75 protein-coding genes and 1 pseudogene (1 of these 76 cut by a window edge) are annotated in these 85,728 nt (G+C 61.7%); 40 read left to right on the top strand and 36 right to left on the bottom strand.

Going from position 1 to position 85,728, the window contains the following annotated elements; genetic code table 11:
- The 4 genes from AC0IYN_RS30445 to AC0IYN_RS30430 all read left to right on the top strand — a co-directional run.
- Positions 1–432 (top strand): DUF4174 domain-containing protein (locus AC0IYN_RS30445; protein WP_471844717.1); only part of this gene is annotated, 432 nt, incomplete at its 5' end.
- 112 nt (positions 433–544) lie between these two features.
- Positions 545–1,060, top strand: coding sequence for a sigma-70 family RNA polymerase sigma factor (locus AC0IYN_RS30440; RefSeq protein WP_406597931.1), 516 nt, complete (start codon positions 545–547; stop codon positions 1,058–1,060).
- Positions 1,057–2,016, top strand: coding sequence for a FecR domain-containing protein (locus AC0IYN_RS30435; protein WP_471844715.1), 960 nt, complete (start codon positions 1,057–1,059; stop codon positions 2,014–2,016). Before AC0IYN_RS30440 ends, AC0IYN_RS30435 begins: the two co-directional genes overlap by 4 nt.
- Positions 2,017–2,158: 142 nt before the next feature.
- Positions 2,159–4,522: a TonB-dependent siderophore receptor gene (locus AC0IYN_RS30430; RefSeq protein WP_471844855.1), complete on the top strand. Its 2,364-nt coding sequence runs from the start codon at positions 2,159–2,161 to the stop codon at positions 4,520–4,522.
- 21 nt (positions 4,523–4,543) lie between these two features.
- On the opposite strand, the gene AC0IYN_RS30425 is transcribed toward AC0IYN_RS30430, so the two are convergent.
- The 15 genes from AC0IYN_RS30425 to AC0IYN_RS30355 form a co-directional block, all read right to left on the bottom strand.
- Entirely contained in the window at positions 4,544–5,599 is a 1,056-nt protein-coding gene (locus AC0IYN_RS30425) for an acyltransferase family protein (protein WP_471844713.1), read from the bottom strand.
- Between the two features lie 85 nt (positions 5,600–5,684).
- The gene (murJ, locus tag AC0IYN_RS30420) at positions 5,685–7,094 is read right to left on the bottom strand and encodes a murein biosynthesis integral membrane protein MurJ (protein ID WP_471844711.1); all 1,410 of its coding nucleotides are present in this window, start codon (positions 7,092–7,094) and stop codon (positions 5,685–5,687) included.
- Positions 7,094–8,521: an O-antigen ligase family protein gene (locus AC0IYN_RS30415; protein WP_457239760.1), complete on the bottom strand. Its 1,428-nt coding sequence runs from the start codon at positions 8,519–8,521 to the stop codon at positions 7,094–7,096. Before AC0IYN_RS30415 ends, murJ begins: the two co-directional genes overlap by 1 nt.
- Positions 8,522–8,523: 2 nt before the next feature.
- The gene (locus tag AC0IYN_RS30410) at positions 8,524–9,627 is read right to left on the bottom strand and encodes a glycosyltransferase family 4 protein (protein ID WP_471844709.1); all 1,104 of its coding nucleotides are present in this window, start codon (positions 9,625–9,627) and stop codon (positions 8,524–8,526) included.
- Complete coding sequence (locus AC0IYN_RS30405) at positions 9,618–10,835, bottom strand: glycosyltransferase family 4 protein (RefSeq protein ID WP_471844707.1); 1,218 nt, start codon at positions 10,833–10,835, stop codon at positions 9,618–9,620. Before AC0IYN_RS30405 ends, AC0IYN_RS30410 begins: the two co-directional genes overlap by 10 nt.
- Before the next feature lie 8 nt (positions 10,836–10,843).
- Positions 10,844–12,172 carry a GH39 family glycosyl hydrolase gene (locus AC0IYN_RS30400; protein ID WP_457248625.1) on the bottom strand — a complete coding sequence of 443 codons (1,329 nt, stop codon included), beginning with the start codon at positions 12,170–12,172 and terminating at the stop codon, positions 10,844–10,846.
- Positions 12,162–13,352: a glycosyltransferase gene (locus AC0IYN_RS30395; RefSeq protein ID WP_471844705.1), complete on the bottom strand. Its 1,191-nt coding sequence runs from the start codon at positions 13,350–13,352 to the stop codon at positions 12,162–12,164. The genes AC0IYN_RS30400 and AC0IYN_RS30395 overlap by 11 nt, the downstream gene beginning before the upstream one ends.
- Positions 13,352–15,343, bottom strand: a complete 1,992-nt coding sequence (locus AC0IYN_RS30390; protein WP_406597923.1) for a GumC family protein — start codon at positions 15,341–15,343, stop codon at positions 13,352–13,354. The genes AC0IYN_RS30395 and AC0IYN_RS30390 overlap by 1 nt, the downstream gene beginning before the upstream one ends.
- Before the next feature lie 15 nt (positions 15,344–15,358).
- The gene (locus AC0IYN_RS30385; RefSeq protein ID WP_078047740.1) at positions 15,359–16,135 is read right to left on the bottom strand and encodes a polysaccharide biosynthesis/export family protein; all 777 of its coding nucleotides are present in this window, start codon (positions 16,133–16,135) and stop codon (positions 15,359–15,361) included.
- 29 nt (positions 16,136–16,164) lie between these two features.
- Positions 16,165–17,076, bottom strand: a complete 912-nt coding sequence (locus AC0IYN_RS30380; RefSeq protein WP_406597921.1) for a glycosyltransferase family 2 protein — start codon at positions 17,074–17,076, stop codon at positions 16,165–16,167.
- A gap of 1 nt (position 17,077) precedes the next feature.
- Positions 17,078–18,538: a mannose-1-phosphate guanylyltransferase/mannose-6-phosphate isomerase gene (locus AC0IYN_RS30375; protein ID WP_099493852.1), complete on the bottom strand. Its 1,461-nt coding sequence runs from the start codon at positions 18,536–18,538 to the stop codon at positions 17,078–17,080.
- Positions 18,538–19,977 (bottom strand): undecaprenyl-phosphate glucose phosphotransferase, encoded by a 1,440-nt coding sequence (locus AC0IYN_RS30370; RefSeq protein WP_406597920.1) that lies wholly within the window; start codon positions 19,975–19,977, stop codon positions 18,538–18,540. The genes AC0IYN_RS30375 and AC0IYN_RS30370 overlap by 1 nt, the downstream gene beginning before the upstream one ends.
- A 443-nt stretch (positions 19,978–20,420) precedes the next feature.
- Complete coding sequence (locus tag AC0IYN_RS30365) at positions 20,421–22,904, bottom strand: TonB-dependent siderophore receptor (protein ID WP_471844701.1); 2,484 nt, start codon at positions 22,902–22,904, stop codon at positions 20,421–20,423.
- 105 nt (positions 22,905–23,009) lie between these two features.
- A complete protein-coding gene (locus tag AC0IYN_RS30360) occupies positions 23,010–23,960 on the bottom strand; it encodes a FecR domain-containing protein (RefSeq protein ID WP_457267361.1) in 951 nt (316 codons plus the stop codon).
- A complete protein-coding gene (locus tag AC0IYN_RS30355) occupies positions 23,947–24,462 on the bottom strand; it encodes a sigma-70 family RNA polymerase sigma factor (RefSeq protein WP_078047746.1) in 516 nt (171 codons plus the stop codon). The genes AC0IYN_RS30360 and AC0IYN_RS30355 overlap by 14 nt, the downstream gene beginning before the upstream one ends.
- Positions 24,463–24,622: 160 nt before the next feature.
- On the opposite strand from AC0IYN_RS30355, the gene AC0IYN_RS30350 reads away from it, so the two are divergent.
- The gene (locus AC0IYN_RS30350; protein ID WP_457239749.1) at positions 24,623–25,252 is read left to right on the top strand and encodes a LysE family translocator; all 630 of its coding nucleotides are present in this window, start codon (positions 24,623–24,625) and stop codon (positions 25,250–25,252) included.
- A gap of 746 nt (positions 25,253–25,998) precedes the next feature.
- On the opposite strand, the gene inhA is transcribed toward AC0IYN_RS30350, so the two are convergent.
- A complete protein-coding gene (gene inhA / locus AC0IYN_RS30345; protein ID WP_078047747.1) occupies positions 25,999–26,679 on the bottom strand; it encodes an isonitrile hydratase in 681 nt (226 codons plus the stop codon).
- A gap of 90 nt (positions 26,680–26,769) precedes the next feature.
- Between inhA and AC0IYN_RS30340 the strand changes: the two genes are divergently transcribed.
- Positions 26,770–27,774 (top strand): GlxA family transcriptional regulator, encoded by a 1,005-nt coding sequence (locus tag AC0IYN_RS30340; protein ID WP_406597916.1) that lies wholly within the window; start codon positions 26,770–26,772, stop codon positions 27,772–27,774.
- Here AC0IYN_RS30340 and AC0IYN_RS30335 read toward each other — a convergent pair.
- The 5 genes from AC0IYN_RS30335 to AC0IYN_RS30315 form a co-directional block, all read right to left on the bottom strand.
- Complete coding sequence (locus tag AC0IYN_RS30335) at positions 27,708–28,622, bottom strand: alpha/beta fold hydrolase (protein ID WP_457239745.1); 915 nt, start codon at positions 28,620–28,622, stop codon at positions 27,708–27,710. The two genes, AC0IYN_RS30340 and AC0IYN_RS30335, sit on opposite strands and share 67 nt — an antisense overlap.
- A gap of 74 nt (positions 28,623–28,696) precedes the next feature.
- On the bottom strand, positions 28,697–28,981 hold the full coding sequence (locus tag AC0IYN_RS30330; RefSeq protein WP_471844697.1) for a VOC family protein: 285 nt from the start codon (positions 28,979–28,981) through the stop codon (positions 28,697–28,699).
- Positions 28,982–29,217: 236 nt separating this feature from the next.
- Positions 29,218–29,682: an isochorismatase family protein gene (locus tag AC0IYN_RS30325; RefSeq protein WP_471844695.1), complete on the bottom strand. Its 465-nt coding sequence runs from the start codon at positions 29,680–29,682 to the stop codon at positions 29,218–29,220.
- 48 nt (positions 29,683–29,730) lie between these two features.
- Positions 29,731–31,557 carry a glycoside hydrolase family 15 protein gene (locus AC0IYN_RS30320; protein WP_457239744.1) on the bottom strand — a complete coding sequence of 609 codons (1,827 nt, stop codon included), beginning with the start codon at positions 31,555–31,557 and terminating at the stop codon, positions 29,731–29,733.
- Entirely contained in the window at positions 31,550–32,350 is an 801-nt protein-coding gene (locus AC0IYN_RS30315) for a glucose 1-dehydrogenase (protein ID WP_406597912.1), read from the bottom strand. Before AC0IYN_RS30315 ends, AC0IYN_RS30320 begins: the two co-directional genes overlap by 8 nt.
- 254 nt (positions 32,351–32,604) lie before the next feature.
- On the opposite strand from AC0IYN_RS30315, the gene AC0IYN_RS30310 reads away from it, so the two are divergent.
- The 15 genes from AC0IYN_RS30310 to AC0IYN_RS30240 all read left to right on the top strand — a co-directional run bounded on the left by AC0IYN_RS30310 (position 32,605) and on the right by AC0IYN_RS30240 (position 47,363).
- Positions 32,605–33,309, top strand: coding sequence for an HAD family hydrolase (locus AC0IYN_RS30310; RefSeq protein WP_457239743.1), 705 nt, complete (start codon positions 32,605–32,607; stop codon positions 33,307–33,309).
- 25 nt (positions 33,310–33,334) lie between these two features.
- Positions 33,335–34,558 (top strand): transaldolase family protein, encoded by a 1,224-nt coding sequence (locus AC0IYN_RS30305; protein ID WP_457248103.1) that lies wholly within the window; start codon positions 33,335–33,337, stop codon positions 34,556–34,558.
- Entirely contained in the window at positions 34,555–35,283 is a 729-nt protein-coding gene (locus AC0IYN_RS30300) for a sulfotransferase-like domain-containing protein (RefSeq protein WP_471844692.1), read from the top strand. The genes AC0IYN_RS30305 and AC0IYN_RS30300 overlap by 4 nt, the downstream gene beginning before the upstream one ends.
- A gap of 10 nt (positions 35,284–35,293) precedes the next feature.
- Positions 35,294–36,019, top strand: a complete 726-nt coding sequence (locus AC0IYN_RS30295) for an SDR family NAD(P)-dependent oxidoreductase (RefSeq protein WP_457248105.1) — start codon at positions 35,294–35,296, stop codon at positions 36,017–36,019.
- Positions 36,016–37,152 (top strand): Rossmann-fold NAD(P)-binding domain-containing protein, encoded by a 1,137-nt coding sequence (locus AC0IYN_RS30290; protein ID WP_406597907.1) that lies wholly within the window; start codon positions 36,016–36,018, stop codon positions 37,150–37,152. Before AC0IYN_RS30295 ends, AC0IYN_RS30290 begins: the two co-directional genes overlap by 4 nt.
- Positions 37,153–37,159: 7 nt before the next feature.
- The gene (locus AC0IYN_RS30285; RefSeq protein WP_406597906.1) at positions 37,160–37,930 is read left to right on the top strand and encodes a class I SAM-dependent methyltransferase; all 771 of its coding nucleotides are present in this window, start codon (positions 37,160–37,162) and stop codon (positions 37,928–37,930) included.
- Between the two features lie 9 nt (positions 37,931–37,939).
- Positions 37,940–39,169, top strand: coding sequence for an MFS transporter (locus AC0IYN_RS30280; protein ID WP_406597905.1), 1,230 nt, complete (start codon positions 37,940–37,942; stop codon positions 39,167–39,169).
- Positions 39,166–39,780: an adenylyl-sulfate kinase gene (gene cysC / locus AC0IYN_RS30275; protein WP_406597904.1), complete on the top strand. Its 615-nt coding sequence runs from the start codon at positions 39,166–39,168 to the stop codon at positions 39,778–39,780. The genes AC0IYN_RS30280 and cysC overlap by 4 nt, the downstream gene beginning before the upstream one ends.
- 96 nt (positions 39,781–39,876) lie before the next feature.
- Positions 39,877–40,521 carry a CGNR zinc finger domain-containing protein gene (locus AC0IYN_RS30270; RefSeq protein ID WP_406597903.1) on the top strand — a complete coding sequence of 215 codons (645 nt, stop codon included), beginning with the start codon at positions 39,877–39,879 and terminating at the stop codon, positions 40,519–40,521.
- Between the two features lie 91 nt (positions 40,522–40,612).
- Entirely contained in the window at positions 40,613–41,113 is a 501-nt protein-coding gene (locus tag AC0IYN_RS30265; RefSeq protein WP_406597902.1) for a sigma-70 family RNA polymerase sigma factor, read from the top strand.
- 26 nt (positions 41,114–41,139) lie between these two features.
- On the top strand, positions 41,140–42,093 hold the full coding sequence (locus tag AC0IYN_RS30260) for a FecR family protein (RefSeq protein WP_406597901.1): 954 nt from the start codon (positions 41,140–41,142) through the stop codon (positions 42,091–42,093).
- Positions 42,094–42,190: 97 nt separating this feature from the next.
- A complete protein-coding gene (locus tag AC0IYN_RS30255; RefSeq protein ID WP_471844688.1) occupies positions 42,191–44,596 on the top strand; it encodes a TonB-dependent siderophore receptor in 2,406 nt (801 codons plus the stop codon).
- A gap of 204 nt (positions 44,597–44,800) precedes the next feature.
- Entirely contained in the window at positions 44,801–45,820 is a 1,020-nt protein-coding gene (locus AC0IYN_RS30250) for a type III secretion effector protein (RefSeq protein WP_471844686.1), read from the top strand.
- Between the two features lie 462 nt (positions 45,821–46,282).
- Positions 46,283–46,456 carry a hypothetical protein gene (locus AC0IYN_RS30245; RefSeq protein ID WP_457239734.1) on the top strand — a complete coding sequence of 58 codons (174 nt, stop codon included), beginning with the start codon at positions 46,283–46,285 and terminating at the stop codon, positions 46,454–46,456.
- Between the two features lie 340 nt (positions 46,457–46,796).
- Positions 46,797–47,363 (top strand): type III secretion effector protein, encoded by a 567-nt coding sequence (locus AC0IYN_RS30240; protein ID WP_457239733.1) that lies wholly within the window; start codon positions 46,797–46,799, stop codon positions 47,361–47,363.
- A gap of 3 nt (positions 47,364–47,366) precedes the next feature.
- Here the strand turns inward: AC0IYN_RS30240 and AC0IYN_RS30235 are convergent, their stop codons facing one another.
- Together AC0IYN_RS30235 and AC0IYN_RS30230 are read right to left on the bottom strand one after the other, a co-directional pair.
- Positions 47,367–48,518 carry an MFS transporter gene (locus AC0IYN_RS30235; RefSeq protein WP_214498421.1) on the bottom strand — a complete coding sequence of 384 codons (1,152 nt, stop codon included), beginning with the start codon at positions 48,516–48,518 and terminating at the stop codon, positions 47,367–47,369.
- A 268-nt stretch (positions 48,519–48,786) separates the two neighbouring features.
- A complete protein-coding gene (locus AC0IYN_RS30230) occupies positions 48,787–49,449 on the bottom strand; it encodes a carboxymuconolactone decarboxylase family protein (RefSeq protein ID WP_457239731.1) in 663 nt (220 codons plus the stop codon).
- Between the two features lie 185 nt (positions 49,450–49,634).
- Between AC0IYN_RS30230 and AC0IYN_RS30225 the strand changes: the two genes are divergently transcribed.
- The 5 genes from AC0IYN_RS30225 (at position 49,635) to AC0IYN_RS30205 (ending at position 56,714) form a co-directional block, all read left to right on the top strand.
- Positions 49,635–50,621 carry a diaminopimelate epimerase gene (locus AC0IYN_RS30225; protein WP_406597896.1) on the top strand — a complete coding sequence of 329 codons (987 nt, stop codon included), beginning with the start codon at positions 49,635–49,637 and terminating at the stop codon, positions 50,619–50,621.
- Positions 50,622–50,922: 301 nt separating this feature from the next.
- Positions 50,923–52,941 carry a type VI secretion system Vgr family protein gene (locus tag AC0IYN_RS30220; RefSeq protein WP_457239730.1) on the top strand — a complete coding sequence of 673 codons (2,019 nt, stop codon included), beginning with the start codon at positions 50,923–50,925 and terminating at the stop codon, positions 52,939–52,941.
- Positions 52,941–53,777, top strand: a complete 837-nt coding sequence (locus tag AC0IYN_RS30215; RefSeq protein WP_406597894.1) for a DUF4123 domain-containing protein — start codon at positions 52,941–52,943, stop codon at positions 53,775–53,777. Before AC0IYN_RS30220 ends, AC0IYN_RS30215 begins: the two co-directional genes overlap by 1 nt.
- Positions 53,770–54,549 (top strand): hypothetical protein, encoded by a 780-nt coding sequence (locus AC0IYN_RS30210; protein ID WP_406597893.1) that lies wholly within the window; start codon positions 53,770–53,772, stop codon positions 54,547–54,549. The genes AC0IYN_RS30215 and AC0IYN_RS30210 overlap by 8 nt, the downstream gene beginning before the upstream one ends.
- 14 nt (positions 54,550–54,563) lie before the next feature.
- Positions 54,564–56,714 carry a lipase family protein gene (locus AC0IYN_RS30205; protein ID WP_406597892.1) on the top strand — a complete coding sequence of 717 codons (2,151 nt, stop codon included), beginning with the start codon at positions 54,564–54,566 and terminating at the stop codon, positions 56,712–56,714.
- 9 nt (positions 56,715–56,723) lie between these two features.
- On the opposite strand, the gene codA is transcribed toward AC0IYN_RS30205, so the two are convergent.
- The 8 genes from codA to AC0IYN_RS30165 all read right to left on the bottom strand — a co-directional run bounded on the left by codA (position 56,724) and on the right by AC0IYN_RS30165 (position 65,280).
- Positions 56,724–57,959 (bottom strand): cytosine deaminase, encoded by a 1,236-nt coding sequence (gene codA / locus AC0IYN_RS30200; RefSeq protein WP_100491115.1) that lies wholly within the window; start codon positions 57,957–57,959, stop codon positions 56,724–56,726.
- A 27-nt stretch (positions 57,960–57,986) separates the two neighbouring features.
- Positions 57,987–59,192, bottom strand: a complete 1,206-nt coding sequence (locus AC0IYN_RS30195; protein WP_457248113.1) for a PucR family transcriptional regulator — start codon at positions 59,190–59,192, stop codon at positions 57,987–57,989.
- Positions 59,189–60,457: a cytosine permease gene (codB, locus tag AC0IYN_RS30190; protein WP_406597890.1), complete on the bottom strand. Its 1,269-nt coding sequence runs from the start codon at positions 60,455–60,457 to the stop codon at positions 59,189–59,191. The genes AC0IYN_RS30195 and codB overlap by 4 nt, the downstream gene beginning before the upstream one ends.
- A 190-nt stretch (positions 60,458–60,647) precedes the next feature.
- Positions 60,648–61,271: an NUDIX hydrolase gene (locus AC0IYN_RS30185; protein ID WP_078047776.1), complete on the bottom strand. Its 624-nt coding sequence runs from the start codon at positions 61,269–61,271 to the stop codon at positions 60,648–60,650.
- A 2-nt stretch (positions 61,272–61,273) separates the two neighbouring features.
- Positions 61,274–61,720 (bottom strand): GNAT family N-acetyltransferase, encoded by a 447-nt coding sequence (locus tag AC0IYN_RS30180; RefSeq protein WP_406597888.1) that lies wholly within the window; start codon positions 61,718–61,720, stop codon positions 61,274–61,276.
- An 80-nt stretch (positions 61,721–61,800) separates the two neighbouring features.
- Complete coding sequence (locus AC0IYN_RS30175) at positions 61,801–63,132, bottom strand: IS4 family transposase (RefSeq protein WP_457240583.1); 1,332 nt, start codon at positions 63,130–63,132, stop codon at positions 61,801–61,803.
- Positions 63,133–63,248: 116 nt separating this feature from the next.
- Positions 63,249–63,605: a 6-carboxytetrahydropterin synthase QueD gene (queD, locus tag AC0IYN_RS30170; protein ID WP_003190259.1), complete on the bottom strand. Its 357-nt coding sequence runs from the start codon at positions 63,603–63,605 to the stop codon at positions 63,249–63,251.
- Between the two features lie 595 nt (positions 63,606–64,200).
- Positions 64,201–65,280 carry a patatin-like phospholipase family protein gene (locus AC0IYN_RS30165; protein WP_406597887.1) on the bottom strand — a complete coding sequence of 360 codons (1,080 nt, stop codon included), beginning with the start codon at positions 65,278–65,280 and terminating at the stop codon, positions 64,201–64,203.
- A gap of 159 nt (positions 65,281–65,439) precedes the next feature.
- Here AC0IYN_RS30165 and AC0IYN_RS30160 point away from each other — a divergent pair, with 159 nt between their 5' ends.
- From AC0IYN_RS30160 to AC0IYN_RS30135, 6 genes are all read left to right on the top strand, one after another.
- The gene (locus AC0IYN_RS30160; RefSeq protein WP_078047779.1) at positions 65,440–65,742 is read left to right on the top strand and encodes a PepSY domain-containing protein; all 303 of its coding nucleotides are present in this window, start codon (positions 65,440–65,442) and stop codon (positions 65,740–65,742) included.
- The gene (locus tag AC0IYN_RS30155; protein WP_078047780.1) at positions 65,742–66,053 is read left to right on the top strand and encodes a PepSY domain-containing protein; all 312 of its coding nucleotides are present in this window, start codon (positions 65,742–65,744) and stop codon (positions 66,051–66,053) included. Before AC0IYN_RS30160 ends, AC0IYN_RS30155 begins: the two co-directional genes overlap by 1 nt.
- Positions 66,053–66,721 (top strand): response regulator transcription factor, encoded by a 669-nt coding sequence (locus AC0IYN_RS30150; RefSeq protein WP_078047781.1) that lies wholly within the window; start codon positions 66,053–66,055, stop codon positions 66,719–66,721. The genes AC0IYN_RS30155 and AC0IYN_RS30150 overlap by 1 nt, the downstream gene beginning before the upstream one ends.
- The gene (locus tag AC0IYN_RS30145) at positions 66,718–68,031 is read left to right on the top strand and encodes a sensor histidine kinase (RefSeq protein WP_406597886.1); all 1,314 of its coding nucleotides are present in this window, start codon (positions 66,718–66,720) and stop codon (positions 68,029–68,031) included. The genes AC0IYN_RS30150 and AC0IYN_RS30145 overlap by 4 nt, the downstream gene beginning before the upstream one ends.
- Before the next feature lie 278 nt (positions 68,032–68,309).
- On the top strand, positions 68,310–69,086 hold the full coding sequence (locus AC0IYN_RS30140; RefSeq protein ID WP_471844678.1) for a hypothetical protein: 777 nt from the start codon (positions 68,310–68,312) through the stop codon (positions 69,084–69,086).
- A 51-nt stretch (positions 69,087–69,137) separates the two neighbouring features.
- A complete protein-coding gene (locus AC0IYN_RS30135) occupies positions 69,138–72,611 on the top strand; it encodes a dermonecrotic toxin domain-containing protein (RefSeq protein ID WP_471844676.1) in 3,474 nt (1,157 codons plus the stop codon).
- On the opposite strand, the pseudogene AC0IYN_RS30130 reads toward AC0IYN_RS30135, so the two are convergent.
- A pseudogene (locus AC0IYN_RS30130) lies at positions 72,601–72,930 on the bottom strand (alkanesulfonate monooxygenase); the annotation flags it as partial. The gene AC0IYN_RS30135 and the pseudogene AC0IYN_RS30130 sit on opposite strands and share 11 nt — an antisense overlap.
- Before the next feature lie 12 nt (positions 72,931–72,942).
- Here AC0IYN_RS30130 and AC0IYN_RS30125 point away from each other — a divergent pair.
- A complete protein-coding gene (locus AC0IYN_RS30125; RefSeq protein ID WP_457267502.1) occupies positions 72,943–73,167 on the top strand; it encodes a hypothetical protein in 225 nt (74 codons plus the stop codon).
- Between the two features lie 207 nt (positions 73,168–73,374).
- Positions 73,375–74,292, top strand: coding sequence for an ATP-binding cassette domain-containing protein (locus AC0IYN_RS30120; RefSeq protein ID WP_406597883.1), 918 nt, complete (start codon positions 73,375–73,377; stop codon positions 74,290–74,292).
- Between the two features lie 2 nt (positions 74,293–74,294).
- On the opposite strand, the gene arnT is transcribed toward AC0IYN_RS30120, so the two are convergent.
- Together arnT and pmrG are read right to left on the bottom strand one after the other, a co-directional pair.
- Entirely contained in the window at positions 74,295–75,950 is a 1,656-nt protein-coding gene (arnT, locus tag AC0IYN_RS30115) for a lipid IV(A) 4-amino-4-deoxy-L-arabinosyltransferase (RefSeq protein ID WP_457239915.1), read from the bottom strand.
- 177 nt (positions 75,951–76,127) lie between these two features.
- Positions 76,128–76,802, bottom strand: coding sequence for a lipopolysaccharide core heptose(II)-phosphate phosphatase PmrG (gene pmrG, locus AC0IYN_RS30110; RefSeq protein WP_406597940.1), 675 nt, complete (start codon positions 76,800–76,802; stop codon positions 76,128–76,130).
- Positions 76,803–77,076: 274 nt separating this feature from the next.
- Between pmrG and AC0IYN_RS30105 the strand changes: the two genes are divergently transcribed.
- The 6 genes from AC0IYN_RS30105 (at position 77,077) to AC0IYN_RS30080 (ending at position 84,332) form a co-directional block, all read left to right on the top strand.
- On the top strand, positions 77,077–77,745 hold the full coding sequence (locus AC0IYN_RS30105) for an ABC transporter ATP-binding protein (protein WP_406597881.1): 669 nt from the start codon (positions 77,077–77,079) through the stop codon (positions 77,743–77,745).
- Between the two features lies 1 nt (position 77,746).
- Positions 77,747–80,209 carry an ABC transporter permease gene (locus AC0IYN_RS30100; protein ID WP_471844673.1) on the top strand — a complete coding sequence of 821 codons (2,463 nt, stop codon included), beginning with the start codon at positions 77,747–77,749 and terminating at the stop codon, positions 80,207–80,209.
- Positions 80,199–81,260, top strand: a complete 1,062-nt coding sequence (locus tag AC0IYN_RS30095; protein ID WP_471844671.1) for a lipocalin-like domain-containing protein — start codon at positions 80,199–80,201, stop codon at positions 81,258–81,260. The genes AC0IYN_RS30100 and AC0IYN_RS30095 overlap by 11 nt, the downstream gene beginning before the upstream one ends.
- 137 nt (positions 81,261–81,397) lie before the next feature.
- Positions 81,398–82,393 carry a hypothetical protein gene (locus tag AC0IYN_RS30090; RefSeq protein WP_457248117.1) on the top strand — a complete coding sequence of 332 codons (996 nt, stop codon included), beginning with the start codon at positions 81,398–81,400 and terminating at the stop codon, positions 82,391–82,393.
- Positions 82,394–82,395: 2 nt separating this feature from the next.
- Complete coding sequence (locus AC0IYN_RS30085) at positions 82,396–82,776, top strand: hypothetical protein (RefSeq protein WP_252992703.1); 381 nt, start codon at positions 82,396–82,398, stop codon at positions 82,774–82,776.
- 113 nt (positions 82,777–82,889) lie between these two features.
- Entirely contained in the window at positions 82,890–84,332 is a 1,443-nt protein-coding gene (locus AC0IYN_RS30080) for a hypothetical protein (protein ID WP_471844668.1), read from the top strand.
- A 48-nt stretch (positions 84,333–84,380) separates the two neighbouring features.
- On the opposite strand, the gene AC0IYN_RS30075 is transcribed toward AC0IYN_RS30080, so the two are convergent.
- Both AC0IYN_RS30075 and AC0IYN_RS30070 read right to left on the bottom strand, forming a co-directional pair.
- Positions 84,381–85,481, bottom strand: a complete 1,101-nt coding sequence (locus AC0IYN_RS30075) for an SMP-30/gluconolactonase/LRE family protein (protein ID WP_471844666.1) — start codon at positions 85,479–85,481, stop codon at positions 84,381–84,383.
- Positions 85,478–85,728, bottom strand: partial view of a sterol desaturase family protein gene (locus AC0IYN_RS30070; protein WP_406597874.1) — the 3' portion only. It continues 427 nt past the right edge of the window; only the last 251 of its 678 coding nucleotides appear in the window; the start codon falls outside the window, past its right edge; the stop codon is at positions 85,478–85,480. The genes AC0IYN_RS30075 and AC0IYN_RS30070 overlap by 4 nt, the downstream gene beginning before the upstream one ends.

Here is an 85,728-nt window from a genome sequence, read left to right as displayed (position 1 = left end):
AAACAGTTGGACGAGCCTGCGACCAAGCAGTCCTTTGAAGAACGCAGCATGGTGTTCTACACCGTGAAGTTCGGCAGCATCGGAGCCGAAGGCGAGAAGTTCGCCAAGGACCCCAAGGACAGCAAAAAGCTCACGCCGCCAGAAACCAACGCGCTGATCCGTGCCCTCAAGCTGGGTGCCGGCAGCGGTACCAAAGTGATCCTGGTGGGCAAGGACGGCGAGAAGAAACTCGAGAAGACCGTGCCACCGGATACCCTCGACCTCAAGGCGTTTTTCAGCGCCATTGACCAGATGCCAATGGCCGAGAAAGAAACGGCCGCACCGGCCGAGCCTGAACCCGCTACCGCACCGGCGGAGAAACCCGGTGCCAAGGCTGGCGCCAAACCTGGCAAGCCCGCCAAGCATGCAGCGCCGCAACCATTGGATGACTGACCCTGTACGGGAGCCGGGCAGCCGGCTCCCGTAGCAGAAACTTGCAGTAACAGCTCTGCGAAGAATATGATAACCGTTATCATTTACGCCTTATTCTTCGCGCGCGGCCTTCATGTCTTCGACTCCTGCGGTAAGCCCCACTGAACTGGCCACCTTGTACCGCCAGCAACACCGTTGGTTGCAGCAATGGCTGTGGCGTCGCTTGAACTGCCCACAGAGCGCCGCCGACCTGGCCCAGGACACCTTTCTGCGCCTGCTGGCGAAGAACCAGCCCCTCGAAATCCAGGCGCCGCGCAGCTTCCTGGCGAAAGTGGCGCAAAGCGTGCTGTCCAACCACTTCCGTCGGCAGAAACTGGAAAAAGCCTACTTGCAGGCCTTGGCCCTGTTGCCGGAAGACGCCGCGCCCAACGCTGAAACCCAGTGGATCCTCCTCGAAACCCTGATGGCCCTCGATGAAGTGCTCAGCCGCCTGGCCTTGCCCGTGCGCCAGGCGTTCCTGTGGTCGCAGCTCGATGGCCTGAGCCACGGCGAGATCGCCGAGCGCCTCGGTACCAGCATCACCACGGTCAAACGCTACATCGTCAAGGCGGGTGCGCAATGCATCCTGCTGGACAGCCAGCGGTCATGAATCCGGTGCCGTTATCGATCGAGGTCGCCGAGCAAGCGATGCACTGGCAACTGGAGCTGCAGGTGCCGGACGTCAGCGAGCAGACCCGCGCCGAATGGCAGCGCTGGCGTGAGCAGGACCCGGCCCATGAACAGGCCTGGCAACATACCCAGCGATTTTTCCAGCGTTTGCAGGATGTGCGCACACCGACCCATCAAGCCTTGGCCCGCGCGACGCTGTTGCCGGCGTTGTCCCGTCGCCAGGTCGTCAAGCACCTTGCCGTGTTGCTGGCGTCAGGCACCGCCGCCTGGAGCATCAAAGACGCGGAGCTGCTGCAACACTGGACCAGCGACTTCAGCACCACCGTCGGCGAGCAGCGGCGCATCGGTTTGGCGGACAACACCCAAGTGCAGCTCAATACCGACACCGCCATCGACGTCAAATACACCGCGGATGTACGCCAGATCCATGTGCTGCGTGGTGAAATCCTGGTGGACCCCAACCTCACGGATATCCGCCCGCTGTGGGTGAAAACCGCCGAAGGCCTGACCCGTGCGGTCAGTGGTCGCTTCAGTGTGCGCCAGCGCGATGGCTTTACCCAATTGGGCGCAGACCAGGGCGCGCTGTCGGCACAGATCCCGTCGCGCAGCCTGGTGCTGCAGGCGGGCGAACTCATCAGTTTTGATGCCCACACCTTGCTCGCCCGGCGCCCGCAACGGGACGGTGAACTGGCGTGGAGCCGTGGAATGATCGTCGCTCAGGGCATGCGCCTGGAGGACTTCCTCGAAGAGCTGAGCCGCTACCGTCGCGGGCGCCTGGCGTGTGATCCCGCCGTGCGCGGCTTGCGCGTATCCGGCACCTATCCGCTGTCCGACACCGACCGGATTCTCGCCGCGCTGGCGCAAACCCTGAAGCTGGACGTGCAGCATTTCACCCGTTTCTGGGTCGCCCTCAAGCCGCGCCAGAAGCTTGTGTAAATTTATTTCGCGCTTGGGTGGTCCGTTTGCGAATCTCACGAGACTTATATCCCCAGACACTACCTTCACTGGGGAATAGGGCATGCAGCCGCGCACACCGAAGAAAAACATACGCTTGAAGACATCATTGGCCCTTGCCGTCATGCAGGGCATTGCCCGCGTCACTGTGGTCACGCCGCTGTTGCTGGCGTCGGCCTGGGTGCACGCAGCACCGCAAGTGGAATTCGACATCCCGCCAGGTTCGCTGGCGGAGGCGCTCAACCAGTTCGGCCAGGCCAGCCAGATCCTGCTGTCCTACCCAGCCGCGCTCACCGACGGCCAGACCAGCCCAGGCCTGCGCGGGCGGCATGACCTGGATACCGGCCTGGCGATCCTGCTCAGTGCCAGCAACCTGCAAGCCCTGCATGGCAGCAGCAACACTTACTCACTGGCGCCGCGCCCGAGCGATGGCGCATTGCAGCTGGGCACCGTGTCCATTTCGGGCAAGGCACCCGGCTCGACCACCGAGGGCACTGGCTCTTACACCACGCAGTCCTCCAGCAGTTCGACGCGCCTGAACCTGACGCCTCGGGAAACCCCGCAGTCGCTCACCGTAATGACCCGCCAGCGCCTGGATGACCAACGTCTCACCAATCTCAGTGACACCCTCGATGCCACTCCCGGCATCATCGTGTTGCGCGATGGCCTGGGGGCGGAGAGTGACGGTTATTTCTCGCGCGGCTTCCAGATCCAGAACTTCGAAATCGACGGCGTGCCCACCGCCACACGCATGGACAACTACACCCAGAGCATGGCCATGTATGACCGCGTTGAAATCGTACGCGGCGCCACCGGCCTTATCAGCGGCATGGGCAACCCGGCGGCGACCATCAACTTGATTCGCAAGCGCCCGACGGCCGAGGCGCGCGCCAGCGTCACGGCGGAAGGCGGCACCTGGGACCGCTATGGCACCGGCCTGGACGTCTCCGGCCCGCTGACTGAAACGGGCAATGTGCGCGGGCGCCTGGTCGCAGACTACAAGACCGAACACGCCTGGATCGATCGCTACAAGCAGGAAACGCAGCTGCTCTATGGCATCACCGAGTTCGACCTCAGCGAAGACACGCTGCTGACACTGGGCTTCAGCTACCTGCGCACCGACGTCGATTCGCCGGCGCGTTCCGGTTTGCCCACACGCTTTACCGACGGTTCCCGCAGTAACCTCAGCCGCTCGCTGAACACTGCGCCGGCGTGGTCCTACAACGATCATGAGCAGACGAGCTTTTTCACCGCCATTGAGCAGACGTTCGACAGCGGCTGGAGCGCCAAGGCCGAATTCACCCACACTGAAAACCAGTTTGATGAAGTCTTCAACTACGTCAACGGTTCGCTCAACGCGGACGGCAGTGGTACCAATCAATTGCCGGTGCGTTTCTCCGGTACGCCGCGCCAGGACAACATCGACCTCTACGCCACCGGCCCCTTTGAACTGCTCGGGCGTGAGCACGAGCTGATCGCGGGCGTCACCTTGTCCAAATACAATGAAAGCGTGCCGAGTTACGGCGGCTGGCATTACGACTATTCCGGCTCGCCGGCCGGTGCCATCGACAACCTGTTCAATTGGGATGGCCAGTCGGTCAAGCCCGCGTTCAATGTCGCCGGTAAATCCTCGGTGGATGAGAGCCAATATGCTGCTTACTTGAGCACGCGACTGCGAGTGACCGATGACTTGAGCGTGATCCTCGGCAGCCGAGTGATCGACTGGAAGCGCGAGACCGAAGATCGACCCTACGGCGGCACGGCGACCCGCACTGACGAATCGGAAACCGGCGTCTACATCCCTTACGCCGGCGTGGTATATGACCTCACCGACAACTGGTCGGCCTACGCCAGCTACACCAAGATCTTCAATCCCCAGGCCAGTTGGGTGCGCGACATCAATAACAAGGCGCTGCCGCCGATGGAGGGCAAAGGGTATGAGGTCGGCCTCAAAGGCAGCTTCTTCGACGAGCGGCTGAACACCAGCCTGGCGCTGTTCAAGCTGGAGCAGGACAACCTGGCCATCTGGATCGACACCCCGGGCGGCAACACCTATCGCAACGAGCAAGGCACCACCACCGAAGGCGTGGAGTTGGAGCTCAACGGCGAACTGGCTGAAGGCTGGCAAGCCTCCGCTGGCTATGCCTATGCGGTGAGCACCGATGCCGACGACAAACGCATCGTCACGACGTTGCCGCGCCAGAGCCTGAAGACCTTCACTTCCTACCGCTTGCCCGGCGCGTTCAACAAGCTCACCGTGGGCGGCGGAGTGAACTGGCAGAGCAAGGTCGGCGAAGACCTGCACACCTTCAGCCAGGGCAGCTACGCCATCACTAACTTGCTGGTGCGCTATGACCTGACGTCCAAGCTGAGCGCCTCGGTCAACCTCAATAACCTGTTCGATCGCGAGTACTTCAGCTACGCCGGCAACCACGGCATGTACGGAGCGCCTCGAAACCTGATGACCAGTGTCAAATACGATTTCTGACGCAATGATTGAACGGCGCCCTCAAGGCGCCGTTTTTGCGACAGGTGCCTTGCGCACCGGAAACGGAAAGTAGAAAAACCGCAGGAACGCCACGCGCTTGATCACTTCCCCGATCAACAACGGCACCACCACCGCCACCACAAATCCAATGCAGGCCGCGACAAACGCGTGCAGCCCCAGGCGCTCCATCAGGTCGAAGGTCTTGTGCTGGATTTCCCCATGGAAGATCAGCAGGATCAAGGTGTTCTGGCCGATGTAGGTCATAGCCCGCGTGACCCAGGCCGAGACCATCAGCACCTTTGCCAGCGCCCAGCAGGCGTAGACGCCGATCACGGCGGGCAGGGTGGTCCAGAACCAATGGTCGTAGCGGCGCTGCGCCAGGTCCATGGTGTCCCAGGTGAAGGTGAATACCGCGATAAACAGCGCGATGGAGATCACCAGCGTCAGCCAGGAGCCGGAGTGGGTGCGCAGCCAGTCGCGCAGCAGGTAGCCGACAATGAAGTAGGTGCTGCTGATCAGCGTGATATCCAGGCTGAACGGCAGGCCCGGCAGGACCCAGGTGTGCCCGCCCAGCGTGACCGGCAGTTGCCAGAACCATGACAGCATCCACACGCCCACGATCAATTGCAGCGTGACCAGTGCGCCGCTCAGCAACAGCGACAGCTTCAGGCGCTGGATCACCCGCAGCATCAGCCAACTGAAAAGGATCGCCACCCAGAAGTGCGGCAGAAACCACAGCGCCTGCCATGGGATGGTGTCCACCGAGGCATACAGCACGCCACCGACGTCTGGCAGCAGCGGCTGGCCCCGCAGGAGGCTGCGCACGATCACGTAGATAAGCATGGTGAAGAAAAACGGCTTGAGCAGGCCGTCGGCCTTGCGCACCGCCATCTCCACGAAGGGCTGCTCAGGCTTGAAGAACACTCCTGACAAAAAGAAGAACAGCGGCAGGATGAATGACGCCAGCACCGGGTACAGCAGGTCCGGCGATGTGGCGACGAACCAACTGTGGGCGAACACGATCACCAGGATGCCAATGCCCTTGGCAATGTCCATTTGAATCCAACGATGTTTCACCTGATCACCTCCCTCTAAAAAAACCACCGCCCTTTTTAGGAGCTGGCTTGCCAGCGAAAATCGTCATCGAGAATGCGCAGCTAAGTCATGCCTTGCGCCACGGCTTCAACCACAGCGCCATGCCCAGCAACACCACCGCGCCGGCCAGGGTGCTCAACCCCAGTTGCAGCCACACGCCTTCAATCCGAAACAACGCCAGCGCCGCCGCGCTCATCAGCCCAGCACTGAGCAGCCAATGCCGGGCCCAGGGCAAGGCGTCGAGCAGGGCTTGGCGCTGCATTAACAACAACGCGGTGCAGATCACACCGGCCAACGCCGCCAATGGAATACCGGCCAGGCCGAACACAAACGGCGTTACGCCGAGCAGCAGCACATTGACCAGGCTGCCGAGCAGCTCGCAGCGCAGTGGCTGGCGCGTGTCGCCGGCGGCGTAGGCATACCGTGCAAGCAAGGCGTTCCAGGCCCCGAACACCAGCGGTACGGCAAACCAGGCCAGCAGCAGCGGTAGGGGTGAGTCCAGCGATTGCTTGGGCAGCAGCAGCGCCACCAGGCTCGGTGCCGCTGCCACCAGGCCGACGCCGGCGGGCAGGGTCAGCACGCTGGCGGTTTCCAGACCGCGCTTGAGCAGGGCCAGGCGCTCATCGCCCTGGCGGCGGCTCATCATGCCCAGCAACACTTGGTTGAGGCTCATCAGTGCAATCAGCGGCAGGTTAATCAGCTTGCGCGCCAGGTTGACCCAAGTCACCGCGCCTTCACCCAGCAGCGACGCCACCAGCCTTTCGATCAGCGCCAGGCCCTGGCTGGCGCCGTTGCTCAGCAACAGTGGGCCGATGCGCTGGCCCAATTCCCGTAGCGGCGCCGACGACAGTTGCCAATGCCACGGCCGCCAGCCCTGGCGCCACATCGACGGCAACAGCGCCAATGGCATCAACAGGCTGCCAGCCAGGCAGGCCAGGGCCAGCGCGTGTGGCTGCGTCGCGGTGCCGGCGAGGGCAAGGTAGGTGACCGGCGGCAGGTTGAACAGCAACGAACCCAGGCCCGCCAGCACAAAACGCTCGCTGGCCTGCAACGGAATACTGAACAGCGCATGCAGCATCAAGCCCGGCACGCACCAGGCGACCACCTGCAAGTTACTGCTGGCGAGCGCCGTGGCACTGGCTGCCAAGCCCGGCCCGAGCAGTTGCACCAGCCACGGCGCCAACAGTGTCAGCAGCAGGCTGGTGACCAGTGCGATCAGCAGCAACGCCGGAAACAGCACCGCCAACCAGCCCAATCGCTCGTCGTCCTTGCGCGCCAGGTACAGCGGCAACGCAGCGGCGCTCAGCACGCCGCCGGCCAAGGACATGCGCAACGCTTCGGGCAAAAACAGTGCGATCAAGAACGCATCGCTGCGCTCGCCCGCGCCCCAGGCCGCCACCAACAGCCATTCACGGGCAAAGCCCAGGCACAGGCCGAGCAGCGTCGCCAGCGTCAGCCAGACGGCAGAGCCCAGCATCAGGGTTGCGCGCCATCAAGCACGGGTTTGGACAGGGTCACGTTTTTCACCTGCGGCAGGCGTGCCGGAAACAGTCGCCGGGCTTCCAGCACATTGATGCCGACCATCAGCCAGAACAGCGCGACCATCACCACCGCAAAGCTGAAATAGTGGTCGAACAGGCCGCTGACCAGCGCCGAGAGAATCCCAGCGGTGGTGCCCAGCCACAGCGCATTGTCCTTGGTCAGGCGGATCGGGCCGCTGTCCGGGCGCGCTTCACGCCACCAGCGCACGGTCACCGCCACAAAGAACAGCATGCCAACGATGCCGGTCTTGTAGATGAAGTTCAGCCACAGGTTGGAGATGCCCAACAAATCGGTGCCCGGCACCGGCGGGTCGACCTTGAAGCCGATGCCGAACGGATACGACACCACCGCCTGCGGGAACATGCGGTACTCGTCGAAACGCACTTCGGTACTGGCGTTGCTTGAGGAAAAAATCGTCGCCAGGCGTTCCTGCAACGGCGGATACGCGATCACCAGCGCCACCGTCAGTGCCGCGCCGATCATCAGCAGGCGCCCGGTGTACGGCACCCGGCGTGTGGCCATCCACAGCAGCACCAGCGCCAGGCTGACCATCGCGCCACGGCTACTGGCCAACAGCAACGCGGCTGCACCCAGGCAGGCCACGCCCAGGCCCAATGCGCGTTTCCAGCCTTGCTCGGTCATGCCGAAGCAGAACGCCAGGGGCAACAGCAACGCCATGATCCCGCCGATGGCATTCGGGTGCATCCACGGTGAGCCCATGCGCGAAGACATGGCCTCCAGGCCGAATTTCAACATGTCGAAGTTGCCGTAGTTGAACAACGCCAGGATGGGCGCAATGCCGGCCCCGGAGCGTGTGCGCACGAACACCGCAATCGACAGTACCAGCATGGCCAGGCTGCCCAGCAGCAGGGCGATCACCAGGGATTCGCGGTGCTTGTGGTCCACCAGCAATTTGGCGCAGAGGAACACCGACGACAGGCTCAGCAACCAGCGCAACCAGTTGGCCACGCCGCTGGTGTCGGCGTGGATGGTGACCTGGCCGACGATGAACGGGAACACGCTGAACAGCATCAGCCACAGCAGCATTTGGTCGGTGGGCCGGCGTGTGAGGCTGGGCGTATCGGGCAGGCGTGCCAGGAAGTTGTGCCACAGCACCGCGCCCCAGGTCAGCGCCAGGATTGCTTCGCTGACGGTGCTGCGAATGCCCAGGTTGACCGTGGAGTACGGCATGAACGTGGCGACCAAGGCAAACAGCAACAGGCCCCAGAACGGAAAGCGCAGGACAGTCACCGCCCCGGCCAGGCCGATCACGGCAAGGAACGCCTTGGCCGGAGACAGCAGCAGGGCGACAGCACCAAACAGCAGGCCGAAGAAAATCGCGAAGAGGCCGGGCAGGTTCACTTTCACTTCAGCTCCTCGATCAGTTCGGCCAGGCGCCGGCGATAGGCATGATGGTTGAAGCGTTCCGCCCATTGGCGGCGTTGCTCGGGCGATTCTTCATCGGCCCGCTCGCCAAGGTTGACCATCAATTGTGTGAGCGCCGGGCCATCGGTGGGCGAAAAACGCGGTGCCGACGGCGGGGTGATTTCATCCAGCGACGTGCCACTGGCCACCGCCACCGGGGTGCCGACGCTCAAGGCCTCGATCACCGGCAGGCCGAAACCCTCGGCATACGAAGGTTGCCACAGGCGTGAGGCCTGGCGGTACAGCGCATGCAATTCGGCATCCGAGACGCCGCTCAGCGCGCGAATGCCCGGCAGCGTACGCTGGGCTTCGGGCAAATGATCGAGGCTGCCCACCAGTACCAATTCCGGCACGCCGGGGGACTGGCGCCGCGCCTGTTGCCACGCGTCCACCAGGAACGGCACGTTCTTGCGCAGCTCACGGGTGCCCACCAGCAGCCAATAGCGTGCGGGCAGTTGGCGCGCGCTGAGGTCCGCCGCCAGTTCGAAAAAACCATCGACCTGGTTGGGCAGCACGCGAATCTTGCCCGCGGCCTTGGGGAACAACCGCGCGGTTTCATCGGCGCTGTACTGCGATGGCGTCCACACCCGGTCGGCACTGTGCACCGCGTAGGCAATCGACAGGCGATCGCTGGTCTTGTAGATCAACGCCTTCAAGCGGTTGGCGTGATAGTTATCGAGGGTGATCTGGAACAGGTCGTGCAACAGCACCACGGTGCGCAGCCCCTTCGGTTTGGGCGGCAACGGCAGGCCCATGTTGAAGGTGCTGATGTACAGGTCGATATGCTGCTCGCGCAAGGCGCGCGGCAGAAAGCCCGCCTCGAAGCGCAGGCGATTCTGCGGTTGGTGCATGGCCGTCTTGGCGCAGCCCCAGGTGGGGCAGTGAGCTCGCAAGCGGGTCTCATCGCCCAGGGGCGCCACGGTAAAGCGCTCCAGCTCAATGCCCGGCAGGCTGTGCAGGGCGCTTTCCAGCGCGTACACCTGGCGGCTGATGCCCGATTGCGGCGAGGTGCCGACGGTGCGGTAATCCAGGCCTACGCGCATACGGGCTCCTTTTGATTCAACGGCGCAAGCGCGGCGTACACCTGTTCCAATTGGCTGGCGGAGACGCTCCAGTCATGGGCGCGACGCACATAGGCGCGGCCGGCTTCACCCATGGGCGCGGCGGCATCGGGAAATTGCAGCAGGCGCACCACGGCGTCCGCCAGGCTCGCGGCGGTTTGCCCGCCGAGGTAGTCCAGGCCTTCCACCAGGTCCAACCCCGAGACGCCTTGCTCGGTGCTCGCCAGCGGCAAGCCCGCGGCCAGCGCTTCAAGCACCTTGAGCTTGGAACCGCCGCCATGGCGCAGCGGCGCCAGGAACACCGAGCAACTCGATTGCAGGTTCAGCAGGTTGGGCACAAAACCTTGCCACTCGATGCGCGGGTCCTGCCAGCGTTCACGCCAACTGTCGGGCATGCCGAAGCCACACACGCTCATGCGCGCGTCAGGGCAACGTTCCCAGACCTTGGGCAGGATTTCATCCAGCGCCCATTCGATGGCGTCCACGTTGGGCGCGTATTCATAGTTGCCCAGGAACAACACGCGGCGTGTCGACGGGTCGGGGCGGGCGGCGGCGAAGTGATCGCAGTCCACGCCGTTGACCACCACCGACACCGGTTTGCCGGCGATTTTTTCCAGGGTTTGCGCGTCGCTGTCGGTCACCGCCACTACCTGCGTGGCCTGGCGCATCACGCGTCGTTCCCAGCGCGTGTAGCGCCATTGGTCATAACGAATGAACGGCAACGACCAGCCCGGCAGGCGGTCGTAAGTCGCCGCGCCCAGGGCTGATTCGACGTTGTGCTCGGTCAGCACAAACGGCTGGGACTTGCGCGCCAGTGCATCTTCGTAAGGCTGGAAGGTGTAGGTGTGCTCGATCTGCACCACATCCCAATGCTCGTTGAGCAGTTGGTTGAACCGGTCCTGCAAGGCGCCCGACAAACCGTTCACGCTGGCCAGCAGCGGGTAGGGCGCGAACAGCCCGGCCACCAGGGTCTTCACGCTGCGCAAGGGGCGGCGCGGCAGGATGATCAGTTGTTCGAGAAACGCCTCCAGCACCTGGCGGTCAGTGAGTGACACGGGGTGCTTGTCATGCAGCAGCAGAGTGATCCGGTGCCCACGTGCGGCCAGGCTGCGCAACAGGTGGAACTGTCGCGTCTTGCCGCCGCTGGTGGCGGGCCAGGGTGAGTAGGGCAGGATCCATAAAATGCGCATCGCAGGCCTCAATCCCATAACAGAATTTGCAGGTTCGACTTGACCGGCAAGGTCAGGCCACTGGTGCCGCTCACCGGGGTTTGGGTGCCGCGCAGCGGGTCGTACAGGGTGGCGCTGGCCAGGCCTGGCAAATGGGCGTTGCCTCCCTGGGCTGACCAGAAGAACCACAGCTTGCGGCCATCGGCGCGGGTCCAGCCGATGCTGAACAGGCCGTCGGGCAACTGGTCGGCAACCGGCGGATCGCCCGGCGTGAGCTTCGGCCCGCTGACGTCGAGGAAGTTCTTCAGTGCGGTGTAGACGGGCTTGGGGTTGGTGTCGATGTCCAGCAAGCCGTAGGACCGGTCACGGACGCTGGCGCGCTGGTCGAGGTCGCTCAAGGTAAACAAGAAGATCCTGTCGAAGTCCATCGCGCTCATCAGCGCCAGGCGGCGAACGACGTAATCGGCCTGTGCCTGCAGAGTGATGATGTCCTGGGCGTCCTTGGGGCCCTTGTAGGTTGACCAGCCCCACTCGGTGCTCCACAGGGTGTTCACGCCGCCATTGCGCAGGGCCTGGTTGAGCTGGGTGGTCTTGGCGATGAAGTCCAGGTTGGCCGGGTCGTTGCCTTCGGGCAATTGGGTGTAGGGGTGATAGGACACCACCGTGTTCAGGCTGGCCACGCCCAGCGCACCCAGGGCGTCGAACATGGTCTGGCCATTGGGCATTTCGCTGAAGAACGCCATGCCGGCGGCCACCACCGGTTTGCTCGGGTTCACCGCCCGCAGTGCCTGGGCGGTGGCGGTGAGCAGGGTGGCGTAGCCTGCCGGGTCTGCCGCCGGGCGCCAGAAGCCCAGCAAGTTCGGCTCGTTCCAGACTTGCCAGGCATCCACGCTGGGGTAGCGCTGCGAAAGCAAGGCCATGCGGTTGGCGAACACGTTGGGGTCTTTCGGCGGGTACTGGTCCGGGTATAACGACAGCGGCGGGGCGCTGCTGATAAAGCGCGCCGACCCCACCAGGTAGAACACCGACTTGATCTGGTTCTGCTGCAGCTTGCCCACCAGCTCATCGAGGGTGGCGAGCCTGTATTGGTCCTGGGCGGTTTCCAGCTGATCCCAATGCAGATCCAGGCGCACCCACTCCAGGCCGAGGGCCTTGAGGCGGTCAATCTGCTTCTGGTAGCGCTCGGGGCTGAACCACAGGAACTGCGCATTCACCCCCAGGAAATCCTTCCACACCACCTCCTTGCTGCCCTTGAGCACATGGCTTTCGGCATCCGCCTGGCGCCCCCACAGGAACGCCGTCAGTCCCAGGGCTGCGACCACGGCAAGGGTCGCGAAGAAGGTGGGTTTACGCGCCATAGGTCGACCCTGCAATAGCGTGCTCGAAGAGCTGCTTGAATTTTTGCGCCGTCACCGGCCACACACGTTCGCGGCCAATCTCCCCGGCGCGCTCGGCCCAGTCCCGGGCCAGCAGCGGCGTGCGCGCAAGGTGCAAGAGCTGTTCACCCAGTGCTGCTACATCGCCCTCGGGGTAGATGGCGCCGTTGCCGCTGGCGACTTCCTCGGCAAACGCGCGCGCATCGGAAGTGATCGCGCCGCGCCCGCAGGCAGTGGCCCAGGACAACGCACCACTGGTGCCGCGCTGGCGCCCCAGCAGGCCAAGTTTTTTCGATTCGCGGTAGGGCAGCACCATCACATGGTGGGCCTGGATGGTCTGGGCGATGTCATCGGCCGGCAGGTTCAATCGCCAGTCGATGGCGTCGCTCAGGCCCAGCGCGGCGATCTGCGCGTTCAACTGCTCCAGGTAGTTACCGCCCGCGCCAAACGCCATTTCCGCGGCCGTGCCACCGGCCAGGGTCAGGCGCACGCGGCCGCGCAATTCGGGGGCTTGCTTGAACACTTGCGCCAGGGCCTGCACCAGGTCTTCGATGCCTTTGCCCCGGTAGATAAAACCGAAATACAGCAGGTGCAGGGTGTCGAGCGACGGCAACGGGGCCGGTGCGATGGCCAGGTTGGCGTGGTTGATCACCGCCACCTTGCCGGCGGGCAATTGCATGCGCTGGCTCAGGCAGTCGGCGCCCAGGCGGGTGAGGGTCACCAGCCGGGTCAGTCCCTTGGCGACCTGGCGTTCCTCGCGCAAGGTCAGAGGGTCGGCCAGCACCACGGCTGCCTGGGGCAACGGGCTGGGCAGGCGCTCCAGCAGGTTCAGCGGAAACGGCAGGTGCTCGCGCCGCCACACGATGCGCTCCGGGTCGTGCACGGTGGCCGTCAATGGCAACTGGGGGTAAGCCTTGCGCAGTTCACGCAAGGCCAGGAATTCCCCCAGCCGCCCGCCGCCCAGCTCGGCGTGCACCAGGTCGACGGTTTGCCAATCGAAGCCGGCGATGGCTTGCTGGATCGCCTCAGAATTGCCCGCCACACCGGCCAACGGCGTCAGCACCGTCACACCCAGGTGTTCCAAGGCCGTGCGGAAATGGTTCGCGTAGTCGGCGATCCCGTTTTTCTCCGGCGGCAAGGGGGCGAGCAAGGCGATGCGCATCAGAACGCCCCCCGGTATTTACCGATGGTCTGCAGCACTTTGCCCGGCACTTCGAACTTGCGACGGTTGATGATGATGCCATCGACCTTGCCGAACGCGGTGTTGAGGATCGACAGCGCATGCTCGACCACCGGCACGGTACTTTTGCGCGCTTCCACCACCAGCCCGATCAGGTCGGCGCGGCGCAGGGTGATAAAGGCTTCGCGGTTGTCCAGCAGGGCCGAGGCGTCCAGCAGCACCACCTCGCCCGGCGCCGCTTCCTCCAGCCCACCGACTCGCACATTGACGCCATTCTCACGCAGCAGTTGGCGCAGTTGCTCGACCACGAAGGTCACCCCTTCGCCGTGACGCGCCGAGGTCAGCCCCAGCACCAGGCCCTGTTCGGCAATGCGGTCGGGCTGCAGCAGGCTGTACAACCGGTAGATGCTCGCGTTGAACGCGTTGGTGCTTTGCGCGGTGGTGGTGTCCAGCTCCGGCAGGGTGGTCCACAGCGGCAGGCCGAACTTGCGTTCCACCAGGCCGCCATCGTGAATGCGCTGGTCGAGCAGGTAGCACAGGTAGATCACCAGCAAGCCGACGACGATCGCAAACGGGATCGCCAGGATCAGCATCACCAGGGTTTTCGGGAAGATGCGGCCTGGGTTCAGGGTGGCTTCTTCGATCACGGCAATGTTGCTGATCTGGCTGTTGTCCAGCTCGCGGTCGATGCGCGATTTTTCCAGGTTGTCCACATACAGCGCGTAGTTGCGCTCGGTGGTGTTCAGCTCGCGGGAGAGGCGTGCCAGTTCCGGTTCGATCTCCAGGGCTTGCTTGCGTTGCGCCTCAAGGTTCAGCAGTTGTTTTTGCTGCTCAACCAGCTGGGTACGCAGGGCCTGGTTGTTGCTGGTTTCGTCCAGCAGCACGCGCTGCAAGTGGATTTCCAGGGTGTTCGGCGCACGGTTCTCCGAGGCTTGTACCGTATTGCTCTCGTTGGCGACCTGGACCTGCATCGCACGGATCGAGGCATCCAGGGCTTTGACCGGCGGCGCGTTGTCGGTGTAGGTGCGCATCATATCGGCCTTTTCCAGCAGCTTCTGGTTGAGCAGGCGACGCAAGTCCTGCTGCTGCGGGTTCAGTGCGATCTGGCGCACTGTGGTGACTTCCTTGGGCTGGCCCTTGAGCTGTGTGCGCGTGCTTTGGATGGCGCTGTCGGACGAGGCGATCAGGCGCGTGGTGTTGAAGGTCTCGCCGCGCAGCACGTTGATGCGCTCGGACAGGTCTTCCAAACGGTCGGTGATGCTCGCCGCACCGATCTCATTCAAGTGGGTGAGGATCTGCTGCTTGTAGCTCTTGATCTCGGTGGCGCTGTTGGCCGCCTGGCCTTCATAAAAGGCGTACAGGCTCTTGCGCCCCAGTGCCTGGGTGCGTTCGTTGATGTAAGTCTCGACCCAATCCTTGACCACCGCCTGGGCGATCTCCGGGTCGCCCCACTTGAAGCTGATGTCCATCACCGTCGAACCTGCGGCGTGGCTCACCTCAAAGTTCTTTTCCAGGCTGGCGGCCAGGCGTTCCACCGGGGTGGTTTTTTCCACCACGCCGACGGTTTCCAGCACCACGCGGATGCCGTCGAATATCGCACCCACGCCGCTCTTGACGTAGTACTTGGTGCGCTTCCAGAAACCTTCCGGTGGCGGTGCGCTGTCGATCACTTCCAGGTAATGCTCGGCCACGGCGCGCACGATGGGGCGACCGGTGAGCAAACGCTCTTCGTCGACAATCGGGTCACGCTGGGTGCTGGGCATTACCAGCGCCTGGCGGTTGCTGATCTCGATGGGCAGGGTCGAATCACGCCCCGGCTTGACCAGCAGGCGCGCGGTGGACTCGTACTTGGCCGGCAGCAGGAACGCCCCCAGCAGGATGATCACCAGCGCGGCAATCGCCGCCAGTTTGAACTCGTGCCGGAAGATGAAGAACAAGCGCAGAAGATCACGAAAAGAACGGATCTCGATCATTGGGATGTCGCTCCTTTAGTTGTTGCCGCCGCTGGTTCGGGTGTAGTTGTAGCCAACCCCAATGGACTTGGTGAACGGAATCAGCTGGTTCATGTAGGTGTCCACCCCTTGGATCCGCTCGCCCACGTTGGACTTGGGCACGAACACCACATCGCCACGTTGCAGGTGCACGGGTTTGCGCCCATTCGGGCCGGTCTTGAGCAGTTGGCTGAAGTCCAGGAAATACGCGCGATACGCGCCCTGGGCGTCCTCGCGCAGCAGGGCGACCATGCTGGCATTGCCCGCCGGGCTGACCCCGCCGGCACCGATAATCGCTTGTTCCAGGGTGTTGGCCGTGGCGATCTGCACCGCCGTCGGGTTGTTCACCGCGCCGCCGACAATGATTGAACTGCCCGGCGCCTGGTTGATGTTTACCGTCACGCGGGGCTCGCGGTACACCGGGGCGAGCTTGCTGGTCAGCTCGTTGGCCAACTCCGAAGGCTGGCGCCCGGCGACCTGGATCGGCCCCAGGAAGGGGTAGTTGATCTTGCCGTCGGTTTGCACGGTGTACAGCGTCAGCTCGTAGATGGTGCTGACGTTGAACGCCGACAGCGTCGGCATCTCACCGGCATCGCGCACGATGCGCAACTGGTCGCCGATGCGGATGCGTTCCACCGCCGGCGGCAGTTGGGCAAGCTGGTCGAGGGCGCGCTTGCCGGCCTCGACGGTGTCGCTGTCCGGCGGCACGATGCGTGCCGGCGTGTTGCAGGCGGCCAGGGCCATCATGGCCACGACGAGCAGGGTTCGTTTCATCAAGGGGGACTTCCTGTAGGTCATGATGCTCACCTCCAATAACCGGGAAACATGCTGATGCGCCGCTTGAGGGCGAGGGGGAGGCGGCGCTCCAGATGGCCCAGCCGGTAGCCGAGCAGTTTGAACGCACTGCGCACCAGTACTTCGGGGACACGGTGCAAGGCGCCGGCCTTGCGCAACGCAGCGAGCTCGGCCAGCACATAGCGCTTGCCTTCGCCCCCCGCGTCGCCAAAGGCCTGCCGGATCCACGGCTCGCGGCCATAGAACACGCCGATGTCGAAGTAGCGGTGAAACTCATCCATGAGTTTGTAATCGTGGGAGTGATGCACCAGCGCCGAGGCGGCGTAGCGCACTTTGTAGCCTTCGAGCAGCATGCGGGCGGCCACATAGGCGTCTTCGCTGCCGATCACGTCGGCCGGGAAACCGCCCACCGCCTGCAGCACGCTGCGCCGGTAGACGGAAAACGAGTCGGAACTGAAACAGGTCTTGATCCCCAGTTCCGGTGCATCGGCCAGGCTCTTGCTGCGGCTCTGCTCCGGGTAATTGAAGTGCCGCGATTGCGCACCCAGCACACCGGCGTCGGGGTGCGGCAGTTGGCGCCCATAGGCCACGCCGTTGAGCGGGTCCTGCTGCAATTCGGCGAGCAGGTTGGCGAAGGTTTCCGGGGTGGCGGGGATCGCGTCCTGGGTCATCACGATCAGTGCGTCGCCGCCCACTTGTTCGCTGGCCCAGCGCCGGGTGCCGCCGTGGTTGAAGTCGCGCGCGTCGATCACCTCCACCCGTGCCCCGAACGCGCGAAAGCGCGCCACGGTGTCATCGCTGGAGGCGCTGTCTACCACCAGCGTTTCGTCGGGTTGGAGGGTTTGCATCTTCAGCGCCGGCAGCAGGCGGGCCAAGTGGCTGGATGCGTTACGGGTCGGGATGATCAGTGAGGTGCGCATGTCATTTTTTCACTTCTGCGGGGGCGCGCCCGTAGATGTCATCGAAGCGCACAATATCGTCTTCGCCCAGGTATTCGCCGCTCTGCACCTCGATCATCACCAGGTCGATGATGCCGGGGTTGGTCAGCCGGTGTTTGTGCCCGGCCGGGATGTAAGTGGACTCGTTGGCGTTGATCAGGAATTCGCGCTCGCCATTAGTAATTTGCGCCGCACCGCTGACCACCACCCAGTGTTCGCTGCGGTGGTGGTGCATCTGCAGTGACAGCGAGGCCTGGGGCTTGACCACGATGCGCTTGATCTTGAAGCGGCTGCTTTCTTCCAGCACGGTGTAGGTGCCCCACGGCCGGGTGACCGTGCGGTGCAGGCTGTACGCCGGGTGATTCTGGCGCTTGAGCTCGGCGACGATGTAGCGCACGTCCTGGCTGCGGTGGGCGTCGGCGATCAGCAGGGCGTCGGGGGTGTCGACGATGATCAGGTCGCGCACGCCCACGGCGCCGAGGACGCGCTTGGGCGAGTCGATGTAGCAGTTGTGCACGTCATGCAAGATCGCTTCGCCGTTGACCTGGTTGCCATGGGCGTCACTCGGCGTGAGCTGGCGCAGGGCCTCCCACGAACCGATGTCGCTCCAGCCGATGTCGCAGGGCACCACCGCGACTTGCTTGGACTTCTCCATCAGCGCCACATCGATGGACACATCCGGCGCGCTGCCGAACGCTTCGGCGTCCAGCTCGCGCTGGCGTGAGGTTTTGTTTTGCAGGCTCTGGCTGTGTTCCAGCGCGGCGCGGGCGGCTTCCAGTACATCGGGCGCATGGGCGGCGAGTTCGTCCACCAGGGTGCTGGCCTTGAAGCAGAACATGCCGGCGTTCCACAGGTGCTTGCCGCCATCCAGGTAACCCTGGGCAGTGGCCAGGTCGGGTTTTTCCACAAAGCGTTTGACCCGGTTGCCTGTGCCCAGCGGCTCACCTTGTTCGATATAGCCAAAGCCGGTTTCCGGGTGGTCGGGCTGGATGCCAAAGGTCACCAGGTAGCCGGCTTCGGCCAGGTCGCGGGCCTGGGTCACGGCCTCGGCGAACGCCACTTCATTGAGGATCAAATGATCGGCAGGCATCACCAGCAACTGCGCCTCACCGCCGAAGTGTTCCTGCACATGCAGCGCCGCCACGGCAATCGCCGCCGCCGTATTGCGGCCGAACGGTTCGAGCAGCAGGTCCAGCGGCAGGTGGGCCTTGTTGACCAGGCGGTAGTCATCCAGGGTGCGGAACAGCAGGTCGCGGTTGGTCACCGTCAGCACGCTTTCTACGCCGGGCAGTTTGGCGGCGCGTTGGAAGGTTTTCTGCAGCAGGCTCTGGCCATCACGCATGCGCATGAACGGCTTCGGCATGTTCTGCCGGGACACCGGCCACAGCCGCGTGCCCGACCCACCGGAAATGATGCAGGGAATTAATCCGTTGAGTGTGTTCATCAATAGACTTCCTTGGTGGAAAGGACGGCCGGGACCGTCATGAAGACGATGTACAAGTCAAACCACACCGACCACTTGGAGATGTACTCCAGGTCGTACTCGACACGTTTCTGGATCTTGAACAGGGTGTCGGTTTCACCCCGGTAACCGTTGATCTGCGCCCAACCGGTGATGCCCGGTTTTACCCGGTGCCGCGAGCTGTATTCGCTCACCGCCACCTCGAAGGGAATGCCCGCCGCCTTGGTCGCGGTGGCATGCGGACGTGGGCCGACCATGGACATGTTGCCCAGCAGCACGTTGAACAGTTGCGGCAGCTCGTCAATGCTGGTCTTGCGGATGATGCGGCCCACGCGGGTGATGCGCGGGTCTGCGCGGGTGGTCTGGCGTTCGGCGGTGAAGTCGCTCTGGTCGGTGTACATGGAGCGGAACTTGAACACGCGGATTTCGTTGTCGTTGTAGCCATAACGGTTCTGGCGAAACAGCACCGGCCCCTTGGAGTCGAGCTTGATCGCGATCGCCGTCGCCACCATCACTGGCGACAGGCACACCAGCGCCAGGCTGGCGAGCAGGAAGTCCTCGCAGCGCTTGATCACCGGCGACCAGCCGCGCAGTGGCAATTGCGAGGTGTTGAACATCAGGATGCCGCCCACATCGGTGATCTTGCTGTGGCCGTAGCGCAGGGCCGCCATGTCTGGCACCAGCATGACGTTCACCGACAACTGCCGCAGGCGGTTGACCAGCCCATGGATGCGCTGTTCGGCGGCCCAGGGCAGGCAGATCATCACCTGGTTGACCTGCTCGGCGCGGATCAGCTTTTCCAAGTCACGGGTGTTGCCCAGCAGGGGCAGGCTGCTCAGTTCCTTGGGAATGCGCTCGGTGCGGTCATCGATGAAGCCGATCAGGCCGGAGCGGATGTCACCGTTGCGTTGCAAGTGATCGGCGACGTGCACGGCGGTGTCGGTAAAGCCCAGGATCACGGTGCGTTGCAGGTATTTGCCGGCGCGCATCAGCCGGCTGTACAGGCGCAGCATCACCAGGCGCTCCAGGCAAAACAGCCCCAGGCTTGCGACGTACCACACCGCCAGGTTGCGCGGGGTCAATTGCGGGAAGAACTGCAGGATCTGGTACATGAACAGCAGGATGCAAAAGGCCGCCGTCCAGGCCTTGATCTTGGTTTTCAGGCGCAGGCGGTTGCTGAACAATTCCTCGGAATAGATACCCAGGGCCTGGAACAGAATGATGGTCAGGACCGCGAAAAAAACCAGCAGGCCCAGGAAGTGGGCGCGCAGTTCAGGGTCCATCGGGTCCAGGAAGAGCACCAGGACCAGTGGGGGCAAAATGGCGGTGAGGCCATGGATCAATTTGACGAAAACAACAAAGAACTCAACAAAACCGGCGCGCGTTAGAAACAGACTGTCGACGGACGACTTTTCTCGCATACAAACATCCCTCATTGCACTCCAGGCATCAGTGTTCGAGTGTTTGTTCAATTAAGCAGAAGGTTGCTTAGAACACGGGTCGAACGACTACGCTGGGTAATACGCAACTTTCCAATACAAATGCACAATCCAAATGCAGTTATCCATTTGAGTGGATTTCGCGGGTGTAGTGACTTAAGGAGTGTTCCCTTTGGGTGTTCAGTCAACTAATTGACGATGGTGCGGAGGCGGCATGCTAGACAGGTTAATCAGTCTTTTTTGCGGCATTTTATTGACATTCCTTGTCCGGACACTCGGTCATTGGCTGTGTTTTTGAGTGTAGGAACAAATGTGAGATTTTTCCTGCTTAAAGGAAAAACCTTTTTTGCGGCGAGGTAGGAAAGGGGGACAAAGAGGGTGTGGCAGGGCGCACTTAGTGCCCTGCCACCGGGGCTTTCGCCGGATCAGAAGTTGCCTTTCAAACTAACGGTGAAATTGCGTGGTTCACCGTAGAAGTTGCCCCAAGAGGCGGTGCCGACCGTGTTGTAATAGCTTTTGTCGAACAAATTGTTGCCGTTGAGCGCGACCGTCCAAGTGTCGTCGATGCGGTATGCCACGCGAGTGCTCCAGGTCGCGTAACCGGCCTGTTCCAGCTTGATGGTCTGCACGCGGTAGTTGCTGCTCTGGGCATTGACCCCGGCACCGACGCTCCATTTCGACAGCGCACCGTCAAGCTGGTAGTCACCCCACAAGCGCAGCATATGCCGAGGCACGTAGGTGTTGGATGAGCCGCCTTCGACCTTGCTGTCGATGTTTTTCAGGGACTTGGTCTGAGTGTAAGTGTAGCCGCCGAAAAGCTGCAGGCGTTCGAGCAATTCGCCGCTGATTTCGGTCTCCACACCTTGGGCGCGCACCTTGCCCGTGTCGGTGTAGCAATAGCCATCGGCGGAGGTCGGGCACATCGTGGTGTAGTCGGATTCAGCGCCGTTTTTCTCGATGGCGCGGAACAATGCCAGGGAGCTGTTGAGGCGCCCGTCGAACCATTCACCCTTGATCCCCAGTTCGTAGTTGTCACCGATCTTGGGCTTGAGCGCCGCGCCATCGACGGTGGCGTAGGAGCTTTGCGGTTGGAAGATATCCGCGTAGCTGGCGTATACCGACAGGTGCTCGTCAAGGTCGTAGATCAGTGCGGCAAACGGCGTGACTTCGCCGGTTTCCTTGGTTCGTGCGTCCTGCACAGCCCATTCGCCCCAAGCCAGGTTGTTGGACTGGCGACGGTTTTCGTACCAGCTCACACGGCTGCCGACGATAAACATCAAGGGCTCGGCCAGGCGCAGGCGCAAGGTGGCGTAGGTGCCGTATTGCGTGGCGGTTTCCTTGACCGTGCCACCACGGTACATGTTCGGCCAGAAGGTGTTGTCGGCCGGTTCCGGGAAGTGGTGGTCGGGTTGGTAGATACTCTGGCGCTTGGGCAGGTTCTGGATCGCGTACACGTCGTCCTGGGTGCCACGGCTGCCGTTGGCGCCGAGGATCAGTTCGTGTTGCAGGCCGAAGGCTTCGAACTTGCCGTCCACGTAGGCGTCGAGGCCGAAGTCCTTGTGGTCGTAGTCCATCAACGCTGCATAGGAGTTGGCCGTGGGCGCCGGGTTGCCATAGTTGATGGTGCCTTCGCTGGCGGCATACTTGGTGTCTTGCAGGTTGCGGCTGTGGACCGCCGCGACCTTGAGTTTCCAGTCATCGTTGAAGTGGTGGGTGACGTCGGCGAAGAACGTGGTGCGCCGGCTCTGCCAGTCGTTCCAGGATTGGCCCAGGCAGGTCGAGCGGCTCAGGTTGGCGCTTTTGCCATCGGCATAGCGCGGCAGGCCGCCCCAGCACGGGGTGGCGTCGACATCTTCATAGCTGGCACCGACGCCCAGGGTGGTGTCGGGCGTGAGGTCGAAATCCAGCGCGCCATAGAAAGCCTGGTCCTGGCGCTTGGCGATGTCCATGTAGGAGCCGCGCGTCTGCTGGCTGACGGCCGCGCGTCCACGCAGGGTGCCGCTGTCATTCAGCGGGCCGCCGGTGTCGACGTCGGCGCGGTAGTTGTCCCAGGTGCCGGCGGACAACGCCAGGCTGGTGGTGGGCTTGGCCTGTGGCCGCTTGCGCACGAAGTTCACCGCGCCGCTGGCGGTGCCGGCCCCCTTGAGCATACCGGCGGCGCCCTTGAGCACTTCCACGCGGTCATAAATCGCCATGTTCGCGCTGAAACTGTCGGCCTGGACGTAGTCCTTGCCCATGTCCAGGGGCACGCCATCGTACTGGTACTGGCCGAGCATCTTGAAACCGCGGGAATAGAAATACTTGCCACCCATGGGCGACTCGTAAGTGGTGATGCCGGGTGTGCGTTCCATCACGTCATCGATGGTGGTGACGTTCTGGTCGTCCATGAATTGGCGGGTCATCACGCTGACCGATTGCGGGGTTTCCCGCAGGCTGTGTTCGCCCTTGCCGATGGTGACCGCGCCGGTGGTATAGGAACCGGTGCCGTCGGTGGTGGCGCCCAGGCGTTCAGCGTTGATGAGGGTGGCGCCCAGGTTCAGCGAGCCGCTGTCGGCCACTTGCGGCAATAACAGCCATGTGCTGTTGCTCTGGCGCTGGGCTTGCAGGCCCTGGCCGCGCAGCAACTGTTCGAGTGCCTGCTGAGCGTCGAAGCGGCCGCTCAAACCCGGGCTGGTCTTGCCGGCAACGCTGGTGGCATCGTACGACAGGCTGATGCCGGCCTGGCGCGCGAACTGGTCCAACGCACTGGCCAGGGGGCCCGACGCGATGGTCCAGTCGCGGGCCTGGGTGTCGCTGGCCGGTGTGTCGGCCATCACCGCCAGTGGCGCGGCGCCGCTCAGGCAGACGCCAAGCAAGGCAGCCTGTACCGCGCGCTTGAGGGGAGAACGGGGGGAGGGGAACGCTTGCATGACCGCGGAATGCTCCTGAAGGAAGTGGACAGATCCGGCCTGTTGATCGGCCTTTCCTTACAGGTCGAGCGGCAATCGGCATTCACCTCATTTATTTTTGAGAAATTACACGCGCGGTGAAACGGTCACCCAGTAGCGGCTGCGGTAGGTGACATCAAGCTTGAGCGATTGCGCCACCAGGCCCAGCACTTGGTCGGTGTCCTCCAACTGATAAGTCCCCGACACGCGCAACCCGGCCACGGCTTCGCTGCAGCGCAACAGGCCGTTGCGATAGCGGCCCAGTTCGGCGAGGAAGTCGTCCAGGCGCATGTTGTGGGCGCTGATCACGCCGTCGCTCCAGGCCCACGGGTCAAGGCCATTGGCGACCGCCGGGCGAATACCGTTGCGGTTGAACACCACGTGCTCGCCGGGACTGAGTACCTGGCGGGCGTTGGCGTCATTGCCATCGGCAAACACCGCCACCGCGCCCTGTTGCACCGCCAATAGCGTGCCCTGAGCCTCCTCGCGTACCAGGAAACGCGTGCCAAGGGCGCGCAGGTGTCCGTCGCGGGTCTGTACCCAGAAAGGGCGTTTGTCGAACCCGGTATCCACGAGTATTTCACCCTGGCGCAACTGCACCAGGCGGCGTTCGGGGGTGAACGCCGTGTCAATCGCACTGGCGCTGTTGAGCTGGATCCGGCTGCCGTCGTTCAACGCCACCCAGCGTCGTTCGCCGGTGGCGGTGCGGTGCTCGGCCATCAGGGCGGGCAGGGGCGTGTAGTCGCGGCCAAGCCAGGTCAAGCCAGCGGCCCCGGCAAACAGGCCCAGCAGTTTCAGGCCTTCACGACGGCTGATGCGTTGACGCGCGCCGCGCAGGGCATGCCGGCCGACCTGCGCCGGCAGCTGATTGAAATCGTCATTCATGGTCGCCACCCGCTGCCACACCTGCTGGTGCTCGGCGCTGGTGTGCAGCCAGCGCTCGAACGCGGCGGTGCTGGCGTCGTCAGCCACATTGAAACGCAGCGTGATCATCCACTGGATGGCCTGGTCCACCAGGCGCGGGTCAGCATTCGGCATAGCGCAACCGGTAGCAGGCGTGCAGGGCTTTGGACAGGTCGCGCTCCACCGTGGCCTTGGACACCCCGAGGCGCAGGGCGATCTGCGCGCAGGTCAGGCCGTCCAGTTGCGCGAGCAGGAAGGCTTCGCGCACCCGTGGCTTGAGCTGGTCGAGCAGGCGGTCGATGCGCTCCAGGCTATCGAGGATCAGCAGGCGGGTTTCTTCCGACGGCACCTCGACTTGCGGGAAATGCGCGAGGCTTTCCAGGTAGGCGCGTTCCAGTTCACGGCGCCGGTATTGGTCGATCATCAAGCTGCGGGCGATGCTGCTCAGGTACGCGCGCGGTTGCTGCAAGCTCTGTTGCTTGCGCGCGTTGAGCAGGCGCACGAAGGTTTCCTGGGCCAGGTCGGCGGCGTGTTCACGGCAACCGGTGCGCCGGCTCAACCAGCCGCGCAGCCATGAGTGATGGGCTTGGTAAAGCTGGCCGATGGCGGCATGGTCCAGTGGGTGATCGCTCGACATGGGCATCCTGGCGCAGCTGTCTTAATTGATAATGTTTCGCATTCTAATCGTTGCTCGTGACCCTTCGCAATTGCCGCAGCGCAATGTATCCAGCACAATTTTTTGTCCGCCCTGGATGCACGGACTAATCTGCAGGCTTTTCCCGGTGGAAGGCTTGAGCATGATCGACTTGGCGACCTTGGCGGTTTTTTCCGGTGCTGTGCTGTTGTTGCTGTTGTCCCCGGGGCCAAACATGGCCTTTGTGATCAGCCATGGCGTCACCCACGGTTGGCGCGGGGGGATGGCATCGGCACTGGGTATTGGCGTGGCCGACGTGCTGTTGACCGCCTTGACGGCGACCGGGGTGACGGCGTTGGTTGCCAGTTGGCCGCCATCCTTTGACGTGATCCGGTATGCGGGGGTGGTCTACCTGTTGTGGCTGGTGTTCAAGACCTTGCAGAAAAACCCTGGACTGGACGCAGCGCACATCGACCGCGTGCCCTTGGGCCGGGTGTTTTTGCAGGCCATGCTCAATAGCTTGCTCAACCCCAAGGCGTTGCTGTTTTTTGTGGTGTTTTTGCCGCAGTTTGTACGGCCGGAAGTAGGGGCCATTGCGGTGCAGTTGATGGTGCTCGGGGGGGTGTTGACCTTGATTGCAGCTGTATTTCATGTGCTGTTGGGTATTTTTGGTGGGGCGCTGAGGCGGTTTTTTGCCAGTCGTTCACGGGGGCGCTGGCTACAGAAATGGGGGTTGGCGGCGGTGTTGACGGTGTTGGCGGTGCGCTTGGCGGTGATGTCTCGCCCGGCCTGATTTGATGAGCGTACGGCTGATGAAAATGTGGGAGCCGGCCTGCCTGCGAAAGCGGCCTCATAACCGACCACAATCTAACTGTCACCCCGCGATCTAACTGTAGGAGCTGGCTTGCCAGCGATGGCGGCCTCACAACCGACCACAATCCAACTGTCACCCCGCGATCTAACTGTAGGAGCTGGCTTGCCAGTGATGGCGGCCTCACAACCGACCACAATCTAACTGTCACCCCGCAATCCAACTGTAGGAGCTGGCTTGCCAGCGATGGCGGCCTCACAACCGACCACAATCTAACTGTCACCCCGCAATCCAAATGTGGGAGCTGGCTTGCCTGCGAAGGCGGCCTGACAGCCGACCTGGATGTTGGATCAGACCGGGTACATATCCGTTATTTGGGTAATGGCTGCTATGGGTTCCGCCCTTACGGCGGCTCACTTTTGAAAAGCCCAAAAGTAAGCAAAAGGCTCTTGCCCCAACACTCGGCACCTCGCCTAGGCTCGGTGTGCCCGTAATCCGACAGGTATTTGGGGGGCCGCCGCCACGCGCCATCCATGGCGCGGGGCGGCTAAACCGGCATCCCTGCCGGTTTACCCCCCAAATACCTGGCGGATTACGGCCAGCGTGTTTGACGGGGCGCCTGAGATCAAAAGCAGGATCAAGAGCAACATCAAGATCAAGAGCGGCTCGCTTCGCATCGTGGTTAGCTTGGAGGCTGCGGGTCTATCGCCGGCAGGTGCTTTGCAGAATCAGCCCAATCGAGCAGCCGCGCGTGCGACGATCTCGCCGCGCACCCTGCGCGATTCGGCGGTGCGTTTGTTGGCTTCTTCCAGTACGTGCTGGGGTGCGGTGTCCGGGCGGCCGGAGTCGAAGGGCGGCGCGGGGGCGTATTCAATTTGCAACTGCACCAGTTGCGCCGCCGCTTCGCTGTACAACTCGGCCGCCAGGGTGAGGGCGAAGTCGATGCCGGCGGTGATGCCGCCGCCGGTCAGCAGGTTGCCGTCACGGACCACGCGTTCCTGGACGGGAATGGCGCCGAGCGGGGCGAGCAGGTCGTGGTAGGCCCAGTGTGTCGTCGCCTTGCGTCCACGCAGCAAACCAGCCGCACCCAGCACCAGCGCGCCGGTGCACACCGAGGTCACGTAGCGCGCGGTCTGTGCCTGGGCCTTGAGGAAGTCCAGGGTCTGCGGGTCTTCCATCAGTGCGCCCACGCCGGAACCGCCGGGTACGCAGATCACATCCAGGCGCGGGCAGTCGGCATAGGTCATGGTCGGGGTGAACACCAGGCCGGTACTGGAGGTGACGGGTTCCAGGTCTTTCCACACCAGGTGCAGTTTCACCTCCGGCAGTGAACCCAGCACGTCGTAGGGGCCCGTGAGGTCCAGTTGCTGGATGCCGGGGAACAACAGAAAGCCGATCTGCAAGGTCATGAATGAAGCTCCGTGAAAGGGGTGGACGGCTTCACTGTAGAGGCCTAGGCTTTGGCGGATACGCCATTGAACCCACGAATCACGCCAATCATGCCTCGAATCGTTCACGTCCTCGCTTTCGATAACGCCCAGGTGCTTGATGTGACCGGGCCGCTGCAGGTGTTTGCCTCCACCAATGACCTGGCGCGCCAGCGCGGTGAACCCTTACCTTACGCGGTCTCGGTGATCGCCGCCCAAGCGGAGCCGGTGAGGACCTCCGCCGGCCTGGCCCTGGTCGCCGAGCCGTTGCCCGCTGCGGACGCGCCGTGCGACACGTTGGTGATCGCCGGCGGTTGGGGCGTGTACGGTGCTGCCGAAGACCCGGCCCTGGTGGACTGGGTGCGCGAGAAAGCCAGGCACACCCGGCGCATGACGTCAGTGTGCACCGGCGCGTTCCTGCTGGCCGCCAGCGGCATGCTCGACGGTTGTCGCGTGGCCACTCACTGGACCCGTTGCGAAGAGCTGGCGCGCAAATTTCCGTCGCTGACGGTGGAGTCCAATCCGATTTTCATCCAGCAGGGCGCCGTCTGGACGTCCGCCGGTGTCACCGCTGGCATCGACCTGTGCCTGGCGCTGGTGGAGGAAGACCTTGGCCGCGCCGTTGCCCTGGAAGTGGCGCGGCACCTGGTGGTGTTCCTCAAGCGCCCCGGCGGCCAGTCGCAATTCAGCGTGACCTTGTCCCTGCAAAAAGACGACAGCCGCTTCGCCGAACTCCACGCCTGGATGGCCGAAAACCTGACCCTCGACCTGAACATCCCCACCCTGGCCGCCCAGGCCGGCATGAGCGAGCGCAGCTTCGTGCGCCACTACCGCGCCGAAACCGGCCAGACCCCGGCACGCGCCGTCGAGTTGATCCGCGTTGAAACCGCGCGCCGCCAATTGGCGGACAGCTCGGCGTCGATCAAACGTATCGCTGTGCAGTGCGGGTTTGGCTGTGAAGAGACCTTGCGACGCAGCTTTCTGCGCGCGCTGGACGTCACGCCCCAGGCCTACCGCGAGCGCTTTTCGCCAAGCAGTTCCAGCAGCGCATCAAGTGTGGCCTGTGGCGCTTCCTGAGGCATATTGTGGCCCACGCCCGGCAGCACCTGGCGCCGGTAAAACCCGCTGAAATGCTCGATGTCGTCATCCTCCTCGGGCGGCGGGCCCACGCCATCATCGGCGCCGCACAACGAAATGCTCGGCACTGAAATTGCCGGTTGCAGGGCCAGCGCGGCTTCAATGTATTCCAGCGTCGGATCGCCGGGCGCGTACATGAAACGATGGCGATACGAGTGAATCACCACCTCGACAAAATCCGGGTTATCGAACGACGGCGCCGTCTGGTCGTACAGGCTCGGCCCCTCGGCCCAGGACGGCGACCACAGTGCCCACAACAGCTTGCACAGTTCACGCCGGTTGGCGGTCAAGCCGTCCACGCCGCGCTGGGTATGGAAGTAGAACTGGTACCACAAGCGATGCTCCGTGACAGGCGCCCGTGGCTTGAGGGATTTGGCAATGTCCTGGATGTTGTAGCCATCCGCGGTCACCAACCCGCGCACCCGCTCGGGCCACAGCGCTGCGACGATACACGCGGCACGCCCACCCCAGTCGTACCCGGCGAGGGTGGCTTGCGGGATCGCCAGCGCATCCATGAAGTCCAGTAGGTCCTTGGCCAATGCCGCCTGCTGCCCGGAACGCATTACCTGCTCGTTGATAAAGCGCGTCGGGCCATAACCGCGCAGGTACGGCACCAACACCCGGCACCCGCGCGCGGCCAGTACCGGCGCGATCTCGTCATAGCCGCGCGGGTCATAAGGGAAGCCATGCAGCAGGATCACAGGCGTACCGTCGACGGGGCCGTGGGATTCATAAGCCACGTCGAGCATGGAGGTGCGCACGAAGTGCAGGGGGAAAGCGGTCGTCATGGTGGGCTCCTGTCAGGTGCTGGAACTCTAGTCGAAGGGCGTGACGGGATGGGGTGGGGTTGAAGGCAGTGGGGTTACTTGTCCAGGCCGACCTGGCGTAGCCCAATGCAATTACCCCAAGGGTCACGTACCTGGCAAATCCAGTCAGCGCCTTCAATCGCCATCGGGCCTCGATACAGTGCCGCGCCCAAGTTCTCCAAGTGCTGTACGGTCTGCTGCAGGTTCTCTACTCGCCAATACACCACTGAGCCGGCGGCCCCGCAGGCCACCTTGTCATCGGCGTCGACGATTTCGATGGCGACGCCATCTACATCCAGATGGCCGAAATCGTCCGGCTCATGGTGAACACGTGTAGCCAATGGAAAGGCTGCGGCATACCACGCCGTTGCTGCGCGCCAGTCCGGGACATGGATGAGAACAGAGATAATAGGGTTCAACCGAACAATACCTGCTGCCAGTGGGTTTCTCTGATGATTGTTATGGGTGCGCCGCTGTTTCGCACCAGTTGATTGATTTTTGCATCGTTTGTATAGAAGGGGCCTGCTTCGCAGTCCAGCGGGAGCAAGCCCCCTCACCACAGGTACTGTCTTCTCTCTTACCTTACCTGATCTCGATCGACCACATGCTTGAAGTGATGCCGCCACAAATCCACCCCCAATTGCCCCGACCGGTCCAGTGACGAGCCCACCGTCAAGTCGCTGATCAAGGTTGGCTGCAGCCCCGCGTCAAACAATGCAAATCCTGCCGCTAGCACGCAGGTGTCGGTCTGGATACCGCACACCAGTACGCGCTCTGGCCCGAGGCTTTTGAGGTAGGCAACGGTCTCGGGTGTCGGCGCGTAGCCGTGCTTGATGAAGATGCGGTCGGCTGCAATCAGGCTCTGGTCATTCGGCGCCGGTTGCCAGCCGAGTTGCCGGGCGAAGGGGGTGACGCTTTCGTCATGGCGCTCCACGGTGGCGACTGACGGCATGCGACCCAGCAGGGAGTTGATGCCGTCCACCAGCCACGCAGGCGGGTTGAAGGAGGGTTGCACGTCGATGATCAGCAGTACCTGGCGCATGGCGTTCCTGTCCGTGGTCGAGGGGCTGCCCATTGTGCACACGCCTCCTTAGGGTTGCCAGGTGGTTTTCTCGCCGCTGAGCTTGCGGTCCAGGAACGTCGCCGCGCTGATCAACGCCAGGTGGCTCAAGGCCTGGGGCGTGTTGCCCAAGTGGCGGGCCTGGCTGTCGAATTCCTCTGCGTACAAACCCAAGGGGTTGGCGTAGCGCAGCAGTTGTTCGAATTCCAGGTGAGCCTTTTCCACTTGGCCGGCGCGGGCCAGGCATTCGACATACCAGAAGGAGCAGGCCGCGAACGCGCCTTCGGTACCTTGCAGGCCGTCGATCTGGCTGTCGTCGTTGCGATAGCGGTAGACCATGCCGTCGCGTACCAGGCTTTTCTGAATGGCTTCCAAGGTCGAGAGCCAGCGCGGATCGGTCGCCGCGACAAACCGCACCAACGGCATCAGTAACATCGAACCGTCGAGCGCGGTGCTGCCGGTGTGCTGCACGAAATGCCCGCGTTCCTCGTTCCAGAAGTTGCTCCAGATATCGGCGTAGATCGCTTGGCGGGTCTGGTCCCAGCGCGCGAATGGCGCCGGCAGCGACCGCTTGGACGCCAGGCGGATGGCACGGTCCAGCGCCACCCAGCACATCAGCCTCGAGTGCAGGAAGTGATGCTGCTCGCCGCGCATTTCCCAGATGCCCACGTCTTGGGTATTCCAGATCTCGCAAACCTGGTCGGCGACTTCCACGGTGTGTTTCCAGCCTTCGTGGGAGATGGCTTCCCCGTACTTGTTGACCAGGTACACCGCGTCCATCAGCTCGCCGTAGATGTCCAACTGGATCTGGTCAAACGCCTCATTGCCGATGCGTACCGGCTTGGCGCCGCCGTGGCCGCTGAAGTGATCGAGTTCGGCCTCCGGCAATTCCTGGCGGCCGTCGATGCCGTACAGGATATTGATCTTGGTCGGCTGGCTGCAGCAGTCGCTGACCCGGCCTTTGAGCCAGCGCATATAGGCGTTGGCTTCTTCGATAAAACCCAGGCGCATGAAGGCGTAGACGGTGAACGATGCATCGCGGATCCAGGTGTAGCGGTAATCCCAGTTGCGCTCGCCACCGGGCGTTTCGGGTAGGCCGAAGGTGGCGGCGGCGATGATTGCGCCGTGTTTGCGCGAGGTCAACAGCTTGAGGGCCAGCGCCGAGCGGTTGACCATTTCGCGCCAACGTCCGCGGTAGTTCGACTGTGCGATCCAGCCGCGCCAGAACTTCAAGGTATGGGCCAGCGCCAGGTCGGTGCAGCCGCAGTCCACGCGTTCATCCTCCTGGCCGCCGAGAACGAACTCGGCACCTTCTTCCTGGCCTAGGGCAAAACTGGCCACGGCGGCGTTGTCCTCGATTTGCAGCGCGTGGCTGCCGGACAGACGCAGGCCGGGTTGGCCGTCGGCACTGAAGACAACGGTGCCGTTATCCATGTTGGCGTGCGTCGGCGTGCGGGCGTAGTCATGCCGCACCGCGCAGCGCAGATGAAGCGTGGCCTTGCCACTGACTACCCGCACGCGGCGGATCAGCAGGGGCAAGTCATCGATTTCTTCGCTGATGACCAGCAGGTCGGTGATCTCGACCACGGCGTCGTCGCTGAGCCAACGGGTCTGCAGCACGTTGGTGTCGGGCAGGTAGATCTGTTCGCGGCGCGCGTTGGGCAGGTCCGGGGTGAGCTGGAAGATCCCGGCGTCGGGGCTGTCCAGCAGTGAGCAGAAGATCGACGGGCTGTCGAATTCCGGCCAGCAGAAAAAGTCGATACTGCCTTTGTCATTCACCAAGGCGGCACTGCGCATATCGCCAATAATGCCGTGGGCATCGATGGCGCTCTGTTGTTCGTTCTTCAAATCAACCATTGCCACGAAACTCCGGATAAAGGCTCATGCCGCCGTCAATAAAAAGTGTGCTGCCGACGACATAGTCGGACGCATCACTGGCCAGCCACACAACGGCGTTGGCCACATCTTCCACATCGCCTACGCGACCGTAGGGGATCAGCTTGAGCAGTTCCTGTTCCGCCGCGCCTTCGGTGGCCGCCCGGTTGATCGCCGTACGGATCGCTCCCGGCGCAATGCCGTTGATGCGGATGCGCTGTTCGCTGACTTCCTGGGCGAGGGTTCGCATCAACATTTCCACGCCGCCCTTGGATGCTGCGTAATTCACGTGCCCGGCCCAGGGGATCAACTGGTGCACCGAGCTCATATGAATGATTTTGCCGGCCGCCCGCGACACGCCTTCGCGCACGCCTTGGCGGTTGAAAATGCGCACGGCCGCCCGGGCGCACAAGAACTGGCCAGTGAGGTTGACGCCAATCACCGTATTCCAGTCGTCGAGGCTCATGTCCACCAGGTTGGCGTCCTTCTGCATACCGGAGTTGGCCACCAGTATGTCCAGGTGGCCGAAGGCATCCAGGGTCTGGGCAAACAGCCGTTCCACGTCTTCTTCTATTGAGACGTTGGCGCCGATGGCGATCGCTCGGCCACCTTCGGCGTTGATCTGCTCGGCCAACGCCTCGGCCGGGGCGGCCTGGCTGTTGTAATTCAGCACCACGGCCGCTCCGGCTTGCGCCAGGGCCTTGGCCGCGCCGGCGCCGATTCCGGAACTGGCACCTGTCACCAGGGCTACTTGTTGCTCCAACGAGATACGCATTGCTCACCGACCTTAAAATTCGTGAGTTCAAGTAGCTGACTGACGGCGCGCAAGGGAAGTTCATCCGTGTGATTTTAGCGACTACAACCATGGTGGAAAATGGAATAACAGAACTATAAAAAATAACCATAAGATACTAAAAAACCGCTCAAAAGCGTTTGACAGGCTTTTTCGCCGCGTGTCTTATAGGCACACCTCAGCCCGCTCCGTTGGTAGTTCGGAAGTCATCGCGGGGCCACCTATAAGAGATATCTATGTGCCATTCGGCCGATATAGGGGAACTACCAGGTCAGGTAAAAACAGCAGCCTTAGTTGGCGTGCCTAAGTTAGTCATCTTCGATTGCGACGGTGTACTCGTGCAAAGTGAAGAGATAACCCTGTCTGTGTTGATCGCCATGCTTAATGCGCTTGCTCAGCGCGAGACGATGCTGGATGTCACCCGTTTTATTGAACACTTTCGTGGGCGCAAGATTGCCGATTGTTTGCGTGAGGCTGAACAGCTGTTAAATGTCAGCCTGGATGACAAGTTTGAACAGCACTTTCGCCAGCAGGCATTGGAAGCGCTGACGCACAGTTTAAAAGCCACAGAGGGAATGATTGAAGTACTGGAAGGCCTGACTGTTCCTTATTGCGTCGCCTCGAGCGCGCCGCGCAATAAGATTGAACACTGTTTGCGTATGACCGGGCTGCTTCCTTATTTCGAAGGACGAATATTCAGTTGTTATGAGTTGGGCCGTTGGAAACCGGATCCCTTGGTGTTTCTGACCGCTTGTGACACCTACGGTGTTGATGTCAGTGATGCCGTGGTGGTTGAAGACAGTGTCACCGGCATTCAGGCGGCAGTGGCTGCCCATATAAGTGTCATCGGTTTTGGCCCGGCCCATCGGCATTCGCAGTTGGCCGCCGCCGGCGCAGTGCCCATTACCGATATACGTGAATTACTGGCCATTTTTAATTGATCTCATTACTCAGGGAGGAGGCGTCGTGAACACACTTGGTTACCCGGAGCGGCTTAAACGCAACGATCAAAGCTCGCAAGTTTGGTGGGATTCATCGCCTGCCGTGTACCTGCCCTACAAACAACACCTGCTGGAAAAGTACCCGGCGGCGGCCGCTTATATAGAAGCCTTGATGCCGGATGAATTTTCAACGCCTTGGGGCTTGTGCAGCGTGACCACCAACCCCCGGTTGGTGACGGCCGTAATCCTCGAAAAGCGCGAGTATTGGTCTTCACGCTTCAACCTGGCCGGCCTGTCTCCAGGCGAGTTGCGCAAGCAGCTGTACAACGAGGTCATCCTCGAAGGCGCTGCGACGCTCAAGCCGCGCTGGGTTCAATCGGCCCAAGCCGAAGGCTGGATTTCCGCGCAGGTCGACCCGGTGGACGTGCGCTGCACCGAGCGCATGACCGCCAGGGGCCTGGAGCTGCAGCGCCTGGCACCGAATGTGATGGTCAAGGTGCCGGGCAGCCTGGAAGGCATGGCGACCGTTGAGCAACTGGTGGCCCAGGGCGGGTCGGTGAATATCACGTTCTGCTTCACGGTCGCCCAGTTCCAGGCGGGTATCCAGGCCATCGAGCGCGGCAGGGCGACCGCGCGCAGCAACGGGATCGACACCAGCCACTGCAACTACGTCATTACCTTCATGATCGGGCGCTTTGCCTGCCAGCCTGAATTCACGCTGCAAGCGGCGGAACGCGGCCTGGCATTGAGCGCCGAGGAGCTGCGCTGGGCCGAGCTGATGATCTACGAGCAGATCCAGGCGCTGGTGGCGGCCTCGACCGTACCGGTCAAAACCCTGCTTTCGAGCATAAAGGTCGACGTGGACGAGCGGGGCAACAAGCACTGCTGGCACCTGGAAAAGACCGGGCAGACGGCGACCTGCTACACGCTGACCCCGGAAGTGGTGGAGTTCCTGATCGAGCGCGAAAGCCACGGCAAACCGGTGGCGCCCGCCGTGCAGCCGCAGAAGCCGCCGGCGGCAACCTTCGCCAAGCTGATTCGCATCCCGTACTTCTACGAAGCCTACTTTGTCGACAGCATCGAGCCGTATGACTTCGGCAACCACGAAGCCTTCATCAACGCCTGCAACGAGGCCAACAGTGCGCACCGACGCCTGGCCGACTACTGCGTTCGGCTTTGCCCGGTGACCAAACCCTTCAAGCGCGCACTCAATGCGTTGCTCGCCGCCGAATTCGGGGTGATCGCATGAACCGTATGATCGGGTTATGGGCCCATCCACGTTCGCGTTCCACCGTGCTGGAGCGTGTGTTTATCGAGCGGGGGGACTTCGAGGTCTTTCATGAACCCTTCGCGCACATGGCGTTTTCCGAGGACTCGGCGATTCCTTCGGATGAGTGGGATCACAGTTTGCCCACGACTTACGAGGGTATAAAAGCGCATCTTCTCAAGGCCCGCGAGCGCACTAACGTATTTCACAAAGATATGTGCTACCACTGCCTGGATGACTTGAAAGTGGATGTCGGCTTTCTTGCGCAACAGGACAATGTCTTTCTAATTCGCGAACCCGCCAGCAGTATTATTTCTCATCATCGGGTGCACCCCGATATGCCGTTGCAGGCCATTGGGCATAAAGCGCTGTATGACATATTTTGTGTGGTCACCAAACTAACCGGCAAAGTGCCTTATGTGATTAATGCCGATGATCTGGCGGTCGACCCGGAGCGAGTTATCCGCAAACTCTGCGATCACCTGGGTATAGAGTTTTTGCCACAGGCCATGACATGGAAACGTGAATGTCCACAACAATGGAAAACCTGGCGCAGTTGGCATGTGGCGGCAGAAAACAGTGAGCGTATTGTGTCGCCGGATAATCAACCCGTTGATATGCAGGCATTCGAACAGTTTCCGAAGTTGAAAGCGATGTATGAATACCATCGAACTTTTTACGCGCGCATGAATGAGTTTTGTCAATAAGGATTGTTGTATGAAGAAGCTGATTGTGACCGGGGCGGCCAACGGAATTGGTCGGGCAACTGTTGAAATGGCGATACAGCAGGGCTACTTCGTTATTGGTGCGGACAAGGATGCCGAGGGGCTTGAAGTTTTGCAGGGACTTTATGGCCCCGATGTATTCGACGCGCAGGTTGCCGACTTTTCCGATATGGCCGTGATCAAGGGTTTTATTCCGACCCTGTATGAACGCCATGCGACTATTTATGGGTTAGTCAATAACGCCGGTATTTATCACGGCAAAAGTGTCTATGCCTATTCCGATGAGCAGATAGACGAGATCCTCACCGTCAACCTCAAGGCCCTGGTCTACCTCTCCAAGGACTTCGCCGAGCGGGAAATGCAGCACGAGGCGCCACGCAGCATCGTCAACATCGCTTCGGTGGCCGGTGAGGTGGGCAGCTGCGACGCCCTCTACGGTGCCACCAAGGCGGCGGTGATCGGCCTGACCAAGGCCAACGCCTGGAACTTCGCCCCGTTCGTGCGGGTGAACGTGGTATCCCCGGCACTGATCCACGAAACCGCCATCTACGGCACCATCCCCGAATACCGCCGCGCCGAGTACGCCCGCCAGGAAGTCCTCAAGGACCCGATCCTGCCCAGTGGGGTGGCCGAAGTCATCTTGCTGCTGGTCGGCGATGCCATGCGTCACATCACCGGCCGGGTGATTCCGGTCGACAACGGAGCCTACCCACGGTGAGCCATTCCATGCGCAAGAAAAAGCTGCTGTTGGTGGGCGCCGGCAACCTGTGCCTGCAGATCCTCAAGATTCTGGGGCCAAAAAACGCCTTCGAGTTTGTGGTGCTGGGCCGCAATGAAGAGGCGACGCTGCGGTTGTGCAACCTGGTGGCGCTGTCGTGTGCGCAGCTGGGGCAATTCATTGCGATCAAGCCGGTGATTGCCGACCTCACGGACATCGGCAAGGTCGCGCAGCTGCTACGCGAGGAGGCGCCGGACATGCTGGTGAACTGCGCGTCGCTGCAGTCATGGCGGGTCATCACCGGGTTGCCCAAGCTGTCATTCGAAAAGCTCGACCAGGCCCAGTTCGGCCCCTGGCTGCCCATGCACCTGACGTTGATGCACTGCCTGATGCAAGCGGTAAAAGCCTCCGGCATCACGACGAAGACCGTCAATGCAGCGTTCCCGGATGCGGTCAATCCGATCCTGGCGCGCATCGGCCTGGCGCCGGACATCGGCGTGGGCAACGTGGCCAACCTGATCCCGGCGGTGCGTCTGTCCATTGCCCGTCTGCTGGAATGTGCGCCCGCCGATGTGCAGGTGCAGCTTTATGCCCAGCATTACTTCAGCCACTACGTGCCGCGCGGTGGGCTGCCTCCACGTGCCAGCTATCGCCTGTTGTACGAGGTGGGCGACCGACCGGAGGTGGCGCGCCTGCCGGCCGAGGCGATTTTCTCAACGGTGAAGTCCGAGTACCGCCGCCTGGGCGGGGTGGACGGGCAGTTTCTCACCGCGTGTTCTGCGGTCACGGTCATCGAAGGGCTGTTCTCGCCCACGCCGGTGCTGGTGCATGCGCCGGGTCCTCTCGGGCTGCCGGGCGGGTACCCGGTGCGTCTGCACGATGGACGGATCGAGGTGCAGTTCTCCGAGGCCTGCCCCCAGGACGATGCGGTGCGCCTCAATACCATCTGCCAGAGCCAGGACGGCATCGACGAAATCCACTGCGATGGTTCGGTCACCTACAACCCGCAGTGCATGGCCGTCATGCAATCGATGCTGGGCTATGCCAAGCACACCATGTCCATCGAGCAGTCCGCCGAGTTTGCCCGCGAGTTGGCGAGCAAATACTTGTCCTTCAAAAATTCAACCTGGTAGGTGTGTGATGAATCAGATGTCGGGGCGCAAGCACAACGAAGTTGCCAGTTATGCCACGCAGTATTCGGCGGATTTTGTCGAGCGTTGGGATGAGTTGATTGATTGGGAAAAACGCAAGATAGGGGAGGACGGCTTCTTTGAACACTTGCTGCGACGCCACGGCGTGCAGTCGGTGATCGACGTTTCGACGGGCAGTGGCTTTCATGCCGTGCAGCTCAAGCAGGCGGGGTTTGATGTGGTCGCCACCGATGGCAGCAGCACCATGTTGACCAAGGCGCGGGCGAACTTTCGCAAACATGGCCTGGACATCCAGTCCCATTATCGGGACTGGCACTCACTGGATGCCCAGGAGCTTGGCCAGTTCGATGCGGTGGTGTGCCTGGGCAGTTCGCTGTGCCATGTGTTCGCCGCGCACGACCGGTTGCGGGTGCTGGCGAAATTCAGGGCCTTGCTCAAGCCGGGCGGCCTGCTGATTGTGGACCAGCGCAATTTCTTCGCCATCCGTGCCGGCAAATTCAAAGCCAGCGGTCATTACTACTACTGCGGTACGAACGCTTCGGTGAGCCTGGGACAGGTCGATGAGCACCTGTGTGAGTTCATCTATTCCTTCGATAACCAGGAGCAGTACAGGCTGCAGGTTTATCCGCTGTTGCCGGGGGAGTTGAAGGGAGAAGTACTCAAGTCCGGGTTTACCGACCATGAGAGCTACGGTGATTTCGAACGTGACTACGACATGATGGATTGTGATTTCGTCATTCACACTGCGCGCGCCGAATAAGGAGGCTTGATGAGCACACTCGTACAGAGCAATGCCCGCCCACTGGACAGCGTCGTGCTGGCGATCGTCCTCACCGGGTTCGTGGCCAGTACCTATGGCTTCGGGGTTTACCTGTTCGCCAACCTGGTGGTGGACATGCGCCGCGACATCGGCTTCGACTACACCACGGTCGGCCTGATTACCGGCGGCGCGCAGATCGGCTTCCTGCTGTTTTCATCGGTCACCAGTGTCATCAGCCGGTATTTCGAGGGCTGGAAAATCAGCCTGGTCTCCACCGTGATGACCTCCCTGGCGCTGCTGGGCCTGAGCATCAGTCACAGTATCTGGTTGTCGGGCGCCTTGTTGATCCTGCTCGGCGGCTGTTCCGCGTCGGTGTATATCCCATTGGCGGAGATCGTCACCAAGGGTTTCAGCCCGGGCAATCGTTCGCGGGTCATGGGGCTGATCTCCAGCGGCACCAGCTATGGCGTGTTCATCAATGGCTTGTTGGTGTCGTTCCTGACCTTGAATGGCGGCTGGCGCTCGATCTGGCTCACCGCCGGGCTGATCTCGGTAGCCCTGTGCGTGGTGGCCTGGTTTCTGTTGCGCAACCTGTCGGCAAGCCAGGACACCGGGTTCGCCGGGGAGCGCGCCAGTGCGTCGGACAGCCACCAACCTTGGCTCAGTCGCTCGTTGTACCTGACTTGGGTCATCGCTTTTCTCAATGGCATGGCGCTGCTGCCGTTCCAGACTTACCTGGCGCCGTTCCTTCGGGATGAATTGGGCGTATCGGTACGGGATGCCGGCTTGGTCTGGACCACTATCGGCGCCGTGGGCATGGCGTCGGGGTTCCTGGTGGGATGGATTGCCGACAAGGTGGGCGTGCGGGCGTCGCTGGCGATGTGTTTTCTGAGCGCGGGGCTGGCCGCCACCCTGGTGTTCAGTTTCAACAACCTTGCGCTGTTCTACCTGGCCGCGTTTTTGTTTGCGTTGGCGTTCTACCCCATCTTCGGGCTGGTCCCCAGTTACATCGGGCAGATCGTGCCGGTCAGCCGGCTGACCCAGGCCTTCGGCATTGCCAACGTGTTGATCGGCCTGGGTGGCGTGTGCGGCAACTTTCTAGGCGGTTTTTCCAAGGACCTGACCGGGTCGTTCTCGACGGTCTACTGGGTGGTTGCGCTGTTGCTGTTCGTGCAATGCGTGATGGTGTTCATGTTGGGTAAACAGCCTGTTTCAGTGAGGGAGGGTGAGCAGCCATGAGTTATTTTCCTGAGCGTCCAAACCAGAATCTGCACGCGTTTGCGTTCAGCCACCGGCGTGGCGAACACACGCGGATACAGCACAAGCCAGCGGTGATCTGGATGACCGGCATCTCCGCGTCCGGCAAGTCGACCATCGCCGATGCACTGGACCTCGCCCTGCAGGAGCAGGGGCGGATCACCGCGATTATTGATGGCGATTCGGTGCGTGGCGGGCTGTGCCGGGACCTGGGTTTTACCGACAGCGACCGTGACGAGAATATCCGGCGTGTCGCCGAGGTCGCGCGATTGATGCTGGAGGCGGGGCTGATCGTGATCGTGGCGTTGATCTCACCGTCGTCGGCCAGCCGCCACTACGCGCGCTCGATCATCGGCAATGAGTTTTTTGTCGAAGTTCACGTGGACGCGCCCTTGGCAACTGCCGAACAGCGCGACCCCAAGGGCCTGTATAAAAAAGCCCGCGCGGGGTTGATCAAGAACTTCACCGGTATCGACTCCCGCTATGACGTGCCGGTGTTTCCGGAAGTGCACCTGAATACCCAGGCGCTTACAGTGGAACAGTCGGTCGCAACGATTCTTGACTGGGTGGCGCATAACGACGATCGCAACTAGCCGTCTGTCTTTGCGCCGTGGGGGCAGTGTTTGCAACGCGAAAAAACAAGGTAATCTGCGCCATCGCACGGAGAACGCGTTTTTTCAGGAGCAGGCATGACACATTTTACGGGCACTGCAAAATCGATCCGTCTGATTGGTGGGGCCCGGGTTTTGGACTTTATCAATACCACCAACGGCCGTCGTCCCGGTACGGCGCTCAAGGTCATGGAAGAACGGCTCACCAGTTTTCAGTTCTTCTTTGAGTGGGCCTTGCATGCCGGGCTGATCTCCTCCCAGGAGTTTGAAGACTACAAGCCGATGGTGTTTGAATCATCGATGGCGTACCAGCCGAACCTCGACGCGATCATCGCGTTCAGGGAATGCCTGTACGCGGTGTTCTACCCATTGTCGTTGCAAGATGCTGCGCCCGATGGCGCCTTGCAACAGGTCAACGAGGCCTTCCAGCAAGGCGTTGCCCGTCGGGTGCTGCGTTCTGTCGAAGGCAAGCCTGCCTGGGCGTGGATGCCCTGCACCACTACGCAAGAGCTGACGGCCATGGTACTGGGGCGCCTGGCGATAGAGGCCACGCAATTACTGGTATCCGGTGATCTGCACGCGTTGCGCAGTTGCGGCGCCACGGACTGCGACTGGGTGTTCCTCGACATCTCCAAGAATAAACAGCGCAAGTGGTGCCAGATGAGCGTGTGTGGCAGCCGGGAGAAGCTCAGCCGTCTCAAGCAGGTGGCGAGCCCGCAATAGATTCATAGCGATGCTGCGTACGACGGGTAGCAATTGCTCCACTTAATAGGAAGCATTACTATTCACGCCCCGCCTCCCCAGTGCTCCCGCGATGATCCCTCAGCCGCCCCGCAGAACAGGCTTTTTCGAACACTACGAAGAGTTGATCGGGACCTGGACGCGCCGCCTGAGAAACCGTCAGCAGGCCGAAGACCTGGCCCACGACACCTTTGTGCGGGTGCTAGAGTCAACCTCCTCTGAAGTCGAGCAACCGCGTGCCTATCTGCATCAAACGGCGCGCAATATCGCAGTGGATGCTTATCGACGCGAAGACCGTCGGGAAGCGATCACGCTGGAAGCCTTTGATCAGTGTTCGCCCCACAGTGGCGACCCGGAGCACTTCATGCACGCGATCCAGTTGGCGGACTCTATCGAGCGGGCCCTGGCCGAACTGCCACTTAACTGCCGCAAGATTTTCATCTGGCAGAAAATCGAGGGCCTGACCCAGCAGGAAATCGCCGAACGCCTGGGGTTGTCTAAAAATATGGTGGAAAAGTATATGATCCGCACCCTGCGGCATCTGCGCGACCGCCTGGACGCGATGGCGCCATGACCGCCCGCCATGAAACAGGACCTTCCATGATGGATAACCGTGCCCGAGACGAAGCCGCGCAATGGTTTGTGCGCCTGCAAGACGCCGAGTTGAGCGTTGCCGAGCGCCAGCGCTTCGACGCATGGCGCCTTGAGCATGCCGACCACCAATATGAGTTCGACGTGCTGCAAGGCCTGTGGAGTGCTACCGACCTGCTACCCAAGGCGCGCCTGCAGGCACTGTGTGAAGCGCCGGTAGAGCGCCCCGGACGTCGGGCTGTGTTGCGTTATGCGGTGGCCGCCAGCGTGGTGGCCATTGCCCTGGGACTGGGCCTGTTCAGCGGGCTTGATCATCCCAAGCCCTACAGTGCCGAGTTCAGCACACGCCTGGGCGAGCATCGCCAGGTAGCGTTGCCCGATGGCTCGGTGATGGACCTCAACAGCCGCAGCATTGTCGCGGTGCACTTTGAAAAAGGCCGTCGTGGCGTGGAGCTCAAGCAGGGCGAAGCGATGTTCAGTGTCGAGCACGACACCAGCCGGCCCTTTGTCGTGGCCGCCGGGGCAGGGCAGGTGACAGTCACCGGCACGCGGTTCGATGTGCGTCGTGATGACGACCAGACCCGCGTCATGGTCGAGGCCGGAACCGTGAAGGTGCAAGGCCATTCCCCGGACAAAGTGGTGACGCTCACCGCAGGCCTTGGGACCCATGTCGACAACAAGGGTTTGGTGGCGGCGGCCTACGGTGTGAACACCGAAGAATTGACCGCCTGGCGCACGGGCAAGCTGGTCTTCAACAACGCATCGTTGGGCGAAGTGGCCCGGGAAGTCTCGCGGTATCGCGAGCAACCGCTGCGGGTCAGCACGCCGGCGGTGGGCAACCTGCGCCTGACCAGCGTGTTCAAGGCCAACGATACCGATGCCTTGCTCAAGGCCTTGCCGCACATCCTGCCGGTCGCCTTGCGCACCCTGCCGGACGGCAGCCAGGAAATAATTTCACGCTGACATTCAGGTTTTTTTCGAGTTCTTCGTCTTCTCCTGCAACTGCAACTGGTTTGCATTAACAGCCGCATACTTTTGCGATCACAGGACTAGGTTCGACGTGAAAAAACTTGCCGTTAACAACAATAAAATCTCTCGCTGGGCGCCGCTCGCCCTGGCGCTTGCGGTGAGTGCCGCGCTGCCCGTGGCCTACGCCGCCGAGGCCATTCACATCCAGGCCCAGCCTTTGGGCGCGGCCCTCAGTCAATTGGGCCAGCAGACTTCCCTGCAAGTGTTCTTCAGCCCTGACATGGTCGCCGGCAAGCAAGCCCCTGCGGTAGACGGCAACCTTTCGCCAGAACAAGCCCTGCGCCAGTTGCTGCAAGGCAGCGGCCTGGACTACCAGATCGATGCCGGTTCCGTGACCCTGTGCCCGCTGAGCGGTGGCACCGGTGAAGCCGGCTCTCCCCTGGAACTGGGTGCCACCGACATCAAGGTGGTCGGCGACTGGCTCGGCGATGCCAACGCCGAAGTGGTGCAGAACCACCCCGGCGCGCGCACGGTGATCCGTCGCGAAGCCATGGTGGAGCAGGGCGCCATGAACGTCGGTGATGTGCTCCGACGTGTGCCGGGTGTGCAGGTGCAGGAGTCCAACGGTACGGGCGGCAGCGATATTTCCCTCAACGTCGGCGTACGTGGCCTGACGTCGCGCTTGTCGCCACGCTCCACCGTGCTGATCGATGGCGTACCGGCGGCGTTTGCGCCCTATGGCCAACCACAATTGTCGATGGCGCCGATTTCCGCCGGTAACCTGGACAGCATCGACGTGGTACGCGGTGCCGGTTCCGTGCGTTATGGGCCACAAAACGTCGGCGGTGTGATCAACTTCGTGACCCGCGCCATCCCCGAGAAATTCTCCGGCGAAGTCGGCACTACCCTGCAAACCTCGGCCCACGGTGGCTGGAAGCACGTCGATAACGCCTTTATCGGCGGCACCGCCGACAACGGCATTGGCGCTGCCTTGCTGTACTCCGGCGTCAACGGCAACGGTTACCGCAACAGCAACAACTCCAACGACATCGACGACGTGATCTTCAAGACTCACTGGGCACCGACCGATCAAGACGACTTCTCGCTGAACTTCCACTACTACGACGCCAGCGCCGACATGCCCGGCGGCCTGACCCAGAAGCAGTTCGACGCCAACCCGTACCAATCGGTGCGTGACTGGGACAACTTCAGCGGGCGCCGCAAGGACGTGTCCTTCAAGTACATCCGCCAGATCGACGACCGCACCCAGGCCGAAGTGCTGACTTACTATTCCGACAGTTTCCGCGGCAGCAATATCGCCAACCGCGACCTCAAGACGATCGGCTCTTACCCGCGCACCTACTACACCTTTGGCATCGAGCCGCGGGTGTCCCATGTGTTCGACGTGGGCCCGAGTACCCAGGAAGTCAGCCTGGGCTATCGCTACCTCAAGGAAGGCATGCATGAGCAGGCCACCAGCCTGAACCTGGTCAACAATGTGCCGACGCCGGGTGGGCAGAGCGATGGTCACGTCTACCAGGATCGCACCGGGGGGACCGAGGCCAACGCGTTCTATATCGATAACAAAGTCGATATCGGCAAGTGGACCATTACGCCCGGTATCCGCTTCGAGGACATCCGTACAGAATGGCACGACCGCCCGGTGGTTGCCTTGAACGGCACGCGTACCCAGGAAAAACGCCGCGAAATCCACAACAACGAACCGCTGCCGGCCCTGAGCGTGATGTATCACGTCTCTGATGCCTGGAAACTGTTCGCCAACTACGAGACCTCGTTCGGCAGCCTGCAATACTTCCAGTTGGGCCAGGGCGGCACTGGCGACCAGACCGCCAATGGCCTCAATCCGGAAAAAGCCAAGACCTACGAAGTGGGTACGCGTTACAACGACAATGTCTGGGGCGGTGAGCTGACGTTCTTCTACATCGACTTCTCGGATGAACTGCAGTATGTCAGCAACGACGTGGGCTGGACCAACCTCGGCGCGACCAAGCACACCGGTATCGAAGCCTCGGCCCACTACGACCTGTCGAACCTGGACCCACGCCTGGATGGCCTGACCGCCAACGCCGGCCTCACCTACACCAAGGCCACCTCCGAAGGCGACGTGCCGTTCAAGGGCCGCGACTTGCCGCTGTATTCCCGTGAAGTCGCCACCCTCGGCCTGCGTTATGACGTCAATCGCTGGACCCATAACCTGGATGTGTACGCCCAGTCCGGCCAGCGTGCGCCCGGCACCACGAGCACCTACATCACCCAAGGCACCGCCGATGGCCAATTTGGCGATATCCCGGGCTACGTCTCGGTCAACGTGCGCAGCGGCTATGACTTTGGCGAACAGTTGTCCAACCTGAAACTGGGTGTCGGCGTGAAAAACGTTTTCGATCAACAGCACTACACCCGTTCCAGCGACAACAACGCCGGGCTGTACCTCGGCGAACCACGTACGTTCTTCGTGCAGGCCAGCGTCGGGTTCTGATCCACGCCACGGTGTCAGGAAAAGTCGCAGCCCCCTTCAGGGCTGCGATTTTTTTTGCCCGTTTCCTACACCTCTGCAGCGAATTTGGCTGTTTGTTTCGGAACTGATTCCGACATAAACCCCACACATGGGCATACCTGATGGGCTTCGACGCTACGTTGGCGCGTCAGTCTGAAGGTCACGCTCACTGTATTGGAGAAACTCATGTCGGTATCGACCCTCGACGCATCCGTACCTGCTTCAACCACGCCCAACCGAGCGTTGGCAGACGACAAGCCTTCGGCCAAACCCGGCGGCCCGGCGCCTACTGGGCTTTCTTTCAAGGACCATGCCACCGTAACCATCAGTTTTCACTCCCACGAGAAGAAGTCCGGGTCCGTGCCGAGTGATCCTCAGGCACCCGTGGAACGTCAAATGTCGGGTCAGGACAAGGTGTCCATGCTGCACAGTTTCCTGAATAGTCTCAAAGACTGGATAACCAGTTTGTTTAGTGGTTTCCGGCCACCGATGGACCCTGGGTGTGGTAATAAACCGCCACCCAGGCCGAATCCGGGGGAGAGCAATCCGCCACCCAGGCCGAATCCTGGTGAGAGCAACCCGCCGCCGCGACCTACGCCCACGATCGGCAGGCCATTCCCGACCCCGCCAGGCGGCGTTGACACCCAGTACTCTTTGAAGAACAACGAACAATTGGCGCAGCAGTTGCTGGACAACTTCAGGGCCTTCCGGGACCCCAAGAACCCAGGTTATGTCAGCGCCGACAGTATTCATGAGATGGCGAATAAAAAGTGGACCAGTGATCCCGTCATGAACGAGAACATTCGCCTGGCCAGGGAAATGCTGCGACGTCCGGAGTTGATGAATGCCATCGACCGGCACAGCTCCACCGGTGCACTGGATGGTTTGATCGACCGAGAAAATCTGCGCCTGGTCATCAACGGTGACAACTACTTCAAATACCACAGCGACAAAGACGTGGTCCAAGAGCTGCTCGAGCATTTCAAAGAATTGCGAGGCAGTCAGTGGGACCTGTCCCTGCAGGTCAACGACCTCAAACAGTTGGCTGCCAGCCCGCTGACGGGGGATTCTGAGAAGGACCATCTGATCCAGTTGGCGCAGGAAATGCTCAAGCGCAGCGATCTAGTAACGAAATTGGACAACCTCGCGAGTCAAGACCGTGATGGCCGAATCAGTCTCCTGGCGCTTTTACTGGCGTCTCGCTGATCACTGTTCAGGCGCCGTAACCGGTTATGGCGCCACCTCCATTGCATGCAAACGGTGTGCGTCAATGTGCGACTTTCCTCCCAGCCAGCAGCTTTGATCACAACGGTCACTCTTCAGACAAAGCGTGAGAGCTAACCAATGACTTCAACCTCCTTCAAGTGCCCGCACCTTGGTGGCCAGGCGTTCAAAAGCAATAGCCATGAGCCGGCTCCTCCTGCAGCAGGGCGGGGCGTCGCTATGCAGGATGCGCAGGGGAATCCGTATACGCATGACGCCGAAACCCGCCGAATGAAGGCCTACGCTGGCCAGAGCACATTCCAGACACCGGTCGCCGATGACTTTTCCCGTAGCTTGGTCGAGTCTGGACTGTACCCGGTGGATGATTCCAAAGCGCTAGGGCGCGCCGGGGTCTTCGACGGCTTGAAGACCTGGCTGCGTCGACAGCGGTGGAATTGATTCCGGATGGCGGCATCGATTTACATGCTGTCATGGGTAATTACCGATCTGACGGAACTGCCCTATTTATCCAGCCACACATCAGGTACCCGTTTGCCTGGAATGCATTCGATGATTTCGGCGATTGCGGTGGCGTTCACCGGACCGGTGTGTTTTGAAAAAGTTGGAGAAAATGAATGACTATCGAGGGTGTATCAAGACTCGGCCCGCCGGCCCTGGATTTCGCAACTGAGCGATCACCTACGCCACAACCGACCGTCCAGCCTAACACCTGGAATGAGGTCTATGCTGCGCAGGCAGACGGGACGCACAGGCCTCGGATGTCGCGAACGGCGCAACCCGGGCTGAGTCACTTGAAGCTGCAGAATGCGCCCACTGCACGCGCGCGCATTAGCGAACCCGATGCAACATGGTCCGATGGTGATTTAGTGGATGCGTTGAAAAGAGACTACGGTTCGCTGCATGCGTATCTGAAAGAGGGCCGATTGACGTACTCGGTATTGTGTCGGGTGGCCGCTGAATGATGGGGAAAAGCGAAGAGCTGAATAGAGTCGTCAGCGTCGTCCGCGAAATGCTCAAGCGTCCAGCACTGATTGACGCGATCATGAACCGCGACGGTGATATCACGCGAGACAGCCTCAGGGCCGCCGCTGCAGCGTTAACGGGCAACAGCTCGCCAAGCGAATTCAGCCAGGACCCCTTTCATGCCCAGGACAATGACTGTGTCGTCCAAGGTTTGCAAAAGCTGTTTGAGCAACTGAGGGACCCGACAAAGGACCGCACGTTTCTTTTCGAATCGTACCAGTACCTCGCCATTGAAACCCTCATGAAGGTCGTGCAGGACCCCTACGAAGTTGATCGCGAAGGTGCCCCTGTGCTGGAACTGTCGACCGGCATGCCCAAGCCCAAGTACAGCGAACTCTGCGTCTACACAGTGAAAAACATCATTGAACGCCCGGGGCTGTTGTCCTCACTCGAACGTGTCAATGGCCCGCGATTGTTCGGTCCGCCTCATTACGAAGGCTACCTCAGTAACAAGAGCCTTGAACTCTGGCGGGAGCGGTACAGGGCTCGCAAAGCACGCTGACGTTCACACCTTGAGGATTTTACCGCTGATGGCCACTGCCGCCAGCAACACAGCGATCAACACAAAGGCGGTGCTCAGGCTGCTGCCATGGGCGATAAAGCCAATCAAGGCGGGGCCGGCAAGAATGCCGGCGTAACCCAAGGTGGTGATGGCTGGTACCGCGATGTGTTCCGGCATGACAGTTTGCTTGCCAACGGCGGTGTACAGCACCGGCACGATATTCGAACAGCCGGCGCCGACCAGCGCATAGCCGAGCAGTGCGGTTTCCCACGCAGGAAACAAGGTTGCCAGCAACATGCCGGCAGTGGCCAACGCGCCACCTATCACGATGACGCGCGTGGCACCCAGGCGCCGCACAATGGCATCGCCGGTCAGGCGTCCCGCGGTCATGGTCAGGGCGAATGCGGCATATCCCAGGCCTGCATAAGCTTCATCCAGGCCGCGCTCGGCACTCAGGAACACGGCGCTCCAGTCGAGCACCGCCCCTTCGGCGAGAAACACGATAAAGCACAGGCAACCGATAAACAGCACCACGCCGTGGGGCACGGCAAACGCCGGGCCAGAGCTTTCACTGCCATACGGCAACAGGTGCGGTGCAGCCTTGAGCAACGCCGCCAGCGTGATGACGATCACCACCAGGGTCGCCTGCAGCGGCGACAAGCCCAGGCCCAGCAAGCCCGAGACACCCGCCGCCCCGACAATCCCCCCGAGGCTGAACAGGCCGTGAAATCCCGACATCATGGTTTTACCGCTGGCGCGTTCAACGATCACCGCCTGCAGGTTGACCGTGGAATCCACCGTGCCCAGGCCGGCGCCAAACAGGAACAAGCCGGCCATTAGTAAGGGAATCGAACTGACCGTCGCCAGTATCGGCAATGCCAGGCAGATCATGATTGTCCCGGCGCTCAATACGCGTCGGCAGCCGAAACGCGAGGCCAATGCACCTGCTGCGGGCATGGCGATGATCGAACCGACGCCAAGGCACAGCAGCAACAGGCCCAGCGTGCCTTCACTCAGCCCGGCGCGGGCCTTGGCATAGGGCACCAGCGGCGCCCAGGCGGCAATGCCGAACCCGGCAATGAAAAAAGCGATACGGGTCGACATTTGCTCCAGCCGCCCGGGAACCACGGGCGCTGAGGTGGGGATGGCAGTCATGAAAAATCCTTGGTTTTGCGTTCAACGAACGATGTCCGGCGCGACATCCTTGCACATCAGGCCTTGGTGTGCGAGCCGGGTTCCCTTGGGATTCCGGCTGCCCTGAATTTTATTTTTACAACATGGAACGCCAGGGTGGTTTGCTGCCACATAAGCAGTATCAACTTTATAGGAGGCGGCCTGGAAGGTGCGTAATCCCAGCGGGAGCGTTTGAACCCCAGGGTTCTCGCGGTGGATTACCACCTTCCAGGCCGCCTCTGAAACCGCGTCAGCCAGGCATCGGTGTATAGGCGGTGACCTCAACAACTTCGGTGTTTGCCACCCGTACCAGCAGCATCCCTCGGGGATTGGTTTGCGTGCCCTTGTAACTCTCGATCACCACTCGATCCGCAGCTGTGGCGTGCAGCGACAGCCGGCGGGGTTTGCGCAGGAGTTTGCGGATCGTGACATCTACCGGGAAGGAGGGCTGACCCCGGCGCACACTGTCGCAAAAAGCCATGACTATGGCGCGTGGCGCGGGTGGTGGGGGAGAGGGCAAGCCTGCATTGGCGAACAGCAGGTTGAGTTGATCAGCCGTCGCCACCGCACGGGGGAAACCTGTAAAAGCCGAGACCACCAACAACAGTGCAGTCAACTCTCCCGGCGCCAGGCCTTCGGCGAGACTGGTCTTGAAGTGCACGCTCAAAGGCGGCCCGACCATGCCCGCCGCCACAATCGCGGCAAAAATAGCAGCCTCTTGCAAGCGGGGGTCAAGGTCGGGTTGGCTGTGCAGGTATCCGTACACGGTGCCTACCGCCAATTTACCGAGGGCGGGTGCGGTGTGGAACAGTGCGTCCAGTTGTTGACCTCCACCGGGTACCAGCCCGATGAATGTCTTGCGGCCTTCTTCGTACAGCACTTCAACAGGATCTTTTGAAACGTGAGTCTTCATGGTGGCATCCTCCAACGAGAGAGGACGGCGTTTGCTCGACTGCGCACGGGCTTCGGCCTGATGAAAACGTCCATCCAGGGGAATTGAGAGTGTAGTGTTGCGTAGGATGTGTGGTGTCGAAATCCCATACAGTCGAACACCCTTTTTTGATTTCGATCATCAACGCATTGTCAGGTGGATGACTCATGACCCTCTTCTACGACGCCCGCGGCAATATCTATGGCGTGGTCAGCCCGACCTCTTTGAGAGGCAAGGGCATTGATATACCCGAGCGCGCTGACTTGGCGGCGGGCACTCGCAACCATTGGGCAGCATCGGCCATTGCCTCTGAATGTGAGTGGGACTCTGCATCACGCCCGGCCGGTGGCAAGGCTCACCGCTGTGATGGCTTGCTGGTCGGGCCGTTCCAGTCCGAGCCACCGTTCGACCTGCTGATCGTCAACACCGACGGCTCCCTGGCCGAGCGTAGTGGCAATGGCTTGACGATTTTCGCCCAGGCCCTCACCGATCAGGGCCTGATGGACGCGGCCTGTGAGTTGCGGGTCCATCACGACCAAACGGATACGCTATCGCCAGTCGCCACGCGGGTGGAGCCCGCCGTTCGTGAACGGGTCGCGGGGTTCTGGCTTGAGCTGGGTGCGCCGGCGTTTGGTCCGACGGCCGTGGGTGCGCAGGCGGTTGGCCAGGTGTTTCTGGACCGGGCCGAACTGAGCCACGTCAGTGCGCTGGCGGCGATCAACCCTCAGTGGGCGACCAGTCAATTTGTTCGGGTAGGTAATCCGCACTGTGTGACGTTGGTCCAGCAAATATCAGCGTTGCCAGACAACGCCCAGATGCTGCAGCCAGCGCTGTTCGACCCCTTGAAGGCGATCGCCTTTGCGCCCCCGGTCGGTGGCGGCCAGCCATGTGGGGCGGGAGTCAACTTGCAATGGGCGGCGCGCCAGTCCGGCAACCGCGTCATTGCACGGGTGTTCGAGCGCGGAGAGGGGCCCACGGCGTCTTCCGGAACCAGCGCCAGCGCGGTGGCATGCGCAGCCTGGCGTGCGGGCTGGGTCGAGAGCGGTGAAGTCGCGGTGGTGATGCCGGGTGGCATTGCGCCGGTACGCTTGCGCACTCAGGGCGACACGGTGCTGAGCGTCAGCCTGTTCGGCACTGCACGGTTGCAAGCGTAAGTGTGTTGAGCAGTTGACGCCGTAATTGGGTGTCAGCTGTTTCTCTGTCAGTTAGTTACTCTGACGAACGTTAATGTAGGGCATTTCCTATTATTAAGAAGTGGCACATTGACGCGTTTTATTGTTTTGTAAAAGATACTTCCAACTTCGCTGTACGAAACTTCTTTTTTATTTTAAAGCGGTCGATTTTCGCCCGTAATCGCTAAGCTTTGAGGCGTTCAGGCGCTTTTTCTCGGTAACTTTTTATTTGGCGAGAAAGGGTACTCCAGGGTGGTCATTCATTAGCGGCGGGTAACAAAGGATGGTTGACGCGTTTGTTTCGTCACGTTTCAAACTGACACTTCCAAGTATTAACACCGACTTCCAAGTGCTGGCATTCAAAGGCAGCGAGTTCCTTGACCAGCCGTTTTCCATGCGTGTACAGGTGGTGAGTGAAGACCCTGCCCTTGACCTGCAAACGTTGCTCCACCAACCCGCGTACCTGGACTTCGGCGAGACGAATGGCGGCCTGCATGGGCAGGTTTACGCCATTGGCCGCGATGACCCGGGCCGGCGTGTCACGCGCTATCACCTGACCCTGGCACCCCGCCTGGCTTGCCTTGCACACCGACGCGACCAGCGAATCTTCCAGCAGCGCAGCGTGCCACAGGTCATCGCGGCAGTCCTTGAGCAACACGGCATCCTGGCAGACGCCTACGTGTTCGAGTTGGGCCCCGTGGTTTACCCGCCGCGCACGTTCTGTGTGCAGTACGCGGAAAGCGACCTGCACTTTATCCAGCGGCTGTGTGAAGAGGAGGGCATTCACTACCATTTTCGTCACAGCGCGAACGCCCACTTGTTGGTATTCGGTGATGACCAGACGGTGTTTCGCCGCTTGCCCGTGCAGCGCTATTGCACTGCGGGCGGGCCACAGGCTGATACCCAGGTTATCCAGCGTTTCGATGTGCGCCTGGGCACACGCAGCCAGATGACGGTGCGCCGCGACCATGACTTCGAACACCCCTCGTTGCGCCTGCAGGACACCGCCGGCGCTGATGCTGCGCAAGTGCTTGAGGACTATCGCTACCCTGCAGGCTTCAACGCTCATTCGCGGGGCAAGCGATTGGCGCGGCGGGAATTGGAACGTCACCAGCGCGACCGTCTTCGGGCATTGGGCAGGAGTGATCAACCCGCGCTGCGCAGTGGGCATTTCCTTGAATTGCGCGATCACCCCGATCCGTCCTGCAACGAGTTGTGGCTCATTACGTCGGTGCGCCACGAAGGGTATCAACCGCAAGTGCTGGAAGAGGCAACACCGGCGACCGATGCAGGCCTTATGTACCGCAATCGCTTTACTGCGACGCCTTGGCAAGCGGTGCATCGACCCCCCCTCAAGCACCCCAAGCCGACTATCAATGGCAGCCAGACAGCAACCGTCACCGGGCCGCCGGGTGAGGACGTGCATTGTGACGCCTATGGTCGGGTGAAGGTGCGTTTCCACTGGGACCGCCTGGACAAGGTGGATGATAAAAGCAGTTGCTGGGTCCGGGTTGCATCCGGATGGGCCGGCGATGGGTTCGGTGCGATGATGATCCCGAGAGTGGGCATGGAAGTGCTGGTGACCTTCCTGGAAGGCGACCCGGACCGGCCGTTGATCAACGGTTGCCTGCCGAATGCGTCGCACAGGCCCGCCTATGCCTTGCCACAACACAAGACCCGCAGTGTCCTGCGCAGCCGCAGCACCCTCGGCGGCGCAGGGGGCAACGAGCTGTACCTGGAAGACCGCCGTGGCGAGGAGCTGATTTACCTGCGTGCGCAACGGGACCTGGAGCAGCAGGTTGGTCATGACAGCCGCTTGGAAGTGGCGGGTGAGCGGCGGGAAGTCATCCAGGGGATGAGCACGACGCACCTGGGCAGTGAAGAACATCGCCAGGTCGGCGGTGATCGTCGCGTCGTACTCAAAGCGAGCGACCACCTCGACGTACAAGACGACAGCCGGACGCGCGTTGGCCGGACCCTGTTCGTCGAGGCGGGGCAGCAGCTTCACCTCAAGTCCGGTGCCAGCCTGGTGATCGACGCCGGGGCGCAACTGAGCCTCAAGGCGGGCGGCGAGCACCTCGTCATCCAGGCGGGCGGCATTTTCAGCAGTCGACCCATCACCCTGGGTGGTTCGCCGGCCATCGCCCAAATGGCGAACGTCTCCGTGCCGCCTGACGGGCCAAAGATCTCCACGGTGCAAGGCACCATCATGAACCTGGCCAGGCGGCTGGGCGCCGATTACTGCGCGGTATGCGAGCGCTGCCGCGAAGGCCCCTGTGACCTGCCAGGGAGGGCCGCGTGATGCCGAACATGCCGGGCCAATGGATGGACCAACAGCAGCAGGCAGGACAGCGACTGTGCCTGATCCTTGAGCGGCAAAATGTTGCGCGTCAGTCGCTGCTGGCGGTACGCGACTTGCCACCGTATTGCAGCCTTTATGCCGAGACCGCCGTAGCGGAATTAGAGGCACAAGGCCCGGTGATCCTGTTGCTGGAACAGATCAATGAGCCTGAATTACTCGGCCTTCTGCAACAGCCCGAGACGAATTGGGGATGGCTGGGCAGTCTGCCCAGCGAGGACCTGGCGGCCGTGACTCGACACTGGCGTGACAGGCTGCTGGTGGGCTCGGAAGGCGCCCAGTCGATGTACCGTTTTCACGACAACCGCACCCTGGCGCGTGCGCTGGCCCACCTGGATCCGGAGCACTGGCCGGCGTTTCTCGGACCATTGATCAGCGTGTGCTACTGGCACGAGGGCCGCTGGCGCACGGCTGACAATCCAGCTCCCGGCGAGTACCCGGTACCGGTCCCCGCGCCCTGGCTGGACACGCCCAACCCCAACGCAGCGGCCATTCTGCACGCCAATATCCTGCGTTACCTGTTGACCGAGCACAGCGAAGACCTGGTCGCGCTGGCGGAGTTTCAGGATCCAAGGATCTGGCTGGTGCAGGTACTTGAACAGGCCCGCGCCTGGCAATGGCGGGGGCCGGAACAGCTGGAGTTTCTGGTGGTTAGACGGTTGGAAGAGGCCACGCGCAACAGTGTGATTCGCTGGCAGCCGCTGGTCGGGGAGGCACCGGGGCAGCACTTTGAACGGGTAGTAGCACAGTGGACATTCACGGGGGAAAAGGATGAGTAGGCGAAGGTGGATTGTGTGGATAGCGCTTGGGGGTGTGGGGCTGACGGGGTGCGCGAGGACGCCAGTTGAGCGGTTTACATTGGAGGTGGATTTGCCGGCGGAATTTCGCTTCATCGGTGGCGCCAACTATGGGCCCGCGACGGGGGAAACCTGCACGTTGCCTAGGCGTCGAGGCAAGCGACCTGAGAGGAAGATCATTATTGCGCGTTACAAACCGGTGGCTGAACGCGTGAGTTTTGAGCTACCGCTGACTGAGGTCATTGAAGGGTGCCCTACGGTGTTGCGCAGTGTGGATTTTAGAACGTATGCGAAGTGGGGGCCCCGAGATTCAGACGTTGGAGGAGATAATTCAAGCTTCTCGGTTCGAGATTATTCGGACCCTGATGTACCGGGGATGCCAGAGACGGGAGTTCAGGAACTACACCGACGATGTCAGTGGAGGTTTCGGACTGTGGGCCCACAGCACGCAATCATTAAGTTGCTTACATGCAGCGCTTTTGGGCTGGCGAGTCAGCCGCAAGAACAACAAACAGGCGTCGTAGTGCAGCGAGATCAGTTACGGGGAAAGACCCTCAGGACGACGCTTGTAGTGACTGATGAGGAAGCACCCTATTTTGACGATACGTGGGTGGCCGTTCCTGGCGGATGGAAGCGTTGCAAAGGTAAAAGTTTTGAAGATCTGTATGCGTTTTGCGACGGTAATACCACCGAATTCAAGCCTGTAAAAATGCCGGATGGTCGCATCTGTGATGTCTATCCATCGTGCAAGTAACAAGGAGCAAGTTCATGACCCTGGAAGCACGGAAGCAACCTTTTTTCAGTGATAACAAGCCGGCCTGTGCATTGCGCGGGCATTGGGTGAGTTTTTGCCTGGTGGATGAACTCGGCGTTGGGACGGCCTACGGTGATCTGCCTTACACCCTTCACGATAGTGCGGGACAACAATACAAAGGTCGGCTGAATGGAGACGGATTCGCCGAGTTGAAAGATATTTACTGCGGCCCTGTAGTGCTTGTTTTTGACGACCTGTACTCAGGAACAGAGCCGTTGTATCGGCGGTTGATGTCGCGCCCAGCCTACAAGCTTCCTATCACCGAGCTTCAAATTCGTGCTGAACGGACTCGATTTGCTCGCTCCGACGGTCGGCGTACCGAAGATGATCAGGTTCAACAAACAACCGGTCGATTTTATCAAGTTGAAGTTCGCGATCTGGTCCGTCATGTCGCCCACTTGCCACCGATTGCGCAGCGAACTCATCAACCCCAGCGGCACGCGTTGAAGATGCTGGCGGACCTTGGCTTCGGGCCACCCCAATCTTGTTTGGCGGGAATCGCATTATTTCCCAACAACCATACCGTTCTGGAGGTTCGGCCACTGCGGGCGTTGCGTCCGTTGCTTTCAACCGAAGACAGCTTCTGTGCCTTGAACCTGTATCAGCTTGCGTTGATGGCCACCTTGAGTTACTGCAATTTCGGCCAGGAGCCACCTCAACAGCCTCAAGAGGAGGTTCGTTTTCCACTCGACCCCAGCGTCGGTCATTTTTTTGCTGAAAAACTCTCGGGTTATCACGAGGCCTGGCGAGTCGATTCGGAGCAACAGCAACGTTTCTATCCGATCTACGAAGAGGTCCCGTATTCCCGACGCTTCGAGATTTTGCCTTTCGATCCTGAGTTGTATCCAAAAAATCGACCGGACTTGGGTGAGAAGCAGGAGCACCCAGCGAGTTTGCATTTTTTTGATGATGAAGAATTTGGTACTGATACGCAGGCCTTTATCAGTCATCACGATGAGGTGATCCTGATTGCTGTGCGAGGTACCGCCAGCGCTGCCGATGGTCTACGCGATGCAAACGCCCATCAGGTGGCTTTCGCCGAGGGTGTCGGCAAGGCACATGAAGGCTTCTATCAGGCTTACCGGGCGATGCGTGATTTCGTGCTGCACTACCTCACTCAGTTTCATATAGGCCAACGAATCGTCATCTGCGGCCATAGCCTGGGCGGCGCAATTGCGTTGTTGTTGGCAGAAGGGCTACGTCGCATTCCCGATCATAACTACAACATCCTCCTCTACACCTACGGCGCCCCCCGCGCCGCCGACGCCGAATTCACCCACGGCGCCTCAACCCTGGTCCATCACCGCATCGTCAACCACAACGACCCCGTCCCCAGCGTGCCCGCCCCGTGGATGAACACCACCGCCAAACTCTGGGTCCCAGGCGCCGTCACACTGTTCAGCGCCCCCGCGCCAGGTGGACTGCTGTTCGCCGCCGGCCTGGTACGTTTCGGCGGCAACCCCTACCAGCACCATGGCGAACAGCAACACTTCATGCCGATCGTGCTCGCAGATGGCACGCATTCCTCGGTGTTGTGGAAGCCGGGTTGTGAATCCATCCAGGAAGCCGGCTGCAACCGAGCGTTGCAACTCCACGGCGACATGCCCAATCGTGACAACCTGCTCCGGCAGCTATTCCAGGCCAACCAGCACTTCATGACCGCCAGCTACATCCCGGCCGCCTGGGCGACCCTGCGGCGTTGGCAACAAACCCAGGAAAGCAGCGGGCCCCTGATAACGCCGAGGGAGTTCGAACGGGTCGACGGTGCCCTTGAGACCATGCGCCAGCAACTGCGCAACAAGCGCCGTGAACTGGCCCGCCTGAGGCCGGCCAACGACCGTGGCTATGAGCACAACGAAGCCTTGAACGCCGAGATCGACCGCTTGCACACCAGTCGCGAACGCCTTGCAAGCCTGCGTTGGCGCCGTCTGGAAGCCCGAGACGTCTATGGCAGTCACGCCCACAATGCCAACTTGCAATCGAGCCTCAAGCGTTGGTTCAGCCACCGCGAAAACCGTGAGCCGGCCCAGGTCGCCAGCATCCCTCCCGACCTGCCACACGAATGGGGGAGGGCGCAGACGCTGGATATCGACGCGATCGTCTGAACCAGGCCTTTAAACGAACTCAACCTGGGCTGGCTGGCGCTTCATCAACACCTTGCCGTCACGGATCGAGTACAGCGGCAGGCCCTGGCTGCGGATCACCTCGTAGTCGCTGTCCGCCGAGAGGATCAACAGGTTGGCAGGTCGTCCAGGCTCCAGGCCGTAGCGGTCACCCAGGGCCATGGCCTTGGCGCTGTTGTCGGTGACCAGGTCGAGGGCATTCTGCAGGTTGCGGTAGCCGAGCATGTGGCAGATGTGCAAACCGGCTTCGAGCACCCGTAGGATGTTGCCATTGCCCAGGGGGTACCAGGGATCGACGATGGAGTCCTGGCCGAAGCACACGTTCATGCCGGCCTCCAGCAGTTCGTTGACCCGGGTGACGCCACGGCGTTTTGGGAAGGTGTCGAAGCGGCCTTGCAGGTGAATGCTCTCGGTGGGGCAGGAGACGAAGCTGATACCGGAGTGCCCCAGCAGGCGAAAGAGTTTGGCGCAGTAGGCATTGTCATAGGAGCCCATGGCGGTGGTGTGGCTGGCGGTGACGCGTGCGCCCATGCCACGGCTGCGAGCCTCTTCGGCCAATACTTCGAGGAAGCGCGAATGCGGGTCGTCGGTTTCGTCGCAGTGCACGTCCACCAGGCAGCCGGTGCGTTCGGCCAGGTCCATCAGGAACTTCACCGAACTCACGCCCTGGTCGCGGGTGTATTCAAAGTGAGGAATGCCACCGATCACGTCGGCGCCCAGGCGAATGGCCTCTTCCATCAGTTCGCGGCCGTTGCGGTAGGACTCGATGCCTTCCTGGGGGAACGCAACGATTTGCAGGTCGATCAGGTGCGTACTTTCCTGGCGGACCTCCAGCATGGCCTTGAGCGCCGTGAGGTCCGGGTCGGTGACGTCGACATGGGTGCGCACATGCTGGATCCCGTGGGCGGCGAGGGCCTGGATCGTCTTCTTGGCGCGGGTCTTGGTGTCTTCCTGGGTGATGGTGGCCTTGCGTTCGCCCCAGCACTCAATGCCTTCGAACAGGGTGCCGCTCATGTTCCAGCGCGGCTCGCCGGCGGTCAACGTGGCGTCGAGATGGATATGGGGTTCGACGAAGGGCGCAATTACCAGGTTGCCGGCGGCATCCAGGTCGTCGGCCGCCGCAATCGGTGACCCCGTTTGCGTGGTGATGCTGGCGATCCGGCCATGTTCCAGGTGCAGATCATGCAGGCCTTCACGGTTGCGCAGGCGGGCGTTGATGATGTGCATGGGCAAGTTCCTCTTGGCTAAAAACAATCAGGCAGACAGTCGCCAGATCATCAGCGCGATACCGATGTCCAGGCGATCATAAGCGTTATCCAGCGTCAGGCCACACAGGGCTTCGATGCGCTGGATACGGTGCGTCAGGGTGTTGCGGTGCACGGCCAACCGCTGTGCGGCGGCCACAAGGTTACCATTCTCGTGAAACCAGGCCTCCAGGGTGGGCATCAGGCTGGGGCCGTGGTGCGCGTCGTGGCGCAGCAACGGGCCGAGGCGTTCGTTAAGGAAGTGATCGAGCAGGGCGCGATCGCGCACGCCGCTGAGCAATTTGAGCATGCCCAGTTCGTCGTACACGCACAGCCCGGCACGCTCGCTGAATCGCCGCGCAGCCGCCAGTGCCTGGCGCGCCTCATCCTGCGCCTGGGCCAGGCGGGCCGGTGGGTGCGCGGCGGCGCTGAGGCCGATAAACAATTTGAGCGGCGCCAGGCGCAGGTTCAGCGGGTTGAGCCAACCGGCCAATTGCTGGCGATTAGCCAAGGCGGCGACAGCATCCGGCGCCGGCAGCAGCAGCGTCCATTGCCCGGCCCGGCCGAGTACCGGAAGCCCCGCCGACAACTGGCGCAAACGCCGGCTGATAGCGTCATGCTGCCAGGCCAGTTGTGCCTCGACATACGCGGCATCGCCCTGGGCAAACAGCAACTCACTGCCTTCCAATTGCAGCTGCACAACCTGCCAGTGACCGGCCAGCGTCAGGCCCAATTGCACGCCACGGTGCAGCAGCAAATCCAGGGATTGGTAATCGCCAGTCAGCAAACGCTCCAGCACATCGTGCCGAGAGCGCCCCAATTGTTCGGACTGGATCAGCGCCGAGCCAATGGCCTGGGTCACCAGCACCATCTTCAGCGAATAAGGCTGTTCGATCAGCGGCATGCCAGCGGCCTCGGCGGCCTCCAGCAAGCGCTGGGGGATCGCCTGGATATACGCCGGCCCCGTGAGGATCACCAACCCGGCCACCTGGCGCTGACAGGCCTCGTCCAGCAGTTGCAACAAGTTGGCTTCATCCCGCGGGTGGTTGATCCCGGTGACGAATACCAATTCGCCGCCCAGCACCCACTCGGCAATCCCGCTGTTTTCCGCCACATAGGGCCAGCGCACGCCATTCTCCAGGCCTGCCGCACCGGCGCGCAGGTGCATGGACTCCAGGCCCGGCAGGGCCAGCACCTCGGCAATGGTCAGGTTCATGCCTGGGCGTCAGCCAAGGGCGCACGCACCCGCAGCACGGCGGTGAGCACGATGTAGGTCAGCGATGCGGCAACAATGCCCACCAACGGCGCGACCCAGGGCGAGTTGAACGCCAGCACCGTGCCCACCGCATAGGCCACCAGCCCTGTCCAGTTGAACGCTGGCAGGCGTGCATCGGCCAGGCGTGGATAGTGGCCGCGATAGCGGTAGAAGAAGTCAGCCATGATCACCCCGCCAATCGGTGGGATCACCGTGCCCAGCAGAATCAGGTACGGCACCAGCATGTCGTACATGCCGAGTAACGCCAGCAGGGTGCCGATCACCGCACCGGCCAGGGTCACGGTCTTGCGCCGCTTGGTGCGCAGCAGGTTGCAGCCGGCCACCGCGAAGTTGTAGATGGTGTTGTCCTGAGTGCTCCAGATGTTGAGCAGCAACATGGCCATCGCCGCCATGGCAAAGCCTTGCAGCAGCAACACTTCGACCACGTCCGGTTGTTGATAGACGATGGCTCCGTAGGCGCCGATCAGCACCATCAAGCCGTTGCCGATAAAGAAGCCGATCAGGCTGGCCAGCACCGCAACCTTGGCCGAGCGCGAAAAGCGCGTCCAGTTGGTGGCCTGGGTCGCGCCACTGACAAAGGTGCCAAACACCAGGGTGATCGCCGTCGACACGTCCAACTCACCGGTCGGCACCACGGCGAGCAATCCGTCCAGCCCGCCGACCTTCACCGTGGCGACCCACATCGACAGAAACAACAGGATGCCCATTGCTGGCACCGCGATATAGGACAAAATCTCCAGCCCGCGATAGCCGATGTAGGCCGTGGCGCAGAACACCAGGCCGAACAGCACCATCAACGCCAGTACGCTGCCCTGGCCCAGCTCGAAGTACTTGCCCAAGACCACGGCGGCCGTGGCGGTACCCCAGGCGTACCAGCCGATCTGGGTAAAGCCGAGGATCAAGTCGCTGAGCTTGCTGCCAACTTCACCGAAGCAGAATCGGCCCATCAGCACCGAATTCAGCCCGCTCTTGAACGCGATGTAACCCAGTCCAGCGGCGTAGATGCCCAGCAGCAAGTTACCCAAGGCCACGACGCCGAGCATGTCGGTGAAACTGAACGCCACCCCCAGCTTGCCGCCGGCAAACATGGTCGCGGTGAAAAACGTAAAGCCCAGCAGCACCATGGCGGTCGACGCCAGGCCCTTGCGCGCATGCATCGGGACTTCGCTGAGGGGATAATCGTTGCCCGGTTCTTGCTGCGTCATGTGCCTTGCTCCCTGAATGAGTGACGCAGGCCTATTGCACCGCGCGTGCCAAGCCGACAGCAGTGACGGGCGCACGGTCAGTGCTGTGCACCGTGCACAGTACTCATGGCCAAACAGGGGGAAATGGCGGCAGAGGTGGTCGCAGTGCCCAATCGGGCACGAAAGCGGTGCAGCGGTGATACAAAATGGATCAGTCGAACAGCGTGGAGGTCGTCTCGCCACGATGGAAGGCGAATGCAGCCTCCAGATCACTTTCGATGGTGCGCCCTCGGGACAGCGGCGGCAGCTCATCGAGGCGGAAAAAGCCCACTTCAGTGGTCTCGAAACCCGCCATCGGCGCCGACTGATCCACCGGTTCACACAGGAAGTACAGCTTGTAGAAGTCCCGCACGTCCGGCCGATACAAGCCCTTGGCCTTGTGCGTGACGCTGTACAACGCCCGCGCTGTCACCGTCAGCCCGGCTTCCTCGCGAATCTCCTTGACGATATTTTCCGCCGCAGACAAGCCGATGTCGGCATACCCGCCCGGCAACGCCCAGCAGCCATCGGTCAATTCGCGCACCAGCAGAATCCGGTCGCCCTCAATGACCGCACCGCGCACGTCGATCATCGGCGTCGAATAGCGCTGGGCAAAGTCGGTGACCAACCCGGTGATACGCTCCAAGGGCACATTGCCCAATTGCGCGAGCATGCTGTGGGCAATCTCGGCAATTTCTTCCAGGCGCTCGCGTTCGAAATCATCGGTGCAAAAGTGCAGGCCCGTGGAGGCCAATGCCTGCAAGCGTTTGGCCTGGGCCAGCCAGGTGTTTTCCATGGTCACTCCTGCAGGTGCTTGGTCATGTACACCCGACGCAGGCCGTGTTCTTCGGCGCGGTGGGTCTCGACATAGCCACGCCGGGTGTACAGCGTGATGTTCTCGCTCATGGCTTCGTTGGTGTACAGGCGGATGGCGGCGAAGCCAGCGCCCAGCGCCTGTTGTTCGGCGAAAGCCATCAGCAACCGCCCGAAGCCCAGGCCCTGGGCGTCCGGGGCGACGGCGAGGTTATCCAGCAACAGCGCGCCGTCTGTGTCCCGCAGGACAATAAACCCCCGTACCCGCCCGGCATGCTCCAGCACATGCACGCCACCGGCTTCCACGTGCTGGTGATAATCCTCCAGCATCGGCCCGGGCTTGCGGCCGATCCGTTCGATGTATGGCGCGTAGGCTGCCTGGACGATAGCCTCGATAGCAGCAACATCATGGCTCGTGGCGGGGCGCATCATTGCAGCGGGCTCCTTGTGGGTAGGGAGCCATGACTGTAAGGGAGCCAGGCACAAAAAAACCACCGCAAGGGTAATGCCAGTCAGTTAAGCTGACTGGCATTTTTATTTCTGATTGGATACTTCGGTGATTTGAGCCGGATGGCTCGGGGATAAATACGCTCCTCTCGCCGATGAGGCAGGACATAGTGCGGCGCTGAAGCATGAAGCTCGGCCAGGTATTTGGGGATGTTCCCGGAGCGGTCGGCCGAGACGCTGTTGATAAACCCTAAAATTGCCCAGGTACAGGCGGTAAAGCTCATTTCACATGGGTAAATACCCGGGCAGTGACGGCTCATTTCTACCATCTGATAGCGCAACAGGTTGTAGCCCAGCAACACGCCCCATAGTTCCTGCTCGATCATCTCGGGCGTCCTGCTACGCAAGGTATAGCTGCTGTTGAGCAGCGTCTGTTTCATCTCCCGAAAGCCCAATTCGATCTCCCATCGCTGGCTGTACAGGTCGACGATTTCATCAGACGGGAAGCGCAGCGGGTCGATCATTGACGTCAGGATCTGACACACCTTGCCCTTGACGGTTTTGCTCAGCAGTCGCGCAATCAGGCGCTCGGGCAGTCCCGGCCATTGCTTGCGGGCCTGCGGCGAAGTGCTTAACGAGACCACTGCATCCTGACGGCCCAAACGCTGAACAACTTCGTACTGCGCACCTTTGCGCAGTGGCATCAGCCAATGGCGCTCGGTGCCTGCTTGCTGCCATTGGTGCAGCAATCCCAAGGAGTAGAAGCCGCGATCGAAGAGAGTCAACGAGTGATCGGGCGTGGTGTCGATCAGTTGTTCGGCCAGTTTCATTTCGTTGCTGCGATAGCCATCAAATGCACTGCCGATCAACATGTGACTCGTCAATTCCATCTGACAGACCATGCGTACCTGGGGGAAACCGGTGTCGCCGTGCTGGTTGCTGGCCGAATCGTAGCGCGCTCGATTTTCGGGGGTGTCAGGCGTTCGCCAGACGACACCGTCGACGCCCAACAAGCGCAAACCGGCCCAAGTCGGATGGTTAGCTGCTTCATGCCAACTTTTCTGAGTCAGGTCGAAGACCTGTCGTACGGCTTCGCTACCGAGTCTCTGACGTGCCTGGACTACAGCGCTGGGGGCCACTAACGGGCGTTGACCCGGCAGCATGATGTTCATGCGACTGACCACATCCCACGCTGACATGCGCCGGAAGAACGCCATGGAAATCACGCACCAGAGCATCATTTCCAGCGGCAAGCGTCGCTTGCGCAGCGTCGCCACACCGGCCTGTTCAAGCGCCTGCTCGACCAGAGAAGGATCGAGCAAGGAATCCAATCCCTCGATTGAGTTTGGAGTGGAAGCGAAGTTGTGGGTCAGTTCCAGTGCCCGAGCGAGACGCATAAAAAAATCCGATGCCAGTACAGGCATCGGATTTTGATTTCTTGCGGCCAAAGGTCAAGCGAGATGGCTTAACTGATCGGCATTAACCGCAAGGGTGGTTTTTTCATCGCGCCGGCTTATTCGCCGCGATAGATGCAGCCGCTGGTGCAGGTCTCGTGGATGCGGATCGCACTGAGCTCGGGCAGCAGGGGTTTCAATTCATTCCAGATCCACTTGGCCAGCACTTCGCTGGTGGGGTTTTCCAGGCCTGGGATGTCATTGAGGTAGTTGTGGTCGAGACGTTCATAGAGCGGCTTGAAGATCGCCTTGATCTCCGAGAAGTCGCGAATCCAGCCGGTATGGGGATCCAGGTCGCCGCTCAGGTGGATTGCCACCTTGAACGAATGCCCGTGCAGGCGCCCGCATTTGTGGCCTTCCGGTACGTGGGGCAGGCGGTGGGCGGATTCGAATGTAAATTCCTTGAAGATTTCCACAGTGTTTTCAGCTCGGTCGATGTCTGGCAGGCGGCGAGTTTAACAGCTTGATTCGTTGCTGCGCATACCGTCCCTCTGTAGGGGGCGGCTTGCGGGTGAAATGTTGATGGCAGGTGGCGAGGGGGCTTGCTGCCGCTGGCGGTCTGACAGCCGACCACAATCTAACGGTCACCCCGCGATCCAACTGTAGGAGCTGGCTTGCCAGCGATGGCGGGCTGGCAGCTGACCTGGATGTTGGATCTGACCGGGTACATATCCGTTACTTGGGTAACGGCTGCTATGGGTTCCGCCCTTACGGCGGGTCACTTTGGAAAAGCCCCAAAGTAACCAAAGGGCTCTTGCCCCAACACTCGGCACCTCGCTCACGCTCGGTGTGCCCGTAATCCGACAGGTATTTGGGGGGCCGCCGCCCCGCGCCATCCATGGCGCGGGGCGGCTAAACCGGCATCCCTGCCGGTTTACCCCCCAAATCCCTGTCGAATTCCGGCCAGCGTGTTTGACGGGGCGCCTAAGATCAAAAGCGAGATCAAGAGCAAGATCAAAAGCTAGATCAAGAGCGGCTCGCTTCGCATCGTGGTTAGTGGGGAGGCGGGGGTTACAGGGGCTGTAGGCGCTCGCCCAATTGGCCGTTATCGGCCAACGCCAGGAACTCGTCTCCCAGCCGCTGGCTCTCGCTCATCGCAGTCTGCCAGTATTTGTTGCGGCTGGGGTCGTCGCCCATGAAGCGCTTGAAGTCGCTGCGGTCCGGAAGTTTGCCGTGGGGCAGGCGGGCCAGGTAGTCCTTGGACGGCGCCAGCAGTAACACGTCCTGCAGGCCCTGTTGGTTGCTGCGCCGCCACGGCAGGCCTTTGTCGAACCAGCCGGGGATGACTCGATCGGTGAAGTGGGGGTACAGCACGATGTCATCGCCGTGGTAGGGCAGGTCGAGGTGGTAATCCAGCAGGCCGCCATCGCGGTAGGTACCGGCGCCGGCGCCCGGCAGGTCGCGCACGCCTTGCATTACCATGGGGATCGAGCCCGACGCCAGCAGTGCCTGGCGCAGGTTGCCCAGTGCCAGGGGCAGGAAGCGTGAAGGGAAGTCCTTTAACGGATGCACGGGCGGCGCCTGGCGCGGGTCGTGGATGATCAGGCGTTCGAAATGCCGCGACAGCCGCGCGCGGCCTCGCAGGTTGTCGGCGATCACCGACGACAGGCCCAGCCCGAGGCGTCCACGGTGGTCATCGGCAAGCAGGCCATGGCTCTTGACCACCATGATATTGAGGCGGTAGTCCGGGTTGTCCAGCACCCGTGCATCGCGGCCGGCCAGCAGGTCGTCGAGCATGCGCTGGCAGCTCTGGCTGACCTCGGCCATGGTCACGCCTTTGGCAAAGCGTTGTTCGTTGTACAAGCGGCCGAGGTCCAGCAGGCCTTGAACCGGGTCGGGCAGGCAGGCGCTGGCAAACCGCCAGGAGCCGATGGACGCGCCGATCAGCGCCCGTTCCCGTGGCGCGCGGGGCAGCCAGTCGCCGAACAGTGCCAGGTCCAGACCCTGGATGCCCAGCGCCTTGGGGCCACCGGCCGCGCCGGGCAGGATGCCGACATCGGCAGGCTTGAGGCCTTGCTCACGAATGCGCGCAAAGGCGCGTTTGCCGGCCTTGAGGGTCAGGGCGGGAAACTTGATGTGGATGGCTGTCATACCGGTCTCTGGTCGAGCGAGCGGGGCATTATAGAAAATCTCGTGGGCAGTGGGGAAAAAGGCCTTGGCGGAAATTGCCATGGTGGCAATTCAGTTTCAGTTAAGTTGCAGGGCGTACGGTGCCTGGCGTAGGAAAACATCCTGTAACGGAGACATATCATGAAGCGCCTCACCGCTCTGGTCGCCACCGGTATCATCGCCCTCACGGCGACCCAGGCCCGAGCCGTGGACCCCGACAAACCACTGATAGTGCCGGCCACTGTTACTATTGTCGCCTTTGACCAACTGGAAGCTGCGGCCCTGGCCCTGCACCCCGGTTCGACACTGCTGGATACCGACCTGGACGAGGCCTACGGCAAGTACGTCTACGAGGTCGAATTGGAAGATGCCCACGGCATCGAATGGGATGTTGAATTGGACGCGCTCACCGGGCAGGTTCTCAAGAATCATCAGGATACGTAATGAAGGTAAATTTACGCGCCGGCAGTCGCGTGGCGCTGGTGCTCATGGCATTTTGCTCCAGCCTGGCGGCCCGCGACCTCAACCAGGATGAAGCCTTGGCACTGCGCCAGCAGGGGGTGATCCTGCCGCTGGAGCAACTGTTGCAGCAGGCCATGGCGCGCTATCCCGGCTCGCGCCTGCTGGAGGCCGAGTTGGAAAAGAAGCACGGCCAATATGCCTATGAAGTGGAACTGGTGACCACCGAAGGCGTGGTGCGCGAGATCAAGCTGGACGCGACCACCGGTGTGTTGATCAAAGACGAGGAAGACTGATGCGCCTGCTTTTGGTGGAAGACAACGTACCCCTGGTCGATGAACTGCTGGCCGGTCTGCAGCGCCAGGGCTATGCCGTCGATTGGCTGGCCGACGGGCGAGACGCCGTGTACCAGGGCCGAAGCGAGCCCTACGACCTGATCATCCTCGACCTCGGCCTGCCGGGCCTGCCTGGGCTTGAGGTGCTGGCGCAATGGCGCGCCGCTGCGCTGACCACGCCGGTCCTGGTGCTCACCGCCCGCGATTCCTGGGCCGAGCGCATCGAAGGGCTCAAGGCCGGCGCCGACGATTACCTGGCCAAACCCTTTCACCCCGAGGAGCTGCACCTGCGCATCCAGGCGCTGTTGCGCCGTTCCCACGGCCAGGCAAACCAGCCCACGTTGCAAGCCGCGGGCCTGCACCTGGATGAAGGTCGCCAATGCGTGCTGCGCGACGGCGCGGAGATCCAGCTGACCGCCGCCGAATTCCGCCTGTTGCGCTATTTCATGCTGCACCCCGAACAAATCCTGTCAAAAAGCCACCTGGCCGAGCACCTGTACGACGGCGAGACCGAGCGCGACTCCAATGTGCTGGAAGTCCACGTCAACCACCTGCGTCGCAAGTTGGGCCGCAGCGTGATCGAGACCCGGCGCGGCCAGGGTTACCGGTTTGGCGCCAGCCCTGCATGAGGTCGATCCAGCGACGCCTGAGCCTGGGGCTGATCAGCGTGATGGTGATCGTCGGCGTGGTGTTGGCGCAAACCAGCCTGTGGCTGTTCGAAGCCGGTCTGCAGCGCTACCTGGAAGCCGGCTTGCGCAATGACGCCGAAAACCTGCTGGTGGCGCTGGTGCGCGGGCCCAACGGCGTGCAGCTGGATGAGCAGCGCCTGTCGCCGGCTTACCAACGGCCATTTTCCGGGCACTACTTCCGCATCGATTTTGCCGACACCCACTGGCGCTCGCGCTCGCTATGGGACCAGGAGCTGCCGCGCCTGCCCGAGGTCGGCCTGAAAGGCAACCTGCAACTGGGGCCCGAAGGCCAGCAACTGCTGGTGCTGCGTTCGGACTACAAGCGTTTCGGCCAGCCGATTTCCATCAGCGTGGCCCAGGACTACACCCCGGTGCGCGAAAGCTTCCGCCTGATGCGCCAGATCGGCCTGGTGCTGGGGCTGGCGGCACTGTTGCTGGTGCTGGTCCTGCAACGTGTGACCGTGCGCCGGGCCCTGCGCCCGCTGGAAACCGCGCGCAACCAGATTGCCCAGTTGCAACAGGGCCAGCGTTCGCAACTGGACACCCAGGTGCCCCTGGAGCTGGAGCCGCTGGTGGCGCAGATCAACCACCTGCTGGCCCACACCGAAGACAGCCTCAAGCGTTCGCGCAATGCCCTGGGCAACCTCGGCCATGCGCTCAAGACCCCATTGGCGGTGCTGTTGAGCGCGGCGTCGAGCGAAGCACTCAAGGATCGCCCAGAGCTGAGCACACTGCTGCGCGATCAATTGGAGCAAGTGCAGCAACGCCTCAACCGCGAGCTCAACCGCGCCCGCCTGGCCGGGGAAACCTTGCCGGGCGCGTTGTTCGACTGCGAAAAAGAACTGCCCGGCCTGCTCGCTACCCTGAACATGATCCACGGTGAACACCTGGACCTGAGCTACCACGCCGCTCCCGGCCTGCAACTGCCTTGGGACCGAGAGGATTTGCTGGAACTGCTCGGTAATCTTTTGGATAACGCCTGTAAATGGGCGGATGCCGATGTGCGTCTGACCGTCACTGAGGCTGAGCGCAGCTACCTGTTGGCGGTGGAAGACGATGGCCCCGGCATTCCTGAAAGTCAGCGCGACCAAGTGTTCAGCCGTGGCGCGCGCCTGGATGAGCAGATTGACGGGCATGGTCTGGGGTTGGGGATCGTGCGGGATATTGTCGAGGTGTGGGGCGGGGTGTTGCAGTTGCAGGAAAGTGAGTTGGGTGGCCTCAACGTGCTGATTGAATTGCCCAAGCGCTGATGCAAAAACTGTGGGGGCCGGCTCGACGGCGATGGCGGCCTCACAGCCGACCACAATCTAACTGTCCCCCCGCGATCTAACTGTAGGAGCCGGCTTGCCGGCGATGGCATCAACCGGGTGCTTGATGGAGCGAGTTCTCTGCATCGCTGCGGTGCGGCGAGCCTTTTACAAACCATGAGCGAACGCCGGGCGGGTAGGTGTGAACTACTTGTGCATGGCCCATGGCAACCGGGAGAGGGGCAAGCTGTGGCCTTCCCATTTTTCCCGAGGCCTAGCCCATGCACTATGGTGCCCCCGTATCCACCGCGTTGACGCGTTTGGTGGACGCCCGCGATACCCCCTTACAAACCCGGCTGGCACGCCGTCTGGAAATCTTGAGCATCCAGTTGCTGGAACCGCTGGAGTCGCAACCGGGGTTCCATGTCTTCGTGCAGGCTGAGTTCGACCGGACGTTCAGTGATTTGGAGGAACCTGTCGACCTGTGCACCACGTTTATCAAGTCGGTCGCTAAAGTGCCGCCGAGCGCTGAGCCAGTTCCCACCCATGCGCCTGAAGCGGTGCCCCAGGGCCTGCTGGATAATATTCTGGTGCTGTGGCCCACGTTGATGGATGCGGTGGTGACGCGCCTGGCCGCCAAGGCGCCAGCGGACTACGCCAGCGCTGAAACCAGTCTGCATCGAGCGGCGGCGGATCAAGAGGGCCTGGTGCCGGTTTCTGGTCTGGACATCGCCGCGTTCGACCGCTTCCTCGACACCTTGGCCGAGGGGTTTCTCGGCGCGTTCAAACAGTTTCATGAGCGCTACTGGCAAGCGCCGCTCAGTGCCACGGATTCGCGTTCGCGCAAGCAGTGGCTGGTGCAAAAACGCGTGGAAATGCTCAAGGTCGAGGTCCAACTGCTCAAGGCCGATGGGGTACTGGCCCTGTCTGACGAGTTGCTGTTCGACCTCGTGACACGTCATCCCGATGCTGTGTCCAGGCAGCGTCTCGACGGGTATCGGCCGTGTGTCTACGGTGTGGCCATCAAGGACGAGCCAGGGGGGGATATTCCACTGTAAGGAGCGTTTGTCATCACGACCCGCGATCAGGATGACGACAAGGTGTTGCCCGTGGACGCCGTCAAGCCACCCCAGGTGCGCCCGGTTGAGTCACAGGCCAACGTGGGCGCCGTGCTGTTGTATCTGCCGGGCAGTGGCGTTGAAGGGTTCGATTCCTTGGCCAGCCTCGATCGAGAACTGCACCGACGTTTGCACAACAGTGCCGAGTCCAGCGATCTGCTTGCGCTGATAGCTTACAAGGACCAGGCGCACGGCTTGGCGATGGCTGAGCAGCCGGCTCGACAGGACCGTATTCGCTATCAGGAACGGTTGGAGTCAGTCTTCCTCTACAGCCTCGATGCGCTTTTTGAAAAGGCTCAGCATGACGTCGCTGACATGCTCGTGCGTTACCAGGACCCCGATAGTGGTGCCGAGATCGGCGACCTGCCACAGAGCCTGGAGCAGTTGGTGAGCGTGCGAGATACGTTCGGGGCTTCCAGCACCCTCATGGCCCGTTTGCAGAAACGGACCCAGGTGCAGATCAAGGACTTTCTCAAGGGGGCGCTCCCCGCCGACGTGCAGGCGTGGGAAGCTGCGACGCGCGCCTATTGCGATGCGTTGGTGAGTCTGTCCGAAGTGGACGGCTTGCCCGACCTGGTGCAGTTCAGTGACCCGGCGAAACTCCTGGAATACAGCAACACGCAAGTGCGCATCGTCCTGGAGGCCGAGCATGGCCTGACGGTGAACCCCGATCACATCATGGTCCACACCAAGGACTATGCGCCTCGGCAACCAGGCAGTTTTATTCCGGGCGCCAAGCCGCAGCCTGCGCCCCCGGGGACCCAGGTGTTCACGCTACACAAACGCTCGCTGACGGCGTTGGCCTTGGAAAATGTCAGCGGCCTGGAAGCCAAGTTTGCGGAGTATTCCGAGTTGACCGGGCAGGACGGCGAGCCCTATTCGGCCCTCACCACTGCACAGGTCAAAGCACTGGTGCGCAAGGTCAATATCGGCGACAGCTATGAGCGATTCTTGAAGGACCGCCTGGTGACGTCGTCCACGGCGCTTGCTGACCAATTGCACTATGTACAGCTGATGCAGTTGCAACTGCGGGCCGATGCCCTCGAAGCCAAAATGGCCGGCGATTTCCTGCCGGATCGTGCGGACCGTGGCTATCAATGGGTGATGAGCGTACTCGACTGCCCTGAAGATACCGACCAGCGGCGACAGGTCGAAGGGCACCGGATACTGGTGCAAGGCTTGAAGCTGCGGGGTGAGCGGGTGCGCGGAGTGCTTGTGTTCTCTTCGGCGTCCGCGAGCGTGTCGAACAAGGTGGTGTACACCGCCCAGGCGCCAGGGGGGCGCCGGTTCCACGAATACCCGGACACCTCGGCCCTATACCGCGACTTTATCAACCACAGTGCCTGGCGTGACTATTTGGTCGAGCGGGTTGCGCTGAGTGCGCGCCCACTCCTTCGCACCACCTTGCGCGGTCGAGTGAGTGCCGCGTTGATCATGCTGGAAAGAATTGCCGGTAACGTCCTGGAGGAGGCCTATCAACTGGAGGCGTCTGCCGTGATCAATCAGGCCGGCATGCAAACGACGAGCACCCAGGAAACCAACTGGGAAACCGCCTCGACGCTGCTGACGCTGGGCCTGGATGTCGTGTCTGTGGTGCTACCGATCAAGATCATGTTGCCGATCGGCCTGGCCCGCTGCGCGTTGTCGGTAATCAGTGCGGTAGAGGCCGCGCAGGCCGGGGACCGGGCAGGTGCCGCGCATTACGTGGTGCGCTCCATCGGCGAGCTGTTGGGGGCGGTGCTGGATGGCGCAATAGGCACTGCTTCCATACGCCGCCCCACTCCGGCCGGACTGGGGCTGAGCGCCAAGAAGGCGCTGGCGAAAAAGCCCGGCGGCGTCACGCCGCTCGACGGTTGGGAAGGCCAGGGGGTTTTTACCCGCAACGACCCGGTGTCCGGCGCCGCCCAGCATTTTCTCGAGGACAAGGGGCATTGGTATTCGATCTTCAGGGACAACGACAACACAGTGTGGCGGGTCAGGGATGCGCGAAAGCCTCACGCCTATCACCACGAGGCTATCCGCAGAAACAGCCAGGGCGCCTGGGAGGTTCGTTCACCTGCGCGGGGCTTGCGCGGTGGTGCGCCTGATCCAACCCCGGCCGAAGCGGCACTCATGGCACTGTACCCAGCGATGAGTCAAGCCGAGGCTCGGCGGGCATTTGATCTGTTCGCTTTCCCGCAGGGTGCTCGGCCCAACCTGGAAATGGTGCTAGTCCATCAACTGCGCACCACCGGCAGGGTTTCGGACGACTTCGTCAGGTTGTACCTCAACATCACTTCCCAGCAGTTTGTCGAGAGCTTGAGTGGGCTGCACGGACACACATCATCGGTTGCAGTGCCACTCGAGCCAACGCCGGGGCCTAGTCGCGCAAGCGTTATCGTGCCGCGTGAGCGTCCGGCACCCGAACCAACGCCGGGTCCCAGTCGGGGGAGCGTAATCGTACTCCGTGAACGTCCGGCAGCCACTCCCGAAAGCCCTTCCCATCAGCGCGTCGTGGGGTGGGCACAGGCCCTGGCGCCGGATGATCTGCAATTGATGCTCTCGCGGCCTAGAAGCGCGCGCCGTGCCGGTGCTGAGTCTGGGCAGGCGGCGACGGAATACATTGAAATAGATGGCTCATACTACCGGACCTTGCCCGATTCCAACGCTTCACGCACGGATGTGTTGGTTACCCCTTCTGAAGGGGTGCCGAGAACGTTTGCTCAATGGGAGCGGCTGTTGCGCCTGCAGCCACTCAACCAGCCGAGGGTCGCGGTATGGGTGAGTGACATTCGCCGATGGCAGGTCGTCTTGAACCTGCCTTTTAGCGGGCCAATGACGCCCTATCTCATGCGAGTATTTCGACAATTCACGCAACGTAGCATTACAAGCCTGGCCACGGCCTTGTTCGACCACGCCAACCCTCACGGCCTGACCGTTGGCGGGCACAGGCAGATGGCGAACATTCTGCAGGATTGGTCGACCTGGGAACGCGCCGGCGTACCGATGTTGGGGGACCCGTTGCAATTGATGACCCGGTTGCCACGCAGTAGGAATTCAAGCTGGTTTTTACGCGAGTTGCTGGGGCAGTTCTCGATCCTCTGGTTCCGGATTGATCGTATTCAGCGCACGTTGGTCGACAGCGTCCTGCGATCGCCCTCGGCCCACAGCATGCGGGCGATGATGCGGACGTTGCTCAACCGCAGCCGCTATGAAACCTTCGAAATGCCTGCCTCCAATGAACTGCTGTTCAGGCGACCGGGGCAAGACACTCTGTACTGGCTGACCCTGCATCTCCTCCAGAGTGAGCACATGCCGAGTATCGCCACCGCACCGCCGAGCCAGTGGGCGTTGCGGGGCAACCTGCCTGGGAACCTGCGCCCGATGCTCACTCGGGCGATCAATTCGGGGAACCTGGTGCAATTGGTCGGCGGCTTGCAGATGCTGGAGGGGCTGGTGGTCAGGCCGTTTATCTTCAGGCCTTGAGCCCCACCCCAGCGGGTTGTGCCGTGCCTATCTTGCGCAATAACGGCAACACCTGCGCACCCACATGAATCGCCTCTTCCAGATGGGGGAAACCGGACAGGATGAAACTGTCCACCCCCAGCTGGTGATACTCCTCTATCCGTTCCGCTACCCGCGCATAACTGCCCACCAGCGCGGTGCCGGCGCCGCCGCGTACCAGGCTCACACCTGCCCACAAGTTGGCTGAGACTTCCAGCTCCCGTGCGCCGCGCCCTCGGCCTTGCATCAGTTGTGTCTGGCGGCTCTGGCCCACCGATTCATACGCCGCCATCTGTCGTTGCGTGGCGAACCGTTGGCACTGCGCCCCAACCGCACCTTGAGCATCGCCCACCACGTGGGCACCACTCAAGCCGACACCGTGGTGTTCTTCTGCCATGGCGCTGGCGGCAACAAAGACCAATGGCGCCCGCTATGGCAGGCCCTCAAGGCCGAGGGCTACAGCCTGGTGGCCAGGCCCTGGCAGGGCAATTGCCGAATGCAGAGTTCCAGGTGCTGGAAGCCTGCGGTCACCAGTTGATGCTGGAGAGACCGGACGCCGTGCTGAAAGCATTCAACACACTGCAGACAAGGGTCTTATAACTCAAAATATTTTTGCTATGCGATTCAGCTATTGGATTGTTGATGAGGTAATGCATTTAATTCGGGACCTAACTCATTGTTGTTCGGAATAAATCAGCGCCCTGGCGCGTTGTAATGAGTCATCGTTCCGCCTTAGAGATCAGCCATGAGCAACCCCGAGCCCTTGGTCCGCCTGCGTGACCTGTGCAAGACCTTTGGTGCCCAACGGGCCCTCGATCAGGTCAGCCTGGATATTTACCCGGGCGAGGGCGTGGCGTTGCTGGGTGCCAAGGGGGCGGGCAAATCGACCCTGGTGCGCATCCTCAGTGGCACCCTGGTGCCGGATGCTGGTGAGTTGTGGGTCGATGGGCAACGCCAACGTTTTACCTCACCGTTATCGGCGCGCCGAGTCGGCATCGTCGCCGTGCACCAATGCCCTGACGACGCCATCGCCCCCGGCCTGAGTGTGGCCGAGAACCTGTTGCTCGATGAGCTGGGGCAGCCTGACGCAGACTTCCTGCTCAACCGCAAAAGCCTGCTGCAACGCGCCGAAGCCATTGCCGCCGGGCTGGGCCTGGACCTGCCGCTGCAGCACCCGGTCGAACGCCTCAACCCGGCGGACCGTCAATTGCTGGTACTGGCCCGCGCCTTTGCGCAACTGCCCAGGTTGCTGATCCTCGACGAACCCACCGCCGCCCTCTCGGAAGCCGACGCCGAACGCCTGCTGGGCCTGATCGACAGCCAGCGCGCACGGGGCGTGGCCATCCTCTACATCTCGCAGCGCCTGTCCGACCTGCAACGGGTCACCAACCGTGCGATTGTGTTGCAGGAGGGCCGGCTGACCAGCGACCTCAATACCCGGCACTTGCCGAGTGCGGCGTACACCTTGTTTGGCGACAGGGCCGAGCAGCCAGCGGTGACGCCCGACAAGGCATTGCCGGTGCCGTTTCTGGAACGCTTCACCCGGGCCGGGTTCATCCGCAACCGGGCGGAGGGGCGGGCGGTGCAGGAACAGGTGGCGGGGTTGGCCAGCAGCGTCGCGCCCGTTGACGTGACGGACCCGGCCAAGACCACGCCGCGCTGATCTCAAGGCAATTGCGGGTACACAATCAGCTCCAGATAGCCCTTGTAATAGCGCTTGCCACCTGGCGGTAATTGCCCCGCCTCGCGCATTTCACTGGTGCTGTTGACCCGCATCAGCACGCCCACCGAGCCACGCTGGCGGGCGGCCTTGAGCCAGGCCTGGACCGCTTCCAATTCCACTTTGCGATGTGCCGAACCCGCGTATTGCAAGCCATAGCGCAGCTCGCCCTCGGTGTCATACAGCGCCACGTCGGAACGATTCAGGCGCCAGGCCAGGGCGCTGGCACTCTCCAATTCATTGCTCAGCAGCGCTTGAGTCTGCTGCAGTTCCTCCAGGTGTTCGAGCACGAACTGGTCGGGCATTTCGTTATCGGCGATCCAGGCGGGCATGCTCGCCGGCAGCAATATCACCAGCAGGCCGATGCCCAGGGCGGGCATGGCCCACAGCGTCAACGGGCGGAACGCTTGCAGCAGGTTGGCGAGGATCCACACCAGCAACACGATAAAGGCCAGGGACAGGCTGAACATCTCGGCGTGGCTGTTGCTGTACAACGGCCGGGCGATTTGCAGGTAGATCAGGCCGATCATGGCGGCCATGCCGATCACGAAGTTGAGCAGGCCATTGAGGCAGATCGTGCGGGCTTTGTGCCGGTTGATCAGGTCCGTCAGGGTGTGCCCCATCAACAGCGCGAGGGGCAGCAGGCACGGCATGATGTAGGTCGGCAACTTGCCGTTGCTCAGGCTGAAGAAGCCCAGCGGCAGCAGCAGCCACAGGGCCAGGAAGGCGATGGCCGGCTGGCGCTTTTGCTGCCAGGTCGTGCGCAGGGTGCTGGGCAACAGCCCGGCCCAGGGCAGGCATGACACAGCAATGATCGGCAGGAAGAACCACCACGGCCGCACGTGTTGCGCGTTGTCGGCGCTGAAGCGGCGAATGTGTTCATTCCAGAAAAAGAAGCGCCAGAAGTCCGGTTCCTGGAGGTGGATCGCCAGTGCCCACGGCAGGCACACCACGACCGCTACCAGTATCGCCAGCGGGCCGTAGCGCAGCAGTTCGCCCAGGCGGCGTTGCCAGAGCATGTAGGGCAGGGCAATCAGCACCGGCAGCACCCAGGCCAGGAAACCCTTGGTCAAGAAACCCAACGCACAGGCCAACCCCACCACGGCCCAGGCCCACAAGCGGCCGCGTAGGGTGGTGCTGTCGAGGGCAAACCACAGGGCCACCAGGCTCAGGTTGACCCACAGGGTGAAAAGCGGGTCCAGGTTGGAATAGCCTGCTTGGCCAGCCACCAGGCCGAAGCTCAGGTAGAGCAGGGCGCAGGCGAAGCTTTTGCGCGGGTCATTCCACAGGCGACGGGCGATCAGGTAGGCGAGCAGCACGCTCAGGCCGGTGGTCAGCGCCGAGGCGATGCGTACACCGAACAGGTTCTGGCCAAACACCGCCTGGCCGAGGGCGATCAACCAGTAGCCGCCGGCAGGCTTTTCAAAATAACGGATCCCCATGAAGTGCGGCGCGATCCAATTGCCGCTCTGGAGCATTTCCTGGCTGATCTGCGCGTAGCGGGTCTCGTCGGGTATCCACAAGCCGTGCAGGCCCAGGGGCAGCAGGTAGAACGCGACAAAGGCCAGCAGTAAGACCGGCAGCGGTTTTAATCGAGTCATGCAAACGTCGCTCCCTGACGTTTAGTGGAAGAAGTTTGAACTAATAAAGTCGTAGAAGAAAAAGTCACAACGGTCACTGAATTGCAGGAAATATTCATGACGTCCTTAGTTAAAAGGCGCAACTAAACATGCCAGAGCAGGGCTGTCTTTTTGCTGAACAAACGGACAGGAAAGTGACTAGAGTTGTTTTAACGCGGCGGGCCAATCCGGGTTGTTGACGATGCCCAGGGTCTTGAATTTACCGTGGGGCAATACCTGCACGAACAGCGCGCTGCCGTATTGGGGGAAGGCGGCGTGGGGGAAGCCCAGGCTGTTTTCGAAGTCGGCAATGCAACCGCTGTGGGTGACGAACACCAGGTTGCGTCCGGGGGTTTTGTGGCTGAGCAATTCCTCACCCATGGCCGCGCCGCAGACGGCTTGCTGGCCGGAGGTCAACTCGTTTTTGCCGAACATGAAGCGCAGGGTCTGGGCGGTGCGGATGGCGGGGCTGGCCAGTACGTCGCTGCCCTCCATACCCAATGTTTTAAAGGCTTTGCCGAGGATCTCGGCCTGCTGGCTGCCGTGGATCGTCAGGCCTTCCACCGGGCCCAGGCATGGGTTGGTCGAGCGGTCGCAACGCTCTTCGTGGCGCACCAGCACGATCAAATCGCCGTCGCGCCAGAGGGGCAGCACGTGGGAGGTCAGCAGGCGATTGCCGACGCCCAGGTCCTTGGGTGAAGCGTGCCAGAGCAGGCTGGCGGCGAGCAGCAACGCCACCACCAGCATTCCCAGCCACAGCCGTTGCAGGCGCTTGATAAAGGCCCATCGCGAGCGCGGTTTGGTCAGGGTAAGGTCAACCACTTCATTCACCATGGGCAGTGTTGGCAATCTTGTATTAATTAGGCGCAACGGGTTGGCGAATGCCGCAGTGAGGCTGGAGGCTGTCACACGCCGGCTGTCTTTTCGCTGAACATGTTGCGGTTAAAAAGTTGTCAGGCGAGGCAACTAACAAGTTGCCGACGAATGACCCATGGCGGGTAATTTAAAGAGGCGTGGGTGGGCAGCCGGTGAAATCCATGTGAAAAATTTGCGTGGCGTGGAGCGCCAGCCGTTATTCTCGATTGCCGCCCATCAAACGAGTGTTGTCATGTTGCAGGTGCAAGGTGTGTTCAAAAGCTACGCCACCCCCCAGGGGCCATTGACGGTGTTGGCCGGTGTGGACCTGCACTTGGCCGAGCGCAGCAGCCTGGCGCTGATGGGCGAGTCGGGCAGCGGCAAGAGCACCCTGCTGCACCTGGTGGCCGGGCTCGACCGGCTGGATGGCGGCAGCATCCAGGTGGGCGAGCAGCGCCTCGACCAACTCAGCGAAGCGCAGCTGGCCCATTGGCGGCGCACCGAAATCGGCCTGGTGTTCCAGCAGTTCAACCTCATTGGCAGTCTGCGTGTCGAGGACAACCTGGCGTTCCAGGCACGCCTGGCCGGGCGGTTTGACCCGCAGTGGCAAGCGCAACTGGTTGAACGCCTGGGCCTGGGGGATTTGCTCAAGCGTTACCCTGAACAGCTCTCCGGCGGCCAGCAGCAACGGGTGGCGGTGGGGCGCGCATTGGCGTCACGGCCAGGCCTGTTGTTGGCTGATGAACCCACCGGCAACCTTGACGAAGCCACCAGCGACGAGGTGCTGCAACTGCTGCTGGACTTGTTGCGTGACAGCCCCACCAGCCTGCTGATGGTCACTCACAGCCCGCGCATCGCCGCCCGCCTGGACCAGCAGGTGGTGCTGCACCGCGGCCGTGTCGTGCCTGCGGGCGCCGCCTGACATGGCGGTGTTTCATTGGACCCTGCGCGCGTTGCTGAGCCACTGGCGGCGGCATCCCGTGCAATTTTTCAGCGTGCTCACCGGCCTGTGGCTGGCCACTGCGCTGCTGGTCGGCGTGCAAGCCCTGAACAGTCAGGCGCGTGACAGCTATGCCCGCGCCAGCCAACTGATCGGCGGCGAACCCCAAGCCAGCCTCAGTACGCCGGACGGGGCCAGTGTCGACCAAGCCGTCTTTGCCCAATTGCGGCGTGCCGGGTGGCCGGTGTCGCCGGTGGTACAGGGCCGCGTACAGCTCACGGGGCAGGCAGACGTGCGCCTGCAACTGATGGGCATCGACCCGGTGTCGTTGCCCGGCAGCGGTGCGGTGGCGGGGCAGCGTTTGAGCCAGGCGCAGATGCTGGCGTTTTTCGAGCCGCCGGGGCGTACCTGGATCGCGCCGCAAACCCTGCAGGCTTTGGGCCTGCACGAAGGCCAGCAACCGACCACCCTGAGTGGTCACACACTGCCGCCGCTGCAAGCCCAAGCAGATATGGCCCCCGGCCTGTTGCTCACCGATATCGGTTTTGCCCAGCCGCTGCTGGAGATGCCGGGGCGCCTGTCGCACCTGCTGGTGGACAAGGCGTTCGCCGCCGCCCAGCCCATACCGCCCACCGGGCTGCAACTCAAGCAGGGCGAGGACAATAACCTCGCGCGTCTCACCGAGAGCTTTCACCTGAACCTTGATGCGCTGGGTTTCCTGTCCTTTGTGGTCGGGCTGTTTATCGTGCACGCCGCCATCGGCCTGGCCCTGGAACAACGGCGTGGACTGCTGCGTACCCTGCGGGCATGTGGCGTCAGTGTGCGGATGTTGATCGCCAGCCTCAGCGTGGAACTGGGCGTGCTCTCATTGCTGGGCGGCGTGTTGGGTGTGGCCAGCGGTTACCTGTTGGCCAGCCTGTTGCTGCCGGATGTGGCCGCCAGCCTGCGCGGGTTGTATGGCGCCGAGGTGCCGGGGCAGTTGAGCCTCAGCCCGTGGTGGTGGGGCGCGGGGTTGGGCTTGAGCCTGCTCGGCGCTTTGCTGGCCGGCGCCAGCAGCCTGTGGCGGGCGGCGCGCTTGCCTTTGCTGGCGCTGGCCAATGCCCAGGCGTGGCATGAAGCCCATGGACGCTGGTTGCGTCGCCAGGGTGGGGTGGCCAGTGCGGCGCTGCTGACCGCGCTGCTGGCACTGTGGTTGGGCAACAGCCTGGCTGCCGGCTTTGTGCTGATGGCGGCGTTGCTGCTCGGCGCCGCCCTGGGGTTGCCGGTGGTGCTCAATGGCCTGCTCAAGGCGGTGTTGGGGCGCAGCCATTCGGTGCTCGGCCAATGGTTCCTGGCAGATTGCCGCCAGCAATTGCCAGCCTTGAGCCTGGCCCTGATGGCGCTGTTGTTGGCCCTGGCGGCGAACATCGGTGCGGGGTCGATGACGTCGGGGTTTCGTCACACCTTCAACAACTGGCTGGAGCAACGCCTCACCGCCGAGTTGTATCTCAACCCACAAACCCCGGCCCAGGCACAGCAACTCGGCACCTGGCTGGCGCAGCAAGCGCTGGTACGAACCGTGCTGCCCACCTGGCAGGTCGCCGTGCAGGTGCAGGGCTGGCCGGCGGACCTGTTTGGCGTGGTCGACGACCCGACCTATCGTCAGCACTGGCCGCTGCTGGAGGCGTCCCCTGAACCGTGGGACCAGTTGCAGCAAGGCGACACCCTGATGCTCAGCGAACAACTGGCGCGCCGGCTCGACGTGAGGTTGGGCGATAGCGTGAGCATTCCCACGCCCCAAGGTGTGTGGGCGCCAAAAGTGGTGGGGGTCTACGCCGACTACGGCAATCCCAAGGGCCATGTGCTGGTCAATGCCCAACACCTGTTGGCGCACTGGCCGACGCTGTCACCGGCGCGTTTCAACCTGCGGGTCGCGCCGGCGGATGTGGCCCCGCTGGTGCGCGAGGTGCAACGCGCCTTTAGCCTGGACGACAGCCGTATCATCGATCAGCAACAACTCAAGGGCTGGTCGAGCCAGGTGTTCGAACGCACCTTCGCCGCCACCGCCGCCTTGAACAGCCTGACCCTGGGCGTAGCCGGTGTGGCGCTGTTTATCAGCCTGTTGACCCAGAGCCAAAGCCGGCTCGGCCAACTCGCGCCATTGTGGGCGTTGGGTGTCACGCGTCGACAGTTGATGCTGCTCAACCTCGGCCAGACCTGGCTGCTGGCGGTGCTCACACTGATCCTGGCGTTGCCCCTCGGCCTGCTGCTGGCCTGGTGCCTGGATGCGGTGATCAATGTGCAGGCGTTTGGCTGGCGCCTGCCGTTGCAGGTGTTCCCATGGCAACTCGCGCAATTGCTCGGGTTGGCAATGCTCGCCACGTTGCTGGCTTCGGCATGGCCCCTGTGGCAGTTGTACCGCAGCCGTCCTGCGGACTTGTTGAGGACGTTTGCCAATGAAGATTAAGTACCTGCTGTGGACGTGCTTGTTATTGGCCGCATGCGAAAAAGTCCCGGCGCCACAGGAGAGCTTCGCCGGCTTGGGCAGTGACGCGGCAGACTTTGCCCAAGTGGTACCTGGCAAGGTGTTCAGCTTCCCCGAGGACCATGGCCCCCACGCCGGCTTTCGGATCGAGTGGTGGTACGTCACCGCCAATCTCAAGGATGAACACGGCAATGTATTCGGCGTGCAATGGACGCTGTTTCGCAATGCCCTCAAGGCCGGGCCCACGCAGGCGGGCTGGCAGGACTCGACGATCTGGCTGGGCCACGCCGCCGTGACGTCCGCCACCCACCACTATGCCGCCGAACGTTACGCGCGCGGTGGCGTCGGCCAGGCCGGGGCCCAGGCGGTGCCGTTCAACGCCTGGATCGACGACTGGAATTTCGCCACCCGCCCTGGCGCCGCCAGCAGCCTGGCGGACATGCAACTCAAGGCCAGCGGCGCCCAGTTTGCCTACGACCTGCACCTGACATCCAGCCGTCCACTGGTGCTGCAAGGCGACAATGGCTACAGCCGCAAATCCGACCAGGGCCAGGCGTCGTACTACTACAGCCAGCCGTTCTTCAGCGCCAGTGGCAGCGTCAGCATCGATGGCAAGGTGTATCAAGTCACCGGCCCGGCCTGGCTCGACCGCGAGTGGAGCAGCCAACCGCTGACCGCCAGCCAGACCGGCTGGGACTGGTTCTCCCTGCACCTGGACCGTGGTGAACAGTTGATGCTGTTCCGGGTGCGGCAAACCGACGGCGCGTCCTACTTGACCGGCACTTGGATTGATCCAGAGGGCCATACACAAACCCTGCACAACGCGGATATCCAACTGACGCCGCTGGAAACGACGGCCATTGAAGGGCGCAAGATCCCCACTCGCTGGTCGCTGAAAGTCCCCGGCAAGCAGCTGGATATCACCACCCAGGCCGTCAACCCGAACGCCTGGATGAACCTGAGTATTCCGTACTGGGAGGGGCCGGTGCAGTTCGACGGTGGGGTGGGTTACCTGGAAATGACCGGGTATTAGCGCGGTTTCCGTAGGCTCTATTTCTTCGCTGTGTAGGCAGCTTCCCAAATGTAATTCAGCCCCCCTGGACCTGTGTCCGGGGCGTAGGCGCTTGCTTATATTTCGACGCCATCTTCATCGCATCAGGGATGTGAAGCATGGCGCAGAGCTTTATCAACGAGCGCGCGACGGACTACCAGAGTTTGAAAAACCGGGTGATGGGCGGCGCCCTGAGCCGCCAGCGTTCCGCTCATTTTGATGTGCTGAACCGGCACCTGCGCCCCGGCTTGGTAGCGCCGGGGCAACTGGTGATTATTCCCGATAACCAGAGCTTGAATTGTTCGGTCGAGGAGGCCTGGTTGATGCGGCATGCCGAGCAGGTAAGTCGTCACTTGGAGAGGCGTGCAGCGGCCGGTACGGCAGTGATCGACAACTATGACTTGCTGCAGAGTTTCATGGCGAAGGGCTCGATTGGCATCGGCAGTGCGACGTCGGCCTGGGCGCGGCATCTGGATGAAGTAGCGCAAACATTGGAAGACATCGAGCGCTTGCATCAGCGGTTGAAAGACGGTGCTTTGGACAGGGCAGCGTTTATCCAGCAGCGCCAGGCGTTGTTCCGGCGGCTGGAAGTGCAACTGCAAGGCGCGGCGCGGTTGGGGACGGGGTTGCAGGGCAATGAGTCGTTGAAAAAGGTGTTGGGCCTGTCGACCAAGAGCTATCTGCATAAAGGTGAGATTGCGGGGTATGCGAAGCGGATGCGGGAGATTGCGCAGATGTCGAAGTGGTTGGGCAAAGGGACTTATGTGGGGTTGGCGCTGGATGTGGGGGTGGCGGGGTTGGAGATCAAGGAGGCGTGTGTGGAGGGGAGGGAGGCGCAGTGTAGAAGGGCGAAGTATGTGGAGACGGGGCGGTTGGCAGGTGGAGTCTCAGGAGCTGCCTTTTTGGGAAGACTCGGTGCAGGAGCCGCTCGAAGGGCATGCACAATGTTCCTAGGTATTCGCATGAAGGGAAAAGGTGAACTCGCCTGCGGAATAATCGGAGGCTCAGCGGGAGGGTATGTGGGAGGTGATAGGGTCGGTAGTGCTGGGGCGTTTTTGGGAGGAGAGATCATGGAAGTCGATGGGGATTTGATATTCCTACCTGACGGAGCATAACCATGGATTTTTTTCTCATCTACACCATCGTGGTATTTGTCGGGACGTTTGTTGTCTTGGGACTGATGATTTTTGCGGAATATGCAAAGCTCGATGAGGTGGAAAGTTATTTCTGTCAGAACGAAAGGGTTCAAGACAATAAGCGATTTTGGAGGCGAAACCAGTGGATCGACAGGCAATATCGCATGTTGCTTATTTCTGAGTTTTTCTCAGACTCAAAGCGCTATGTGGAAGCCGGTATTGTGACGGAGGCTGAATTAGCGGCAGTTCCTTTAGCGCTCAAGCGTTGGATGGTGTGGCCTTATAAAGTTGGCTATATCTGGGCCTTCGGGACGGCTGTCTGGAGCTTCTGGCGCTGGTGGTGTGACATCCCCATTCCATAGGAATTGATTTTTTTTCAAAAAATACTGTACATCCATACAGTCATATCCTACATTCCATCCCAGGTGACCGGATGTCACCTGAGCTTCACTTTTTAACTATGGATGGATAAAAAATGAAATCGAAAAAAGCCTTTATGCTGGGCGCGGCCATGGCGGCCTCCTGCTTCGTTTCGGCCTTCGCCCTGGCCGAGCAAACCCCTCAGAAACTCAGCGCCGAAGCGGTCAAACAGGCCGTGGACAAAGCGCTCAAATCCGGCGGCAAGCTGGACGCGGCTAAGGTGCCGGCCAGCCTCAAGCAAAAACTCCAGGCGGCCAAGACCGGTCAGTCCAAGGCCGTTACCCAGGCGGTCAAATCCGCGCCGTTCAACAGCGTGGTCGGCGAGTTGAAAAAGCCGAGCCAAGTCGAGCCGAAAAGCGCCGCCGTCGCTGACTTTGTACCGCTGTTCCCCACCTTGGATATCAACACCCTCTACACCATCAACGGTGTGGCCCAGGGTGAAGAGTTCGCGTACCACTTCAACCTGGCGCAGAACGCGCGAATCCAAGTGCAACTGGTCAACCAGAGCGCGGGCACCGACATGTCGTTGACCTTGTTCCAGGACGACGGCCAGGGCAATTTGAGCGTGGTGGGCTCCTCTGATGCGGCGGGCAATGCCGATGAGTACCTCAACGGTGTCCTGCCGGCCGGTGATTACTATTGGTACATGGTCGCCAAGGTCGCCAACAATTCGCAGTTCAGTTTTGGCGTGGCGGTGGACACCAACATCGATGCCTACGAGCCTAATGACACGCCACAAACGGCCTTTGTGCTGCCGGACTCGATGAACAAGGTCACCGGCAACCTCGACAACGCCAACGATGTCGACTACTTCGACTTCAAGGCCGTCCGTGGCCAGAGCGTGAGCATGTACCTGGCCGGTGACGCGAGTGGCAGCCGTAACCAGTGGATTTTCGACCGTTTTGATGGCGTCAACTGGGTTACGGTTCCTGCTGGCTCGACCTCGACCTACCCGAGTGTCACCCCGGGCACCACCGTGAAGGTGCGTGTGCGGGCCAATCCGGCTGTGGTTCAGGACCCGGCCAAGCACTACCAACTGAGCCTCGGCTCCACGCCGCGGCTGAACACGTCGGATGTGAAGGGTGACAACGTCGTGCGGGTACCCGCGTCGATATTCTGGATGGCGACCCAGGCCGCACGTACGGTGAACTGGACCACCAACTGGTCCGACTCCACGGGTGCACCGCTGCTGGGCGTTACGCCGGTGCTGCGCATCGATAAACACTTCGAAGGTGCCGATTTCAATTGGACCGACTTCAAGGCCACCACCAACAGTGCGGGTAACTCCCTGGCCAGTGCGGCTATCGGTGACTGCTTTGGCGAGTACCGTGTGCAGTATCCAGACAGCAGCACCGGTGTGACGTACACCTGGGACACCACCTTCAACTTCGGCGGCTGGCGTATCGAGTTGGATGAGTTCCCTGGTGTGGGGGTGGGAGGCGAGAATGTGCCTTACGTAACGTTCGGGCATATCTGCACCCAGAACATCGTTCACTGATACAACGGTGTCAGTGAAGAGGGGCAGCCTGACGAGGCTGCCCCTTTTCTATTCCCCCGCCAATGCCAGCGCCAACGGCAATCGCGCCATGCTCGTGCTCTTCAATGAACCCAGGTACAACCAGTCGCCATACTCGCGCGCGGTGGTGATGGGTGAGTAGTTGCCGGCACTGCCATCCTGCAGGTTGGCGATGACCTTACCCTCAGTGTCCAACCCCAGCACAAAGGCTTTGCGCTCGATGGGCTTGGGCACCACCATCAGCGCGCGCACCATTACCTTGCGCAGCAGAGGGTAGCCGGCAAAGCTGTCCAGCAGCGGATTGCGCGGCGAGTAGAGCGCCACCCAGAAGCGGTCCTGCCCGTTGAAGCTGAGGTTGTCCGGCAGGCCCGGCAGGTTATCGATAAACAGATCATGGGCGCCGGCGCGCTCACCTTTGAGCCAGTAACGGCTGATGCGATAGGCACCGGTCTCATTCACCAGCACGTAGTGTTCATCCGGGCCCAAGGCGACGCCGTTGGCGAATTGCAGTTGGTCCAGCAAAACCTCGGTGGTGCCGTTGCTGAAGTCATAGCGCAACAGCCGACCGTCGCCGCCGTGCTCAATCACTGCCTCACCGTCCTGGCCGTAACCCCAGCGGCTTGAGGCGTCGCTGAAATAGGCATAACGCCCGCTGGCGTCCACGGTCACGTCATCGGTGAAACCCAGGGCGACGCCATTGGCGCTGGTGCTCAGGGTAATGAGTTGGCGATCGGTCTCCAGCGCCAGCAAACCCTTGACCCCATCGGCAATGATCAGGCGCCCATCCGGGTGCAGCGCCATGCCCAAGGGCCGCCCACCGGTGTTGGCCAGCACCTCCAGGCTGCGGCTGTCGGGCGAGGTGCGGATGATGCGTCCGTCATGCAGGCCGCTGATCAGGTAGCCCTGGGCATCCAACAGCAAGGCCTCGGGCCCGGCAATGTCCTGGGCGCCGATTTTCTGCACGCCTTTGAGGCGCTGGTTCTCGGCATAGGGGCCGTCTTTCATCGAGGGGGCCTTGGGCGGCGCCCAGTTCACCGGCTGGACTTTGGTGGGCATCAACAGCAAAAAGGCGATTACCGCCAGAAACAGCAAGAACAACAGATGACGCAGTTTTTTTGGACGGGTACTCATGACGATTCCTGGTTGTCGTGGCTGCGCGGTTCCCAGTGCAGGGTGCCGAACAGGTAATCCATTAGCGGGAGGACGATATTGAAATTGCGCCCCTGCATCAGCTCACGGCGGTGATGCAGGGCGTGCAGTTGGTGCATCTGGCGCAACCACGGCAGGCGCGCCACCGGATGATCGGCGGGCAGGTGCTCGCAGGCGTGAAACACTTCGTAAAGCAAATAACCGAGGATCATGCACCCGGCGAACAGCC

This window comes from Pseudomonas sp. AC112 (assembly GCF_979253545.1).
This window is presented reverse-complemented; position numbering and strand designations above follow the sequence as displayed.

What these genes read in the sequence shown, in the direction of transcription:
- AC0IYN_RS30440 (WP_406597931.1), top strand. Translation starts at nt 545, where the DNA reads ATGTCTTCGACTCCTGCGGTAAGCCCCACTGAACTGGCCACCTTGTAC.
- AC0IYN_RS30435 (WP_471844715.1), top strand. Translation starts at nt 1,057, where the DNA reads ATGAATCCGGTGCCGTTATCGATCGAGGTCGCCGAGCAAGCGATGCAC.
- AC0IYN_RS30430 (WP_471844855.1), top strand. Translation starts at nt 2,159, where the DNA reads ATGCAGGGCATTGCCCGCGTCACTGTGGTCACGCCGCTGTTGCTGGCG.
- murJ (WP_471844711.1), bottom strand. Translation starts at nt 7,094, where the DNA reads ATGCTGGGCTCTGCCGTCTGGCTGACGCTGGCGACGCTGCTCGGCCTG.
- AC0IYN_RS30410 (WP_471844709.1), bottom strand. Translation starts at nt 9,627, where the DNA reads ATGCGCGTAGGCCTGGATTACCGCACCGTCGGCACCTCGCCGCAATCG.
- AC0IYN_RS30405 (WP_471844707.1), bottom strand. Translation starts at nt 10,835, where the DNA reads ATGCGCATTTTATGGATCCTGCCCTACTCACCCTGGCCCGCCACCAGC.
- AC0IYN_RS30400 (WP_457248625.1), bottom strand. Translation starts at nt 12,172, where the DNA reads ATGGCGCGTAAACCCACCTTCTTCGCGACCCTTGCCGTGGTCGCAGCC.
- AC0IYN_RS30395 (WP_471844705.1), bottom strand. Translation starts at nt 13,352, where the DNA reads ATGCGCATCGCCTTGCTCGCCCCCTTGCCGCCGGAGAAAAACGGGATC.
- AC0IYN_RS30390 (WP_406597923.1), bottom strand. Translation starts at nt 15,343, where the DNA reads ATGATCGAGATCCGTTCTTTTCGTGATCTTCTGCGCTTGTTCTTCATC.
- AC0IYN_RS30385 (WP_078047740.1), bottom strand. Translation starts at nt 16,135, where the DNA reads ATGAAACGAACCCTGCTCGTCGTGGCCATGATGGCCCTGGCCGCCTGC.
- AC0IYN_RS30380 (WP_406597921.1), bottom strand. Translation starts at nt 17,076, where the DNA reads ATGCGCACCTCACTGATCATCCCGACCCGTAACGCATCCAGCCACTTG.
- AC0IYN_RS30375 (WP_099493852.1), bottom strand. Translation starts at nt 18,538, where the DNA reads ATGAACACACTCAACGGATTAATTCCCTGCATCATTTCCGGTGGGTCG.
- AC0IYN_RS30370 (WP_406597920.1), bottom strand. Translation starts at nt 19,977, where the DNA reads ATGCGAGAAAAGTCGTCCGTCGACAGTCTGTTTCTAACGCGCGCCGGT.
- AC0IYN_RS30365 (WP_471844701.1), bottom strand. Translation starts at nt 22,904, where the DNA reads ATGCAAGCGTTCCCCTCCCCCCGTTCTCCCCTCAAGCGCGCGGTACAG.
- AC0IYN_RS30360 (WP_457267361.1), bottom strand. Translation starts at nt 23,960, where the DNA reads ATGCCGAATGCTGACCCGCGCCTGGTGGACCAGGCCATCCAGTGGATG.
- AC0IYN_RS30355 (WP_078047746.1), bottom strand. Translation starts at nt 24,462, where the DNA reads ATGTCGAGCGATCACCCACTGGACCATGCCGCCATCGGCCAGCTTTAC.
- AC0IYN_RS30350 (WP_457239749.1), top strand. Translation starts at nt 24,623, where the DNA reads ATGATCGACTTGGCGACCTTGGCGGTTTTTTCCGGTGCTGTGCTGTTG.
- inhA (WP_078047747.1), bottom strand. Translation starts at nt 26,679, where the DNA reads ATGACCTTGCAGATCGGCTTTCTGTTGTTCCCCGGCATCCAGCAACTG.
- AC0IYN_RS30340 (WP_406597916.1), top strand. Translation starts at nt 26,770, where the DNA reads ATGCCTCGAATCGTTCACGTCCTCGCTTTCGATAACGCCCAGGTGCTT.
- AC0IYN_RS30335 (WP_457239745.1), bottom strand. Translation starts at nt 28,622, where the DNA reads ATGACGACCGCTTTCCCCCTGCACTTCGTGCGCACCTCCATGCTCGAC.
- AC0IYN_RS30325 (WP_471844695.1), bottom strand. Translation starts at nt 29,682, where the DNA reads ATGCGCCAGGTACTGCTGATCATCGACGTGCAACCCTCCTTCAACCCG.
- AC0IYN_RS30320 (WP_457239744.1), bottom strand. Translation starts at nt 31,557, where the DNA reads ATGGTTGATTTGAAGAACGAACAACAGAGCGCCATCGATGCCCACGGC.
- AC0IYN_RS30315 (WP_406597912.1), bottom strand. Translation starts at nt 32,350, where the DNA reads ATGCGTATCTCGTTGGAGCAACAAGTAGCCCTGGTGACAGGTGCCAGT.
- AC0IYN_RS30310 (WP_457239743.1), top strand. Translation starts at nt 32,605, where the DNA reads ATGTGCCATTCGGCCGATATAGGGGAACTACCAGGTCAGGTAAAAACA.
- AC0IYN_RS30300 (WP_471844692.1), top strand. Translation starts at nt 34,555, where the DNA reads ATGAACCGTATGATCGGGTTATGGGCCCATCCACGTTCGCGTTCCACC.
- AC0IYN_RS30295 (WP_457248105.1), top strand. Translation starts at nt 35,294, where the DNA reads ATGAAGAAGCTGATTGTGACCGGGGCGGCCAACGGAATTGGTCGGGCA.
- AC0IYN_RS30285 (WP_406597906.1), top strand. Translation starts at nt 37,160, where the DNA reads ATGAATCAGATGTCGGGGCGCAAGCACAACGAAGTTGCCAGTTATGCC.
- AC0IYN_RS30280 (WP_406597905.1), top strand. Translation starts at nt 37,940, where the DNA reads ATGAGCACACTCGTACAGAGCAATGCCCGCCCACTGGACAGCGTCGTG.
- cysC (WP_406597904.1), top strand. Translation starts at nt 39,166, where the DNA reads ATGAGTTATTTTCCTGAGCGTCCAAACCAGAATCTGCACGCGTTTGCG.
- AC0IYN_RS30270 (WP_406597903.1), top strand. Translation starts at nt 39,877, where the DNA reads ATGACACATTTTACGGGCACTGCAAAATCGATCCGTCTGATTGGTGGG.
- AC0IYN_RS30265 (WP_406597902.1), top strand. Translation starts at nt 40,613, where the DNA reads ATGATCCCTCAGCCGCCCCGCAGAACAGGCTTTTTCGAACACTACGAA.
- AC0IYN_RS30260 (WP_406597901.1), top strand. Translation starts at nt 41,140, where the DNA reads ATGATGGATAACCGTGCCCGAGACGAAGCCGCGCAATGGTTTGTGCGC.
- AC0IYN_RS30250 (WP_471844686.1), top strand. Translation starts at nt 44,801, where the DNA reads ATGTCGGTATCGACCCTCGACGCATCCGTACCTGCTTCAACCACGCCC.
- AC0IYN_RS30245 (WP_457239734.1), top strand. Translation starts at nt 46,283, where the DNA reads ATGGCGGCATCGATTTACATGCTGTCATGGGTAATTACCGATCTGACG.
- AC0IYN_RS30240 (WP_457239733.1), top strand. Translation starts at nt 46,797, where the DNA reads ATGATGGGGAAAAGCGAAGAGCTGAATAGAGTCGTCAGCGTCGTCCGC.
- AC0IYN_RS30235 (WP_214498421.1), bottom strand. Translation starts at nt 48,518, where the DNA reads ATGACTGCCATCCCCACCTCAGCGCCCGTGGTTCCCGGGCGGCTGGAG.
- AC0IYN_RS30230 (WP_457239731.1), bottom strand. Translation starts at nt 49,449, where the DNA reads ATGAAGACTCACGTTTCAAAAGATCCTGTTGAAGTGCTGTACGAAGAA.
- AC0IYN_RS30225 (WP_406597896.1), top strand. Translation starts at nt 49,635, where the DNA reads ATGACCCTCTTCTACGACGCCCGCGGCAATATCTATGGCGTGGTCAGC.
- AC0IYN_RS30220 (WP_457239730.1), top strand. Translation starts at nt 50,923, where the DNA reads ATGGTTGACGCGTTTGTTTCGTCACGTTTCAAACTGACACTTCCAAGT.
- AC0IYN_RS30215 (WP_406597894.1), top strand. Translation starts at nt 52,941, where the DNA reads ATGCCGAACATGCCGGGCCAATGGATGGACCAACAGCAGCAGGCAGGA.
- AC0IYN_RS30210 (WP_406597893.1), top strand. Translation starts at nt 53,770, where the DNA reads ATGAGTAGGCGAAGGTGGATTGTGTGGATAGCGCTTGGGGGTGTGGGG.
- AC0IYN_RS30205 (WP_406597892.1), top strand. Translation starts at nt 54,564, where the DNA reads ATGACCCTGGAAGCACGGAAGCAACCTTTTTTCAGTGATAACAAGCCG.
- codA (WP_100491115.1), bottom strand. Translation starts at nt 57,959, where the DNA reads ATGCACATCATCAACGCCCGCCTGCGCAACCGTGAAGGCCTGCATGAT.
- AC0IYN_RS30195 (WP_457248113.1), bottom strand. Translation starts at nt 59,192, where the DNA reads ATGAACCTGACCATTGCCGAGGTGCTGGCCCTGCCGGGCCTGGAGTCC.
- codB (WP_406597890.1), bottom strand. Translation starts at nt 60,457, where the DNA reads ATGACGCAGCAAGAACCGGGCAACGATTATCCCCTCAGCGAAGTCCCG.
- AC0IYN_RS30185 (WP_078047776.1), bottom strand. Translation starts at nt 61,271, where the DNA reads ATGGAAAACACCTGGCTGGCCCAGGCCAAACGCTTGCAGGCATTGGCC.
- AC0IYN_RS30180 (WP_406597888.1), bottom strand. Translation starts at nt 61,720, where the DNA reads ATGATGCGCCCCGCCACGAGCCATGATGTTGCTGCTATCGAGGCTATC.
- AC0IYN_RS30175 (WP_457240583.1), bottom strand. Translation starts at nt 63,132, where the DNA reads ATGCGTCTCGCTCGGGCACTGGAACTGACCCACAACTTCGCTTCCACT.
- AC0IYN_RS30165 (WP_406597887.1), bottom strand. Translation starts at nt 65,280, where the DNA reads ATGACAGCCATCCACATCAAGTTTCCCGCCCTGACCCTCAAGGCCGGC.
- AC0IYN_RS30160 (WP_078047779.1), top strand. Translation starts at nt 65,440, where the DNA reads ATGAAGCGCCTCACCGCTCTGGTCGCCACCGGTATCATCGCCCTCACG.
- AC0IYN_RS30155 (WP_078047780.1), top strand. Translation starts at nt 65,742, where the DNA reads ATGAAGGTAAATTTACGCGCCGGCAGTCGCGTGGCGCTGGTGCTCATG.
- AC0IYN_RS30150 (WP_078047781.1), top strand. Translation starts at nt 66,053, where the DNA reads ATGCGCCTGCTTTTGGTGGAAGACAACGTACCCCTGGTCGATGAACTG.
- AC0IYN_RS30145 (WP_406597886.1), top strand. Translation starts at nt 66,718, where the DNA reads ATGAGGTCGATCCAGCGACGCCTGAGCCTGGGGCTGATCAGCGTGATG.
- AC0IYN_RS30140 (WP_471844678.1), top strand. Translation starts at nt 68,310, where the DNA reads ATGCACTATGGTGCCCCCGTATCCACCGCGTTGACGCGTTTGGTGGAC.
- AC0IYN_RS30120 (WP_406597883.1), top strand. Translation starts at nt 73,375, where the DNA reads ATGAGCAACCCCGAGCCCTTGGTCCGCCTGCGTGACCTGTGCAAGACC.
- arnT (WP_457239915.1), bottom strand. Translation starts at nt 75,950, where the DNA reads ATGACTCGATTAAAACCGCTGCCGGTCTTACTGCTGGCCTTTGTCGCG.
- pmrG (WP_406597940.1), bottom strand. Translation starts at nt 76,802, where the DNA reads ATGGTGAATGAAGTGGTTGACCTTACCCTGACCAAACCGCGCTCGCGA.
- AC0IYN_RS30105 (WP_406597881.1), top strand. Translation starts at nt 77,077, where the DNA reads ATGTTGCAGGTGCAAGGTGTGTTCAAAAGCTACGCCACCCCCCAGGGG.
- AC0IYN_RS30100 (WP_471844673.1), top strand. Translation starts at nt 77,747, where the DNA reads ATGGCGGTGTTTCATTGGACCCTGCGCGCGTTGCTGAGCCACTGGCGG.
- AC0IYN_RS30095 (WP_471844671.1), top strand. Translation starts at nt 80,199, where the DNA reads ATGAAGATTAAGTACCTGCTGTGGACGTGCTTGTTATTGGCCGCATGC.
- AC0IYN_RS30090 (WP_457248117.1), top strand. Translation starts at nt 81,398, where the DNA reads ATGGCGCAGAGCTTTATCAACGAGCGCGCGACGGACTACCAGAGTTTG.
- AC0IYN_RS30085 (WP_252992703.1), top strand. Translation starts at nt 82,396, where the DNA reads ATGGATTTTTTTCTCATCTACACCATCGTGGTATTTGTCGGGACGTTT.
- AC0IYN_RS30080 (WP_471844668.1), top strand. Translation starts at nt 82,890, where the DNA reads ATGAAATCGAAAAAAGCCTTTATGCTGGGCGCGGCCATGGCGGCCTCC.
- AC0IYN_RS30075 (WP_471844666.1), bottom strand. Translation starts at nt 85,481, where the DNA reads ATGAGTACCCGTCCAAAAAAACTGCGTCATCTGTTGTTCTTGCTGTTT.